This is a genomic window from Ruegeria sp. AF7 (assembly GCF_056541885.1).
The window spans coordinates 227,411-342,753 of record NZ_JBQFYX010000002.1 but is presented as its reverse complement, the minus strand read 5'-3'; the positions used below and the strand labels follow the sequence as shown (position 1 = coordinate 342,753).

Below are 115,343 nucleotides of genomic sequence, written 5' to 3'. Positions count from 1 at the left end.
ACATGCCCGCGCGTTTGGCAATCTGGCTGACAGTTACATCCAGGGATTTCTTGACACCCAGTTCAGCAATCGTCGCTCGAACAATCGCGTCCTTGCGGATCGGCTCCATTCCAACTTTTGGCATCGCTTTCCCCATACAGGTGTCATGCGACCAAGCTAGGATGTTTTTATTGACTCGTCAATCAATGTAAGCGCAGAGATGTCACTTCACAGCTTCGGCGCAATACTGGGAGGCGTCAAGTCCCGACGGTTCAACATGAACTCGCGCCATGAGATGAAGCTTACAGCGCCCAGTATCAGGGTTCCGCCAGCCACGACCCATAGGTCGACACTTTCGTGAAAGATCGCTGCACCCACAAGCGTGGCCCAGATCAACTGCAGGAATGTAACGGGTTGTGTGACGGCCACAGGCGCGGCCTGCAACGCCAATGTCATGAAATAATGACCTGCGGTCGCAAAGCTGGCCACCAGAAACAGAACCCCGAGTTCTTGCATACTGGGCCGGGTCCAGACGGCAACCGCAAAGGGGATCAAGGCGATGGTTACCCAGATGGACAGATGCGCCACAACAACCGAAGGTGGAACATCGCGGACAAGAAGCTTGGCCAGCAAATAGGACCCGCTTAGCATCAGGGCCGTTCCGAGCATGGCAAGGTGACCTTGTGAGACCTCGCGAAACCCGGGGCGCAGGATGACCAACACGCCCACCAAAGCGACCAGAATCGCGGCGACCCTGCGAAAAGCCAGCTTCTCGCCCAGAAACAGAGCTGCGCCCAAGGTGACATAAACCGGCGTCATGTAGTTCATGGCAGTGACTTCGGCCAAGGGGATTTGCGTCATGGCGAAAAACCAAAGCATGACAGCTATCGCGTGTACGACACCACGCAAACCGAACAACGTCAGCAGGCGGGGTGTCAGCCAGGTCGCCATGATCGACCGCAAGGCCGGTAACAGAAACACCAATCCCAGCGCATAACGCAGGAATGCAGCCTGGATCGGATTCATCGTCGTGCCCAGAGATTTGACCAAAGCGGTCATCACAACAAAGGACAGCCCGGCGGCAAACATCCAGAACATACCGGCAAGCGGGCGCGACGAAACGGCAAGCGATGTCATGGCTTAGGTTGAACACCGAAACCCTGCCGGGAACAACCCTTCACATGATAACAAGTTTCAGTGCGATACCCAGCATTACGACCCCGATCACTGCGTCCAGCACCTGCCAGGCGCGCGGGCGCGCAAACACCGGAGACAGAACACCCGCGCCGTATCCAAGTGAAAAGAAGAAGACAAAGCTGGACGTGACCGCCCCGATGGCAAATCCGACCCGGTCATCATACTGTGCCGAGATTGAGCCGATCAGAACCACTGTATCCAGATAGACATGCGGGTTCAGCCAGGTGAAGGCGAGAACGGTAAGCATCGCGGTTCTAAGGCTGGTTCGCTGGCCGTTGCCCGTTTCCAACACCGCGCCACCCCGCAGGGCAGACCCGAAGCTGCGCAGCCCATACCACGTCAGAAAAGCGGCCCCGCCATATCGCATTACAGGTTCAAACCAGGGGGCTGAATGGGCCAGAGTCCCGAATCCTGTGACGCCTGCAACGATCAAAACCGCGTCAGACATTGAGCAGGTCAGGCACAGAAGAAACACATGTTCACGCCGCAATCCCTGTCGCAGAATAAAGGCGTTCTGTGCCCCGATGGCGAGGATCAGACTGAAACCCAGCGCGAAACCGGCGATCATGGACGTGGGCATGGGACCTCCTGCTATTGCAAGACGTTGACTAAGGCCGTCGGTGCGATCTATCAAATTAAAGATGTTATCCCGAGTTAAGCCTGACTAATGCTGCTGGATCCTCTTCACCTGTCCGCTTTGTCTGCCATTCTGCGCCATGGCAGCTTTGATGCGGCTGCGGCAGAGCTGGCGGTGACGCCCTCGGCGATATCCCAGCGGATCAGGGCGCTTGAGGATCGGATTGGAGCCACCCTGATACATCGGGGCAGCCCTTGTACCGGGACGCCCGCCGGGCTGCGCATTGCCCGTTACGCGGAAGATGTCGGGCTGCTTGAGGCACAGCTGGTTCGAGAACTAACGCTGGAGCAGGAACCAAGGTCCGCCCGCGTCCGTATCGCCGTACCTGCAGACAGTCTGGCCACCTGGTTTGTTGATGCGATGGCGCAGGTGCCTGACATGCTGTTCGATCTGGTGATCGACGATCAGGATCACTCCGCAGACTGGCTGCGACGGGGCGAGGTAAGCGCCGCCGTCACCGTTGGTGGCCAGACAGTGACCGGGTGCGACGCGATCCCATTGGGCGTGTTGCGCTATCTGCCAACAGCCAGCCCGGAATTCATCAACACCTGGTTTCGGGACAAAGTGACCGAGGCAGAACTTGGCAAGGCACCCTGCCTGGTTTTCAACCAAAAGGACGGGCTACAAAGGGCATGGATTGTTCAGCACACTGGCAAACGCCTTTCACCCCCGTCTCATTTCCTGCCTTCTTCACACGGATTTGTGGACGCGGCGATTGCCGGGCTTGGGTGGGGCATGAACCCCGCAGCTCTGGTGCAGGAGGCTTTGAAACATGGGCTGTTGCGCCCCATCGTGCCCGATGCGCCGTTGGATGTCGCGCTGAGCTGGCAGGTTGGGCGTGTTCTTGCGCCCGCGCTCAAACCTCTGACCCAGGCTGTCAAACGTGCCTCAGAACGAATTTTGCTTCTGCCTCAAAGCAGCTAAACAAACACGACATTTTCGGAGGAACCGATGTTCTCACGTGACGCTCTTGGCTATGACCCGATTCCCCTGCCGGACCGGTGCGACATCAGCGATGCAGACATGCTGGGCGCGGCGCAGGCGTTTTACGAAAAGATGCGTCAGCGTCACACTGTCCGGGATTTCAGCCCCCGCCCCGTTGCCCGTGAGATAATCGAATCCAGCCTGCGCACCGCGGGCACCGCCCCGTCGGGCGCCAATCACCAACCCTGGCATTTTGCAGCCATCTCGGACCCTGCCCTTAAACACCGCATCCGGGAAGAAGCTGAAGAAGAAGAACGCCGGTTCTACGCAGGTGGCGCCGGGGATGAATGGATCAAGGCACTGGAGCCCATCGGCACCAACGCGGTCAAAGGACATCTGACAATCGCCCCTTGGCTGATCGTGGTTTTTGCCCAGCGCTGGGGGCAATTCGAGGATGGAACGCGGTACAAGAACTACTACGTCCCGGAGAGTGTAAACATTGCCACCGGCTTTCTGATTGCCGCGCTGCATCACGCGGGCCTCAGCACCCTGACCCACACCCCGAACCCGATGCGGTTTCTGAACGACGCGCTGGACCGGCCCGCGTCGGAAAAACCAACCATGATCATCGCGGTGGGGCATCCGTCAGAAGACGCGACTGTGCCTGCTGTGGCAAAACTCAAGAAACCCCTGGAAGAGATTTCATCCTTCTTCTGAGGCTTTCGCGACGCTCGCCAAAAACTCAATTCGAGGGCTGTTCCGCCTTTTTCCGTTCTGGTTGCATCATGCGGTAGCAGTTAATACAGGACACCAGACTGGCGACGACGATGAATGCGACGGCCATTGCGACCTCGTGCATATGGGCGACAGCGGCAAGGCCTGCAGACAACAACACCGCGGTTGAACGCGCGAACGCCTTGACCGCCGCCGATCCCCGCACCCGCTGCTCTTTGGGTGCCACATCCAGAAAATAGAGTTTACGCGCACTGCTGATCCCGGTCACCGCAACGGTGACAATGAACAGCGCAATTGCATGCAAGTGAACCTGATGGTCGATGCCCAAATAGTGGAACACCAAAAGGACACAGCCTGTTGCGGCGACCATCAATGTCCCGACCACCATGACAGCACGATGGGATTTCATGTTGATGGTTTGCCACAGAGGGCCCGAAACAAGATACCCCGAAGCGGAAGAAACGATCATCGCGGTCAATCCCTGTGTCGAGCTGTGATGCGCTTCGGCTGCGATGAGCGCGAAGAACGGAACAGACAGCGACACAGCAACCAAGGGCAGACGCATGATCATATACAGCCGGAACCACTGGTATTCGAACATGTCCAGAATACCCTTGATATTCGCCTTAATCGAAATGCCCCTTTCGGACTTCTGCGGCGTCGTCGGTGCACCCTCACGCACGGTTTCCGTCATCGCCAGCATGAACAGACCCGACAGAAGGAAGAATAAAACCGAAACGCCAATCATGACTGAATGGCGCGAAAAGGGTGGATTATCCTTGGTGATCTGATGCACCAGCAACGCAAGGCCAATGGCACATAGCCCCCCTGCACCAAGCTGTAGATATTGCATGATCATGCGCGAACGCGCCTGAACATGGTCCCCTAGCAGATCCGTAAGCATCAAGGTCTGCACTTCGCTGACAAGCCCGATCACAAGAAATACAGACAGGAAAACCACTGCGATCAATGGGACAGCCCCGGTCGCGGCCGCAGCTATTGCCAGAACCAGACAGGCGCCAATGACCGCTTCGGTCAACGCAATTGCATGTTTCTTCCGGCTTCTTGCTGCAACGAGTTGCGCCAGAAAGAAGTCGGCAATCAAGCAACCGACCATCCGCACCGACACCAGTGCCCCTGCTACAAACATCGGCAACTCGAAGGAAACGGCTAAAAACGGCAAAACAACCGACGGGCTGCCGAGCGTCCACGCGACCTGAGACAGGATACTCTGCCCAGCCAGAACGGGCACGTTGCGCTTGGCCTGATCGGAAGGTTTGAATGTCATTCGTACTGTGTCTTCATGTTTTCTGGATTTCCCGCACTTTCAGCCTAAGCGCATCGAATGTTTCAGCCAATAATTCAATAAAACCGTCAAAAAACAAAAAACCCGGCCGTTGCGACCGGGTTTCAATGAGTTGGTATGGGTCAGCTCAAAGCTGAGCCATGACCTCGTCGGTGGCTTCGAAGTTGGTCGTGACACGCTGAACGTCATCATCGTCTTCCAGTGCATCGACCAGTTTCATCAGCTTTTGCATGTCCTCAAGGCCCAGTTCCGTCGTTGTGGTCGGTTTCCAGACCAGCTTGGTGGATTCAGACTCGCCCAGCGCCCCTTCCAGAGCGTTTGAGACATCGTTCAGATCAGTATCCGCGCACCAGATGATGTGACCGTCTTCCGAGCTTTCGACGTCTTCGGCTCCGGCCTCAATGGCGGCCTCAAAAATCGTGTCGGCATCGCCAGCATCTGCCGGGTAAATGACCTCACCCTTGCGGTCAAACATGAACCCAACCGAGCCGGTCTCGCCCAGATTGCCACCGTTCTTCGAGAACGTGGAACGAACGGTCGATGCGGTCCGATTGCGGTTGTCGGTCATGGTTTCGACAATTACCGCAACACCATTGGGCCCATAGCCCTCATAGCGGATTTCTTCGTAGTCCTCGCCTTCACCCGCTTGCGATTTCTTGATCGCGCGGTCGATCACGTCCTTGGGGACCGAGTTCGACTTGGCTTCTTTCACCGCCAGACGCAGGCGCGGGTTCTTGTCTGGATCGGGATCGCCCATCTTGGCGGCCACGGTGATCTCTTTGGACAGTTTGGAAAATAGTTTGGACCGCGCGGCGTCCTGACGCCCCTTGCGGTGCTGGATGTTGGCCCATTTGGAGTGGCCTGCCATAGTGCGTCCTCGTCATCATGTTTGCGTGTTCGGCGCTCATATAGACGTTTGCGGGGGGCAGGATCAAGAGAGCGGCTTGCGACGACCTCACCGCCTTGTATGGTGACGGCATGACGACAGATCAGATCATACTTTTTGCCCTTTTCATCACCGTCTTCGGAATGCTGCTATGGGGTCGGTTTCGATACGACCTTGTGGCCTTTGCCGCGCTTATGATCGGCGTCGTTCTGGGTGTTGTGCCGGTGGGTGGCGCCTTTGCGGGCTTTGGCCACCCGGCGACAATTATCGTCGCGCTGGTGCTTGTGGTCTCTGCCGGTTTGGTCAGGTCGGGTGCGGTCTTTCTGATCACCCGCACTCTGGTTGATGCGTCACGGGGGCTGGGCGCGCATATCGCCCTGATGGGCGGGATCAGTGCGATTCTGTCGGCCTTCATGAACAATGTCGCGGCGCTTGCCCTGCTGATGCCCGTGGATATTCAGACCGCGCGCAAAGCGGGTCGGCCCCCGGGTCTGTCCCTGATGCCCCTGAGCTTTGCCACCATTCTGGGGGGCATGGTCACCCTGATCGGCACCCCGCCGAATATCATCATCGCCTCGATCCGGCAGGAAACACTGGGTGAGCCGTTTCACATGTTCGATTTCGCACCTGTTGGTGGAATTGCAGCGATTGCCGGTCTGGCATTTGTCGCGCTGATCGGATGGCGGCTGATCCCCAATCGCGGCGTGCAACAAGAAACATCCGAGGTGCTGGCCGAATACATTGCCGAACTGACGATTCCGCCGGGGTCTGCCCATATCGGCAAACGGGTCAGCGAACTTTATGAAACGGCCGAAAAATCCGACGTGGCTATCATCGGCCTGATCCGGGATGGGAAACGGCGATATGGTCGGTCAACCCATGCCACACTGAACGATGGCGACGCGTTGGTGCTGGAAGCACGCCCCGAAGCACTGGACGAATTCCGTTCTGCGCTGAAACTGGATTTCTCGGACACGCGACGGCAAGAGCTGCTGACTGCCGAGGGCGAAGGTCTGGAAGTAATCGAAGTGGTCGTTCCCGAAAGCGCGCGCATAAGCGGCCGTACTGCGCAGGGTATCGGGTTGGCCTGGCGCCAAAGTACCGTCCTGATGGGCATCTCGCGTCAGGGTCGTCAGATCACCGAACAGGTTCGCAAGACCGAGGTTCAACCGGGAGACATCCTGCTGCTGCTTTGCCCTCGTGATCGCAGCGCTGATGTGACCGATTGGCTGGGGTGTCTGCCACTGGCCGAACGCGGATTGAACGTGACGGCAAACGACAAGGCCTGGCTGGCCATCGGTCTGTTTGCCGCTGCCGTCTTTGCGGCCAGTGTTGGGTTGATTTACCTTCCAGTCGCATTGGGGCTTGTCGTCATTGCCTATGTGCTTACCAAAGTCATGCCAATCACGGAGATCTATAACCACATCGAATGGCCCGTTGTCGTGCTGCTGGGTTCGATGATCCCACTGGGCAGCGCTTTGGAAACATCCGGCGGCACCGAGCTGATTGCCAATGCGCTGATCCAGCTGACTAACGGTCTGCCTGCATGGGCGATCCTGACGGTACTGATGGTCGTGACGATGACCTTGTCGGATGTACTGAACAACACCGCCACCGCCATCGTCGCGGCACCGGTGGGCATCCAGATGGCCCAAACGCTCGGGGTGTCGCCCGACCCTTTCCTGATGACCGTTGCCGTTGCGGCTTCGGCTGCGTTCCTGACGCCTATCGGTCACAAGAACAACACGCTGGTTCTGGGCCCCGGCGGCTATCATTTTGGCGACTACTGGCGCATGGGCCTGCCGCTGGAGGCTCTGATCATCGCGGTTTCCGTCCCCGCCATCCTTGTCTTTTGGCCGCTGTGACGGGTAAAGGCTGATCATGAAACGCTTTTTGATCCTGCAACTGCGCCCGGAAACGGATGCCTCCGACGCAGAATATGCTTCGATCCTGAACCGCAGCGGGTTATCGCCCGAACGCACACACCGCATCCGTCTGGATTGCGAAGACCTGCCGGAAGGGCTGAAAGTCGCCGACTATGCGGGGGTTATTGTAGGCGGCGGACCGGGATGCGTCAGTGATGACCCCGCAACCAAATCCCCGCTGGATGCCCGGATCGAGGCTGCGATCATGGGGTTGATGCCGCAGATCATCGAACAGGATCACCCGTTCATGGGCTGCTGCTATGGCCTTGGTATTCTGGCCGTACATCTGGATGGCAACGTCAGTAAAGCCCGGTACAGCGAACCTGTGGGGCCGTCCAGGTGCCAACTGACCCCCGAAGGACAACAAGACCCGCTTACCGCAGAATTGGACGCCACCTTTGATGCTTTTGTTGGTCACAAAGAAGCGGTTCAAACCCTGCCCGAGGGCTGCGTTCACCTTGTTGCGTCCGACCCCTGCCCGTTCCAGATGATCCGCTGGGGCCAGAACGTCTATGCCACTCAGTTCCACCCGGAAGCCGATGCCAAAGACTTTGAACAACGCATCAACATCTACAAGAACCATGGCTACTTCCCGCCCGAAGACGCGCAGAAACTGATCGACCATTGCCATTCGGCAGAGGTTACGCAACCCGGTGAAATCCTGCGCCGTTTCGTCCAGCGATACGAGTGACCCAACGGCGCGGTTGCCTGCGCCTTGCCCCCTCGCATAGGCTGATCTGACGCAACTTTGGGAGGGGTTGTCCTTGGATTTGCTTTTGAATGTCGGCTTGCCGGTGTCGCTTGCCATTATCATGTTGTCTCTGGGCATCGGGCTGGAGGTGGCAGACTTCCGTCGTATCCTGAGCCGGCGACGCGCCTTTGCCATCGGGGCGGTAAGCCAGATTGTTCTCTTGCCAGTCGCAGCCTTTGTGACGGTCACAATCTTTGCATTGCCCCCCGAGATCGCGGTTGGTTTCATGCTGCTCAGTTTTTGCCCGGGCGGCGTAACCAGCAACATCCTCTCCAAGCTCGCCAAAGCCGATGTCGCGCTTTCAGTCAGCCTGACCGCGGTGATCAGCCTTTTGTCGATGGTGACCGTGCCAATACTGGCCGCGTGGTCGATCAGGCACTTCATGGGCGACGAAGCCCCCGAGGTTTCGATCACCGGGCTGGCTGTTGCATTGTTTCTGATAACAACGCTGCCTGTGGCAATCGGGGTCGGAATTCGCTACTTTGCAACGGAGTTTGCAAACCGCGTAGAGCCGGGATTGTCAACGCTCGCGACCGTTTTGTTCGTGCTGATCGTTGCCGCGGCACTGGCCGGGAACTGGCAATTGTTCGTCGACAATCTTGGCATCATGGGCGCAGGCTTGATTTCTTTGAATATCACCCTGCTGTTCATCGGGCTGGGGCTTGCGCGGATATCAAACCTGTCCTGGAATGAGTGCAAGACGATCTCGATCGAAACCGGTATTCAAAACTCCACGCTGGGCATTACACTGGCGGCGCTGATCACGAATACCGAAAGCGGGTTCAGCCCGCTGGCCCTGCCCTCGGCGGTTTATGGCATTACGATGTACGCCGTGGTTCTGCCGTTTCTTGTCTGGTTCCGCAGGCGCTGAAAGGACCGTTATGACAAACAACACTGCTGATGCGATCGTAATCGGTGCTGGTCTGGCCGGATTGGCCGCCGCAGCCGAACTGGGCGACCGAGGCAAAAAGGTAATCATACTCGATCAGGAACCCGAAACCTTTCTGGGCGGTCAGGCGTTCTGGAGCCTTGGTGGACTGTTCATGGTCGACACCCCCGAACAGCGCCGCATGGGTATACGCGACAGCCACGATCTGGCGTTGCGCGACTGGATGGGCAGCGCACAGTTTGACCGTGACGAAGACGCATGGCCCCGCAAATGGGCCGAAGCCTATATCGAGTTTGCGGCTGGCGAGATGCGTCAGTGGCTGCACGAAATGGGCCTGCGCTGGTTTCCGGTCGTTGGCTGGGCCGAACGTGGCGGGTCTTATGCGACGGGGCACGGCAACTCGGTCCCGCGCTTTCACATCACATGGGGCACCGGCCCCGGCGTTCTTGAACACTTTATCCGACGTGTCCGCGACCATGTCAGCGCCGGATTGATCCAGATGAAGTTCCGCCACCAGGTCAGCCATATCATCATGCAGAACGGAACCGCCAAAGGTGTTTCCGGAGAAATTCTGGCCGATGACACCTCCCAGCGCGGTGGCAAAACCAACCGCGATGAGGTTGGCGAGTTCGAAGTTTATGCCCCGTCGATCATCGTCACCTCCGGCGGTATTGGCGGCAATTTTGACATGGTGCGTCAAAATTGGCCCCGGGACCGTTTGGGTGAGCCTCCCAAAGACATGGTTGCAGGGGTACCCTTTCACGTTGATGGCCGCATGATCGCAATCAGCGAAAAAGCGGGGGGCCATGTCATCAATGGTGATCGGATGTGGCATTACACCGAAGGCGTCCGCAACTGGGACCCGATCTGGCCCGCCCACGGCATTCGCATCCTGCCCGGCCCAAGTTCAATGTGGTTTGACGCCAGGGGCAACCGCCTGGCACCTCCCTGTCTGCCGGGGTTCGACACATTGGGGACACTGCGTGAGATCCTGAAAACCGGATATGAATACAGCTGGTTCGTTCTGACCCAGAAGGTGATCAAAAAGGAATTTGCGCTGTCCGGGTCGGAACAAAACCCCGACTTCACTTCGGGCAGCTGGAAAGAGGTTATCCGCCAGCGCATTCTGTCAGGTTCCAGCGCAACTGCTCCGGTCGAGGCGTTCAAGGAAAAGGGTGAGGACTTTGTTGTTGCCAACACGCTGACCGAACTGGTCAACGGCATGAACCATCTGGGCGACACTCCGATAGATGAGGCTCAACTGCGTGCCCAGATCGAAGCCCGGGATTCGCAGGTCGACAACCCCTTTTCGAAAGATGCGCAGATGATGGCAATCCTTGCCGCGCGCAATTACCGCGGAGATAAACTGATCCGCACAGCCAAACCGCATAAGTTTCTGGATCCGGCCAACGGCCCGCTGATTGCCGTCAAGCTGCATATTCTGACACGCAAATCTCTGGGTGGGTTGCAGACCAATCTGGACAGTCAGATGATTGGATCAGACGGCAATGTCGTACCGGGCCTGTTCGCTGCTGGCGAAGTCGCCGGATTCGGCGGTGGCGGCTATCACGGCTACAACGCGCTGGAAGGCACATTCCTGGGCGGCTGCATCTTTTCCGGTCGCAATGCCGGGCGTTCAAGGGCCGTCGCCTGACGCACTTTCCCTGTTACTTGCGCATCAGTTTGATCACCGGCTGTCCCTGCGCATCCAGCAGAGCCAGAGCGTTGCCCTGCATCGCGAATGTCGTGACGTTCTGCAAGGCTTGCAGGAATTGCCGCTCAACCGCGTCCAGCGGGGGCGGGCACGCCATGAGTGTTGCCGCCATGTTGTCTGGAAACGCAATGCGATTACCGGAAATCTCGGCCTGACCGCTGAACCGGTTGCAGCCGCTGCTTCCTGAAAAAACCCCATCCTGACCAAAGACAAGCTCGGGGCGTTTCTCGGCTTCGACAGGCGCACCATTCAGGCCCGAGGCGGCCCATTGGGTGTTGTCCAGCGTTGCCGCCCCCTGCCCCTGGACCTGAACCAACAGAAGATCAGCGGCATTTTCTGCCCCATTCGTCAGAACGGGGTAAACGGTATCTGTGGTGAACAGCAGGTTTTGCCCCTGCATCACAGATGCCCGAACGCTATAGCGATGAGCATCCATGATCAGTGCATCGTCATAGGTCAATTTGAACTGTGCGGGCACCCCGCTCAGCGCATACCGTTGCGCGGCAAGCGTGACAGCGGGAGCATCGGCCAGCGAGATATCCTGAAGCTCGACATAAAGGGTTGCGTCCGGTGGCAGTGCAATGCGCTCTCGGTATGTGGCGGTCCCTTCAACTGCACCGGCAATGGCGACACCGCTTAACGCTGCCCAAGTTGCTGCACCCGCCCATATTGCGCGACCCAAATGCTGCATCGGTCAAATCCTTTTGCAAACCCTCTTCGCAAAAGATCGTGTGCCCTTGGGTCTTTGCAAGATGTGCCTTGCCAAAGTGGCGATTCTGCGCCGAAATCACAAAGGCCAGATCAATGGAATAAGAAGGGATGCCAACAATCCGACCGTCAGGTTAAGCGGAACACCCACCTTCATGAAATCGGTGAACCTGTAGCCGCCAGGGCCGTAGACCATCATGTTGGTCTGGTATCCGATCGGTGTTGCAAAGGACGCCGAAGCCGCCACCATAACGGCAACCACCAACGGGCGCGGGTCCATTCCGACGGCCTGGGCCAGCCCGATAGCTATAGGCGTGACCACAACCGCGACCGCATTGTTGGAGACCAGTTCGGTCAGCACCGAGGTCAGCAGGTAGATCGCCCAGATGATCAGGAAGGGCGGCAGAGCGCTTAGTCCCGGCGCCACGGCCTCGACAATCAGTGAAACCGCGCCAGAGCTGTCCAGTGACGCACCGATGGCGAGCATAGCGAAGATCAGCGCCAACAGGCGACCTTCGACAAAGGAGAACGCCTCGTCCGCGTCGATGCAGCGGGTCAGAAGAACCACGGCTACGGCCACAATCGACAACAGCAGGATCGGCGCGACACCCAGCGCTGCAAGGACGACGATCCCGACCAGCGCGCCAATTGCAATTGGCGCATGGCTGCGACGGAAGGCGCGTGCAGAAGGCTGGCTGACATCCACCATATCCATGTCCGCCGCAAGGCGCTGGATATCTGCCGGGGCGCCCTCCAACAATAATGTATCCCCGACCCGCACCACCAGGTCATCCAACTGGCGACCGATATTCTGATTACGGCGGTGAACGGCCAGCACATAGACACCGTACCGGCGCCGCAACCGCAGCATTCCCAATGTCCGCCCCACCATCCGGCATCCGGGTGTGATCAGCACCTCGACCGTCTTGGTCTCCACAGCGGAAACCTGATCCACGCGCTTGAGCTCTTTGTTGGTCTGAAGGCTAAGAAGTTCCGTCATCTCGGTCCGCAGGACCACGCGGTCACCGACCTGCAATTCAACGCCCTTCAGATTGCGCCGCAGCGATTCATCGCCCCGGACCACGTCGATCAGTCGCACGCCAGGGCGTTTGAACAACTGAACGCCGGTCACTTCACGCCCGATCAGGTTGCTGTCGGGTGGAATGACCGCTTCTGTGAAAAACTTCATCCTGGAGCGATCGCTAAGCAGCGAGGCCATGCTGTCCCGCTCGGGCAGCAATCTGGGGGCGATGAAACGCAGATAGATCATGCCGTAGATCACCAGTGCAATCCCCAGCGGCGTGACCTCGAATATCGAAAAGGCTTTCATCCCCTGCGCGCGGGCCACACCATCCACCAGCAGGTTGGTGGATGTTCCGATCAGTGTCAGTGTCCCGCCAAGAATGGCGGCATAACTGAGTGGAATTAGCAGCTTTGACGCGGGCACATTCAGCGTGCGGGCGATCTGAACAAAAACCGGGATCATGACCACAACAACGGGTGTGTTCGACACAAAAGCCGACGCCAGCACGACAAACCCCATCAGCAAACCGATGGCAATGCGCGGGTTGACCTGCGCCTGCCTTTGCGCGGTCGACGTAAAGGCGTCCAAGGCCCCGGTCCGCACCAAGGCCCCCATGATGATGAACATCGCCGCAATCGTCCAGGGCGCGGGATTGGACAAGACCGCCAGCGCGCTTTGATAGGGCAATATCCCTGTGACCAGCATCAGTGAGACACCTCCGATGGCCACAACCTCGGTCGGGTAAACCTCGCGCAGGAACATGACGAACATGCTCGCAACAATCAGCAGCGCCAGAATTGCGCTGCCCGTCTCTGTCAGTGGAAGGAAATTCATTCGTGGTATTCTGTCCGAACCCTGGCCCAAGCGCCTGATGACATGCAGTTTCACGCATTGCGCGTGGCAGAGCAAGCCCGACGTTCGTTAATCAGGCCCGGCTTGTTCCAAACGCCCACCAACGCGCACCATGCGAACAGATTTGGCCTGACCGTCGCGATCATCCGTTTCGACGAACACTCCGCTCAGCGTGGCCTCGCCATTAGCAGGGGTAAACCGGGTCTTGGGCATCCCGGTTATGAACCGGCGCATCGGTTCCTGCTTGTCCATACCAATGACCGAGTCATAGTCGCCGCACATGCCCGCATCCGTCAGATAGCCTGTGCCGCCCGGCAGAATCTGCGAATCCGCTGTCGGTACATGGGTATGTGTGCCCACCACAAGGCTGGCGCGCTTGTCGCAATAGTGACCCATGGCCATCTTCTCGGACGTCGCCTCACAATGCATATCGACAATGATGGCTTGTGCCTGCCCGCCCCTGGGGTGCGATTTCAGGATGGGCTCTATGGCCGAGAACGGGTCGTCGAATGGCCGTTTCATAAAGACCTGCCCCAATACCTGCACCACCAGAACCTTGCGCCCTCCGGGTGCGTTGAACAGCCGGTGCCCCCGCCCCGGCGCGCCCTTGGCATAGTTCACCGGGCGCACGATGCGCTGTTCTTTCTCGATATATTGCAGCATGTCTTTCTGGTCGAACGCATGGTCGCCCAATGTCAGGCAATCTGCACCGGCATCCAGCAGCAGCTTGGCGTGATCGCCGCTCAACCCCATGCCGTTCGACGCGTTTTCGCCATTGACCACAACGAAATCCAGCCGCCATTCGTCGCGCAGGCGCGGCAAATGTTGCTGAACGGCCGCGCGCCCCGCGCGCCCCATGACATCACCAAGAAACAAAATCCTCATGATCCGGGTCGTAGGGGCTGTGCTGGGCAATAACAAGGCGGAACCGTGAAATTTAAGTTGAGCCCGAACTTGAAATTGCTTGCAGGCGTGGCAAAGTCTTAGCCATGCGCTTATATCAAAAGGATATGTTGTGAAGTTATTGGCAATATTGACATTCGGCCTTGTGGTCGCTTCGGGCGTTATGGCGCAAGGCACAAAGACATCCATGCCCAATCCCGCGGCAACCTTTTGCGTCGAGAATGATGGAGTTTACCAACTTCGGAAGAACGAAGACGGAAGCGTCTTTGGTGTCTGCATCCTGAAGGACGGCACGGAAGTGGATGCCTGGGACTATCTACGCGGCCACTTTCAGCAATGAGGCTTAGAACGTCAGCACCCGGCTTTCCGTGATAACTATGTCCAACGGCTGATCGGTTGGCTCCAGCGGCAGATCCTGCGCCTCTTGCGCGTCAAAAGCGAAACCGATTGCCAGTGTCGCGCGCTTGCCTCGCAATCCTTCCAGCGTGCGATCATAAAATCCACCGCCATATCCCAGACGCCCGCCGTTGGCATCAAAAGCCACCAGCGGCACGATCAGGATCTCGGGGTCGAAATAATCATCGACCTCGGGCACTCTGGCACCGAATGGGCCGTCTTTCAGCGGTCCTTCCGGCGTCCAGCGCGAAAATTTCAGCGGTTTTCCAGCGGCTTGGATCACTGGAACACCAACAGGCCCATAAGCCGAAGCTTCAGCCATGGCGGATACCGGGTCGATCTCGGTCCGGATCGGCATGTAGCCTGACAAGGGCACACCGCGATAACCCGCCAGAACCTCGGACAAACGTCCGGCTGCACCGGGAACACGCGTGTCGAACGCGACCTTGCGGCGCGCAAATGCCGCTTTGCGTGCAGCTGCTTTGATTTCAGTCAGATCGGTCACAATAGCACCACACTGGCAAGCCCAAGAAAGATGAAGAACCCCATGACATCGGTTGTGGTTGTCACAAAGGTTCCTGACGCCAGAGCCGGGTCAATTCCCAGACGATCCAGCACCACCGGTACTACCGTACCTGCAAAGCCCGCGATGATCATGTTCACGACCAAGGCTGACCCAATCACGACACCCAGCCAAGGTGAACCGAACCACAGCATCCCCACGGTCCCCAGTACAATGGCAAAACAGAGCCCGTTCAACATGCCCACCAGCAGTTCCCGCCTGATAACGCGCATCACGTTTGAATTGGTCAGGTCGCGCGTCGCCAGTGCGCGCACTGCAACGGTCAGCGACTGAGTACCCGCATTGCCCCCCATGGATGCAACAATCGGCATCAGGATGGCCAGCGCGACAAGCTGGTCAATTGCCGCCGCAAATTGCGAGATTACCAACGAAGCACATATCGCTGTGCACAGGTTTACCGCCAGCCACGGCAACCGTCGCCGACTGGTCGCCGCGACACTGTCGGACAGAGAGCTTTCGTCGCTCACACCGGCAAGGCGCAGGATGTCTTCTTCGTGCTCTTCATCCAGAACGACCATCGCGTCATCGATGGTGATCACACCAACCAGGCGCCCATCGGCATCCACCACGGGGGCCGAGATCAGGTGATACTGGTTGAAGGCGTAAGCCACGTCCTCCTCGTCCTGATCAACGGGGATGATGTGAAACTCCTCTTCCGCCAGATCGCGCAACGGCACCTCACGACGGGACGCCATCAGCTTGCCCAATGTCACCTGCGCTGTTGGTTTCAGGCGCGGATCGACCAGAACAACATGATAGAACTGCTCGGGCAGATCGTCATTGGCACGCATGAAGTCGATGGCCTGACCGACGGTCCAATGCTCGGGCGCCATGACGACCTCGCGCTGCATCAAACGACCAGCCGAATTCTCGGGGTAAGCAAGCGCCTGTTGCGCCGCTAGCCGCTCGGAATCTTCGAGCGCGCCCAAAATGGCTTCCTGCTGCGGTTCCTCAAGATCTTCCAGAAGGTCAACGACGTCGTCGCTTTCCATCTCGCGCACGGCTTCCGCCAGAACCTCGGGGGTCAGGACGGCGATGATTTCCTCGCGGACCGCTTCGTCCAGTTCAGACAGGATGTCACCGTCAAATTCCTTGTCATAAAGCCGGATCAGCCGCGCCCGGTCATAAGGATTGATCTGCTCCAGAAGGTCAGCGATATCAGCCGCGTGCAGTGGCTCCATCAGCTCAATCAGCTTGTCGCGATCATCCACATCGACGGCGTATAGGATCGCCGCCACTGTCCGGCGATCCAGTGCATACGCGTCTTCGTCGTGGGGCAGATCGTGTTCGGCTTGATCACTGCCTGTCGTCATGCGCTGCCCCCTTCTTTCGGCGATTGGCCCCTAAATAGAAGAAGCAGCTACCAGAAAACAATGACAATGCGCCGATTTACCCACTTCTTTCGTCTGCCTATGCTACAGCGCGGTCCCAAACAGGTGGAGAACAGGGCAAATGGCGCAAAAGACGCTTTTGAAAGGGCGCGTTCTGAGTTTCACAGGCTCACCCTTTGACGGAGAGCCAACCGAAGCGACCCGACTGGACGAAGCCGTCGTGATTGACAAAGGACGCGTTGCTGATGTCGGCGCGTCTGATGCGCTGATGCGGCGTCACCCTGATGCCGTCATCAAGGACCATGGCAATCACCTGATCATTGCAGGTTTCGTTGACCCGCATGTGCACTACCCACAGACGGCCATGATTGCCAGTTGGGGTAAGCGGTTGATCGACTGGCTGAACACCTACACCTTCCCGGAAGAGATGAAGTTTGGTGATCCTGAATACGCCTCTGAAATCGCCAACCGTTATCTGGATCTGACTGCCGCCCATGGCACCACGACGATGTGCAGTTTTTGCACCATCCACCCCGAAAGCGTGGATGCCTTTTTCACTGCCGCGCTGCAACGGGGACAGCGCGTGGTCGCGGGCAAGACCTGCATGGATCGCAATGCGCCTGAAGGTCTGCGTGACACAGCCCAGACCGCCTATGACCAATCTGCCGCGCTGCTTGAGAAATGGCACCGTGTCGACCGCCTGTCCTATGCCATCACGCCCCGGTTTTCACCGACGTCCACCCCTGAACAGCTTGAGGCCATGGGCGCGCTTTGGGCGGAGCATCCCCATTGCCTGATGCAAACACACCTGAGCGAGCAGACAGACGAAATCGAGTGGGTCCGCTCCCTGTTTCCCGATGCGCGGGACTATCTGGACACTTACGAAAAGTTCGGGCTGCTGGGGCAGAACGGACTTTATGGGCATGTCATCCATCTGGAAGACCGGGAACGCGATCGTCTGCGCGAGGTTGATGCGTCGCTGATCCACTGCCCCACCTCGAACACCTTCATAGGGTCGGGTCTGTTCGACATGAACGGCTTGATCCACGATGGCCACCGGATCGGTTTGGCAACGGATACCGGTGGCGGATCAAGTTTTTCAATGCTTCGCACCATGGCTGCCGCATATGAAATCGGTCAGTTGCGTGGGCGCCCCCTGCATCCGGCGCAATTGCTGTGGCTGGGTACAGTCGGGTCGGCGCGCAGCCTGCGGATGGATGATTGCATCGGCAACATTGCTCCGGGAATGGAGGCGGATCTGGTCGTGATTGATCTCGCCTCGACCCCGGCCATCGCCCAGCGCGAAGCTTGTGCAAACGATGTTTGGGAGGCAATCTTCCCGACCATCATGATGGGTGATGATCGGGCTGTGGCCGAGGTCTGGATTGGTGGGCGGCAGGCCGCCTAGGCCTGCAACCCCTTGGCAAGACTGTTTTGACGCTCAATCACGCGGGGCAGGTCAATCGTCGTGATATGCCCATCCCGCACGATCTGGCGGCCTTCGACAAACAGGTGCTTTACCTGCATCGGACCGGCCAGAAGCAGAGCTGCCGGGTCCCAGCTGCCTGCGCATTCGATACTGCGCATATCCCAGACAGCGACATCCGCGCGTTTTCCCGGCATAAGCCGCCCGCAGTCGGGACGCCCCAGCACATCGGCCCCGCCACGTGTCGCAATCTCCAACGCTTCACGGGCCGACATCGCATCTGCCCCATTGACCACCCGCTGCAACAGCAGCGCCTGCCTAGCCTCAAGCATCAGATTACCGTTGTCATTACTGGCCGACCCATCAGCGCCGAGACCTACCTTTACCCCCGCATCGCGCATCGCCCGCACCGGCGCGATGCCTGATCCCAGACGGCAGTTCGAACATGGGCAATGAGCGACACCAGTTTTCGTACGCGAAAACAGATCAATCTCGGCCCCGTCCAACTTGACACAATGGGCGTGCCACACATCCGGGCCAGTCCAACCCAGATCTTCGGCGTATTGACCGGGCCGACAACCGAACTGAGCCTGTGAATAGGCGATATCTTCATCGTTTTCAGCCAGATGTGTATGCAACATCACGCCTTTGTCCCGTGCCAGAAGGGCTGCATCTCGCATCAGGTCCCGGCTGACGGAAAACGGTGAACACGGGGCCAGACCTACGCGGCACATCGATCCTTCTGACGGATCGTGAAACGCATCCACGACACGGATCATGTCGTCCAGTATGGCTGCTTCTTCTTCAACCAGACTGTCCGGTGGCAGGCCGCCATCACTTTCACCGATGCTCATCGCGCCGCGTGTTGGGTGAAACCGCATCCCCAACTCGGATGCGGCAGCAATCGTATCCTCCAGCCGCGAACCATTGGGATAGAGGTACAGGTGATCAGAACTGAGCGTACAGCCTGACAGTGCCAGCTCTGCCAAACCGATCTGGGCCGAGGTGAACATCTCGTCTGGTCCGAACTTCGCCCAAATCGGATAGAGTGTCTGAAGCCACCCGAACAGCAATGCATCCTGCCCGCCCGGCACCGCGCGGGTCAATGTTTGGTAAAGATGGTGATGGGTGTTCACCAGCCCGGGTGTCACCAGACAGCCCGAAACATCGTGAACCTCGCCTTGTGCCTGCAATCCGTGCCCGATCCCCGCGATCTGGCCGTCGCGGATCAAAATGTCAGCCCCGGGGAGTTCCTGCCGGGACTCGTCCATCGTCAGGATCAGATCAGCGTTTTTAAGTAGGATTTCTGTCATGTCGCGCTCCTGCATCTGCCCGTCTCTTGCAAGGAGTGCGAAGGTCGGCGGAAAACGGGCTCAAGAACCGACTGTGTATTATGTACCCGCCATCGGGATCTGCGACAACAGGTTTCAGAACCGACGCAGGATCTGAAGCGCCTCTGCATGTATCTCTGCGTTGGCTGCGGCCAATGCACGACCGCCCTCATGCGCCGGGCCGCCTTGCCAGTCGGTCACAATTCCACCTGCCGCCTGAATAACCGCAATAGGGGCCTGAATGTCATACGAGTTCAGCCCTGCTTCGATCACCAGATCCGCCTGCCCAGCGGCTAACAAGGCATAAGCGTAGCAGTCCATTCCATACCGGGTCAGTTGCACCTGTTCTGATACGGCCTGAAACCCGGCCCGGTCATCCGGGGTGCCGACTTCAGGAAAAGTGGTGAACAGCGTCGCCTGCGCTAGAGATTTCGTCCCCCGTGTTTGCAGCTTACTGGTCCCCAGCGGCCCTGTAAGCTGCGCACCAGCTGTCGATCCGACAAAGCGTTCGCCAATGTAGGGCTGATCAATCACCCCCATGATCGGCCCATCTGCTGTGCTGAGCGCGATCAGAACGCCCCAGGTTGGTGTACCACTGATAAACCCGCGCGTCCCGTCGATGGGGTCCAAGACCCAGGTTCGGCCGCTGCTGCCTTTGTGCGCACCGTATTCTTCACCCAACACGCCATCTTCGGGGCGCAACCGGGACAGAACCTCTCGCATGGCTTTTTCGGCGGCCCGGTCCGCCACGGTGACGGGGTCAAACCCTTCGGTCAGCTTGTTCGCAGTTTCCAGATTGGTCTGACGAAAAAAAGGAAGAATGGCCGCGCGTGCCGCTTCGGCCATTTCTTCTGCAATTTCAATGTCGCTTAAACTCGCCGGATGCATGGGACTCTGGTGCGGGCATTACCTGGCAAAGTCAAGCCGGTCTGATCAGGCGACGTCGCTGAGGACACGTGCAAGTTCAAACAGGCGGCGGCGCTGGTTTTCCGGAATTGCGTAGTAAGAGCGAACAAGATCCAAGGCTTCTTTATCGCCCATCAGATCAGCTGGAACAGATTTCTTTTCCGAGCTGCTTTTCTGGGCTTCTTCCAATCCTTCGAAGAAGAAGCTGACCGGAACGTCCAATGCCTCGGCAATGTCCCACAGGCGCGACGCGCTGATTCGGTTGGCTCCGGTCTCATATTTCTGGATCTGCTGGAACTTGATACCAACTTGCTGCGCCAACTGTTGCTGGGTCATCCCAATCAGCCAGCGGCGATGCCGAACGCGCTTGCCCACATGAACATCGACGTGATGAGTCATTGGTATTCTCCTCTACTACACACATTTGTACGGGATCGTGCGACGTCCGATATCGCAATACCAAGAGGGCTCCCCTTAAACGCCCCCTGATCCGGACTGTGCCGTCCCCCGTTTACCAGCACTGATAGTCTATATTGCCCGTTTTAAATTTTTTTTCAAGCTGGTTGAATCGATCCCCCCTCACAAGGGCTGTGGTTGTATGCGTCAAATGCCCTGCCCGCTTTTCGCGTGGCCCGGTTGGACATGCGACAGATTTGCAGTCGTTTCGGGGCGCCGCGCATAAGGAATTGACATCTTGCACAGCCCACGTGCCTATGCCCCAAACACGTGAGGAGCCAAATGAAGGCCTATTGTATTCGATCTGACGGGGCAGTTGCCCAGCTGTGCGATGTACCGAAACCCGAACCGGGTGAAGGTCAGGTGCGGGTTGCGATCAAAGCCTGCGGTTTGAATTTCGCTGATCTGTTGATGCAGAAAGGCACGTATCAGGATACACCGCCTGCACCGTTTACTTTGGGTATGGAAATCGCCGGTGTCGTGGATGCCATAGGTCCAGATGTGTCCACCCTGAAACTAGGCGACCGGATTGCCGTCTATTCCGGTCAGGGAGGGCTCGCAGAATTTGGCGTATTCGATGCCGATCGCGCGATCCCGTTGCCGGGCACGACCCGTTTCGAAGACGCCGCTGCGATCCAGATTGCCTATGGCACCAGCCACATGGCGCTTGACCACCGCGCCCGACTGCAACCCGGCGAGACGCTTCTGGTTACCGGCGCAGCGGGCGGTGTCGGGCTGACCGCAGTTGAAATCGGCAAGCTCATGGGCGCCACCGTCATCGCACAGGCCCGTGGCCTCGAAAAGCTGGCCGTTGCACGCGCCGCAGGGGCCGACTACCTGATTGATGCCTCAGAGGATCTGAGGGATCGGGTCAGATCGCTTGGCGGCGCGGATGTCGTTTATGACGCAATCGGCGGCGATGTGTTCAAGGCGGCCTTTCGCGCCACCAACCCTGAAGGCCGCCTGCTGCCCATCGGATTTGCCGGGGGAGATGTTCCGCAAATCCCCGCCAATCATCTGCTGGTCAAGAACCTGACCGTGATCGGCTTTTACATTGGCGGGTATTTGAAGTTCCGGCCGGAAGCCGTGCGCGAAAGCTTTGGCACCCTTTTCCGCTGGCACGCCGAGGGCCGTATCAATCCGCACATTAGCCACGTCTTGCCTCTTGATGAGGTCGCGCAGGGCCTGCGGTTGCTGAAAGAGCGGAAATCGACGGGCAAAATCGTGATCACCCCCTGACCGCAATCAACCCACCACGGCACGCAGTTGCGTTCCCGCAAGCAGGCGGAAGTTCTGACGCACCAACTGCGCCAGTGCTTCGACAACCGCGTCTCGACCCGGCTCGCCACCATACAGGTTGATCATATGCGCAGGCAGGTCCGGTAGCGCACCGCCGCCTTCGATCTGCTCAAGATGTGCGGCTTCGGTACCTTCCAGTGCCGCATACACTGCCAGATCAGCACTGACCGTGGCCTCGATTGTGCGGTCGTTTTCAGTTTCCACCGACAACTCCCAGGGAATACCGGCTGCATCCAGCGCGGATATCACCTGTGGTCGAAACAAGCAGCGACGTCCAAGTGCCAAAGGCAGCGGACGCTTGCGCCAGGCCGATCCACCCGGCGCACCTATCCAGCGCAAGGGCAGCTCTGCAATGGTTTCCGCACCGTCCACCGACGACGGTTCCGTGGTCAGGATCACGTCACATTCGCCGCGTTTGTACATGTCTTTCAACTGCAAGGAATAAGACGAGACCAACTGAACTCGGACCCGTGGGAAATCCGCGTTGAACCGTTGCAGGACCCGTGGGATGGCCGGGTAAACTATGTCGTGAGGAACCCCCAACACCACCTCACCTTCATAGGCCTGATCGGTCAGTTTCGAGATGACCTCATCATTCAATGCGATCATGCGGCGCGCATAAGCCAGCAATTGTTCACCGGACGCGGTCAGGGCAATCGTTCTACCACTGCGGTCCAGCAACTGCAGGCCAAGCAACTCCTCCAGCCGTTTCAACTGCATCGAGACCGCAGATTGCGTCAGATGCAGGAACCCGGCAGCGCGCGTCACCCCACCCTGATCCGCCACAGCAACAAATGAGCGCAGGGTTGTAATGTCCAGATTCCGCACCTTCACGATTCCTTATGCGTTTCATCAAAAATATTCGTTTTCAATATATGTCATACTCCCCCATATCAATCAAGGAAATTGATAAAGGCGAGAGAAACCATCGCAAACACACGAAAGGACAATAAGCATGACCCAAATTGCCATTCATCGCCCTTGCAAGCCCCAAAAGCAATCGCTCGGCACTATCATCAGGCGTGCTGTTTCCCTGAAGCGTCAACGCCACCAGCTGGCGCGACTTGATAATCGCGCCCTTCAGGACATCGGAATCTCCAGATCAGAGGCCGATGCCGAAGCCAGACGCTTCGTCTGGGACGCGCCGGAATTCTGGCAGAAATGATGCAAATACAAATCTTTAGTTCATGAGTGGCGGTCACTTGTTACGGATCGCCACTTTTGTTGCGTAAATTAGTTGGTTTTCCGCGGTAAATACTTGAAACACAGCCCTGAGTTGCCGATATTTGCCTAGAACGCTTCCCGCACAGCCGGGGGCTGCATAATTATGTAAAGGGAGACCCTTTGATGGCACAATTCGACACGATCCGGACGGCGGCCGGCGCGCGCGCTGCCGAGATTGATGAGGGCCTGCGCGCCCATATGAACAAAGTCTATGGCACTATGTCCGTAGGCATGCTGATCACATTCGCAGCAGCCTGGGCCATCGCGGGCCTGGCAACCACAAGCGATCCGTCAGCCGCGGCGGCACAGTTGAATGCCGATACCTATCTGACATCGCTGGGCTACAGCATTTACGCATCGCCCCTGCGCTGGGTCATCATGTTTGCACCCCTGCTGTTTGTCTTCGGCTTCAGTGCCGGGATCAACCGTATGTCGGCGGCCGCCGCACAGCTGGTGTTCTACGTTTTTGCAGCGGTGATGGGCGTTTCGATCAGCTGGATCTTCCTTGTTTTCACCGGTGAGTCGGTCATTCAGGTCTTCCTGATCACCGCAATCGCGTTCGCGGGCCTTTCCCTGTATGGTTACACAACCAAGAAAGACTTGTCCGCCATGGGCACTTTCCTGATGATGGGCCTGATCGGCCTGATCGTCGCGATGGTTGTGAACATCTTTCTGGCGTCTTCGGCCGTTGCCTTTGCAATCTCGGCCATTGGCGTTCTGATCTTCGCGGGCCTGACCGCCTATGACACCCAGAATATCAAGAACACATACCTGCAAATGGCCCATGGTGGCGATCAGGAATGGCTGGGCAAGGCCGCTATCATGGGTGCATTGAACCTGTATCTGGATTTCATCAACCTGTTCATGTTCCTGCTGCAATTCTTGGGTAACCGCGAGTAATTGCAAACCAATGTAAGGGATAAAGGCCGGTCGTCAGACCGGCCTTTTTTCGTTTAGAACCAACTGATGATCGCGCTTGCCCGATGCACAAATCCTTCCAGACAAAGCTTTGGCGTCCGCGCGTACCCAGACAAGAAAAAGCCCCCACCAGATCGGCGGGGGCTTGATACATCAGAAGGTATGAGATTTAGCTGCAGTTCAACGGCACCGCAAAGCCCGAACTACGCTCGGACGTGCCTTTGCGGAACACATCACCAGCAGGCAGGCACCCGGTAAAACGCTCGGCCTCTTGCGCAAAACCAACACCGATCGAGTTATCGACCTTTACGCTGTTCGTCGGCGTGCGAAGGACACCAAACAAGGTTCCGTTGACACTGACGGTGCTCAGGAACAGGTTCGTATCGCTGCCCTGTAGCTGGACCGCATTGTCCGGCGTCCGCCCGCCATTATCGATAGCAACGGCTGCCACCTTGGAGGGGTCCACTTCATCAGCCAATAGAGTAACGGTCTGAAGTTCTGCCAGCTCAGCCGGGACATTCGTTTCAGGCGGCAGAAATGCGACGGCTCCGGGAACGTCGGAAATCGTGCGGGGTTCGCCATCGATTCCGGTAAACCCGACACCTTCACGGTTGAACGGGTCTTCACAAGCCGCCAAAGTCAGAACGGCTATTGTGGATAACAAGATTTTTTTCATGGCGGTCAACATTTTGTGGCGGTTTGCTCAAGCGTACTTGCAGGTCGGCACAAAAAGCAAGCCACAGCCAATGCGATTGCATCGGTGGCTGATGCGCTCCTGCAACGGCCCCAGATGGGCATGTTGACGTAATTGGCGACCAAGCACCGGAATTCAGCACAAAAAAAGGCTCTGCCAAGCAGAGCCTTTTTGGAAAGTCCAAATGGAACGGAAAGATTACTTGATCTTGCCTTCCTTGTACTCGACATGCTTCCGAACGACCGGATCGTATTTACGAATGGTCATTTTCTCGGTCATGGTGCGTGCGTTCTTTTTGGTCACGTAGAAGTGGCCCGTGCCCGCGGTCGAGTTCAGACGGATCTTGATTGTCGTCGGCTTCGCCATGGTTATCTCCTGCGTCCGGAAAGGCAGGGGCCTTTCGGTTGAATTCCTATGAGCGTGCGCTTTTACGCGCTACGCTGTGCATGTCAAGGCCAATCGGACGATCCCAGCCCAGGAATCGGGCACAGATTTAACCCGGTAACGTTGGCGCACCCATATAGCTGTGAATCTGGTCTCTTTCACTGTCCGAAAGACCCAGCGCAGTGGACAATTGCCGCAAATATGCGGCCTCGCGATCGTTGTCCAACCGTATTGCCGCCAGAGACGTCGCATAAATCTGCGTTCTGAGAGGTGCTCCAGAATCAGCTGCCAGACCCATGACGTCGACAGGTGCGTTCAGTTGTTCCTGCACGAATGCGCGTTCCTCGTCACTGATGTCATCGCCCAACTCTCCGAGGATCGTTTCTTTCTCGTGCTCGTCCAGCTCGCCGTCTGCCTTGGCCGCCTGGATCATTGCCCGCAACATGAGCTTGGCCTGAGCTTCCATCGCAGCCCCAGCTGGTGTTTCGCCAAACACGGTCTCCATCATGTCGGTGGTCTGCTGACTGCCCGTTCTGGCCGCCCCCTGCATCGCATTCAAAAGCCCGCCAAGACCGGCGGCACCGGCGGAACTGCCCCCCAACCCCATCTTACCCATCATGTCCTGAAGGCCTGTCGCACCTCCGGGAAGGCCGAACTGTTCGGCCATCTTGCCGAGCTGATCCATACCAAGGCCGCCGCCTGCGCCTTGCATCATGTCCTGCAAGCCAGTCATTCCGCCCATTTTCTGGTATTTTTCCAGCCCCTTCGCAGCCGCGAAACCAACTGCAACGGACGCAAGTGTCTTCATAAAGCTCATGACAATCCTCCCGGTTTTTCAAAATACGCCCCAATTCTATCAAAGGAATGCAAAGGCGAATACCACGTTCAACCCCCACGGGATTCCCGACTGAATTTCCAAGCCGATGAGGTCCAATGGGCGGTGAGTTAGTTTGTACATATCACGATATCGTGATAAGTTTGCCGCAACTGATACGTCCAAGAGGCCGACTTCAGGCTCGACGACCAAGGCAGTGTGAACAGGTTATGCCCGCGCGGAGCAGTGTTGTTTTACGCAGCTTTTCTTGGGGGGCTATCATGACAGAATGGGTTATTCAGGGCGAAGAACTGGCCAATTGTAATTGCAACTTCGGTTGCCCCTGCCAGTTCAGCGTTCTTCCTTCTCATGGCAATTGCGAGGCCGTGGTCGTTTTCGACATCGAAAGCGGACATTATGGCGATACTGATCTGGCCGGTTTGCGGGCAGCAGGTGTTTATCACTGGCCGGGACCGATCCACGAAGGCAATGGTCAGATGCAACAGATTATTGACGAAAGTGCTACAGCCGAACAGCGCGCAGCATTGCAGGCCATCATGACCGGTGAAGACACCGATGAAATGGCAACCATGTGGTACGTCTACAGTGCGATGGCTCCGACGAAACATGAAACGCTTTTTGTCCCGATCGAATTGAACTGGAACCGCGATGACCGTAGCGGCTATGCTAGGGTTCCGGGGGTCTTCGACGTCGAGGTCAGCCCGATTCCTCATATCGTATCGGGCGCTGCGCACAGGGCATCGATCCAGCTGCCGAACGGCTTTGAGTACCGCCACGCCGAGGCCGCCTCGGGGTCGGCCAAAACAACGGGTGGTGAGATCAGTCTTACCTTTGACGCCACGCACGCCCATCTCGCACATCTGAACCTCTCGGGTCACGGTGTTCTGGGCGCGTAGCCGGAGACTTTCTCATGACCAGACAGAGTGCGGCAGCCCCTGCCGGGGCGATTGAGAGGCTGTTGAGGCAGGACAATGCAATCGTGTTGGGCAGCGTCCTTCTGATCATTCTTGCAGCCGCCTGGTACACAGTTGCCGGCGTCGGGATGAAAATGTCTGCGGTCGAAATGACTCGCATGGCAGGCCCGGTTGGAGAGCCCATGCAGATGGGTTCTGCAACCGCCTGGAGCTTCGGCTATGCTCTGCTCATTTTCCTGATGTGGTGGATCATGATGATTGCCATGATGACCCCAAGTGCCGCGCCAACCGTGCTTTTGTTTGCCGCAACAAAGCGAATGGGTCCTGAGAAAGACCGTGCGGCAAAGTTCAGCCTGTGTTTCCTGTTGGGCTATCTGGTGACCTGGGGTGCGTTCAGCCTGACTGCAACGGCATTGCAGTGGGGGTTGGAACATATCGGGCTGTCGAGCGGGCCGATGATGACAATCCGCTCTGGCCTCTTCGCGGGATGTGTTCTGCTGGCTGCCGGATTCTATCAGTTTTCAAGTTTGAAGACTGCGTGCCTTCGGCACTGCCAGAACCCTGCAAGGTTTCTGGCCGGTCACAACCGGCCCGGCCCCTTCGGCGCGCTCAGAACCGGAGCTCTGCACGGCACATATTGCCTGGGTTGCTGCTGGGCGTTGATGCTGCTGCTTTTCGTCGGTGGAATCATGAACCTCTGCTGGATTGTTGGCATTGCCGCCTATGTCGCGCTGGAAAAACTGCTGCCGACAGCCCGGTGGCTGGTGCCGGTGACTGGTGTGGCGCTTATCGGCGCAGGTCTTTGGCACATCGTGGCACCGTTGCTCTCTGGCATCTGACGTAAGACGGCCCTCGGGGTCGGCTGACTGAAAGGCCCTGTGATTTCTCGTTAAAACGGAGGTACCAATGCCTGTTTTCATTACCTACGCAACTTACTCGCAAGCTGGCGTCAAAGGCATGTTGCAAAAGCCCGAGAACCGCACCGGCCCGGTGAAAGCACTGCTGGAGAAAGTCGGCGGCCGACTGCTGTCCTTTTACATGACAACCGGCAGCAATGACGTGGTCGTGATCAGCGAAGCGCCAGACGGAACAGATGCTGTGGCGGTTGGCATGGCAGTCGCGGCATCAGGTGCGGTCACGAACATAGAAACGGTGCGGGCCTGGACCGCGGACGAGTTCGTTTCGGTTGCTGAGAAGGCCGCAAGATTGACGGGGACATACACGCCACCCGGAGGATAACAGGATACGCGCGGAGGGCCTGTAAGCCGGATCTTGTTCCGGGGTTGCCCCCTTTGATGACCATTCCTCTAGGCCGTGCATTGCTGCACGGCTCAAGCTGCCAACCCGGTCCCTCTCGGCCAAGACGCGCTTAGCGGCGGTATCGGCTTGCGCCGACCGGCCCGCGCGGGGACCCTATTTGGCATTGCTCCCGGTGGGGCTTGCCGTGCCGCCACTGTTGCCAGCGGCGCGGTGGGCTCTTACCCCACCGTTTCACCCTTACCCGGGGCCGAGGCCCTGGGCGGTCTGATTTCTGTGGCGCTTTCCGTCGGGTTGCCCCGCCCGGGCGTTACCCGGCACCGTTGTCTTGTGGAGTCCGGACTTTCCTCTCGGGCATACGCCCCAGCGGCCATCCGGCCCTCCGCGCCTGGGCTGGGTAGGCTTTGCGGTCTGCGGCGTCAAGAGCTGACAGGTCCGAGAAGGGGCCAGCCCCTTCTTGGCCTGCGGCCAATTCAACCCCGGGATATTTTTGGCCAGATGAAGAGCGGATCAGGTTGTTGTGTCCGACGGGGTGACCGCATTCATATCCGCCATGTCCAGCGGACCTTTCGCCCAGGGGCGAAATCGCAATCGGACAGCGGCCAGCAGTTTTGCATCGTCCACGGGGGCGGTGAAACCTGCCATCCGAGCAGAGGCGCGAAATGCTTCTGCATCGGGTGACATCGGATCAACTCCTGTGCCGCGCGGTTTGGCCAGCGCTTGCTTTTCGAGCCTGTTCCAGTCAAAGCGCGGCCCAGGGTCGGATTTTCGCCCGGGCGCCATGTCGGAATGCCCGATAACCCCGGACGGAGTAATGGACCAGCGGGTCATGATCAGGGGCAACAACTGTTCCAGCACCGCCATTTGCGGCTGCGAGAACGGATGTTTGCCGGTGTTTTCCAGTTCGATCCCAACCGAGCGCGAGTTGATGTCGTCCTTGCCGTCCCATTCCCCTGCCCCGGCATGCCAGGCGCGATCTTCTTCACGCACCATTTGCCACAGGGTGCCATCACCCCCGATCAGGTAATGAGCCGAAACTTCGGAAGCCGGGTCGCACAGACGATCCAGAGCCGCCTGCGCGCTGTCCATGGCCGTATAGTGGATCACGATCAAGGATGGCAACAGCCCGCCCCGGCGCTTGCCGAAATTCGGAGACGGATGCCAGATCGGCGTTAAGGCGTCAGTTGTTAACGGCACTGCGGAACGGGCTGGGGTCCCAGCCACAGGCATAGCCGTCGCCATCCGGGTCCAGACCCTTGCGGTCACGTTGCGGACCGCCGTTGGACAGGAATTCGATCTGAGCCTGATCCGGTGACGGGAATTGCGCGCAGTTCCGCTGTGACTTGGCTTGCAGGTTGAAACCAGAGCGGCTGTAGAGTTGCGTGCCCACCGGGTTGGAGGTGCTCAGCGCATATTGTACGATATTCGGTTGGCCGCTCGCCGTGCGCTCGGGCACGGCGGTTGGCGCGACGACTTCGTAGGTCTGGCGGTTTTGCTCAATCCGGGCGGCATCGGATTGGATGCTGCGCCTCTCGGACACGGCTGCGAAATCCTGCTCGTCAGAGATCGCACTGCTGCTGGAGCCGGAAGCCGGCGACACGGGGACCGCGGATTGCCCGGACGTGCTGGCCAACGCAGCGGCAGTCTGGTTGGCGATGTCCGCATTCTCACCCGTTGCAAAGGTCGATGCTCCCGACGTGCCCAACGGTTGCTGGGAAACATCGACCGGAGCCAGCAGAGGATTGATCGCCCCACCCTGGCCCGCCAATTGAGCCTCGCGCTGCGCCTGATATTCAGGCGTGTTGAAACCCGTGCTGGTCAACGGCGCGACATTGGTGCAAGCCGCAGCCAGTGTCAGGGCCGGGACCAAAAGCAAAACACGCATTGTTTGGCTCCGTTTTCAGAAATCCAGTTGCCCGAAGGCTTACCACCATTTGCCGGGCTTGGCCACAAATCCGGCTGCGTTTTCCAGCGCATAAGCGGTGTTGAGCAAGTCACCTTCTTCCCATGGGCGCCCGATCAGCTGCAACCCCAAGGGAAGACCTTGTGCATCCAGCCCTGCGGGGACCGAGATACCGGGCAAGCCAGCGAGGTTCACGGTAACTGTAAAGACGTCGTTCAAATACATTTGAACAGGGTCCGCCTCGGTCATTTCCCCCAGACCGAAAGCCGCCGAAGGAGTTGCCGGTGTCAGAATGGCATCGATGCCTGCGGCAAACACGTCTTCGAAGTCTTTCTTGATCAAAGTCCGGACCCGGCGCGCACGATTGTAATAGGCGTCATAGAAACCTGCGGACAGCACATATGTGCCGACCATCACGCGGCGCTGCACCTCGGGGCCAAAGCCTTCGGCGCGGGTCTTTTCGTACATCTCGGTGATGCCATCGCCCTGCGCCAGCTGTGCGCGGCGGCCATAGCGAACACCGTCATAACGGGCGAGGTTCGAAGACGCCTCGGCCGGGGCAATCACGTAATAGGCGGGCAGTGCGTATTTGGTGTGCGGAAGCGAGATGTCGACAATCTCGGCACCCGCAGCTTTCAGCATCGCTGCGCCATCGGCCCAGAGTTTTTCGATCTCGGCGGGCATACCGTCCATACGGTACTCTTTCGGGATACCGATCTTCTTGCCCTTGATGTCACCGGTCAGCATGGCCTCGAAATTCGGGACCGCCAGTTCGGCACTGGTCGAATCCTTGGGGTCATGTCCGCACATGGTTTCCAGCATGATCGCTGCATCACGCACGTTCTTGGTCATTGGTCCTGCCTGATCCAGCGAGGACGCAAAGGCGACGATACCCCACCGCGAGCAACGACCATAGGTGGGTTTGATGCCCGTGATGCCAACGAAGGCCGCAGGCTGGCGGATCGAGCCTCCGGTGTCGGTACCTGTCGCAGCCAGGCACAAATCAGCAGCCACGGCAGACGCAGACCCGCCAGACGAGCCGCCCGGTGTCAGTTGCGCATCATCGTTGCCACGGCGCCACGGGCTGACCGCATTGCCATAGGTCGATGTTTCATTGGACGATCCCATGGCGAATTCGTCCATGTTCAGTTTTCCCAGCATCACCGCGCCTGCGTCGGCCAGTTGCTGAGAAACGGTGGATTCGTATTCCGGCTTGAACCCTTCCAGGATTTTCGACGCCGCCTGCGAGGGCACACCCTTGGTGCAAAACAGATCCTTGATGCCGATCGGCAGGCCACACATCGACGGTGCGTCGCCACGCTGGATCCGCTCATCCGCAGCCTTGGCGCGCTCCATTGCAAGTTCGGGTGTCTTGTGGACAATGGCGTTCAGCGCATCTGCCTCGTCAATGGCTTTCAGGCAGGCGTCGGTCAGCTCGACAGAAGTGACGTCACCTGAGCGCAGCGCATCGCGCGCCTCGGCCAGACCCAGTTTGTTCAGCTCGCTCATGTCTTACTCCACCACTTTGGGAACTGCGAAGAACCCTTCGCGGGCGTCAGGGGCGTTGGCCAGCACCTTGCCCTGCTGGTTGCCGTCGGTTACCTCGTCCTTACGGCGTTTCAGCCGCATCGGCGTGACCGAGACCATCGGCTCGACACCTTCGACATCCACTTCGTTCAGCTGTTCGATGAACCCGAGGATTGTGTTGAACTCGGATGCCAGCGCCGGCAGCGCGTCATCCTCGACCTTGATCCGGGCCAGTTTGGCCACTTTGGCGGCGGTGCTTTGGTCAATCGACATCGGCTTCCCTCATCTACGTTATGGGGCGTTTACCTGTCTGTTGCGGCAGTCGCAAGACCGCTGCGCCATGGGCCGTCCCGAGTTTAAGTTCCGCCGCATGACACCCGCCATTCAAAACTGAATGAGTGGTATGCAAAAAAGTAAACTAATTAGTTCAATATTGACCTTGAAAACTGAACTGTACTGTTCATTTCTAGTTGTGCGACACAACGCAAACCGGAGAAAAACATGAAACCCCTGATGATTGCCGCAGTCTTGTCCGCCACCTTTTTGGCCGCACCGGCCATGGCCTTGGGTATCGACACAAGCAACCTGACACGCACGTTGACCTTCCCCTCGCCCGTGACGGAACCGGTCACTCAGGACAAGGTTAAACCTGCAAAGTGATGCGCAGGTTCCGGCCGGGTCGGATTTCCCCTCTCCGACCCGGCCAAAGCGCATATTCGAGGGTGCACAGCCCAAAGCGAGTCGTTAGCATTGCTGCAAATACCAAAAGGGAACTGCATAAGGCACTTGCGGTTCTGACAAGCAAGTGGAGCAGCTGATGAACACGCAAAAACAAGCGGTCCTGGATGCCATCGATGCGGCGAACGCAAATGACCCCAATCGCGATGATGGCCGCCCCGAAGCGCGGCTTTACGGCGAGCGCATGAGCGCAGAGCTTGACCGCCTGTTTCCGGGCGCGTCCGACGCCTTGCAGATTGCAGCGCGTGGTCAACATGTCGAGCGGTGGAAACTTGCCCGCAATGAATTCCCAGAAGGTCGGGCGGGTTATCTGGCCTGGCGCAAGGCGCAAGGTGTGCATCACGCGGACGTGGTGATGAGTTTGATGACCCAAGAAGGCTATGACACTGAGCAGGCCGAAGCCGCGGGTCGCATGTTGCGCAAGCAAGGCATCAAACGCGATGCAGAGGTGCAGGCGCTGGAAGATGTGATCTGCTTTGTGTTTCTGAAATGGTATTTCCAGCCCTTTGCGGCGAAACACTCAGCCGAGAAAATCCAGAGCATTGTTGAAAAGACTGCCCGCAAGATGTCGCCCGAGGGCCGCGCACGGGTTTTAAGCGAATTCGACCTGCCGGATCATCTGGCCGCAGCCTTTCAAGACTGAGAAAAGGCCAACGCCGTTTCATCGACCGAATAATAAGTCTGAAGGATGGTCACGACAGGCCTCCGCGCCATTTGCTCATGATCCACGAGTTTGGGTGACGCGGCCCCTGATGAGGGCCGCACGATACACTTCGATCATCCCGCCCAGCATAATGGCATTCAGGAGATGCCACATGAAATGTGTCCCCACCGGCCATTGGCCGCAGAAACGCATATCGAGGGCACGGAAGGTAATCGACAAGATCAGGATCAACGCCCCTACTGTCAGTCCTTTGGCCAGAATCGGATCACGGCCGCGCAAAAGAACAGCATAGATCAGGATCAGCAAAGGGACTGGCGCATAAACCGCCGACCCTCCAAGCCCCGGAACCTGTTGGAACAGTGGGACAGCAGCCGTCGCATAGGGAAGAAAAAGAAGCATACCCCCGAACGCCAACCACGAAGGCATCTTCCAGATGTCTTTGTTCACCGCAAAAATATAGACTAGTATGAACAACAGTATGGGCACAACATCCGCCAAAGCCGCCCATACCTGCGCATGCGTGTGAAACAGGTAACTGCCAACCCCGATGATCGCCAAAAGCGCCACCAGTACCTTGGCCAGAGACATGTCCTGATTTCGCAAGCGCCGCCACATGACCCATGCGCAAATCAGAAATGCAGCGTTTGTGACCGCGTTAACGGGCTCTGCCCAGTAGGCTGGAGACAGCCGCTCGCAGTACCCGTCTATTTCACGAAACCAATCCATGGAAATTTACTTATCCGATGTTAGGCTGCCGCCAACAGAATGATTGGGAGGAAATAATTATGAACATTATCTGGTTGGGCCATGGAAGTTTCCGTATCGAAACCCAGGGACAGGTGCTGCTAATCGACCCCTGGCTGACCGGCAACCCGGTCTTGCCCGAGGAACAGCATGACGCCGCCGTTGATGGCGCCACCCACATCCTTCTGACCCATACGCATTTTGACCATGTCGTCGACGTTCTGCCTTTGGCCAAACACCTGAAGATTCCGGTTGTGGGACAATATGACCTGATGGGGTACTGGGCCGAAGCCGAAAGCATCGAGACCATTGGTTTCAACAAGGGCGGCACGGTCAACTTGAACGGGGTCAAGGTAACAATGGTCCCGGCCTCTCACAGCTCGACCTTTTCGACACCGGACGGCCTGCGCACAGGCGGCAGCGAGGTCGGCTTCATGATCAGTGCCGAGGGGCGCATGCTTTATGTTTCAGGTGATACCGACATCATGGCCGACATGGACTGGATGGGGGATTACTACAAACCCGATATCGGCATCCTGTCAGCGGGCGGGCATTTCACCATGGATATGAAAGCTGCCGCCTACGCCGCCAAAAGATACTTCAACTTCAAGACGGTAATTCCCTGCCACTACAAGACCTTCCCGATTCTTGAGCAATCCGCTCAGGCGCTGGTTGACGGGTTACCCGGTGTGGACGTGATCGAGCCTGAGGTGATGCACCCAATCAAACTGTAGTCCGTGCTTCAGCCCGGCTCACCCTTCCGGCGCGACGCAAAGAAGTCTTTCAAAAGTTCTGCGGCGTCTTCCCCGGCGATACCGTCATAGACTTCGGGCGCATGGTGTGCCTGAGGGTGTGAAAACACGCGGGCCCCATGTGCCACGCCCCCCGATTTGGGGTCGGCGGCCCCGTAGTAAATGCGCCGGATGCGCACGGCCGCTAAGGCCGCGGCACACATAGCGCAAGGCTCCAGCGTTACATAAAGGTCATGATCCGGCAAACGTTCTGAACCTGTCTGCGCACAGGCCGCGCGCAAAGCCAGGATTTCTGCATGCGCAGTAGGATCGTTCAACTCACGCGTCCGGTTTCCTGCCACCGCCACAACAGAGCCGTCCGGCCCGACTATGACCGCACCAACGGGCACTTCGCCGCGATCCGCTGCTGCGCGCGCCTCACACAGCGCCTGTTCCATATGCGATTTGAACACCATGCCCCTGACTGCATCAGAAACCTGCCTTTCGCAAGCGCGCGGGATAGGGTATGGCCCAGACATGAACAAGACCCCTCCTCCTGGCGACCGGATCGCCAAAGTCCTGGCCCGTGCTGGCGTCGCGTCGCGGCGCGAGGCCGAGCGCATGATCGAAGCTGGCCGCGTGGCCGTGAATGGCAAGACCATCGACAGCCCCGCCCTGAACGTGACGGCGAAAGACAAGATCGTGGTCGACGGCAAACCGGTCTCGGAACCGGAACCCTCGCGTTTGTGGCTGTATCACAAGCCTGCTGGGCTGGTTACGACAACCCGCGACGAAAAAGGGCGCGATACGATTTTCGACAAGCTGCCCGAAGACATGCCTCGGGTGATGAGCGTTGGTCGGCTTGACCTGAATTCCGAAGGTCTGCTGCTGCTGACTAATGATGGTGCTATCAAGCGCAAGCTCGAACTGCCCGCGACCGGCTGGTTGCGCAAATACCGTGTGCGGGTAAACGGCCGCCCGAAAGACGAAGATTTCGAACCGTTGCGCAAAGGGCTGGTGATTGAGGGAGAGCGGTTCCAGCCGATGACCGTCACGCTGGATCGCCAGCAAGGGGCCAATGCCTGGCTGACCATCGGTCTGCGCGAAGGAAAGAACCGAGAAATCCGTCGGGCCATGGAAGATATCGGTTTTAATGTGAACCGTTTGTTGCGGGTTTCTTACGGCCCGTTCCAATTGGGCAATCTGAAGCCGGGCGAAGTCGAAGAAATCCGCCGCCGCGTTATGCGCGATCAACTTGGGCTGGATTCGGATGCCAAACCCGAAGCGGCCCCCAAACGCCCGACGCGACCACAAAGAAAACGCCCGCCCATCGGCAAGAATCCCCGCAAGTGATGCAGGTTCGGCAACCTTCCCCCTAGCGCCAAGCCTGCGTATCCCCTAAATTTTCTGTGATTGCTGCTAATTGGGGAGCGTGATGTCCGGAAGCGGAGTGCAAAAATTCGCCTACGCCGTATTGCTGGCGCTCTTGTTTGGCGTGTGCACAGGCGTGCTTGGGGGCTTGTAACGCATGGCAAAGCGATTTGGCGGCAAGTACAGCCCTCAGGATGATACGTCCGGCGACACTCTTCAGCCCCGTGGGCAATTCGATGGCGCGCGGGTCGAACCTGCGGGCGCGCGTGCCAATGTCCTGTTCATACCGGCCATCCCATTGGTATTTCTGTCGCTGAACGACGGCGCGATTGGCATGACCATAGGTCTGATCGCAGCTGGCCTGCTGACGGCAGCTGCGTTCTTGCTGCGCGAAGGTCTGCGGGCCGAAGCCGCGTTTAACGCCCGTAAGGCTGCCCGCCGGCCTGCGTTTCCCCGTAAAATCTTTGCCAGCCTTCTGACAGGTCTGGGCGCCGCTCTTGCGTCCTACCGGACCGAGTTTCTGAATGCGGAAGCGGTATCGCAAGTCAGCCTGCTAGCCCCCGTCTTGTTCGGCGTGGCAGCAACGGTGCTGCATTCCGCCTCCTTCGGGTTTGACCCGATGAAGGACAAGGGCATGGAAGGAATTGACACCTTTCAGCAAGATCGCGTTGCCCGGGTCGTTGAGGATGCGGAAAACCGTCTTTCCGAGATGACGGACGCCATCAAACGCGCGGGTGATCGCCGGATCGAAGCCCGTCTGGAACGGTTTCAGGACACCGCACGTGACCTTTTTCGAACGGTCGAGGAAGACCCCCGCGATCTGGCGGGCGCGCGAAAATACATGACGGTTTATCTACAGGGCGCGCGTGATGCGACGGTCAAGTTCGCCGATGTCTATGCCCGGACCCGCGATGCGCAGGCGATGACAGACTACATCGCGCTACTGGATGATCTGGAACAGAATTTCGCCGCGTGTACGCGCAAAATGCTATTGGATGACCGCAGTGATCTGACGGTCGAAATCGACGTGCTGCGCGAAAGGCTGCAGCGCGAAGGCGTCCGGTTGGACTGACCGGCCATTATTTGAGCGAGGAACATCCCCATGTCCGATGAGATCAAAAACAAGGCGGCTCAGGCCGAAACACTGGTGCAGGAAGTCACCGCAGTTGCCCTGCCCGAACCAAAGGCCGAGGTAATCTCGCTTGAAGAAGCCGACGAACCTGTGAGTGCCGAGATTCGTAAGCGCATGGACGAGATCGACATGAGCAACACCAATTCGATTGTTGCTTTCGGGTCTTCCGCTCAGGCCGAATTGCAGGAAATCAGTCAGGCCATGCTTGCGGATGTGCGCAACAAGGATGTTGGCCCGGCAGGCGACAGCCTGCGCAATATTGTGACCACCATCCGCGGTTTTTCAGTCAGTGAACTGGATGTGCGCCGCGAGCGCAGCTGGTGGGAAAGGCTGCTGGGCAGGGCCGCGCCATTTGCGAAATTCACCGCTCAGTTCGAAGAAGTTCAGGGGCAGATCGACCGCATAACCGACGATCTTCTGGGGCATGAGCATACACTGCTCAAGGACATCAAATCGCTGGACCTGCTTTATGAAAAAACTCTGGGTTTCTACGATGAACTGGCGCTGTACATCGCGGCGGGTGAAGAAAAGCTGACCGAATTGGACAGCCACGACATCCCCGAAAGGGAAGCTGCCGTTCAGACCGCGCCAGAAGAAGAACAAGTGATGAAAGCGCAGGAACTGCGTGACATGCGCGCCGCGCGTGACGATCTGGAGCGCCGCGTGCACGATCTGAAACTGACCCGTCAGGTCACGATGCAGTCGCTGCCGTCGATCCGGCTGGTGCAGGAGAACGACAAGTCTCTGGTCACAAAGATCAACTCGACGCTGGTGAACACCGTGCCGCTGTGGGAAACGCAACTGGCACAGGCCGTCACCATTCAGCGCAGCGCCGAAGCTGCCGCCGCGGTGCGCGACGCCAACGATTTGACCAACGAGCTTTTGACTTCGAACGCTGCCAATCTGCGCCAGTCGAACAAGATGATCCGCGAGGAAATGGAACGCGGCGTGTTCGATATCGAAGCTGTCAAAAAGGCCAACGCAGACCTGATCGGCACTATCAACGAAAGCCTGGCCATTGCGGATGAAGGAAAAGCCAAACGTGCCGCGGCCGAGGCCGAGCTGCAGAAGATGGAGGCGGAACTGCGCGACACTCTGGCATCCGCCAAGGCGCGACGAGACGGGACCGGCGACAACGCCGGAACCGCTGTCCCCGGCTGAGGCTGAACTGGGCGTGCGGGATATTACATATCTGAAAATGGCGCTGGGGATGGCGGCGTTTTTGGCTTTGGCCAATTGCGATGAAACACTGACATCCTCGATTGCGCCGCAAGCGCGCCCGGCGCCTGTTTCTGTTGCGGCGAATGCCTATGTACCGCCCTCTGCCGCAAGTCAGGATCTGGCGCGGTTTTACCAGCGTGTCGAACGCGACCTTCTGGTGCGGGGGTTATTGCGGACAGACGGGGGCGGGCCCGATACGCCTTATGATGCCCAGGATCTGGCGCGAAATTTCGAAGCGATTGCGTTCTACAGCGAATATCCGACCCAAAACGTTTCCATCGGGTCGCGCCAGACAGACGGGCAGCTCAGCCGTTGGTCGGGGCCGGTGCGCATCCAGACCGAGTTTGGGCCTTCCGTGCTGCCTGCTGTACGGGAACAGGATGCGGAACGGGTTCAATCCTTTGCCTCGCGCTTGGCGAGGCTGACGGATCATCCGATTTCCGTGGTCTCCCGAAACGCAAATTTCCACGTCTTCTTCGCGGGCAAGGACGACAGCACCTATGTGGTGTCACGACTGAAACAGCTGATCCCGAATATCAGTCAGGCTTCGCTTGATCTGGTCGCAAATCCGAGATCGAATTTCGATTGTTTTGTTTTTGCCTCGGCGACAACGGCGTCTCCGTATAAATATGTGCGCGCCGTTGCGTTGATCCGGGCCGAATTGACTGACCTGGTCCGTCGCAGTTGTATCCACGAAGAAATCGCACAGGGGCTGGGATTGTCTAACGATAGCCCGGCAGCGCGTCCATCGATCTTCAATGATGATGACGAGTTTGCCCTGCTGACGAGCCATGACGAAAAACTACTGACAATGCTTTATGACAAGCGGCTTGAGCCCGGCGTGACAGTCGATCAGGCCCGCCCCATCGTGCATGTCATTGCCCGGGAATTGATGGGGCAGCCGCTCTGACCCCAAGGACAGGAGAACCCAAATGGGAATATTCGATTTTCTGACCGGAGAATTCATTGACGTCATCCATTGGGTTGACGACACTCGCGACACCATGGTCTGGCGGTTCGAGCGTGAAGGCCATGAAATCAAATACGGTGCCAAGCTGACGGTGCGCGAAGGTCAGGCGGCTGTATTTGTGCACGAAGGGCAATTGGCAGATGTGTTCACGCCAGGTCTCTATATGCTTGAGACCAACAACATGCCGATCCTGACCACATTACAGCACTGGGATCATGGCTTTCAGTCGCCCTTCAAGTCCGAGATCTACTTCGTCAACACGACCCGGTTCAATGACCTGAAATGGGGGACCAAGAACCCGATCATGCTGCGCGACCCCGAGTTTGGTCCGACCCGCATTCGCGCCTATGGCACCTATACCGTTCGGGTCAAAGACCCGGCCAGATTCCTTGTTGAAATCGTCGGAACTGACGGCGAATTCACCATGAGCGAGATCAGCTTTCAGGTGCGCAACATCATCGTGCAGGAGTTCAGCCGCGTTATTTCGGGGTCTGGCATTCCCGTGTTGGACATGGCAGCGAACACGGCTGATCTGGGCAAATTGATCGCGGCCGAAGTTTCCCCAGTGCTGGAAGGCTATGGGCTGGAGATGCCTGAATTCTACATCGAGAACATCTCGCTTCCGCCTGCGGTCGAGGCCGCATTGGACAAGCGGACCTCGATGGGATTGGCCGGAGATCTGGGCAAATTCACACAGTATTCCGCAGCCGAGGCGATGACGGCTGCGGCCAGCAACCCAAGCCAGGGCGGTGGCATGGGCGCAGGTCTTGGCATGGGAATGGGCATGGCGATGGCACAGCAGATGTCAAACATGGCAGCGGCCCAGCCAAGCGGCCCGTGGGGATCGCCCGCCCCCGCTGCCCCACGACCGTCAACTCATGCGGCCCCGCCGCCGCCGCCGGTCGAGCATGTTTGGCATATCGCCGTGGATGGGCAGACCAGCGGCCCATACTCCAAAGCCAGGATGGGCCGAATGGCCAGCGAGGGTGATCTGACGCGCGACACCTTTGTTTGGACCGCGGGCCAGGACGGCTGGAAAAAGGCCGGTGACGTGCAGGAACTGGCGCAACTGTTCACCATTCTGCCGCCACCGCCGCCGGGGGCCTGACCGAAGCGCAAGACTCCTCCATCTGACCTGACACTATTGGGTAACGTATGACAAACGCCCCTGACCTTGCAGAGCACCGCTTTCCCTGCCAGCAATGCGGTGCGGATTATCGGTTCAGCCCTAGCAATGGTACGCTGACATGTGATCATTGTGGTCATTCGGAACCAATCGGATCGGGCCCATGGCAAGGTGCCAGCCTGCGCGAACTGGATTTTGACGCGGCCATTGCGGACCGTCTGCCTGACAGCGAGCTGGAACAGACGCGCGTTCTGTCCTGCCCGAACTGCGCGGCGCAGGTTGAATTCGACCCCAACACGCACGCTGCGGAATGCCCGTTCTGTGCCACGCCGGTGGTAACTGACACCGGCGTGAACCGGCATATCAAGCCAAAGGGTGTTCTGCCTTTTGCTTTCGACGAGCGCGAGGCGCACAAGGCGATGAGCGATTGGCTGGGTCGGTTATGGTTCGCGCCAAACGGGTTGAAAGACTATGCCCGCAAGGGCCGCAAGATGCAGGGCATCTATGTTCCGTACTGGACCTTTGATGCCGACACCAAGTCCGCCTACCGTGGTGAGCGCGGCGTGATCTATTATGAAACCCACACAGTGATGCGGGACGGTAAACGGGTTCAGCAGCAGGTGCCAAAGGTGCGCTGGTCGCCCAAATCGGGTCGTGTTGCGCGGTTTTTTGATGACGTCCTGGTGCTGGCCTCGCAGTCGCTGCCCAAGGCCTACACCGACGCGCTGCAGCCTTGGGATCTGCCTGCGCTGGAGCCTTACCAGCCAGAATACCTCGCCGGGTTTCGCGCCGAAGCGTATACGGTCGAATTGAAAGAGGGCTACAGCGAGGCCCGCGCGCATATGGCGCGCGTGATCGAACGGGATGTTCGTTTCGATATTGGGGGCGACAAGCAGCGTATCCACACGGTAGACACCGAGGTACGAGACGTCACGTTCAAGCATATTCTGCTACCGATCTGGCTGGCGGCATACAAATATCGCGGGCAAACCTATCGATTTGTGGTGAACGGCCGAACCGGGCGGGTTCAGGGGGAACGCCCCTGGTCAGCCATCAAGATCACGATTGCCGTTATTCTGGGCCTGCTCGTCGCCGGGGTTGTCGGGTATCTGGCAGCCAACGGGCAGCAATAGCGGTCTCTTGTACATCTGGCGTGGCATGATCATCCCAAGTGTCGAGACGTAGAAACGAGGCGCCTGTGTCATTTGCAGAACTGAATAACCTTCTGAAAAATCGCCATTCCTGCCGGGCCTTCCTGCCCGACCCTGTACCAAAAGAGCAGATCGAGCAAATCGTGGCCAGCGCGGCCCGGGTCCCAAGCTGGTGTAACGCGCAGCCGTGGCAATTGGTAATCACAAGCGGCGCAGAGACCGACAGGTTCCGTGCTGCGATGCAAAACGAAGCTGAAACAGGCGTACCGGCCCCCGATCTTCCGTTTCCCGCGTCATACTCCGGCGTCTATCAAGACCGCCGCCGCGCGTGCGGTTGGGCGCTCTATGAAGCCGTCGGTGTGGAACGCGGGGACCGGGCAGGATCGGCCCGACAAATGATGCGCAATTTCGCTCTGTTCGATGCACCGCATTGCGCCATCGTCTCAAGCCCGGCGGAACTTGGGCCATATGGCGCAATGGATTGCGGAGGGTTTGTTACGGCTTTTTCGTTGGCAGCGCAGGCGTTGGGTGTGGCAACCATTCCTCAGGCCGCATTAGCCGCGTATGGCCCGTTCCTGCACAGATATTTTCGGATCCCGGAAGACCGCCTGATCCTGTGCGCGATTTCCTTTGGGTATTCGGACGGAAAGCACCCCGCAAATAACTTTCGTACAGATCGTGCCGTGCTGGGTGACTTTGTCGACTGGCGCGTCTAAACCATCGCTCAGGCAAGATAATCGCCAAGGGGGGGGAACCGCGTGCGCGCATTGCTGCAAAGAGTTTCGCAAGCCAAAGTATCGGTCGATGGCAATGTCATTGGCGCATCCGGTCCGGGGCTTTTGATTCTTGTCTGCGCCATGCAGGGGGACGATGAAGCCCAGGCTGAAAAACTGGCCCGGAAAACCGCCAGACTCAGGATTTTCAAGGACGATGCGGGCAAGATGAACCGCTCGCTTCTGGATGTAAAAGGGTCAGCCTTGGTGATCAGCCAGTTTACACTGGCGGCAGATACAACAAGCGGTAACAGGCCGGGGTTTTCAACTGCAGCACCGCCCGAACTTGGCGAGCATCTGTATAACACCTTCGCAAACTACCTTGCTGCGCAAGGTGTAGCGGTGGAAACTGGACAATTCGGGGCCGACATGGCCGTTGAACTTGTCAACGACGGACCGGTCACAATCTGGGTGGAGACTTGATGGATACTGAAAAGCAAGCCGTTCAACTTTGGCGCGCCGGGGTTGAGGCCGTTGATGGATACACCGCCACCGAGGCCGCCCTGCACGACATCCCGAAACCGGACCGTATTCTGGCCGTAGGCAAGCCCGCCGCCGCCATGGCACGGGCGGCCTTGGCGCGGTTCGGCACGGTTCCCACGCTTGTTGTGACCAAGGACGATCACGGCCGTGACTTGCCGGACACTGTCGAGGTGATCGAAGCTTCGCACCCGGTTCCGGACAACCGCAGCCTTGAAGGCGGGCGTGCTCTGCGTAAGGCGCTGGAACAGATGGACCCCGGATCACATGTGCTGCTTCTGGTGTCGGGTGGCGCATCTTCGCTGGCCGAAGACCTTTTGCCCGGAAAATCACTGAGCGATCTCGAAGCATTGAACCGCAAGTTGCTTTCAGAGGGGATGGATATCGGTGCGATGAACGCTGAGCGGCGCAAACTGTCCCGCATCAAAGGCGGGGGGTTACTGTCGCACTTTGCGGGCGCGCGCGCGACCGTTCTGGCCATCTCGGATGTACCGGGCGACGACCTCAATGTCATTGGATCGGGTATCGGCGCTTTGCCTTCCAGCCACACATTTGGGGCCACCACTCGGATCGTGGCCTCAAACGCCCATGCCCGCAATGCGGTTGTGCAAGCCGCCGAAGCAGCTGGGCTAAAGGTTTGGGCCAATGAAGAGGCGCTGCATGATGACTATCTGAAAGTTGCCGCACATCTTGGCCAACTGCTGCGCGGCATGGAGAAGGGCGTGATGGTCTTCGGTGGGGAACCGACTGTGGTCTTGCCGGATCACCCTGGGCGCGGTGGACGAAACCAGGCATTGGCACTTGCACTGGCGCGGGAAATCTCCGGGCAATCAAACCTGACAGTTGTTGTCGGCGGCACGGACGGCACAGACGGACCGACCAATGCGGCAGGGGGAATCATTACCGGTGCAACATGGAACGAAAGCGGTATAGCCGCCCTAAAAAAAGCTGACAGCGGCTCGTTTCTTGAAAAAGCCCAAGCCTTGCTGACAACCGGGCCAACTGGCACCAATGTCATGGACTTGGTTGTCGCAATACGTGGATGATTTGGCGTATTTCATGCCGCCCCGGACCGTAAAGGCTCGGAAACTGGTCTGAAACACGATTGTATCATAGTATTCTTGTGGAAAGGGCGTCGCACCGAACAAGGTTACTTGCGCTTCGGCCTTCGGCATTGAGGAGAAATACCCTTGCCCGGCCCGCTGAAATAAGCCAACGTTGACTCATGCGTCAACAAAAACCCGAAAAGGGTTAAAACCACTCGATAGGGAGAATACTCGATGAACGAACAAATCACGCATATGGCCGGTCAGGTCACAGCCGGAAAAATGACCCGCCGCGAATTCATGGGGAAAGCCGCGGCTTTGGGTGTTTCGGCTGCGATGGCCAGCACAATGTTCGCAGACGCCGCTCGGGCTGCTGGCCCGAAAAAGGGCGGTGATTTGAAATTTGGTCTTCAGGGTGGTGAATCCACTAACTCTCTGGACCCGGCGACCTACGCAAGCTCTGTTCCCTTCCAGAACGGCAAACAGTTTGGTGACCAGCTTGTCGAAGTTGCACCGGACGGTTCGATCGAGCCTCGTCTGGCGGAAAGCGTTGAAGGCAGCGCTGATGCCAAGGTTTGGACTTTCAAGCTGCGTCAGGGTGTCGAATTCCACAACGGCAAGACCATGACCAGCGAAGACGTGCTGAAAACCATGCAGCGCCACTCGAACGAAGACTCCAAGTCCGGTGCCCTGGGCATTATGAAGGGCATTGAGTCAATGAAAGCTGACGGCGACAACTTCCAGGTCACCCTGACCGAGCCAAACGCCGACCTTCCCTATCTGATGGCCGATTACCACCTGATCATTCAGCCTGATGGCGGTATGGATAATCCAGGGGCAGGTATCGGGACTGGACCGTACAAATTGGAAGTTGACGAACCCGGTGTGCGTCACTTGTTTACAAAGAACGAAAACCACTGGAACAGCGATTACGGCAATTTCGACAGTGTCGAAGTCATCGTCATCAACGACGCAACTGCGCGTACCGCTGCCCTGCAATCCGGACAGGTCCATGCGGTCAACCGCGTGGAACCCAAAGTTGCCGACCTGTTGGGCCGCGCACCCAACCTGACCGTACATTCAACCGCTGGTCGCGGTCACTACGTCTTCATCATGCATTGCGACACGGCACCGTTTGATAACAATGAACTGCGCACCGCGCTGAAATACGCCATCAACCGGGCAGACCTGGTAGACAAGGTTCTGCGAGGCTACGGTTCGATCGGTAATGATATGCCGATCAACGCGGCCTACCCACTGTTTGACGAAACAATCGAGCAGCGCGAATTCAGCATCGAAAAAGCAGCCGAGCACTACAAGAAGTCCGGCCATGATGGTTCGCCGATCATCCTTCGTGTCGCAGATGGCGCGTTTCCAGGTGCGGTGGATGCCGCTGCCCTGTTCCAGCAGACGGCCGCGCAGGCCGGTATTCCACTGGAAATCAAACGTGAGCCCAACGATGGCTACTGGTCCGAAGTCTGGAACGTCCAGCCCTTCTGTGCGTCGTACTGGGGTGGTCGCCCTGTACAGGACCAGATGTATACTACAGCTTACCTGTCAACTGCGGATTGGAACGACACTCGTTTCAAAGTTCAGGCCTTTGACGACTTGCTGTTTGCGGCGCGTGCAGAGTTGGATGCAGAAAAGCGCAAAGGCATCTATAGCCAGATGGGCCGTATGGTCCGCGACGAAGGCGGCTTGATTTGCCCGATGTTCAACAACTTTGTTGAAGGCGTCAGTAATCAGCTGGATGGTTGGGAATCAGACCCGAACCAAGAGATGATGAACGGCAACATGTCCCGCAAAATGTGGTTCGTCTAAAACGGGCCACGGATCATGCATCCTATCATCAAACTGGTTTCCCAGCGCCTTGCGCTGGGACTCCTATTGCTGTTTGGCGCTTCGGCTCTGATTTTTGGCCTGACCGAAGCCCTTCCCGGAGACGCAGCGCAAGCCGTCCTGGGGCAGTCCGCAACCCCAGAGGCCCTTGCAAACCTTCGCGAAGAAATGGGCCTGAACCGGCCTGCCCTGACCCGCTATTTCGAATGGCTGGGCGGTATCGTTCAGGGTGATCTGGGTCAGTCCCTGACCAACAAGCTCGACATTGCTGAAAGCATTGGCAAACGGTTGGGCAACACATTGTTTCTGGCATGCGCCGCGGCCGTGGTTTCGGTTCCCCTTGCCATCTTTCTGGGCCTGCTGGCAGTCCGCTACCGCAACCGCTGGCCAGACAAGCTGATCTCTGCCATCACATTGACAACGGTTTCGATCCCCGAATTTCTGATCGGTTATGTGGTGATCTACTATGTCTCGGTAAAGCTGGGCTGGTTTTCCTCGCTTGCGATGATCAATGACTCGATGTCATTTGGGCAAAAACTCAATGCGATCGCGTTGCCCGCATTCGTGCTAACACTGGTGGTTCTGGCGCAGATGATGCGCATGACCCGCGCAGCGATCCTCAACCTGATGCAGTCGGCCTATATCGAAACGGCGGAACTAAAGGGGTTGTCGAACTTTCAGGTCATTGCGCGACATGCCTTTCCGAACGCAATCTCACCCATTGTAAACGTGGTGATGCTAAACCTGGCCTATCTGGTTGTGGGTGTTGTCGTAGTCGAAGTGGTGTTCGTTTATCCCGGCATGGGACAATACCTGGTGGACTCGGTGACCAAGCGTGACGTGCCGGTCGTGCTGGCGTGTGGTGTGGTCTTTGCCGCCGTCTATATCGGGCTGAACATGGTGGCCGATATCGTATCGATCCTGGCCAACCCAAGACTGAGGCATCCGAAATGATGAAGAATATTCCAATTTCGGCGATGATCGGTCTGTTTTTCACAGGTCTCTATTTCTTTGTCGCCTTGGCCGCACCTTTGATTGCACCATACGGTATGGCCGAAGTGGTTGGCGACGTGTGGGAGCCATCAAGCGCCGAACACCTGTTGGGCACCGACAATATCGGTCGGGATCTACTGACACGCATGATCTATGGCGGGCGCACCACCATCTTCATTGCTGCTGCGGCTACGATCCTCAGCTTTGTAACCGGCACGTCGCTGGGTTTGCTGGCTGCGGTTCTGGGCGGTTGGGCCGATCAGGTGCTCAGCCGGGCAGTTGATCTGGTCATGTCGATCCCGACGCTGATCCTGGCGCTGGTCATTCTGGCCATCGTCCCGGTGACGGTCCCGATCCTGATCCTGGTGATGGGGCTTCTGGACGCGACACGTCCGTATCGCCTGTCGCGGTCGGTTGCTGTCGACATCAACGTGATGGATTATGTCGAGGCGGCCAAATTGCGCGGCGAGGGCCGTGCCTGGATCATCTTCCGCGAAATCCTGCCAAACGCCCTGTCACCGCTAGTGGCCGAGTTTGGGCTACGGTTCATCTTCATGGTTCTGTTTATCTCAACCCTGTCCTTCCTGGGCCTGGGCGTACAGCCGCCGCTGGCCGACTGGGGCGGCATCGTGAAGGAAAACAAGGACGGCATCGTGTATGGCATTGGCGCAGCGCTCTACCCCGCCGTGGCCATCGCGACGCTCGCGATTTCGGTCAACCTTGTGGCTGACTGGATCCTGAACCGAACCACATCGCTGAAAGGAGGTCGGGGATGAGTGATACCCTTCTCAAGGTCCGTGACCTCAAGATCGGTGCGACCGTTTACCCACCGGGTGAGAAACCCCATGACATCGAAATCGTGCACGGGGTCAGCTTTGACCTTGAACGCGGCAAAGTGCTGGGGCTGATCGGAGAATCCGGTGCCGGGAAATCCACCATCGGCCTCGCTTCCATGGCCTATGGCCGGGGTGGTGTTGAAATCACCGGCGGCGAGGTTTGGGTAAATGGGCGCGATATCCTGAAATCGTCACATGGCGATATCCGCAACCTGCGCGGGGGTGAGGTTGCGTATGTGTCGCAATCCGCTGCCGCGTCGTTCAACCCGGCCAAGAAGATCATGGATCAGGTTGTCGAAGCTGCGGTCGAGCACAAGAAGTTTTCGCGAAGAGAGGCCGAAGGCCGCGCGCGGGAACTGTTCGCCAAACTAGGCCTACCCGACCCGGATAATATCGGTGACCGCTACCCGCACCAGGTTTCAGGCGGACAGTTGCAGCGATGCATGACTGCGCTGGCGCTGTGCCCCGAACCCGATCTGGTGGTGTTCGATGAACCTACCACGGCGCTGGACGTGACCACGCAGATCGACGTGCTGATGGCGATCAAAGAAGCCATTCGCGATACCGGTGTTGCTGCTCTTTACATCACGCACGACCTTGCGGTCGTGGCGCAGGTCAGCGACGAAATCATGGTTCTGCGGATGGGAAATACGGTTGAATACGGGTCAACCGATCAGATCATCAACAACCCGCAGGAAGAGTACACGCAAGCTCTGGTCTCGGTCCGTTCGATCGAGCACGAAGAAAAACAGCCCACAGCGGAACCACTGTTGAGCGTTGACGGTATCACCGCACGTTACAAGGGGTTGAATTTCGACGTGCTGCACAACGTCAATGTCGAGCTTCATCCGGGGCAGACGCTGGCAGTTGTGGGCGAATCCGGTTCTGGTAAGTCGACACTCGCCCGGGTGATCACCGGCCTGTTGCCGCCGCGCGATGGCGAGATTACGTTTGCCGGACGCAAACTTTCGCCTGATCTTGCCGGACGATCCCGCGAGGACCTGCGCGAGTTGCAGATGATCTATCAGATGGCTGACGTGGCAATGAACCCGCGCCAGACCGTCGGCACGATCATCGGGCGCCCGCTGGAGTTCTACTTCAACATGCGCGGTGCCGAAAAACGCAAACGGGTTGTCGAGTTGCTGGACGAGATCGAGTTGGGCGAGAAGTTCATCGACCGTTACCCAGCCGAGTTGTCCGGTGGCCAGAAGCAACGCGTGTGTATCGCGCGGTCTTTGGCGGCCAAGCCCAAGATGATCATTTGTGACGAGGTGACATCGGCACTCGACCCGCTTGTGGCGGACGGTATCCTCAAGCTGCTGCTGGATTTGCAGAAGATCGAGGATGTGGCCTACCTGTTTATCACCCACGATCTGGCGACGGTTCGGGCGATCAGCGACAGCATTGCGGTGATGTATCAGGGACGCGTGGCGCGCTATGGCCCAAAGAGCCAGGTGCTCAGCCCGCCATTCGACGACTATACAGACCTGCTGCTGAGCTCGGTGCCCGAGATGCATCTGGGTTGGCTGGAAGAGGTCGTTGCCCATCGCAAAATGGAAAGCGCGGGGAACTGATCTCTGCGCCTGTAACATCACTTTGAAGAAATGGATTCCCGGCGTTTTGCATCTTGGCTGACGTCGGGAATTTATTATTTGGGACGCGATTTGACAGGCGCGTGGTTTCAACTCGCGTATCGTCCCCATGAAATACTCAGATCAAAAGGCCGAACCATGGACCGTAAACTACTATTGATCATCCTTGACGGAGTGCCATACCGGAATTTCCGCCGCCTGTTCGGCAACCTCGAAGGCTGGGTCGACAGCGGCGAAGCTCGGGTGTGGAAGCACCGCGCGGTGCTGCCTTCAACTTCGGCCAGTTGCTATGCATCGATCCATACGGGCGTAACCCCGCAAGAACACGGCTGCACCGGAAACGGCAACGTTTTTCGCCTGAGCCACAAGGATATCTTTAGCCAGGTACGTGAGGCCGGCGGCGTGACTGGGGCAGTAACGCACAGTTTTTGGTCGCAGTTCTTCAACCGTCACCCGTTCGACTATGTGCGGGACGTCGAATATGACGAGCCAGAGAGCCAGACCATCAATCACGGTCGCTTTCACAGCATGACCGGTTACGGCAAAGACAATCAGATGACCCCGTCCGACATCGATCTATTTGCGACCCTGACCAATCTGTGTCTGCGCTTTGGGTTGGACTATGGCATCCTGCACACCTGCACATTGGACAGCATGGGTCACCGTTTCTATCACGACTGCGAGGAAATGGATCATGCCTGTTTTGTTGCAGACGAGATGCTGGCCCCGTTCATCCCACGCTGGCGCCAACTAGGGTATGAGGTGATCGTCACCGCCGATCACGGTCAGGACGAGCGCGGACACCACGGTGGGCGCAGCCCACTGCAACAGGAAACCGCGCTGTATTACTTCGGTGATGCCGACGGGCCTGACGCTGAAACCGTGATAGATCAGGTCCAATTGGCCCCGACCATTCTGAACCGTTTGGGTGCGCCCCTCGCAGAGACGATGAAGGCTAAGCCTTTCCTGAAGTAACTGGCTGGCGTCAGTCGTAGGGCCAGATTTCTTGCCCAAGCGCTTCGATTGCGATCGAAATCCGTTCGAAACTGTCTGCTGCGCGCTTTACCGAGGTTCGCGCGCGCAGGTACCCATGGACAAGGCCAGGTTCGTTGATCCAATGGGCCAGACCACCAGCTGCACTGATCCGCTCGCAATAGACCTTCCCGTCATCACGGAGCGGATCACAATCAGCGGTAATCACAACAGTAGGCGGCAGTTCCGAGAAATCATTGTCCTGTAAGGGCGCGTAAGTCGGATCGCCCTGAGGCGGGGTACCTGCGTATCGGACGGTTTCGTAGAATTTAATATCGTCCAGTGTCAGTAAAGGAGCATGGGCGTGCTCAAGATATGAGCCGCGCGATTGATCTCCGCCAAGGCCGGGGTAGATCAGGACTTGCCCCAGAATATTGTCCAACCGCCCGCGCGCATGGTGGGCAATAGCTGCTGACAAATTTCCTCCTGCACTGTCCCCGGCCAGAACCAGCGGGTCGCCATACTCGACCGCCGCCCATTTCACAGCTGTCCAGCAATCCTGGAACTGCGCTGGATGCACATGTTCAGGACACAGCCTGTAGTCGACTGAAACGACGCGGTATCCTGTCTGCGCACAAAACTCGGCACAGACATCATCGTGGCTGTCCAACCCGCCAACGACAAAGCCACCACCATGAAAATAGACAACCGTTCGGGTCGGATGCCCGGCGGTATAATGGCGGACCGGCACGCCATCAGCGTACAGGTCCTGGGTTTCGACACCGGCAGGGCGCGGTTGGCGAAACTGCTTGCACATCGTGTCATAGACCCGACGCTGGTCCTCGATGGACAAATCGACCGCATCATCCGGATAGCTTTCGGCCGTGCGGCGTATGAACGCCCAGGTTTCTTCGTCGATCAGGCGTTCATAGTCCATTGTTCCTCCGGCTTATTTGGACCACTCCCAGGGCCGGGTATATGCGCCCAGCACTTTCGAGACATCGTCTTCCGAAGATCCGTTCGCGTCAAGCTGCGCGACAAGTCCACGCTTTTTATCGTCGATCACAAGAACAACCCGCGCAGCAAGCCCCGCAGCGTCAAGAGCACCGTTGTAAATGCGGGTGATGGCCTGTTTGCGCAGGTCCGGCTTGAACACCTTACCGACGGCAGTTTTCGGCAACTCGTCAAGAATGGTTATATGCTTGGGTTGTGCAGCACGCTCATGCACGTGAACCTTGCAATACTCCAGCAGCTCATTTTCAGTGACCGAAGCCCCATCGACCAATTCAACAAAGGCACAGGGCACTTCGCCCGAATGCGCGTCCGGCTGACCGATCGCCCCCGCGAAGGCAACTGCATTATGACCCAGCAGCGCCTCTTCGATTTCAGCAGGATCGATATTGTGACCACCGCGAATGATCAGGTCCTTGGCGCGACCGGTGATCCAAAGGTAGCCGTCTTCGTCAAATCGCCCCAGATCGCCCGTACGCAGGTATTTGTCAAAGTGGTAAAGACCAATGTTCTTGTCGGCCTCAGTATACGTGTTGCCTGCATACACACCGGGGTTCGAGATGCAGATCTCACCAATCTGATCAGTGCCGCACTCTGTCGGTCCATCCGGCCCATCCAGCAGGATTTTGACATCCGTATAGGGGAACGGAATGCCGATCGAACCGATCTTTTTCTCGCCATCCACGGGGTTGCACGAGACCAGACAGGTGGCCTCGGTCAGGCCGTAGCCTTCGACGATGGTGACGCCCGTCGCCTCTTCGAAGCGGCGGAACAACTCCACCGGCAGCGGCGCCGAACCCGAAAAGGCGGTTTTCACGCTTGAGATATCGGCATCTACCGGGCGTTGCATCTTGGCTGAAATCGCGGTTGGAACAGTGATGATAAAGCTCACTCTCCAGCGCTCGATCAGCTTCCAGAAATTGTCGAACACACCGTCACCGCGATAACCTGCAGGTGTCGGGAAAATTACATGCGCACCTGACGAAACGGCGGCCATCACGATCACATGCACGGCAAAGACGTGGAACATCGGCAGCGGGCACATGATGACGTCATTTTCATCAAACAACAGCGTTTTGCCCAGCCAGCCGTTGTAGATCAGGCCCGAGTATTTATGTTGCGCCACCTTGGGCATCCCGGTGGTCCCACCGGTGTGGAAATAACAAGCAACGCGATCTTCCTTGCTGTCCTCGAATGTCAGCGTCGTCGGTTGCTTGGCAAGTTCCTTGTTGAAGTTTTTGTAATCCGCATGCGCCAGCTTTTCCTTTTCGCCCATCTTGGGGCGCAGGAAGGGAACCAGCCACGACTTGGGCGGCGTCAGGTACCGATTCAGGTCGATTTCCAGAATGGTGTTGACCTTGGGCGCGTGGCGCACCGCCTCTTCCACCTTCTGGGCAACATCTGTTTTCGGGAAGGACTTTAACGTAACAACCACCTTGGCGCCTGTCTCACGCAGGATCGCCGCAATCTGCTCGGGCTCCAGCAGCGGGTTGATGGGGTTCACGATTCCCGCAACTGCACCGCCCATCATGGTAATCAGCGTTTCGTTACAGTTTGGCAGCACATACGCCACCACGTCTTTTTCACCGACACCCAGCGAGCGGAACAGGTTTGCTGCCTGATTGACCTTACCCAGAAGTTCCGACCAGGTCAGGGTTTCAGCCTTGTCTGTGGGCCCGGAAAGCAGCTGAAAACTGATGGCGTTGTGGTTGGGAAATTTCTCTGCCGTGCGCGACAGGAGCTGATGGAAGGTGACAGGCAAATCCCGATCCTCCCACGACATCTCCTGTTCTATGCGCGTCTTGTCTTCCAATCCCACAAAGGCCATGTGGTTCCTCCCGTTTTTCTCCCGTGTTTTTGCACGAGTTTGTTGTTCGCAACCAAGATGGAAGCAAAACAACCCTCGCGCAAGCGAGGCCTTAGCCTTCAAAGGGGGTAAAATGTAGAATGACGCTACGGCGAATTCACAAATGCCCGAGCGTCACTCCTATTCTGCGGCTACGCCATCGGTGAACTGCAGTCTTGCGAGGCGCGCATATAGCCCATCTTGGGACACCAGATCATCATGGCTGCCCTGCGCCACGATACGGCCTTCTTCCAGCACGACAATGCGGTCGGCTTTCTTTACGGTGGCCAATCTGTGCGCAACAATCAGGGTCGTGCGACCGGCACGCATCTGATCCACGGCGCCCTGCACCGCACGCTCACTCTCCGCATCAAGGGCCGAGGTTGCCTCGTCCAGCAGCAGCACAGGTGCGTCGCGCAATATGGCGCGAGCGATTGCGATACGCTGCTTTTGCCCACCCGACAGCATGACACCGCGTTCGCCGACAAAACTGTCATACCCATCGGGCAAGGCGGCAATGAAATCATGTGCGATGGCGGCACGGGCTGCGGCTTCTACTTCGGCATCCGTTGCGTCCAGACGACCGAAGCGAATGTTTTCGCGGGCTGAGGCGGCAAAGATCACCGGATCCTGCGGCACCAAAGACATAAACTTCCGGAAATCTGTGCGATCCAATTCCCGCAGATCATGGCCATCCAACATCACCCGGCCTGAGTTCGGGTCATAAAATCGTTGAATCAATTGAATGATCGTCGTCTTGCCCGCCCCTGACGGTCCGACAAAGGCAACGGTCTCGCCCGGGTTTACCTGAAGCGACAAGTGATCCAGCGCGATTGTATCGGGGCGCGCTGGATAGCGAAAACTTACATCTTCGAACCGGATTTCGCCCCGGACGTCCTTTGGCAAAGGAGCCGAGTTAACGGGGTCAGAAACCGTATCTTCGGCATTCAGCAACTCGACAAGTCGCTCGGTGGCTCCGGCGGCGCGCTGAAGCTCGCTCCAAATCTCGGACAGGGCCGCAACTGAACCCGCCATGATGATCGAGTAGATCACGAATTGAATCAGAACGCCCTCGGTCATCACACCGTTGCGCACGTCATTTGCACCCATCCACAGAACGCCAACGATGCCTGAAAATACCAGAAATATCACAATCACCGTCAGCACCGCGCGCGTCTGAATCCGACGCAGCGAAACGGTATAGGACATCTCGGTCATCTCATCAAATTGCTGGCGGCTGGCCTGTTCGTGGGTAAAGGCCTGCACCGTCTGTACCGCCCCCAATGCCTCGCCCGCGTTTCCGGAAGACGCCGCAATCCAATCCTGGTTTTCGCGGCTGATCACGCGCAAACGCCGCCCCAGAATCAATATCGGCACCACCACCACGGGGATAAGCAGCAAGACAAGGCCGGTCAGCTTGGCCGAGGTCAACAGCATCAGAACCAGCCCGCCGACAAACATCAGCATGTTGCGCAGCGCTATGGAAACGGATGAGCCCAGAACCGATTGGATGAGTGTCGTGTCAGTGGTGATCCTGCTCAGCACTTCACCGGTCATGATACGTTCGTAGAATTCGGGGCTCATGCCGATCACACGATCAAATACAGCCTTGCGGATATCGGCAACCACACGTTCCCCCAACCGTGTGACCAACGCATATCGGACACCGGTTCCCGCAGCCAGAACAGCGGCAATGCCCAACGCTGCCAAAAAGTACCAGTCCAGCAATTCACCGTCCTGAATGCGGAAATTGTCGACAACGCGTCGCACGGCCAATGGCAGGGTCAGCGTCATACTGGCTGTCAGGATCAGCGCCAGTGTCGCCCCGATCATCAATAGCCTGTAAGGTTTCATGAAAGGCCAGAGCGACCGCAGCACCCCGATTTTCCTTGAGCGGGCCCGCTCTTCGCTAGCGCCAGGAGCCGCTGATTGTGCTGGTTTATTGGCGGTCTGTCTTGCCATGTCCGGCCCTTGTGTATTGAACGCTACAAAGTGAACGCTTTCTTGGCCCCAGCCGCCGTTCCGGTCAAGCATTCCTGCCAGAAACAGCCAACCATAAGGGCCATTTGACGCAGAAATCAGTGGGGATTGGAGCGGGTAGACGGAATCGAACCGACATAGCCTGCTTGGAAGGCAGGGGCTTTACCATTAAGCTATACCCGCACATGGTTTGCGCTGGTTAAGTCATGCGCCGGGGCGCGTCAAGCGGGAAGTGTGAAAATTCGCACGACCAAAACCGTGATATTTCCTGGTGGATGTACGGCCTTTAATCGTGACTGCGAAATATCCGCGTCGAGGAGAAAAACCGCTCGAGTTCCTCGATGCGTTCCTTGCTTTCTTCCCATCGGGCCTCTTGCACTTCAGAGATCAGGGTTTCCGAAATCAGCTGTAGCGCTATTGTTGAATCCCAGCTGGAGGGTGCCTCGACCAGTGCATGAAACGTGTAATTGGCGGTCTTGCCAATCGGTGATCCCCACTGGTCGGTGAACAGGATAACCGTCACGCCGCGGCTGGATGCGACCTGCGCCAGTTTCTCGAGATAGGCCTCGTATCGGCGGATATCAAAAATCACCAGAACCGAGGTTTCATCCATATCAAGCAGGTACTGCGGCCAAACGTTTGCCGAATTGCCCAGCATCGTCACATTGGGTCGAATAATCTGCATGTGATTGAACAGATAATCCGCATTTGATCGCGTGATACGCCCGCCCACGACGTAAAGATGGCGATCCGTGTTTGCCAGAAGCTGGGCAACGGTGTCGAACATCTCTTTGTCCAGACGTTCCAGCGTGTGACGCATATTTGTCCAAACGGCCTGTGCAAACCGCGTTGTGGGATGTTCCGCCTCGTCATCCACAACCCAGGCATCCCGTTTCGAGATCGGCTTTTTGATCTGTGCCGCCACCTCCTCTCGCAGGGCGTCCTGCAGGGCGGGAAAACCGTCAAAACCCAGCTTGCGTGCCATACGTATGACCGTCGGGGTCGAGACCTGCGCCGCAGCGGCCAGCTTGGTGATCGATTGCAAGCCGGTCATCGGATAATCTTGCAAGAGGACCGAGGCCAGCTGCCGTTCTGACCGTGTCAGATCGTCAAGCTCTTCCTGGATCCGCTGTTTGACAAGTTTCGCAACGGTGGCCATCGGCACCTTCGTTTCTCAAATTTTCTACAGGATATGTTCGTTTGTAATTTTGTCTACAGTAATTTTCTTGACAGGTCTGAGGTTGCTGTAACAAATGCTACCTATGCACCACGATTCCGAGACATCAATGCTACTACCAACCGAAGCTCCGGCAGCCCGCGTGCAGAACGCCAACGGCCGGGCACAATGCGTTTTGGTATGCGAACATGCTAGCCGATTCATCCCGGCGTCACTGAATGGATTGGGCCTGACTGAGGACGCCGCATTGTCTCATGCAGCTTGGGATATCGGCGCATTGGCGCTATCGGTCGAACTGACGAAGGCCTTGGACGCGCCGCTGGTTCATTCCGGCATAAGCCGTCTAGTTTACGACTGCAACCGCTCGCCTGAGCGTCCAGATGCAATGCCGCAGGTAAGCGAAGTGTTTTCCATCCCCGGCAACGAAAACCTGACGGACGCTCAACGCGCCCAAAGAATCCGCGAGGTTTATGAGCCGTTCAAACAATTGTTGTCGTCTACTCTGGACGCACGGGACCGGCCGCCCGTCGTAGTCACGATGCACAGTTTCACGCCCGTCTACAACGGTAAGACCCGATCAGTCGAATTGGGCATTCTTCATGACGAAGACGACAGGGCGGCCCAACTTATGCTGCAATGCGCCAAGAACTCGGGTCTGAAAGCCGCGTTGAACGAACCTTACTCTGCCACGGATGGCGTCACGCATACGTTGCAGGAACATGCGATCAGTCGGGGGCTTCCGAATGTCATGGTCGAAGTTCGAAACGATCTTATCGACACTCCAACGGGAGTAGACCGCATTGCCGGGATTCTGACGCCGATCCTGCAAACGGTAATTGATGCGTATTCGCACACAGAGGCGAAACAATGAGAGCTGAGGTATCGAGATGAAGTTCTTGCGGGGCTACGTGGCGGTCATTGATCGAACGAACCGCTGGATCGGGCGCGTCGTCATGTACGGCATATTCGTCATGATGGGTATTCTGTTCTGGTCTTCGGTCTCGAAAACCTTTTTCGTGCCGTCGCTCTGGACGCTCGAGATGGCTCAGTTCGCCATGGTGGCCTACTACATGCTTGGTGGCCCTTATTCGATCCAGATGGGGTCAAACGTGCGAATGGACCTGCTTTATGGCGAATGGTCTCATCGCCGCAAGGCCTGGACGGATGCCTTCACAGTCGTATTCCTGATCATCTATCTGGTCATCTTGCTGTGGGGGGGATGGGACAGCCTGATGTATTCCTTCCAATATGGTGGAGAGCGCAGCGCGACGATCTGGCGACCCTACCTTTGGCCGGTCAAGCTGATCATGGTTATCGGTATCTTCCTGATGCTGCTGCAAGCCATATCAGAATTGTTCAAAGATATTCTGCGCCTGTGCGGCGACGATATCCCGCGTGAGGTAATCTGATGTCATACGAGATGATTGCCTTGCTGATGTTCGCATCAATGATGCTTATGATGCTGACCGGCCAGCGCGTCTTTGGTGCAATCGGCTGTGTCGCTGTGGTTTCAGCCTTGTTCCTATGGGGGGATAGGGGCGGCTACGACTTGGGTTTTGCCGCTGCGATCAAAGTCATGAAGTGGTACCCGCTGCTGACACTGCCCATGTTCATCTTCATGGGATACATCCTTTCCGAAAGTCGGATCGCAGATGACCTTTACAAGATGTTCCATGTCTGGATGGGCGGCTTGTCCGGTGGTCTGGCTGTCGGAACCATCGGGCTGATGGTTTTGATCTCGGCAATGAACGGGCTGTCCGTTGCAGGAATGGCAATCGGCGCTACGATCGCCTTGCCGGAATTGCTGCGCCGGAACTATGACAAGCGCATGGTGACCGGCGTCATTCAGGCCGGATCATCCCTTGGGATTCTGGTGCCACCATCCGTTGTTCTGGTTCTTTATGCCATGATCGCGCGGCAACCCGTTGGCCAGCTATGGCTTGCCGGAGTGATACCCGGGCTGATGATGGCGGCCATGTTCATCATCTACATTGTCATCCGTTGCCGCATCAACCCGTCGCTCGGCCCGGTCCTGCCCGCGGAAGACCGCGACATTCCGTTGCGAGAAAAGCTGCTGCTGTTGCAAGCCGGATTGTTACCCTTGGGCATTTTCATGGTGATGATGGTCCCTTTTGTTAACGGCTGGACTTCGTTGGTGGAATCCTCCGCCATCGGCGCCACCACGGCCATGCTGGCTGCCTTTCTGAAAGGACGGCTGACACGCACGGTTTTCGAGAATTCTATTCGGCACACCCTGGGCATCTCGTGCATGTTCATGTGGATCATTCTAGCGGCTCTGGCTTTTGGCGCTGTCTTCGACGGGTTGGGTGCGGTCAAGGCAATCGAAAGCCTGTTCACCGAAAAACTGGGTCTTTCCCCGTGGATGATCCTGGTTCTCATGCAGCTCAGCTTTATCCTGATGGGTACGTTTCTGGACGATACTGCCATGCTGGTTATCGTCGCGCCGCTTTACGTTCCGTTGGTGGGTGCGCTTGGTTTTGATCTTATCTGGTACGGCGTGCTTTATACGATCACCACGCAGATCGCATACATGACGCCGCCATTCGGCTATAACCTGTTCCTGATGCGCGCGATGGCCCCCCCGGAGATTTCGCTGCGCGATATCTACAGTTCGATCGTTCCTTTTGTTCTGGTGATGGTCTGCGCCTTGGCCATAATCATCATCTTTCCTGAAATCGCGCTTTGGCTGCCGAATTATGTCTATGGAAATTAAGTCACAAGACCCCGGCAAGGGGCGAAGTTCAGCAAGACTAAACAGAGGAGAAAGACAATGACTACAAGACGCAGATTTCTAAGTTCCGCCGGTCTGGCGGGGGCCGCCACACTGGCATCTCCTGCGATCGTCAAAGCGCAATCCGCCATCAAGTGGCGGTTCCAGACCTATGCCGGTGGCGCATTGGGCGAACATGTGACCAAGCCAGCCATCGATTACATCAACGCCAATGCCAATGGCGAACTTGAGATCGAACTGTTCTATGCGGACCAGATCGTTCCGACAGGTGAACTGTTCCAGGCCCTGCAACGCGGCACGATTGACGGTGTGCATTCAGACGACGATTCCATGGCTTCGCCTACTCCGCTGCGTCAGTTCGGTGGTTATTTCCCCTTCGCCACCAAGCATATTCTGGACGTTCCGGTGCTGTTCAACCAGTACGGTCTGGCTGATATCTGGCGCTCGGAATATGAGAAGGTTGGCGTGACGTGGCTGTCGGCAGCGGGTCAGGACCCCTGCAACTTCAACACCAAAAAGGAAATCAAGAGCCTTGGCGACCTGGATGGGCTGAAGCTCTATACCTTCCCGACGGCCGGGCGTTTCCTGGCCAAGTTTGGTGTTGTACCAGTCAATATCCCATACGAAGACGCGGAAGTGGCCGTGCAAACCGGTGAGTTGGACGGAATGGCCTGGTCGGGCATCACTGAAGATTACACTGTTGGCTGGGCCAATGTGACCGACTATTTCCTGACCAACAACATCTCAGGCGCGTGGATCGGATCCTGGTTTGCAAACCAGGAACGCTGGGCCGAGTTGCCTGACCACCTGAAATCGGTTGTGATGGCAGGTGTCGAAGCAGGCCACACCTATCGTAACCAGTGGTATTGGGGCGGCGAAGCGGCCTTACGCGCGAATGGCGACAAACTGCAGTTGCGACAGGTTCCGGCGGCAGAATGGAAAGAAGTGGAAAATGCCGCTATCGAATTCTGGGACGAGGTCGCACAGGAAGGCGAAATTCACCAGAAGATCGTTGGCATCTTCCGTGAGTACAACTCGGTCATCAACCAGGCCGGCGCTCCTTACACTTTCGATTGATATCAAAACAGGGGCGCTGTCATGCGGCGCCCCTACTCAACGCATGAGGTTTGTTTCATGACCGCAACTCTGACTTTCGAAACCCTGAAATCGCTTGTCGCAGACGGCGCGATCGACACTGTATTGGTTTGCATGGTTGACATGCAGGGTCGGTTGATGGGCAAGCGTTTTCATGCAGGTCATTTTGTGGCTGGCGCGTGGGAAGAGACCCATTGCTGTAATTACCTGCTGGCCACGGATCTCGAGATGGCGACGCCGGATGGGTATGCCTCGACCAGTTGGGAGCGGGGTTATGGCGACTATGTGATGAAGCCAGACCTGAGCACATTGCGCCCGGTGCCCTGGCTGGAGGGCACCGCGATGGTGATGTGCGATATGCTGGATCACCACACCCATGAGGAAGTGCCACATGCGCCGCGCTCGATCCTGAAAAAGCAGGTGAACCGCCTGAAGGCGATGGGGTATGAGGCGATGTGCGCCACCGAGCTGGAATTCTTCCTGTTCGCGAAAAGCTTTGATGCGATCCGCAAGGAAGGGTTCCGCGATTTGGAGCCGATCTCGGGGTATAACGAAGATTATCACATTCTGCAGACCACCAAGGAAGAGCATGTGATGCGTCCGATCCGGAACCACCTGTGGGATGCGGGTATTCCGGTCGAGAACACCAAAGGTGAAGCCGAGGCCGGACAGGAAGAACTGAATATCAAATACGCGCCTGCGATGGACACGGCAGAGTATCACTCGATCGCCAAGAACGCGGTGAAAGAGATCGCCTGGCAGCAGGGTCATGCGGCGACCTTCCTGCCGAAATGGCATCATGAAAGGGTTGGCAGCTCGTCGCACGTGCATCAGTCGCTTTGGGCGGATGGCAAACCTGCCTTCTATGATGCCGGGGATGAACTGGGCATGTCGGCGCTGATGAAAAGCTATATGGCCGGCCTGCTGAAATACGCCGCTGATTACACGTATTTCATGGCGCCGTACATCAACAGCTACAAGCGGTTCATGAAGGGCACCTTTGCGCCGACGCGGATCATCTGGTCGGTAGACAACCGTACGGCAGGGTACCGCCTGTGCGGGGATGGCACCAAGGCGATACGGGTCGAGTGCCGTATTCCGGGATCGGACATGAACCCTTATCTGGCGATTGCAGGGATGCTGGCGGCCGGGATCGCGGGGATCGAAGAAGGGCTGGAGTTGCAGCCGCCGACCAAAGGCGATGTCTATCAGGGAGAGACGGGAAAGATCCCGGGTACTTTGAAGGATGCACGCAACGCTTTGCACGGATCACAGATGCTGCGCGCGGCCATGGGCGATGACGTTGTCGATCACTATACCCGCTCGGCTGAGGTCGAAATCGAGGAATTCGAACGCGTGGTAACCGATTGGGAAATTGCCCGCGGGTTTGAGCGGGCTTGAGATGGAGGAAGCGAGGGGCCGGCCCCTCGCGCACCCCGGGATATTTATGGCCAGATGAAGCAGGGATCCTGCTCTCTTTAGAGATGGAGTGACTATGGGGCAGATGTTGCAATGTGTCTCGCCGATCGATGGATCGGTATTTGCCGAACGAGAAGTACTGTCTCGGGATGCTGCGTTTGAAATTGCTGACCGTGCGCGGGCGGCGCAGGCCGGATGGGCAGCGCGTCCGTTGCAGGAGCGGATTGATCTGGTGATGGCGGGCGTCGCGGCTGTCGGCGCGATGAATGATGAGATCGTTCCGGAACTCGCGCATATGATGGGCCGCCCGGTGCGCTATGGCGGCGAGTTTGGTGGCTTCAACGAACGTGCCAGCCATATGGCAAAGATCGCCGAGACGTCACTGGCCGATATTGCCGTGGGCGAGGATGAAACCTTCAAACGCTATATCAAACGTATTCCGCATGGGGTGGTCTTTGTAGTTGCCCCTTGGAACTATCCTTACATGACGGCGATCAACACGGTGGCGCCCGCGCTGATCGCGGGCAACACGGTTGTTCTGAAGCACGCAACCCAGACTTTGTTGGTTGGTGAGCGGATGGCGCAGGCGTTCCATTCGGCGGGGGTGCCCGAAGACGTGTTCCAGAACGTGTTCCTCAGCCACGACGTGACCAATGACCTAATCGCGGGTAACGCGTTCGATTTTGTGAACTTCACCGGTTCGGTCGGTGGCGGTCAGGCCATGGAGCGTGCGGCGGCGGGGACCTTTACGGGCGTGGGCACCGAACTGGGCGGCAAGGATCCGGGTTATGTCATGGACGACGCCGATCTGGACGCGGCGGTCGATACGTTGATCGACGGCGCGATGTTCAATTCGGGCCAGTGTTGCTGTGGGATCGAGCGGATTTACGTTCACGAAAGCCTGTATGATGACTTTGTCGCCAAGGCCGTTGAGATCGTGAAAGGCTACAAACTGGGCAATCCGCTGGACGCCGAAACAACTATTGGTCCGATGGCCAATGTGCGTTTCGCTGACGAGGTGCGCGCGCAGATTGCCGAAGCGGTTGAGGCCGGTGCGGTCGCGCATATTGAAGCCTTCCCCGAGGATGACGGCGGCGCATATCTCACGCCACAGATCCTGACCAATGTCACCCATGATATGCGGGTGATGCGGGACGAAAGCTTTGGCCCGGTGGTGGGCATCATGAAAGTGTCCTCGGATGCCGAGGCCATCGCGCTGATGAATGACAGCGAATTTGGCCTGACTGCCAGCCTTTGGACCCGCGATGTGGACCGAGCGGCGCGTGTGGGCGACCAAATCGAGACCGGCACCGTCTTTATGAACCGGGCCGACTATCTGGATCCTGGGCTGTGCTGGACCGGTTGCAAGAATACCGGACGCGGCGGTGGTCTTTCGGTCATCGGCTATCACAATCTCACCCGTCCAAAATCCTACCACCTGAAGAAGGTCACGGGCTAAGGACGACGGCCTGCTCGGGGCTGACCCCCTCACCCGAGCAGGTCTCAAATCACAAAGGAAACCTGACATGTCACTTGTTGGAAACTGGTCCTATCCGACCGCAATCAAATTTGGTGCCGGGCGCATCAAGGAACTGCCCGCAGCCTGTGCCGCAGCCGGGATGAAGAAACCTCTGCTGGTCACGGACAAAGGGTTGGCCGATCTGCCGATCACATCGGCGACGCTGGATATCATGGAGGCGGCTGGTCTGGGCCGCGGTGTATTCAGTGACGTGGACCCAAACCCGAATGAGAAAAACCTCGACGCGGGCGTTGCGGCATATAAAGCCGGTGGACATGATGGTGTGATTGCCTTTGGCGGCGGCTCGGGGCTGGATCTGGGCAAGATGGTCGCCTTCATGTGCGGCCAGACGCGCCCGGTATGGGATTTTGAGGATATCGGCGACTGGTGGACCCGCGCCGACGCGGATGCAATCGCGCCGATCATTGCGGTTCCAACGACTGCGGGGACCGGGTCCGAGGTTGGCCGCGCCAGCGTCATCACAAATTCCGAGACCCACGCCAAAAAGATCATCTTCCACCCCAAAGTCCTGCCGACGGTGGTGATCTGCGATCCTGAACTGACGGTTGGAATGCCCAAATTCATCACCGCAGGCACCGGTCTGGACGCCTTCGCGCATTGCGTCGAAGCCTATTCGAGCCCGCATTATCACCCGATGAGCCAGGGTATTGCACTGGAAGGTATGCGTTTGGTGAAAGAATATCTGCCGCGCGCCTATGCAGATGGCAGCGACATTGAGGCCCGCGCCCAGATGATGAGCGCGGCGGCCATGGGCGCGACCGCGTTCCAGAAGGGACTGGGCGCGATCCACGCCATGAGCCACCCGGTTGGCGCGCACTTTAACACCCATCACGGCACCACAAACGCGGTCTGTATGCCTGCCGTGCTGGACTTTAACGCCCCCGCCATCGCCGACCGGTTCCAGAACGCTGCCGCCTATCTGGGCATCAAAGGCGGATTCGATGGCTTCCGCGCCTTTGTGCAGGAATTCAACGACAGCCTTGGCATCCCGCGAAAGCTGGCAGAATTCGGCGTAACCGAGACCTCTATCCCAACCCTCGTCGAAGGCGCAATCATCGACCCTTCATGCGGCGGGAACCCGATTGAGTTGACCAAAGAAAACCTGACACAGCTGTTCAAAGCAGCACTGTAAAAAAACAAGCGCCCGGCAAGGAACCTGCCGGGCGCTTTAAGAACTGTTCTACTGGTGCCGGATCAATGCCCGGTCAGTACCAGAGTGTTGACCGGCATCAGGATCAGGCGCAAACGCAAACCTGCCGCATGGACCACGCCAATTGTGTCAACCACATGCAGGAAAGCAGCTTGCCAAAAGCCCAAATCCTCGTGTTCCAGACGGTCATGGTTGTCGGTGTAGACATTGGCCAGACAGTTGCTGCCTGGAGGAATGTCATCGGCCATACCTTTATACAGCGGCTCCATAAAGACCAGAATTGATCCGGGATTAGTATTGTTCTGTACATCCCGCAATTCATCTGATGGACGGATCTGGCCGGACGGTATGACATCCTGCACCTCGACCACCACAGTGGGGATAACGGTGAAAGGCTTGGTCATGCAGCCCAACTCACCGATCATACCTGGTTTGATCACCTGAGCAGACAGTTGGTTGAAAGCCGCCTGAAAACGGTCATGTCCGGTATGCGATGGAACGAGGATGCCAGCAGGACGCAACAACGGGCTCACGTAATCGCCAACCTGCAGGCTAAACTGCTCGACCCGTCCGGTAACACCGGCGACAATCAGCGTTTTGTCCAACTCGGTCTGCGCGGCGTCCAGCTGTGCTATGGCACTGGCCAGTTGCGCGGGGATCAGCTCCTCGATCTGCTGTTCAACTGCCGCACGTCTGGATTCGGCCGCAACAACCTGCGCCTCACGCTCGGCAACAAGGTTTTCCAACCGCTCAATCTCGGTCAGTCGGACAGCGCTTGAACCTTGGTCGCGCAGGGTCGTATTTCTTTCAAGATCGTCCAAGGACTGCGCCAAAGCCGCCTTGGCACCGGCAATACCGGCATCAGCCTCGGCCAGATCAGTTTCAGCCACACGCAGCGAGGCCTGAACCTGCGCGATCTGTGCATTTGCCGCCTGAACCTGTGCTGCCTGGCTGAAATCTTCGATCCTGAAAATCGGCTGACCAGCGGTTACCAACTCGTTATTCTTGACGAATATTTCCGAAACGCGACCGCCAAGTTGCGGCAGGATCGTCACGGTTCGAAAATAGGACGCTGCGGTTTTACTGGCTGGGTGAAAATAGAACAGCGTGGTGATTACCGTCAGCGCCAGAATGGCACAGGTCGTAAGACCCCAGCGCAATTCGTACCACATGGTGAAAAGGGTGATCTCGTGACCGATACGTTTGCCCTGAACAAACCGGCGGAACAGATAATCGGGCAGCACCGTGATCAGGGCGCAAAGCAGGGTCTCAATCATGTGTTTTGCTCCTGCACGTCGGTGACTTCTGAAACGCCAGGGGTTGGCACAGGTGCCTCGGGCACCGGTTCCGGAGCACTTGCACCTCCAAGAGAACGAATGGCATCGGCGATGTTTCTAAGCGGGGAGGCGAAATCCGGAAACTGAAACCCTGCGACCAGTACGGCGGCAATCCAGAATATCCCGTTATGTGTAAACAGGGCCAGCAGTGCCAGAATGCCCACCAACTGAAATTGCGGATGGTTGTTCTCGTGCGCCATTTTTTCCGGAACCGAATGAAGCGTCAGGTACCCAACACCGATCAGCACCACGAGAATGACAAAGAAGACGACCATAGCCGAAAAAAGGTAATCGCTTCCGTCAGCTGCGACGATATATCGGGGAATGTGCCCAGTGGCCATTGGATGAAGATCTGCTGCGGTCACCTTGCCCTCCTGTTCGTTTTGATACTTCTTTGAACGGGTTGAAGCCCAAATTCAAGGCTGCATATATTTTGGAGATTCTTCGAAATGCCAAGTGCTTGACCCAGAGAGCTAAATGAAACCCAGAAAACTTGTGGCGAACCTGCTGCGGAAGGAACACAAATAATGATCGATTTCCTCGTCATCGGGGGCGGAATTGCCGGGTCGAGTGCGGGCGCGCGCTTGTCGGAACATGGAACCGTGATGGTTTTGGAGGCCGAAGACGCCTTGGGGTATCACGCGTCGGGTCGCTCGGCAGCCCTGTTTGAGCAAAGCTATGGTCCGCCATCCGTGGTGGCGCTGAACACGGCTGGGACCGCGTTCCTGCACACACAGAACGGTGGGTACCTGACACGGCGCGGACTGATGTTGATCGGTTCGTTTGACCAAAGCGTGGTTTTCGAAGCCGACCGCAAGGATCTGAACATGGAAAGAATTCCCATCGATCAGGCGGTTTCGAGCGTTCCGATCCTGAACCCGGCCAAGGTGGGTTTCGCGGCTATCAGTGAAGCTGCGTTTGACATCGATACCGATCGCCTGTTGCAAGACTTCGCGCGGGCCATTCGCCAGAACGGAGGAACCGTTGCAACGAAAAGCAAAGTAACCGGTATTCGAAAAGAGCGGCATTGGCTGGTCGAGGCCGGGCAAATCTTCGAAGCCCGCAATTTGGTGAATGCGACCGGTGCATGGGTGGACGAGATCGCCATGCTTGCCGGGATACCACCTATCGGCATCACTCCTCGCCGCCGATCAATGGCGCGGCTGCCCGCCCCCGGGGGCCATGATGTATCCGGATGGCCCATGATGCTGGGCACGGGTGAAACATGGTACGCCAAACCGGACGCGGGCAAGCTGCTTGTTTCGCCTGCCGAAGCCGACCCGGTACCACCTCAGGACGCCTATGCCGACGATATGGTGCTGGCCGAAGGTCTGGCGCGCTATGAAGAACTGATGACCGAACCAGTAACACGCGTCGAAACAAACTGGGCAGGATTGCGCAGTTTCGCACCAGATGGAACCTTGGTGCTTGGGCCTGACCCGATTGATCCATCGTTCATCTGGTCTGCGGGTCAAGGCGGGTATGGTTTCCAAACAGCACCGGCAGCTTCGCAGTTGTTGTGTGATCTGGTCGTTGGAAACACGCCGGTGCTGGATCCAGACAGCGTCAAATCGCTGACCCCAAACAGGTTGGACAGATGATAAAACGCAATCTACCGCCCTCTGCGAGTGTCGCCAACGCGGGTGAGGATGGAAAACTGGTGGCCCCGGCAGCGACGCGAAACTTGGATGCGCTTTGTGCGTTGCTACAAGACTGGGCACCGCGCCGCGGGCACGCGCTGGAGATTGCAAGCGGAACCGGTCAGCATGTCTGTGGATTTGCTGATTTGCTGCCCGATCTGACGTGGCATCCCACCGAACCTGACCCTGAGCGCCGCAATAGCATCGACGCCTATGCCAGCGCCTTACCCAACGTGGCAGGCGCCGAACATCTGGACGCAACGAATTCGGGCTGGCATACCCGCTTTCCTTCGCAGGACCTGATCGTCTTGATCAACCTGATACATTTGATCAGTTGGCAGGACACCAGAACCATTTTCGCCGAAGTCGCGCAGTCCCTAACTGAAAACGGGAGGTTCGTTTTGTACGGCCCATTCAAACGCTCGGGCCAATTGACAAGTTGCGGGGACAAAAAGTTTCACGAGGCTCTGATCGGACAAGATCCCGACATTGGCTACAAGAACGACGAAGATGTCCTTGGCCTGTTCCAGGACGTAGGGTTGCGCGTGCTGAAAACCATCGACATGCCCGCAAACAACCTTGCATTTGTTTCCCAACGCCCGGCCAACTGATCGAGATCAAGGTCAACTTACCACTGCCCGCACATATTCCCGTTATCTTATATGAAAAAGGCACTCAAAATGGCTTGGCAAGAAAAGCTCTCGGCAACACGAACCAGCTTGCGCAACCTCAACGGGGCCATTCCCGACACGTCGCGCGCATTCGGCGCACTTGGGAAGGCTGTGAAGGAAGGCGGAACGCTCGACTATAAAACAAAGGAATTTATTGCGCTGGGTATGTCGGTATCGCTCCGCTGCGAGCCCTGCATTACTCTGCACACCGATGCGTTGGTCAAAGCGGGTGCAACACGCGAAGAGGTGTCCGACGTTTTGGGTATGGCCATTCAGATGGGTGGTGGGCCAGCCATGATGTATGCCGCCAAGGCGTTGGAATGTTTCGACGAACTATCCACGTAACCAACAGAAAAGGCCCCGGAATTTCCGGGGCCTTTGATTGATCAACCGTCCTTGCGGATGGTTTCGTTTTTCGGATCGTATGGGCTGTCGCAGGTGACAACCGCATCCCACAACTTGTCCTGCATCTTGACCTTCAGCTTGGTGCCTTCGACCGCCAGTTCAGGCTTCACATAGCCCATGCCGATCGACTTCTCGAACGCGACCGAATAGCCGCCCGAGGTCAGGCGACCTACACGCTCGCCTTCCGGCGTATACAGCGCCTCGCGGCCCCACGGGTCAGCATCGGCCGGACCGTCGATCAGCAAGGTGCAGCACTTGACGCGCACACCGGTCTCTTCCAGCTTGGCTTTGCCGTGGAAGTCCTTGGACAGGTCGACAAAGCGCGGCAGGTCAGCTTCCAGAGGGGTCGCATCGCGGCCCAGTTCGGTACCAAAGGCGCGGTAAGATTTCTCCTGACGCAGCCAGTTCTGGGCACGGGCACCGACCAGCTTCATGCCATGCTTCTCACCGGCTTTTTCCAACAGGTCGAACAGGTAGTTCTGCATCTCGATCGGGTGGTGCAGTTCCCAGCCCAACTCGCCGGTGTATGCCACACGGATCGCGTTGACCGGGCACATGCCCAGTTCGATCTGACGGGCCGACAACCACGGGAAGCGTTTGTTGGACAGTGCGGTTTCCGGATCGGCGTCCTTGATGACCTCTTTCAGAACGTCACGCGACTTGGGTCCGGCGATGGCGAAGACGCCCCACTGGGTGGTCACGTCCTGAATTTCGATGTAACCGAACTCCTCCATCTTGTCCTCGGCCGCCTTGCGAAGGTAGTCGGCGTCGTACTCGGTCCATGCGCCGGCAGAGACGATGTAGTAGTTGTTCTCACCATTGCGGACGATGGTGTATTCGGTGCGGGTGGTGCCATTCGAGGTCAGCGCGTAGGTCAGGTTGATACGACCGACCTTGGGCAGCTTGTTGCAGGTGAACCAATCCAGGAACTGCGTGGCACCGGGGCCTTTGACGACATGCTTGGTGAAGGCCGATGCGTCGATCAGGCCAACGCCTTCGCGGATCGCCTTGGCTTCTTCGACAGCATATTGCCACCAGCCGCCACGACGGAACGAGCGTGCTTCCTTGTCGAAATTCTCGGGCGCGTCCAGCGGACCGAAATAGTTCGGACGTTCCCAGCCATTGACCCAGCCGAACTGAGCACCGCGCGCTTTCTGACGATCATAGGCAGGAACAGTGCGCAGCGGACGGCAGGCTTCACGCTCTTCGTCCGGGTGGTGCAGGATGTAGACATGCTCGTAGCATTCTTCATTCTTGCGCGCCGCGAACTCGGTGGTCATCCAGTTGCTGGAATAGCGTTTGGGGTCCAGCGAGGCCATGTCGATCTCGGCTTCGCCATCGACCATCATCTGTGCCAGATAATAACCGGTGCCGCCCGCAGCGGTGATGCCAAAGCTGAAACCCTCGGCCAGCCACATGTTGCGCAAACCCGGAGCCGGACCAACCAGCGGGTTGCCATCCGGTGTATAGCAGATCGGGCCGTTGAAATCGTCCTTCAGGCCGGATTCGGCACAGGACGGCACGCGCTCGGCCATTGCCATGTACTGCTCGGCGATCCGGTCCAGATCCAGTGGGAACAGGTCGGCGCGGAAGCTGTCCGGAACGCCGAATTCGAACTGCGCAGGGGCGCCGTGTTCGTAGATACCAAGAATCCAGCCACCGCGTTCTTCACGCGCATAGGATTCGTTGTCGGCGTCGCGGACAACGGGGTGCTCGGGGTTGCCTGCTTCGCGCCATTTGACCAACTCGGGGTCTTTATCCATGACGATAAAGGTATGTTCCACCGGGATAGCAGGCATTTTGATGCCCAGCATCTTGGCGGTGCGCTGCGCGTGGTTGCCCGACGCGGTCACGACATGTTCGGCGGTGATCACGACCTGTTCGTCGGAAGGCACCAGGTTGCCTCCCTTTTCGACCATCTTGGTGCAAGTCACTTCCCAGTGCGTGCCGTTCCAGTGGAACGCGTCAGCCTGCATCTTGCGCACGATTTCGACGCCTCGCTGACGGGCCCCCTTGGCCATCGCCTGAGTCACATCGGCAGGGTTAATATAACCGTCCTCGGTGTGATAGATCGCGCCCTTCAGATCCGATGTCTCGATCAGCGGCCAGCGTTCCTGGATCTGGTCCGGGGTCAGCCACTCGTATTTCACATCACAGGTTTCAGCGGTCGAGGCATAGAGCATGTATTCGTCCATACGCTCTTGCGTCTGGGCCATGCGCAGGTTGCCCACAACCGCGAAGCCTGCATTCAGGCCGGTTTCTTCCTCAAGCGTCTTGTAGAAATCCACGGAATACTTGTGGATATGGGTCGTCGCATAGGACATGTTGAACAGCGGCAACAGGCCCGCGGCGTGCCAGGTGGACCCGGACGTAAGTTCGTCCCGTTCGATCAACATCACATCGTCCCAGCCTGCTTTGGCCAGGTGATAGGCAATCGAGGTCCCAACGGCGCCGCCGCCTACGACCAATGCTTTGACTTGGGTTTTCATAACCGGGCGTCTCCCCTTGAAATCAGTTGACACCATATGGCGTACTTAAGGGGGATAGCGCGACATTCATCCGACCAGTGATATGAAAAAAACGACCCGAATATCGAAAGCGGGTCGCAATTCATTCGTCCGGCCGCTGCCCTCAACCACTGGAACGGCAGCGTTTGCTTGTTCCGACCGAGACGCAGACCAATTTGCCGCTTTCGTCCGAGGGACTTTTCACCGCCGGTTCCTGTGATGGCGAAGGCTGCGCCTCTGCCGTGAACCAGCCGTCAGAAAGACCGACACGCGAGGAGACCGAGGCAAGATATTCTTTCATGCCAAAGCCATTTTCCGATGCTTTGGCTTGCTGAACATAGTCCAGCCCTGCAACGGCCAACCCGCAGATGGCTACAAACCCCGCCAGATATTTTGCGCTCATGTCGACAATCCTCTGCCATCGACCCTGTGAAACCAAAACATATGGACGTTTTGAGGGCGCAATAAGGACCAGAGGGTGAATACGGCTATGTGTCGTCCGACAAGATCTTGCCGGGATTCATGATGTTGTCTGGGTCCAGCGCGGCCTTGATCGCAGCCATGTACCGCGTGGCAGCGCCCAGTTCTCTGGTCAGATACGGTCTCTTTCCCTGCCCGATGCCATGTTCACCGGTACATGTGCCTTCCATGGATATCGCCATGTCGTTCAGCCAGCCGACAAACGCCTCGGCCTTGGTAACTTCTTCCACATTTTCCATGTCGATCAGCAGCAGCGTGTGGAAATTGCCGTCCCCCACATGGCCCACGATGGGGGCCAACAAGCCGAGGCCGGCAGCTTTCTTCTGCGTCTCGGTCACACACTCGGCCAGACGCGAGATCGGTACGCAGACATCGGTCGAAATACCCCGCGCACCCGGGCGCAGTTGCAGACACGCCCAATACATATCGTGCCGCGCCTGCCACAGTTTGTTCCGTTCTTCAGTGGTCGACGTTGCCGCGAAGTCTGTGCCACCAAATTCTTCGGCGATCTGACCAAAGGTTTCAGCCTGCTCTACGGCACCACTTTCCGAGCCGTGAAATTCCAGCAACAACAATGGTGTATCCGGCAGACTCAGCCCGGAATAGGCGTTGGCGGCCTGAACCGACAACTCGTCCAGCAACTCGATCCGGGCAACAGGGATGCCGTACTGAATGGTCATCATCACCGCACGGCACGCGGCATCGACTGTCGGAAAGGAACACCGCGCCGAACTGATGGATTCGGGGATACCCTGCAACCGCAATGTCAGCTCGGTGATGATTCCCAGCGTGCCTTCCGCCCCGATCAGAAGACGGGCCAGGTCATAGCCGGCCGAAGATTTCTTGGCCCGGTGCCCGGTACGGATGATCTGACCGTCTGGCATCACGGCTTCAAGGCTGAGAACGTTGTCCTTCATCGTCCCATAGCGCACCGCATTGGTGCCCGACGCACGAGTGGCAGCCATCCCACCCAGCGACGCATTCGCCCCGGGATCAATCGGAAAGAACAGGCCCAGATCGCGCAGATGGGTATTCAACGCTTCGCGCGTGACACCGGGCTGCACGACGCAATCCAGATCCTCGGCATGAACTGCAAGCACACGATCCATTTGCGTCAGATCGACCGAGATGCCCCCCGCTGGCGCATTTACATGCCCTTCCAGAGATGTTCCCGTTCCGAACGGGATCACTGGCACCCGATGCGCTGCGCAGGTTTTGACGATGTCCGAAACATCCTGCGTGGAATGCGGGAAAACCACGGCATCGGGGCTTTGGTTCTCGATCCAGGTCGTGGTGTGCCCATGTTGTTCACGGACAGCGGCACCCGTTTGCAACCTGTCGCCAAAGCGCTGCTTGAGAATGCTTATGACGGTTTCAATACCAGCTTCATTCCTTGGCAATGCGGTTGCCTGCACCATTGTCATCCTCCCCTGCCCCAAAGCACTTCAGGCCTTTCAGCCTATGACTAAAAGGCCCGTTGAAAGCAGGCAATCCCCACTAATACCGAGGGTCTATTCGCCCAGCGCAATTCCTTCGCGGCGCGGGTCGGCACCACCGCTCAGCCCGTCACCGATTTCGATGGCGTGCAGCCCCGAAGTCAGGTCGCGTGCGTTGACTTCAAAACCCAGCTGAGCAAGCGCGTCTGTAAATCCTTCCGCCGAAGTCGCTGCCTCGACATCATATGTTCCGAACCGGTTGACCAGATGAGGCAGGGAAATCGCCTGCTGCACGTCCATTCCCCAATCGGCCCAGGCGATGATGGACTTGGCGACATAGCCGATAATCCGGCTGCCGCCCGGAGACCCGATAGCCAGAACCGGCTCGCCATCCTGCAACACGATGGTCGGGCTCATGGATGAGCGCGGACGCTTGCCCGGCTCCAGCCGGTTGGCAATCGGCACGCCGTCGCTGTGTGTCTTGAACGAGAAATCAGTAAGCTCGTTGTTCAGCAGGAACCCGTTTGTCATCAGGCGCGACCCAAAACCATTCTCGATCGTCGTCGTCATCGACAACACATTGCCATAGCTGTCCACGATCGAGATATGCGAGGTTGACGGCAGTTCCAGCGACACGTCGTCCGCCCAAATCAAAGCATGGTCAAATTCCGGTTGGCCCGGTGCGACCTCGGACAAGGCCACTTCGCTTTCCAGCAAGGCTGCCCGCTGGGTCAAATAACCCGGTTCAACCAGCCCTTTGGTGGGCATGGGTATGAAATCGCTATCGGCCATGTACCGCCCACGATCCGCAAAGGCGAGGCGCGAAGCATCGCCGATCAGGCGCCATGCCTCGACGCTCTCAGCGCCCATTGCTGCAAGATCATAGCTGTTCAGCATCCCCAGAATCTGCCCGACGGTCAGGGCACCCGACGACGGCGGGCCCATGCCGCAAACCTCGTAGGCGCGGTATTCGGCACAGACCGGTTCACGTTCGATCACCTGGTAGAGCGCCAAATCCACCCCTGCAAGAACGCCGGGATTTCCTGGGGCATTGCGAACAGTTCGCACGATATCCGCAGCGATCTCACCTCCGTAAAAACCGGCAGCGCCATCGCTGGCCAGCACGCGCAATGTTTCGGCATAGTCCGGGTTCATCAAACGCTGTCCCTGCTGTAACGGCTGACCATCAGGCAGGAAATATGCAGCTGTTTCGGGAAAGCGCGACAGGCGGTCCGCATCGTTTTCTACAAGGCTGGCCAGACGCGGGGAAACAAGAAACCCTTCATCCGCCAATCGGATACCGTCGGCAAACAGTCCGGGCCAAGACGCGCGCCCCCATCTTCGGTGCGCCTCTTCCAGCAGGGCAGGCGTACCCGGTGTACCCACCGACAATCCGCCCACCACCGCATCGAAGAATTTCAGCGGCTCGCCGTTTTCATTCTGAAACAGCGTCGGGGTAGCGGCAAGGGGTGCCGTTTCGCGCCCGTCCAGCGTTGTCATCTGCCCGCTGGCCGCGTCGTACCAAACCAGAAACGCACCCCCGCCCAGACCAGAGGATTGCGGCTCAACCAGCCCCAGCACGACCTGCACGGCAACCATCGCATCCGCGGCAGACCCGCCCGCGCGCAGCACTTTGGCCCCTGCCTCCACCGCCAGCGGATTGGCTGCAGCTACCATCCAGTTTTCGGATGTGACCGGAACTCCTTCAAGCTTGGCTTCGAGGGCCGCAATAACCTCGTCGGTCATCGCCTGAACCTGCCCCTCTGTCGCGCCCTCAGGGGCGACGGCGTCGGCTGTTTCCTGCGCGAACCCCGGTGTCGAAATAGTAAGTGCGGTAGTAAGCAGCAGTGCTGAAACATGTCTCATCTGTTCTAACTCTCCAATACAATATTTATTTTCAATCCTGTAAGGATTTTGCCCCCTCTGCAACGATCAGGCATGGCAGCGTGTTATCACAGCGAAGTTTCGCCATTTCCCCTATGGTTCGGTTTCTTCGGCACAACGATCCTGAACATAGCGGACCATTCCGGCGAATTCCGGCAGCCACGCTTCGCGCCGTTTGGTCCAGCATTCATATGTCGGTGTGAATTGGTCAGGCGCGTCAAGACAGCCCAGATGCACTTCGACTTCGGCACCGCTTCGGGCAAATACCGGAGATCCGCAATCAGGGCAAAAGTACCGGTCAGAATAACCTTTCACATTTCCGATGATCTTAACCGCATCCGCCGGAAAAATAGCCGCCGCATAAAACAACGCACCATGGTGTTTGCGGCAGTCCAGACAATGGCAAATCCCGACGCGAAGAGGACAACCCGAAGCCGTGACGCGCAGTTTTCCACAACGGCATCCCCCTTCAAACACGTCCATCCATGATCCTTTCCGACGCGTCAGAGCATCGCAGGCACAACCTGATCCGGTGGGCGGTGGCCATCTTCGAAGGTTTTGATGTTGATGATGACCTTTTCACCCATCTCAACCCGGCCCTCCAACGTGGCCGACCCCATATGCGGCAGTAAAACCACATTGGGCAACTGCCGCAAGCGCGGGTTCACACCGGTTCCCTGTTCGTAGACATCCAGCCCCGCGCCCGCAATTTCACCCGCGCGGATCATCCGGGTCAAAGCGTTCTCGTCAATAACCTCACCCCGCGAAGTATTCACGATCACCGCCGAGGGTTTCATCAGCTTTAGGCGGCGCGCGTTCATCAGGTGGAAGGTCGACGGCGTCGATGGGCAGTTGATTGATATCACGTCCATACGCGCCACCATCTGATCCAGGCTTTCCCAATAGGTCGCCTCTAGTTCTTGCTCAATCTCTGGGCGCAATCTGCGGCGGTTGTGATAATGGATCTGCATACCAAACGCCTTGGCGCGGCGGGCCACGGCCTGTCCAATCCGGCCCATGCCCAGAATACCCAAACGCCGCCCGCCAATGCGACCACCCAGAAACGCGGTGGGGGCCCACCCGGTCCAGTCGCCTTGCTGCATGACGCTCAACCCTTCGGGAATGCGCCGTGTGACAGCGAGAATCAGGGCCATGGTCATATCTGCCGTGTCGTCGGTCAGCACACCGGGCGTGTTGGACACCAATATGCCGCGCTGCCGCGCCGTCGCCACATCGATATTGTCGACACCGGCCCCGTAATTGGCGATCAGCCGCAGCTTTTCACCTGCCTGACCCAATAGCCCGCCATCAATGGTATCGGTCACCGTAGGCACCAGCACATCGGCATCCTGCACCGCTGCTACTAATTCTTCACGCGTCATTGGGGTGTCGTCGTCGCGCAGGCGCACGTCAAACAATTCGCTTAACCGGGTTTCTACTGCCTCAGGCAACCGTCGCGTAACGACAACACTTAAACGTTCTCTTGGCACCTCGGCTCTCCCACTGCTTTGCAAACGGACGCGCGCCATGGCATCGTGGCGCAGGATAAGGCGGGGCACAAGAACCCCAATGGCATTGAGTCGACCTTTTTTCAAAACCGGATCAACAGGCATAAGAGCGGGCAGTCAGTGAGTGGTATTCGACCGGTAAAACGCCGATTTCTGGCGGTAGTTTCCGCATTTCTGGTCATGTTCGGTGCCTGCGCCGCACATGCCGAAGTCAAACGCGGATCGGTCACCAACCTGCCCCTGCCCCGATATGTGTCGATGAAGGCAGCCGAAGGGAACGTGCGGCGCGGACCATCCCTAACCCACCGAATCGATTGGGTATTCAAAAGGCGTGGCATGCCGCTGCAGGTCACTGCCGAATATGGCAACTGGCGCAAGGTCCAAGACCGCGACGGCGCGGGTGGATGGGTTCACTATGCCTTGTTGTCTGGCGTCCGAACGGTGCTGATCGAATCCGAGATGCTGCCTGTTTATGCCCGCCCCGACCCAGCCTCGCCCGTGAATGCCCATTTCGAGACCGGGGTGGTGGCGCGCCTTGGAACCTGTTCGCTGGACTGGTGCCGGATCACCGCCGGCGGATACCGTGGCTGGACATTGAAATCGAACCTTTGGGGCGTCGATCCTTCCGAAATTCGGGAATAGGCGAAAGACAAATTCCGGTATCCGCTGTTGCGCATCGCCCTGAAAAAGCGCCACAAGGTGTTTGAGTTACCAGCGCAATCGCCGCTTGACTCGACCTAAACGGAGGACCCTATGCGCGCAGTCACCTATTCAGCCTTCGGAGACGCTGCCGATGTCTTGCGTATACAGAGTATTCCCCCGAATTCGCCTGGACCGGGTGAAGTCACGGTCGAGCTGTCCTTTTCCGGCGTAAACCCCTCGGACATCAAGGCCCGCGCGGGAACCCGGCCAGGTGTCACAGAACCTCCGTTTCCGCTGATCGTTCCGCACAGTGACGGGGCTGGGGTCATCACAGCAGTAGGTGATGGCGTACCCGCGACGCGGATTGGTCAGCGCGTGTGGATTTGGAACGGGCAATGGCAGCGCGCGTTCGGTACAGCTGCCAGCCACATCACCCTGCCTGAATCTCAGGCTGTGGAACTGCCCGGGACGGTGTCACTTGAAACCGGAGCGATTCTTGGAATTCCGGGCCTTACCGCAAGCCACGCAGTGTTCTCGGGCGGCACGCCGCGCGGGCAAACCATTTTGATCCATGGTGGGGCGGGTACTGTCGGGTATCTGGCTGTCCAGCTTGCCAAATGGGCCGGAGCCAAAGTGATCGCAACGGCCAGCACCCGCAGCTTTGACCGGGTCAAGGCAGCCGGTGCAGATGTCGTTCTCGACTACTCCGGTGAACACCTTTCGGATCAGATTCTCGACGCAAATGATGGACGTGCAATTGGTCGAATCGTCGATGTCGAATTTGGGCAGAACCTTGACACCAACATTGCCGTCATCGCCGAGAACGGCCGTATCAACGCATATGGATCTGCCCGGAATATGACACCTGTCTTTCCCTTTGGGCCCATGATGTTCAAGGCCGTGACGCTCGAGACGGTCCTGATCTACCTGCTGCCCGCAGACTTGCGCGCCACCGCAATAAAGACACTCCACAAAGCACTGGCTGATGGCGCATTGATCTGCCCCGTACATAAGGTCTTTACACTGGAAGAATGCGCTGCCGCCCATGCGATGGTACAGGAAGGCAACCGTACCGGAGCGGTGTTGATCGACACCAAATGAGAGGCCCTCAAAAAAATTTTATGGCGCTCGTTTTTTTTGCAAAACGCTCTTGAACCCTGCCATCAACAATCGTAGATAGCCGCTCACCGTTGGGGTGTAGCCAAGTGGTAAGGCAGCGGTTTTTGGTACCGTGTATCGTAGGTTCGAATCCTACCACCCCAGCCATGATTTTCCCTAAAATCACGCATTGAATATATAATCAACTATTACCGCGTGTTTTCAGCAGGTTATCATCCGGCTATTTCAGCTGAGACACGAAACTGCGTGCAGCAATGGTCGATTTCGGGCCGCAGTCTCAGTTCGCGATTCCCACGGTACGAGTTTGGTGTCTTGGGGAGAATTTGTAGATCAGAGCGCAGCGAACTGCTTGTGCTGATCTGACCAGATCGCCGGGAAGCCCGACCTGATCAGGTAATCCGTGGTCAGGCCGTCAGGTTGTTTGCCTGCAGCGATGGCATCCAGAACATCAGGCACCAGCATTGCGAGATCGACCACATCCTGCACCCGGCGTTTGGACGTACCTTCTTCTTCTGCAATCTCGGAAAAAGTTCTGCCATCAATAATCATCGCCAACCACCGGCGCGCCTTAATGACATTGCGGACAAGTGTTTGATCGATCTCAGGCGGTGTATCTCCAAGATGCAGTTTCAGCTCCACACCTCTGCGGCGCATCCGGAATGGCGCTTCAATCGTTAGTTCCTCGGCACCGACCTGATCTACCCTGCACTCAATCATCTGGGCCAGTGCCCGGAGATCCAGTTGCACCCTCAGTGACCCCTGTCGCAGATCTGTCCGCGCAATCAGGTCGAGGCATTTCCTGACGGGCTGGCAATCTCTGAGAAGCTCCGTTGCTGAAGCAATCTCGGCCGCTGACATATCCCGCGCCATTGATGTCACGGCATTCGGTCGGCTCAGATGCTGTCTGACCACTTCGGCCAGGAGGCTCTCGAGCTGTTCTGCCGGCAGTCGCCACGCATCAGAATGCTTCTGACTGCGATCAGTCACCAGACGTCCGGAGATGTAGTAACGCAAACGCTTCCCATTTTTGCGACTATGACTGGGTGTCAGCCGATCTCCGGTCTCATCGAAGAGCTTTCCGGCCAGCGCTGATCGCGTTGCTTTCTGCTTTACTCCACGCCCCCTCGCTGCGCCATCCGTCAGCAGCTGTTGCACCCGATCCCACGCAGCCGGGTCGATGATGGCAGAGTGCTGCCCGTCGTAGACCTGATCTCTATGCCGGATGCGCCCGGCATAGATTGGATTGCTGAGCAGATGATGGATGTGTCCGCGGTCAAAAAACTTACCACCTGTCACGCGTCCGCCTGGGCGTTCCCGGCTCCGGGACCGGAGACCCAATGCTTCTGCCTGCTCTTTCACATCAAGAATACTCTGGTGCTCCAGATAGAGATCGTAGAGCGCCCTTATTGTTGCCGATTCCTCTTCGTCGATTTTGAGCGTCCGGCCGTCAGCCTGATACCCGAGCGGAACATTCCCGCCCATCCACAGACCCTTGCGTTTAGAGGCCGCAATTTTGTCTCGAATCCGCTCAGCGGTGACTTCCCGTTCGAACTGGGCGAAGCTGAGCAACACGTTGAGTGTCAGGCGCCCCATACTGGTAGACGTATTGAAGGATTGGGTGACCGACACGAACGATGCATCCGCCGCGTCGAGACGATCGACCAGTTTGGCAAAATCAGCCAGCGAGCGCGTCAGCCGATCAATCTTGTAGACAACAATCTGATCAACGCGTTTCTCGCCAACAGCCTGCATCAGCCGCTGCAACGCCGGGCGGTCAAGATGACCGCCCGAGATACCGCCATCGTCATAGTGATCCGACAGCAATTCCCAGCCCTCATGCTTCTGACTGGAGATGTAAGCTTCGCAGGCTTCCCGCTGGGCATCGAGTGAGTTGAAATCCTGCTCCAGCCCCTCCTCTGAGCTTTTCCGAGTGTATATGGCGCAGCGGATACGTCGCATCACTGAACCCCGAAGAAGCGCGGGCCTGACCAGTGTGCCCCGGTGATGTGCTTTGCGATGGCTGACAGGGAGCGCCACATTTTGTCGTCCATGACGAACCCGCCCTCGACTACTTCAATCTGATAGGTACGCCCGTTCCATTCCCGCACCAGATGTGATCCCGGTTTCAGAGTAGGTGGCGGTGTTTTTCCCGATGCGATTTGATACAGTCGACGTTCTGTCTTCACTGACAACCCGCCCAGTTCCCGGTTCTGTAGCTCCCAGATCAGTACCCGTTTCATGAACTGCGGGGACAGGTATTTCGGCGGCGGCCGACCGAACACTTCCCGCCATCGATCAAGACAGCCGGGGCGGTCCAGGTGTTCAATGTCACAGAATACCTTCGCAAGGTCACGATCCGCGCGCGTGGCATCCATGGCGATTACACCCTCTTCACAATCCGGTAGACCTTACCTTTGTCAGATCCTGATCGCTCAACTATATGTCCCGCCTTGCGCATCATCGAAATCGCCGCACGCGCGGAATGCGGTTGCCAGCCAAACGCCTTCTGAATCTGCGCAATCGTGGCGCCAGACTTGCGGGACAGCAGTTTCTGTAACTGTTGCTGACGCGTCAGGTTGTTGCGGGCAGGTTTGGCGGACGATGTTTTGCTTTCTGTATCAGATGAAGTTGCCATTGATTTCTCCACTTTGCGAGCACAGGCTGATCCTGCGCCCAGTACCGAGTGGAGCCCGGCAAATCCGGGCGAAGCTTGACGATTTCAGTACCGCTTCCGGACAACCTAAAGTCAAGTTGTTTACGGTAAAAATTCGGGCGGAAAACGGACCTTGGCGGCAGATGCGAAAGCCTCTGTGCGTCGGGCAGATCGCAGACCTTCGCCGCGGCGGCACACACTTCAACACGTCGGGTGGTGAACCGACTTTGACCGTGATGCGAATGAATGATCGGTATGCGGCCGGTTGATCAATATCTCAGGCAGTTGCTCGTCGTCGGGATGACCTCGCTGGTTAGGCAAACGCGCTCGCATCCTGAGCGCGCCAGCAAATGGCTAACATCCCTGCTGGAGCGCAAACCTGCCCGTGTTGCCACGGTCGCCATGGCGAACAAAACAGCGCGGATCGTTTGGGCGGTTCTCACCCGCAACGCGCCCTACAACCCGCACACTGCATAACGGTAAAGGAACAACGAGTTAGCAAGACCCGCGAGGTGATGGTGCATAATTCAGCCGCCAAAACCAAGACCCCCCGCCGAATGGCTCGGGCATCATAGCCCGCAAAGCTGTTAGGGACTTGGTTTGCGGAACCCATCAGGGCCAGCGGTCAAAACCGCGCAAACAGGACGGACACATGACTGCTTCTGACAAATGCACATATCAGATCAAAAAGGACTTGCTAAGCAGGAGCCATCCACACAAGCCGTTCGCTGTACAAGAGCTATTTCCGCACCGGATTGAACAGAACGGACGTTCAGTCGATTGGCACAGCCAGCAGGCACATGAGTTCAAATAAGGACTTATACCTCTTCGGTTTCCCCGCTAAGTTGTGAAAAGTCTGGTTCGGGAAGCTCAGTGTTTTGCCCAAAATATTCTATCTAAACGTTCAAAACTTCAGATCGATAAAAGATCTATCGTGGAAGCCCAACCAAGGCATGAACTGCCTGATTGGGGTCGGGGACAGCGGTAAGACTACTGTGCTGGATGCAATTGACTACTGTCTCGGTGCGAGACGTTCCGTGCAGTTTTCCGATTACGATTTTCATAAAACTGACACCAGCGAACCAATAAGGATCTTGGTCGCACTTGGTGCTCTCGAACAGCCACTTCTCTCGATGGATGCCTACGGTGACTATTTTTGCGGCTACAACCCCACTACAGGTAAATTTGAAGAGGAGCCGGGTCACGGATTAGAGACAATTTTGACGCTTCGGCTGAAGGTCGAAAAAGACCTGGAACCACAATGGTCGCTTTTGTCGAAGCGGGCAAAGGCTAAGGGTATCCAGCGGAACCTAAGGTGGGAGGATCGCCAAACCTCCTCCCCTTTGCGACTTGGAGACCATCCTGACTGGCACCTTGCCTGGCGACGTGGTGCACTATTCGAAAGATTGACAGATGAGAAGCTGGCACTAACGGAGGGTTTGTCCGATGCTGCTCGAAAGGCCCGAGCAGACTTTGGTGGCACAGCAAATAAAGAGCTGACTGACAGTCTCAATGTGGTGAAGAACTCCGCCGATGAGTTGGGCGTACCAACGGCTGGGGCGGTACACGCGCTACTCGATGCAAACTCAGTGAAGTTTGGAACGGGAGCGATAGCGCTGCATGACGCGAACAACATACCGCTTTCATCTTTGGGTACCGGATCGAAACGTCTATTGGTTGCAGGCTTAGCGAGAAAAGTTTCCACATCCGCTAGCATCGCTTTGGTCGATGAGTTGGAAATGGGTCTGGAACCGCATCGGATACGAAGCCTGCTCAACACGCTGGGTGCGAAGGACGCGTCGGCTACCCAACAGGTTTACGCAACAACCCATTCGCCAGTTGTTTTGAGAGAGCTAGACCACACCCAGTTGACGTTACTGCGTGTTGACAAAACCACTGGAAAACACCGGGCCCATTCCGCTTCTGAGAGTGCTCAGGGATTGCTGAGAAGTAACCCAGAGGCATTTCTGGCGAAACGAGTAATCGTTTGCGAAGGCAAATCTGAAATGGGCTTCATAAGGGGGTTTGATCAGCACAGTAGCGGACGTGGCAACGTCTCAATGGAAGCGCTTGGAACCGTTCTGGTTGACGGAGGTGGAGCCAAGAAAGTGCTCTCTCCAGCGAATGAGCTCCTTCGCCTAGGGTACAATGTATCAATCTTTATGGATAGCGACGTGCCACTAGATGCTGCTGATGAACAGGCATTTGTTAATGGCGGGGGCACAGTGTTCAAATGGCCGAACCAATGCGCTATCGAAGATATGATTTTCCAGAGTGCGACCGGGCCAGTAATTGCAGCGTTGTTGGATTATGCGATTTCGTTACCAATCGGTGGTAAGGTTGACGCGCAAATCTGTACCGCATCAAAAAACCAATTCAATCTTGCTCAAGCAAAGGCTTGGGCCGAATCTGGCACACTTCAACCTGCAACAGCAGCCATACTGGGGCAAGCAGCTCGCAGCGGAGCTGGTTGGTTCAAAAAGGTTGCGCCGTTTGAATACATTGCCAAGAATGTTTTAGCTCCCAATTTTGCCTCGCTAAATGCTGATCTAACAGGCATCACTACAGCTTTAATGAATTGGGCTTGGGGTCAAAATGACCGCACCTGATCCTCTCCAAATACCAAGAGGATGCATACAGGCTCCCGCTGGATGCGGAAAAACCCACCTAATTGCGGAAAGTTTGAAGCGCTGTACGGTTGAAAAACCAATCCTCGTTTTGACCCATACGAATGCGGCAGTTGCGGCGCTACGGCAGAGGCTGGACAAGGGCGAAGTTCCTCGATCTAACTATCGTCTCGCGACCATCGACGGATGGGCTATGAGAATGGTTGGCATGTTTCCATTGAGGAGTGCCGCAGACCCATCCACTTTGGAGCTGTCTAACCCAGGAACCGATTATCCTGCCATCAAGCAGGCTGCGCTCAGCTTGCTGCAAGGACGTCATGTGGACAACCTACTTGCAGCAAACTACTCTCGGCTACTTGTCGATGAATACCAAGACTGTCTAAGCGCACAGCACCGAATTGTAGGTGAAATTGCACGAGTGCTGCCAACTTGCATTTTCGGCGACGTCCTCCAAGGGATATTCGATTTTGGGGACACACACGTAGACTGGAACGCTGAAGTGCTTCGAGACTTTCCATTGGTGAGTGAGTTATCTACACCGTGGCGCTGGAACCTCGCCGGGGCGGGATCATTGGGCCAGTGGCTGCTGGAATTGCGACCAATGCTGTTGAGCGGTGGTCAAATTGACCTCTCGACGGCTCCATCGGAATTGGAATGGGTTCCCATTGCAGGCGACCAGGATTTTGAGAAAATTCTTGCGGCAACACATGGTATGCCAAACGGCATCGAGAGCTCGCTGATTATTTGCAGCAGCCGCAACCGTCAGAGGCAACAACAAATCGCTCAGGCAACAAAGGGTGCATCAGTCGTGGAGAACGCGGACCTTACGGACCTAGTTTCTTTTGCTCGACGTTTTGATTTTTTCTCACCTAACGCCACCGCAGAATTGCTTAAGGAGGCCGCAAGTGTTCTCCGCGGCATAAGCGCAACCGAAATGATAGCGAGAATTGTATCACTAAAGGCTGGTACGAACCGGAAGCCAGCTACTGTTCAAGAAATGGCAGCGCTGGATTTCGACGCAGATAAGACTCCTCAAAAGGCGGCGGCCCTTTTATCAGCTCTGAGCAATCAATCCGGTGTGTCAGCCTTCAGAGGAGAAGTATTTAGAAACCTGCTAAAAGCACTGCACGCTTCTGCAAGCGCGGACGATTTTGCTGACATGGTGCTCAAGGCACGAGAGGAACGGCGCTTTCATAGCCGTGCCCTTGGAAAAAAATCTGTCGGCAGTACGCTTTTGGTAAAGGGCCTAGAAGCTGATCAGGCCGTGATTGTCGATACACATGAAATGAATGCCAAGAACTTGTATGTTGCGCTCACCAGAGGGGCGAAGCGAGTTGTTGTATGCTCAACATCTCAGTGTTTGCCCGCCACTTAGCACGTCAGAAAGATTTGCTTCTTGATTATGCTGCGCGTTACGCGAATGGCTGGTTTGCTTTAGCAGCGGTTCGATAGCCGAACGGTCGATGGAGGTGGCTGTGTGCCGCCGTTGCCTTCCTTCTTGTAGATCTGCGTCACCTTCGTCCGCTGCACCAAATGCGTGCCGTACGTGCTTGCCTCTAGATCAATTGAAGCCACCCACTCTCGAACGATCTGTGCGTAAGCCGTGATCGATGCGCTAAGATGGCGACGTTGAAAATGATTTTTGCGTTACAACGAAGAGGTCTTATATTGGGGTTCCTGCATTAAAGAACACAACAAGAGGTTGGTAGTGGGTTCATTGCCAGCATCGCGAGGGGCGCTATGGAGCATCTGTTCATTGCCGATACAAACCTGTTTTTTGAGGCAAAGCGCCTTGAGGATTTGCCTTGGGCCGATCTCGGCGTTGACCCCATCGTCATCGGCCTGACGAAGCCTGTTCAAGCAGAGATTGACCGACACAAGAAAGGTACCGGGCGAACCCGGAAGCGTGCGCTTGAAACGTTCAAGCGGGTTCGTACGATGTTACAAGCAAGTCAAACTGAAGCTGTGATCCGGGAGGCGAATCCACGCGTTGCCCTACGCCTGATGACGGCGGCGCGTCCCGACTCAAAACTGATCGACACTTTGGATTTTGATGCGGTCGATGACGTCATTGTTGGGATTGTGTCCGAATTGTCGAAGACAGGCGAATACGCTTCCGTAAAGGTCATGACGGATGATGGCGGTGTCGGCATGACTGCCGCAGGTCTTGGTGTTGCGTTCCACTTGATTGACGACACTTGGAAGCGTCCCCCCGCGCCATCCGATAAAGACCGGCAGATTAAAAACCTCGAGAAAGACCTCGCTGCCTATCGAGCACAAGAACCAATCATCGAAATCGAGAACGATAGTGAGGCCGAAGCGTCGCCTCACGTCGTGCGGCGTGTCCCGAACGCGCTGACGCGCGATCAGGTCGATACCCTTTTGGACCGCCTTGAGAAAGAACACCCAAGGAAGACTGACTTCGTAGTGCCGGATACGGTCGTACAGGAAGACGGAACAGAGATTTCTTACATCCCGCCAAGCGCCGAGAAGGTGGAGGACTACGCCGATACCGCCTACCCGAATTGGCTTTCGGAGTGTCGTGATCGACTTGAACGCGTCGCCGAAGGCAGAGAAGAAAAGGAACCTCCTGTAACGGTTCGTTTTGCGATGCGGAACGTCGGTACGCGCCCGGCGTCCAAGGTGCGCGTGACATTCGAGACGCAAGGCAAGGTTCTTATTATTCGGAGATCGCGAGACGGGGATGAAGATGCCGGTGAAGTACCTTCGCCGGCGCCTTCGGTCCACAGCCTCTCAAAACCGCCCGTCCCGCCGCAAGCCGAAAGGGTCGTGAAACGTCCACCGAAGCCAAAACTTGCCCGGACCACCGATTTAGCGGAGTTGTCGCGGGAGGTGACGGGCGGAGTGCGAGCAACGAACCTCGGCTTGAATATTCCCGGATCGGCGTTTCGCGACCTTTCGCTGGCCAGTTCCATGTTCAACAATTTAGACAAGTCTGGCGTTCTGGGTATGTTGGCCGATCGGCACTCAGCAATTGGTTCGGCTTTGGCGTTCCAACGTGAACATGAAAGGCTAATGGGCATTTATGAGCCGTCGAGTCTTCCGGGTGACGTGACGCCGGATCGAAGCGTATATCTCGATGCGATCATGCATCGTCCACCGCACTTCCCCAAACATGATCCCGAGGGATTCTATTTCGATGACTGGCCAATAGATCAGCCGGTGCAGTCGGGTGGCTTCACCTGCGCTTTGTTCCGCCACCAAGGCGAGCTGGAACTCTTCGACGTAGAAATCTTGTTCCCAAAGGACGGCGACGTGACTGGAGCGGTCCTTTGCCGAGTTCAAGCCGAGAACTTGACCAAACCAATAGAACTCCGAATCCCTGTCAGTCGGACCATTGAAAGATTCGATCTGATGGACATAGCAGGAGACATGATCGACGCACTCGGGCAGTGACAGGTTACGCGCCCATCGCTGCACGCATGTGTCGGATTGGCAGTGGAGAGCCTCGCTTTGGGACGCGATTCTTTTTGCGCAGCGGCCATATTCGGCTTCATCCACAGACCACGTCCGGTGAGGACGACCCGTTCAGTCTTAGTGTTGAGCGGTTCAGATCATAATGTGCCCTCCACCTTCACCGGACGGAACTCGGTGCCATCTGCGCACATGCGATGGAGCAGAAGGTCCGTCGATCAGAGCGTGAGAACCGGATCGATTTCTTCCTGCTCAAGGCGATGGGCGCCAGGGCTTGACAGCCAGAAGACCAGACTGCGGGCGGGGGAGTTCTCAGCCAACTCAAAGGGTTTGAAACTGGCGGGCGTACCGTGCGACAGCGCAAGTTCTGGCGACATCTGATGCAGGCCGATGGGGCGCCCAGCCGCTTTCCAAACGGCATCGGCGATCGCTGCGCCTGCCATGTCGATATCGCCCCAATGACGAACCTCTGCGGCTGCCGAGGCGAAGTGGGAGATGGCAACACGTTCGGCCCGGCCGGGCCATCCTCCAGTGTAGAGGAAAACCACACCCGGCGCGGAAATTTCTCGGTAGGCGCGATTGAACGACGCATAATTCTCGATCGTTAACAGCAGACGAACGGGCACAGGGTCCAACCCCTTAAAGAGATCGGGGTGAAGCCCGACATGCCCTCCGGCACGCGTTGCACTACAAATTTCGGGGTGATCCCCTGCAACTTCAACAAGGTGTGGGAATTTCTCAAGCCCCAATGCTGCTTTTGCGTCTTCGTCTCCGATACCCTCGGGAATAAGTCCCGAAATGCGGGCTTCGGACAGGATCCTTAGAACCTGCCGCTCGATCATCTTGGAGTTGCCCAGAGCCTGCCGCGAATAAGTTCGAAGGTCGCGATTATCCTCAGGATCCCGGATCCGCACGGCACCCCACGAAAGCACGAAATCAACTGTGCTCTCCTTGTCTTCCGGTGCAAGTCGGTAAGGTTTCTGACGCGCAGCCCAGCGAGCGGAAATTCGGGTAAAAACTTCGCGCGCCTCCCGCGCCAGATCACCTTCTGCCCTTGCTGATATGGACTGATCAATCCAGTCCACAGCCTCTTTGATGATATCGGCCTGCGGCAAACGGGAAAGAAAAACATAAAGACGGCCCGCATCGAACAGGATCACGCGCTTCATCAAATGCGCCATGTCTCCCTTATCCATTTCCAACGCCACACAACCAGTAGCCTCGGCGGCGCGAATGACGGAGGCAAAGGATTGTTCAGCGGCCGGTGAGGCGAAGGACTGGCTCACAAAAGTCGTGAGAGCCTTGGTTGCGCCGCCGCGCGCCTCGGCGCGCTCGTGCTGATCAAGCAGGTCGTTCAAGGCCTCGTGGGGATCCGTGTGTCGGGTTCTTGCCATTACTCCGCGACCTTTGCTGCGGCTTCCAACTCCGACCTGAAGCCCTCAATCCCCTTGCGCTCGGGATTGGCTTCCTTGAGAGCCTCCTTTGCTCGCTCGCCCACTGCTATAGTACGGAAATATAGGTCGGTTTCACCTGGCACCTTCGAGATGTTCACAACCGTGTCCATGATCTCCATAAAACTCGTCCGCTTCTCTTCGGGTGCCGCAACGATCACCTGCAGGCCGAGATCGCGGAAGAAACGGAGGAGGTTCTGCGTATTCGTGATATCCAGCTTGGAGAAAGCTTCGTCAAAACAAACGAGCCCCATGCCGCGGCCGGAGTCGTGGCGAACGCCAGGATAGCATGCAGCCGCCATCGAGGCTGCGATGGCCACGTAGTAGGGTGTCTGTTTCTGACCGCCCGAGCCCTTGCCCACGCGCGAAGTGAGATCCCCGGTGAAGGTCACGTTGCGCAATACGCCTGTGTCTTGGGCCTCAATCTGATCGTCGCCAACCTCGTCGAGAGTCATACGTAGTTCGAAGGTGAAATACTGCCGGTAGTCTTCCCACTTGTTTGCGTCGAGACCACCGGCGAAAATCTCGCGGATCCGCACTACGGCTTCGTCAAGAAGAGGCTCACCGCCGCCCGACAATAGGGCCTGGGCGCGTTCGGGGTTTCGGGTGACACGTTGGGTCATTTCGTAGAGACCCTGCATCTCAGGATCTATCGACCATGTGAAGAGATATGTCAGCCCCTCGAAACGATGCTTCTTGAGGCGCTTATTGAGATTGCGGAGCTCTTCCTTGGCACGCTTAAACTTGTCGGAAAGGCGCACGACCAGCATTTCACGGACCTCTTCGCGGGTCTGCTTGCGGATGTCCTGGACGCGCTCCCGATAGCGCCGGAGAACATCGTCCTCAAGTTTAAAAATAAGCGCCACGAGCCAAGTTAGGATTTCCGCGGGGCTGCGCTCGGCAACGGTGATGTCTTCCTCATATTCTTTGAGGAAGGTTGGAATCCGGCGGGTGTAAGATATGATGGAGTTCGTCTCACCCTCCAGTTTCAAGAGCTGTCGTTGGAGTTCCTTGATCTTGGCGCGATGTCCATCAGCATCGAGGTCCGACGCTCGTTCCAGGGCGTGGTGCAGCACGGAGATGGAACGACCACGCGCCTCATGTTCGAAATTGCTCAGCGCCTTTCGGTAAGTTGTGTAAGGCTCGCCCAGATCCTTGCGGGCGATACGGTCGATCTCGTCGCCGTGCGCGGATATCTCCTGTTCCAGTTCGTCGAGGCGATATTCTGCCTTGATCTTCTCGCGTTCCAGATGTTTCAGCAGCTTGGAGGTAATCTCTTCCAGATCAACCTCGAAAGTTTCAATTCGTCGGTCATGTTCTGCGATCTCGTCGAGAAGCGCCCTGATCTCGGGCGTCACCTGCCGGTCCCGTTCCGCGCGAAGCTCTTCAATGCGCCGATAGCTCTCCCTGAGGGCTTCCAACCAACCAGCAAAACTTGCCATGTCGATACTCGACACCATCTCGAAAATGTTGACTCCATGGCCCAGTCTTTTGACCAGGCGATCCTTGGCCTCGATATTCTGACGAAGGTGACTCAACTTGTACTGGAGATTTGCACGCAAAGCGGCTTGTGCTGCTTGGCCGAGTACAGGATCGCGCTGTTCGTGTACACGGAGCGAAAGGCCTTGACTCTGCGCCCCGTCTTTCATGATCGCGCTGGAATGCGATCGTAGTTCCTCCTCGGTCTCTACCATTACGACATAACCGAACTGGCTGTCGAGGAACTGGCGCACAAGTTCGTTATCCGTCTCCAGGATGGAGACAACTGCGCCGTCCTTGGCAGGCTTGACATTCCTTCCTTCGGCGATGCGAGCGGTGTTAATGAGGCGGACGCGCCAGAGATCCTGTTTACCGCCCTGGCGCGCGCCCCGAAGGCTCCTGTGCGCATCTGGCAGATCCTTCGGGGCCACAAAGATAGCCTCCCTGAAAGGACCAAGGGCCGCTTCAGCCGCGCGGACCCACTCTTCCTTGCCTTCGGCAATTTCCACAAGTTCAGGCAAGCTAGATGCGGAGATGCCTTCGGTAAGAAGCCGCTCCATGAAGCGGGTGACATGCGCGTCCAGCACCGGCGCCTTTTCGTGGCGATTGCGCACCAAGCGATCAAGGTCGCTGGCTTCTTTGCGCATGCCAGCAAGCTCCTCCAACTCGCGTTGGTAATTAGCGGCCAATGCGTCGCGTGCGGACTTGCCATCGATCACGCGCCGCAGCATGTCCTGAAGCACATCCTCGTCAGGCACGGGGTCGTTGGGGTTGAGGCGTCTCGCATACTCGCGGATCTCTTCCGCGGCCAGCTGCGCATCTTCAACATAGGCGGGAAGGTAGTGCCGAAGATCGCGTGTGCTAGCGATCTTACCCAGGTTGTCTAGACCTTGCCTCAGTGTATGGATCTCGTTCGACCGTTTCTCAGTTTCGGCTTCGATGCGGGTGACGGCAAGCGCCCGGGCATCTGTAAGGCCCGCTTCCCGTTCCTTATCTTTCTTTCGTTCTTTTTCGGCACGCTCGTTGTCGATACGGGTGCGTAGCCGCCCGGCCTTTTCTTCGTTCCTGCTGATCTGCTCTCCAAGAGATCTGAGGTTCCGACGGATTCCATCGGCGTCGATGAGCGCTGCGCGGCGGCCATGCCATACGATCTGGAATTCGTTCGATATCTGGTCGAACCGGTGGACTGCGAGACGGGCGAAACGTGCTCTTTCAGCGCGCGCGCCAGAGAGCTTCTTTTCGTTCAACTCAATCTTTCGAGCGATTTCGTCCCAGGTCTCAAGGTTCGAGCGCAGCAGTTCGGTATCGATAGGGTCTTCGTCGAGAACGAAATCGCGTACGAATTCCGTCGGGTTGGCAATCTCCTCGAAGGCAATCGCATTGCGAAAGCGTTTGAGAAACTGCGTGGCGTTTGGAGAGGCCGCGCCGGTGCGCATCGTCTTGAGGTATGTGTCGATGAAGTGCTCGGCCCGCGCATGGGTGGTCTGCATGTATCCTTCTCCTGATGCATCCCGAACCCGCTTGAGCAATGCTTCCCAGGAGGACACGCAGGGCTCCCCCTCCGGCGTGTGCTCACCAAATGCGCGGAAGGAAAAATCAACGCCCGGAGCGACAAACCGGTGGCGTGTCTCTTCGCGGATGGCGCCTTCTTCGGCATAGAGCACGAGACCGATCGACACAGAGTGTTTCAGCTGCTCATCGTGGAAGGTCAGAACGATGATGCTGTCGCAGTGGCTTCGGGTCAGGCCCGTGGCAAGGGTTTCCTCGGTGTGTCCGAGGCAATACTCTAGCACGGTGCGCTTCGAAGCCTGCACACCGGCTGCCCGGTTGAGCTTGAGCTTGGACTTCTGGTTTCCGCTGAGAACGGTTTGGATCGCATCCAGAAGGGTCGACTTGCCTACACCCACGGCACCGATAAGAGCGGTCGCCCCCGATATTTCCAGATCTTCCAACTCGATCAGGTTCCAATTCATAAGGCTAATGCGCTGAAGTTCATACATCGGGCTCTGCCTCGTGCACTTCAGAAGCAGAAGTGGTCGCAGGGCGCTGGCGCGCGGCTTCGATGTGAGCGAGCACGTCCTTTTCCTCAGGAAGATTAGCGAGGTAAATCTCGACCTCGGCGGCCAGGTCCGGTGTTACGAGATCTTGGATCACCGGAAGGATAGTGAAGGAAATGACCTCATCTTCCTTGTCCACGTTCCCGATGCGCAAAAGCCCCCGTGTTTTCCAGGTCGCGAAATATTCCTTGAGCTTGCGTGTCGGAAAGTCTGCTTCGGTCATGGCAGTAAATCGGTCAAAAAGTATTTCGGTGTCCGTCTCGATACGGCCGAGATCGTCCATATCCCCGTCTCGCGAACCTTCCTCCCACAACACCCGCAACGCAAAAAGCAAGATAGTCTCTTCTTTCGAAACGCGTCCGCGCCGAGAGCCTGCGTCGATCTCACCGGGCATCAACAGGATATAGTTGTATGCCCCATCAAATCTGATGCGGTATCCAAGCCCGTCAAAAAGGCTTTCGAAATAGGTCCTGTGGCGAGCAAGAAGCCGGTAGCTGCGGCTCAACCAAGGCTCATCCCCATGGATGGCCTGGCGGGAAAGGAGGTCACGCGCAGCTTTCTGCAAAAGAAGCACCACCTCGTCTGATTCAGGCCCGTCGGGGCTGAGATGTCGTTCCCGCTTAATGGCCGCATCAAAATCTTCAAGCCTGAGCATGGTGCGAACCTCCGGTATCTTTTCGGACCTCAAAATCGGGGCATTTGATCCATCCGTTGTCGATGAAGCTATCCGATCTCCTCACGATGCGTATTTCGGGGAGTTTCGAGGCGAATTGCGTGGCAACCTCGGGTAGCCTTTCAAAAACAAAAAAATCGTCTAGCGTTTCGATTTCCATATCCGAGCCGAGCATTGAGGTTGTGCCGACCATCTGGGAGTCGAGAAACCTGCGAATCTTCTCAGGTGTGACCCGGGCCCTTTCACCGTAGATTTCCTTGGCCATCTCGTAGGCCACCAGCGCCGGGTCCGGCTTCTTTCGGCGAGCGACAGCAGGCGCGGTGGGTCGTGGCTTCGCTCTCGCTCGATAGAGTGAGGCGGCGTCGACTGGAGGTCGCGGGTCAAGAAAGCCTATTCGAGTGGGCAAAATGCCATCATCAGGAAGGGCGGCACGTCCGAGCGCGCCGGCTGCATCGATGAAGGCACCCGTCTGGTCGTCGCCCATCCTTTCAAGAAAGCGTACAACGTTTCGGATCCTCCTTTCGATGCGTGAATTAGTCCGTTCAATCATGTCGAGATGCTCGTCGACCATTTCGAACACACGCAATATCACCGAAAGGTCGGTCTGGATTCCCGCTTCGGCCACTTCGAGGTTGGGTGCGCGCCCCTCGCGTACGAGGCTGGTTGATAGTTTCGAAAGGGTGATGAGGTCGTTCGATAGGCGTTCGGCCGAGACAATGAGGTCGTGACGGAAGCGATATGGATTGTTGGTGCTGCGCAGGTTCTTGTAATCCCGCACTAGGGTTTCGCTAACCATGCTGTCGAAAAAACTATCCATCATAGCTTCGACAGTTCGCTTCTCGCGCATCTCCTGTTCAATTCGGCGAAGCGCTCCCGCAATAGCTTTGAGATTGGTCATGAACCGGCGCGCCTGGTTGCCGGCAGAGTGAATATTCTGCGCTGCGGTGTCGGGTTCTGCTACCGCGGCTTCCAGCAGCGTCTTAACCTGAAGGACCTCACCGCCGAATGAGCGCACCCGACCTTCCTTGATGTCCAGCAACGCCTGCAGAAGCAGCCTCGCGTCGCTGTCGAAATCGACAATCCAGCGCATCCGATCTCGGTATTCAGCAAGCCAGCCGCAGTCAATCAGCCTTGCATAAGCGATCAAGTGCAGTGGACCGGAGCCCACCTCCTCTTCATCCGCTTCAAGTGAGGCAAAGTGATTGCGCATCGCGATAAACTCCTCGATAGCAGCGCGAACCATCTTGGGGCGGACGGGCTCGATATTTGGCCCGAAAAGAGTTTCATCGAGATATTCCACGAGACGCGCGTAGAACTCTGCTCGCGCGCCGGAAAAGAGCCGAAAGTGACCCTGGTGCAAGGGACCAAACAACGCCTGGGGTGGCTTTCTGACTTGTGCGTCCACGTTGAGAACTTCCGGCGAACCCCTCATAGCAAAACATCCCCTGCCCCACGCTCCCGCACCAGATCGAGGAAGTCAGCGACACTGAGCAACCAGGGTTGCTGGTCCGCGTGATATGTACCGTGCAACCCTTGCGGCAAAACAAGGCGCAGGTTCTGTGCCTGCATTTCTGTTGTCTGCGCGCGGGAAATCGCGGGCTCAAGCGTCAACAGGTGTTTTTCGGAAATCCGATTGGCTTCAGCCAAAACCTGGCGCCAACGGTCTTTGCAGGTCGTTTTCACTCCAAGCATCGTGAGACCACTTTCCGGATAGCCGGTGTTTGCGTATTCCTCTTCGCCCGGAAACAGGAAGTCTGCGGCATTGCGTTTTTCAGTCGTGGCTTCACGTTTGTAGCGCAGGTTATGAGCCTGAAGAATGGCCTCTGTATGATGACCAAACGCATAGCCGGCTCGTGACTTGCGGCGGTTCTGAACCCCAAGCGAGAACTTTAAAAAGCCCTCCACATCAGCACCGCTGTCATCGAAGAACCCGGTCTTTAACCGATCCGCGACGATCTCGCGTTCCATGAAACGAAACAGTGTTTCTTCATGCTCCATCCAGGCCAGCAGGGCCTCGTCCGGAGATCCGACGGGATCAACATCGGACAGACTGTCACGCGCGAACTTCGAGAATTTCGCTGTCGATGGGAACGCCAGACCAAACTTGCGAACGAGCCGCTCGAAGGCAGGCGGTTCGGCGTCCTCCGGCTCAATGCCCAGAGCATCCAGAATGATCCGGGCAGCAAAATCAACGTCCCTACCCCCTTCACTGCCAATGTCCCGCTGGCTGAGCTCATAATCCCCGGTGAGAGCCAGACCAAACAACCACAGGAGTTGTTGCTCAATTGAACTGCCAGCAGGGCAGAGAATGGCCAATACGTGGCGCTGAGCGGTCATGCAGAGAAACAGAGTGTCTCCGGCAGACGCGCGATAGACAACCGGCTCCGAAGCCGCCGGATAATACAGCCTGTACTCCGCGGTCCGATGCGGCTGCCTCTTCCGGCTGTTGTACCAGGATCCGGTCAGGTTCAGCCTGATGGGATCATCTTCGCTGTCGTCGATCCAGATATATGTGACCGGGATCTTTTCCCGGTCTGCCGGCGTCCCGACAAACGCCCGGAACACATCAACGCCCTGGAACTCATGGCCATGAGATACTTTGGGATCAACTTCCGTGCCGCGCAGGACTTTTGCACCGGCACCTACAAAATACTTCGACAGAAAACCGTGCCCGGACAAAAAATACTGCTCCCTGAATTGCTACCGGAGCCCCTCAATATCAAGCTCCGCGTCGCCAAAGGACAACCATTGCGAGAGCGTGTCAATCACATCCGCAACGTTTTGCCTGCCTTTTCCTTTCAGAGCACATTCCCACACGATTGCCACGCGCCAGTCCGCTGCCCGAAGGGCAGAAAAGTTCTTCTGATCCCGCTGCACATTCCCGCCGATCTTGTTGCGCCAGAACTCTTCGCGCGTTTTTGGCCATTTGAACAGCGGACATTGATGACCATGCCAGAAGCACCCGTTTACAAAGATCACGGCCTGATATTTTGGCAGCACCAGATCCGGCCGTCCCGGCAGTTTGCGGTCGTGCAGGCGATAGCGGTATCCCCGGGCATGAAGCCCGCGCCGGATGATCAGTTCCGGTTTCGTATCCGCACCCCGGATTGCCGCCATGTTGCGGCTGCGGGTTTGCCGGTCGTGGACGTCAGCCAGCTTTGCGAACAGGTACTGTCCCCTGCCCTTCCAGGATTGCGCGCACATGCGGCTCCATAACCCGCGCCACCTCGGCAAATACCGGCACAGCGACTGAGTTACCGAACTGTTTGTAAGCCTGGGTGTCAGAGACAGGGATCCGGAAATCTTCCGGATACCCCATCAGACGAGCGCACTCGCGCGGTGTAAGCCTGCGGGGATTATTGCCTTCACCCCGGCTGACGAGGATTTCCGATCCATCCTTGTAGTAGCGGGCAGACAGAGTTCTGGCGATGCTGTCGCCGTTTACAAGACCAAAGCCAAACCCGTTACCCTTAGCTTTGTGTTTCGCTGCATAGTCCTGCAGGTATTTCCAAAGCTTGTCGGTCAGGGTGTATTTGTTACTGACGGTGGCATCATTGCCGAGCGTGAAATGCCCTTCAGGATTCTCCAGACCGTTCTCCGGATGCAGAATGTCCCGCATTCGGCGCGCGCCGCGTGCCGGCAGAGCAACATCATCAAAACTGAACGGTACCTCCTCACGGAATCCCACAATAACGATACGCTCCCGGTGTTGAGGCACAAAATGGGCCGCATCAATCACCCGGGGATCAGGCACGTAGTAGCCCAGCTCGTCCCGGAGTTTCCGCATGATGACCTCAAAGGTCCGGCCCTTGTCGTGGCTGCGCAGGTTTTTAACATTCTCCAGCATGAAAGCTGCCGGGCGGTGATGTTTCAGGATCCGCAGGACATCGAAGAACAATGTTCCCTGAGTTTCATCGTCAAAGCCATGGGCGCGGCCCAGTGCATTCTTTTTTGACACCCCTGCAATCGAAAACGGCTGGCAGGGAAAGCCCGCGACCAGAACATCATGTTCCGGGATGTCTTCGGCCTCGATTTGAGTGATGTCGCCCGCGATGGGGCGGTTATCCGCGAAGTTGGCGTCGTAGGTCTGTTGGGCGTATTTGTCCCATTCCGAGGTAAATACGCAGCGCCCGCCCGCGCTCTCCATCGCCTTTCTCAGGCCGCCGATACCGGCAAACAGGTCAATGAACGAAAATGCGGCGCCTGATGTATCAGGCTGGCGCGCCTCGGCCTCCATCCGCAGCAGGTTCATGACCCCCTCACGCGGGGTTTCCTCTCCGCGTTTCCAGCGATAGATGTGACTTTCCGAATAACCCAGGATTTCCGCGGCCTCAGAAACCGAATGGCCGGTTTTCTGCAACAACAATTCAAATTCGGTCATTCTGCTCGCCCTCTGCTCCCGCGCTTCAGATATCCGCGGGGAATTTTTTTGTCACTATGGCGACCAGAGTCCCGCGAAGCAAGAACATTCTGGAAACATCGGGATGAATCTGAAGTTAACGCAGGTCGGGACCTAAGGTTCATCAGGATGCTCGCCGCGATTTTGCGATACATCCGAAGGTAGTGCAGATATCGCTCGACTTCCATGGCCCGGCGAGCCGTACTGCCGCCATGGACGACGCAACCCGGGAACAGCTCAGTTTTGTATTTGCGAAGCTGACGGGCAATCTAGAGGATGCGGCCTCGCTGGCCCTGAAGGGCCAGCACCCGCAGATAAGTGCGGAAGAGGCCGAAGAGCTGATACGGTCCATTCAGGCCCTGCTGAACCACGCTGGCGCCCGCATGCGGGCCTTAGAGCGACTGGTCGGCCGGTATCGCTGATACCCGGTCGACACCGCTCCGAAGTCCCCGGAGACTAGTTCGACAGGGGCGACGGGTATAACACCGCCGCCCCTGATCCAGGCCGTTTCTTGGCGCTAAAACCAGTAGCGTAACTATTCAGCTGGTATCCGCAGATGCGCGTCTGGCACCACTGACATCGACACCCATTTTTTCCAGCCTGGCGAGTATCTCTTCGCGGCGCTGTTTATCCTGGTTTTCTCTGGCGTCCATTTCCGGCTGCACCTCCAGCATTATGTTGATCGCTTTGATCAGGGACGGCACATCGCCTTTAAGACCTTTTTTGCAGAGCGCCAGGTAGGCAGCTTCATATCCGTCCAGCGACACAGTCCGGCCATCCGGTGTGCGGGCTGCAACAGGCTGCGACAGGATCGCTGCAGCGTCTTTAACCAGATCGGAACGGGTCTTGGGCCGACCTTTCGGATTGCCGGACTGACCTTTCTTCCACTGGCTGGATTTTGGAGGTTTGCCATAACCGATGTCGTAAGTGTCAGTCATTTCCACCTCCATCGTCGATGACATTGACACCCATCTTCCGGAGCGCGGTCAGGATCCGCTGCTTTTTCTCCTTCGGATCAAACTCAGCGGCCTGAGCAGCACCGGCCTCTTCCAGGATACGCCGCTGCAGGTCCATGGCACGCCGGTCACCGGACAGCGCCAGCTCCCGCAATTTGCGGATCAGGGCTTCACTGATGGGCATCTGTTTCTCTGCACCCTTCGGCCTGACTTTGCGCTTCAGCACTTTTTGCGTCAGAGACAGAATGTCTTCCTGTTTTTTGGGCCGGCCTTTTGGATTTCCGGATTTTCCCTTTTTGAAACGGCTGTGTTCAGGCGGGCGCATATAGCCCGCCTGAGTTTTGGTCTGATCACTCATTCTGCAGCCTCCGTCGCCGGAGCCATAGCCTCTACAGCGCGATGAGCGGCTATCTCAGCATATGTCTCACCGGTGGCTTCCTGAACAGCTTGCTGCCCTGTCTGCGCTATAAATCGGCGGCAGATAACATCACAATAGATCGGGTCGAGCTCCACCAGGCGGGCTCTTCGGCCACAGCGCTCCGCAGCTATCAGGGTCGTACCGGATCCGCCAAAGCCGTCCAGCACGATATCACTACGTCGAGTGACATCTCTGATCGCATCCGCCACCAGCGCCACTGGCTTGACGGTCGGGTGCAGTTCCAGATCTTTCTGATTGCCGCCAAAGCTGTTCACTCCGGGATAATCCCAGACATTCGTCCGGTATCTGCCTTTCTCACCAAGGCCAAAAGTATTGAGATGCGGAGCAGTTCCGACTTTCCAGACATAGATCAGTTCATGTCTCGACCGGTAAAACGTACCCATGCCGCCATTGGTCTTGGCCCAGACGATCAGGTTTTTTAGCTCTGAATAGGTTTTGGATCCGGCTGATTGCAGCTCCGGCATGTGGCGCCAGTCCATGCAGACAAAGTGAATGGCACCGTCAACGCTGACACCCGCCATAGCGCCAAGTGAAGCTTCCAGGAAGGCTGTAAAGGTGCTGGCATCCATTTCACCGGCTGCCATTGCAAACTCACGGTGTTTCACGGCACCAGAGCCGCAGACATGGCCATCTATTTTGACGTTGTAGGGTGGATCTGTAAACACAGCGCGCGCACGATCGTCGCCCATCAGCCGTGCATATGCCTCGGGATCACGTGCATCGCCACAGACCAGTCTGTGTGTGCCAAGAATCCAGACATCACCGGGCCTCGTGATTGCCTGCTCTGCAGCAGGTTCCGGCACCTCATCGGCCGGGTCCACTGTTTTTTCATCATCGTCATCCAGCAGCAGATCCAGTTCGGCCGTTTCAAAGCCGGTGATTTCCAGATCAAAATCCAGCTCCAGCTCTTCCAGTGCCTGGAACTCGATTTTCAGGATGTCGCGATCCCACCCGGCCAGTTCAGCCAGCCTGTTGTCAGCAATGACATAGGCACGACGTTCCGCGTCCGACAAATGTGCAAGTTCAACTGTCGGTACCTCAGCAGTGCCAAGTCGTTTGGCTGCAGCAACGCGACCATGGCCGGCAATGATGCCGCCTTTTTCGTCGATCAACACAGGATTGGTAAAGCCAAACTGTCGGATCGACGCTGCGATCTGATCAATCTGCTTGTCACTGTGCGTCCGGGCATTGCCGGCATATGGGATCAGATCATCTGTTTTGCGATAAACGATCTTCAGCCGGGTTTCCTCCGGCAGGGGTTTAATGTCAGCCATTTCGGGGCCTTTCAAATGCGCGCAGCCGTCTCGCCCTGACAGAGATCAGATCTCCGTTCGAAGAACCGGTCTGCGCTGTTTCAGGAAGAGGCCGGATCAACAGATCCCTGCGAAGGGCCGGAAACTCCCGGCACAAGATCGGCAGGCCCCCCACCGATCACTTCGCTTTGCGTGTGAACAAGCTAATAAAGTATGCGCTTGTTCAGGTCAGGCTGTTTAGCGCAGCTTCGGATAGTACATGTTTCCACGCACGTCACAGAAGCCACCATTGATCTTGAATTCGGTGTTCAGCTGCGTTTCCCTCAGGCCACGCACATCAAGATCCAGGATCTCCGGCGACCAGTTTCCGAGACGGGCAAAGCGGATCATGCCAATACTCAGCAGGCGCCTTTCCTGCTCGGTCATCCACTGAAGTGGAATAGTCGGAATCGTCGAATACCTGAGTCTTATTGCCGCCTTCACACGACCAGGTCCCCAGATAATGGAGTCCCGGCCATCTGTCACAACTGGCAGAGCAAAACCAAATTTACGGATCGTATCAGCGATCACCTTGATCTGCTCGCCGCTGTGAAGCGGCATGTATTCGCGACCATAATCCACAAGTTTCTTTGGAGAAACCTGCTCTGTTTTCCACCGGCTTGTCACCGGCATTTTCGGAACCTGCAGTTCCAGTTTTGAAGCATGCATCAGAGTACTCCTCACACACCATTTGCCTCCGGACCATCCGGCGGCTTCGAAATTTCATGCGGTGATAGTCACCGCTTAACTCCGTTGATGCGTAAGCAGCCTCATAGGCGCTTACGGAATTGCCGGGTCTGAGCCCGACATCCGGCAGGTTCAGCAAACCAGCCAGCTTCCGTTGATAGGCAAGATCACCCGGTGGATGCGTCTTGCTGAACACCAGAAAGGAAAGTTCGGTGGGAATTTCAAGAACTTTTTTTGGTAGAGATGCCAGAATTATAATGGCTTATACAAAAAATGACATTCAGGCCGGTTTCGCCGTGATTTCGCACCGGGCAAACGGTTCACTCGGGGCCCTACCGCGGCCTCTCAACCCTGACGTGATTCGGCTTCGGCTCAGTCCAGTAGCTCGCCGCAGGGTACGCCCAGCGCAACAGCTATCTTGTCCACCACTTCTATCGTGGGATTTCTGGCCCCGCGTTCGAGATCACTGATGTAGGTTCTGTGGATGCCGGACTGATGCGCGAGCTCTTCCTGCGACCAGTCTTTCGACCGGCGCAGACGCCGCATGTTTCCACTGAGACGGTCACGAACATCCATGACCCCCAAAGGCACGGGATGTCGCCGATCCGTCTACAGACGATCAGTGACATTTTATGTTGACTTCCACCCTTCAGAAAGCATTTGTCGATGTCACTGATCGACGACAAAGGAATTGATATGCTGAATTCAGAAACAGCGGTTGGCGAGCTTGGGGTGACAATTGGAGACCAGGCAAATCTGGTCGCGAACTATATCATTGAAACCGGTCTGAAGCCGCTGCCCCTGCCCGCGGAGTTCTTCTACGCCTCCCTGCCGCTTTGTATAATCGATGCGGTGTTTTCTATTGGCGTCACATACACCTCCACCGCAAACACGGTGGCCGGGTTTTGCGAACGCCAGGGCTGGACGAAGTCGCTGGCGCCGGATGCGCCTCGCTCAACCGGCGAGCACACCATCAGTGAGTTTCTGGCGCTGTTTGATGGCCTGACGCCGGAGCAGATGGCTGATGACCTCTTCAGCAACCGGCAGCGCACATCGACTCGCTCTGGCATTCTAAAAGCAGTAGCAGTGCGTCAATTTGCTGAAGTGTTGAAAGAAAACGGGATCGAAGATTTTGGGGACATGACCGAAACCCGGCTGACTTTGGTCGAAAAGCAGGTCCGCGACATTCCGGGTCAGGGAAGCGGGATTTCATTTGACTACTTTCGGATGCTTGCAGGTGACGACAACCTGATCAAACCGGACCGGATGGTTCAGCGCTACATCGCTAATGCGACGAACATGAAAACTGAACGCGTCACGCCGGAGTTCGCTAGATCGCTGCTGCAAAACGTGATCTCAGTGCTGGCTATACGAGGATGCGACTGGTCGCCACGACAGTTGGATTATGCAGTCTGGACTAGGGAAAGAACTCGCTGACACGACTGAACCTAGTCTTCAGTTTACGACCCCCAAAAATCCGAACCTAAATGGCGCCTACAATCAATGTCTTCAGCGGCCTCAGGTCAGCCGATCATAAAATACGACACCGACCACATAGGGCAGCAACGCGCAGACAGCGAGTATAGCAGTTCTCAAGGCCGCTTCCTGAAAGCGGACCTTCACGCCTTGAAATACCTCGGACAGAAGAGCCCATTGCTGCCGTTGCTCCAATTTCACGAGTTTGCAAACAAGGCATGATCGTCCGGCCCAAGCCCGCGTTATCTCTAGACTTCACTGCCGGATAGACAGGTATTAAAACTTCCATGAGAACCCGAATATTGTGCGTTGCTATTCGAAATCGACTTTTACGCCCCCCAAGCGAAAGATTTCTTTTGCGTAGAGGTAGTGCGTCTTCCATTTTTTATCCCGCTCGGTGTCGCCTCCGAGGTTTGGCACCACTAGGCGGGTTATACCTGCTGCGACGATTGCTCGGGCGCAGTCCGCACATGGAAACAGTGAAGCATACATTGTTGTGCCATCTAACGTTACGCCCTTCGCAAGCGCCGAGTTGATGGCGTTCCGCTCCGCGTGTTCCAGCATGAAGTACTTCCAATCTGGATCGCCCTCGATAGCCTGTAAGCTATCGGCCTGTGACAGCCCTAAGGACTTGGGGGGCGCGTTTGCACCTTCTGACAATATCTGCCCATCAGCATCGATGATGACCGCACCGACTTGACGGTGGGGATCGTGGCTGAACTCGTGGAGTTCGTTGCACCGTCGTAAAAAGTCGCTGTCAAATTTCATCAGTTCCATGGCATATCGTTCCAGGTATTGAAGCCGAAGTCACTTTTAGAGGACCAAATGACACTACTTGCGGGAAAAGAACTAGATAATAAGAAGTTCTTTCGAGAGGGTAACCCCAAAAAGCGCGCATCCAGCTTCGACCTCACGGTTGGCAGCATCTTCAACGATGAGGGCCAAGAGATCGTTGGCCCATACAACCTGCAACCCAATGAGATGGTTCAGGTGACTTCGGCTGAGGTCTTTAGCCTTCCCGCTGACATTACCGCGCACGTATCCTACAAAACCAGCATGACGCACAAGGGTATTTGGGCGTTGACAGTCGGTGTCGTGGACCCGGGGTGGGATTGCCCTGTCTCCACTACCCTCTTCAACTTCAGCAAGGTTCCCTTTGCAATCAGTAAAGGCGATGTATTTTTGCGGGTTTCACTCTTCAAGCATTCGCCAGTGTCGGAGCTCCAACAAGGGCCCACCGTTGAAAACTATGAAAACGAAGTTCGCAAGACCGCTATGACGACCTTTGGGCGTCAGTTCTTGAATGCCGATAAGGTGGCTGACAAGGCAGGAGAAGTTGCGATGGAAAAGATGCGCAATTCTGCGCTCACTTGGGTGGGCCTGGCTGCGCTTATGTTTGCGCTTCTGCAACTTGCTGTATCTTGGGTCTCGCCCGCTGTCTTCGACAGTAGACAAACGACCTCGCAGTTGAGGGAAGAAATAGTTGAGCTAAAAGCGCAGGTAGCGTCCCTCGCACACAAGGTTCAAAACACTGAGGCTGCTTCGTTGGAAGGTGAAATTGCTCCCTTAGATAACATAACTGATCCCAACGATGCCAAGTCTGAGCCCACCAAGTGAAAGGACGACGTCCACCGGTGCAGGCTCACGTTGGATCATAAATTCCACAGCAGTCTGTAGCTTTCATCAGTAGACTGAAAACATGCCAATTTGAGTGGTCCAAATAGAAAGCCAGTGCGTGATTGGTCTTTGATACATCAGCTCGGCGATCTCTGGCGCTGCTGAGCAGCAGCCCACTGCACGTGGGGTGGATTGGTGTTGTAAACTTCACATTTGCAGCAGGCTTTTTGTATGCAGCAAACGATGGCTCTGTGACCGACTTTACAAGCTTTGATCAGCACAGAACGTCTGCTTTCTCCCAAAAGTGGTGGCCGTGGAATGACCGCTTCTGGCTGGCTATCTGCCGAATGCTACCTAAGATTTCTGGGCACACATCAGCGGCCAATACATCACGAGTGACCAGCGAACCGGAGGAAATCTAGGCTGTAACTTCACGAATTAACACAACGGCCCTTATCTTGCCGAAAAGCAGTGCTTCGGACAGGTACCAAAATACGTTAAGCACGTTTCTGACGTCTTTCCGAAAAACAAGGGGAATGGAATTGGGGCAAAGAAGAGGCTGAGTCAGCGCGAGTGGCGCGCAATTGTAGATGCACCCACATTGGCAGGCGTGCAGATAAGCCTCTATCCGGTTGATCATGAAGATGTGGCAATTGCCGTTGAGATCGAAAAAATTGCACACTCAAGCTCTTTGGGACGAATGCTCTGGATCGGATCGCTCAGAAGAAACCTACAAACTCCCGCCAAGTTCAGTATTCAGCCGGTCTAGTTGCGTCAAAGGATCATCGCTCGAGCAACCTTCCTAATCTGCAGCTTCAAGTGCAGCATGCGGAGTAGGACTTAGGTCGTTGATTGAATATGGCATGATTCACCGCCACGCGTGAGCTTCTAGAGCAGCTTCCATCTGCAAATACTTTTTATTTCAGTTCCTTATGCCAACATCCGGCGCTGAAAGCTTAGATACGCTGCAAGCGTCAAAACCATGCAGAAATGATCAGAAAAACCAGCGCAATTGCTGCGGGTGACAGTCTGGTATAGAGGATGAAATTTCCCCGCGCACCTGCATTTCCGACCATGGCCGTCAGCACGATAAAGCCCAAAACAACGGCCTGTGTCCGGGCTTGAGAAAGATCCGGCAGAAAAATACTTAGACAGAGACCCACACCGATGGATGCGTTGTAGGACGCAATGCTACGGCCCAAGAAGCGTGTTTTTTCGATCTCTTTCGCGTCAAAAATAGTCAACCTTTCACACACTCTCTGCCAGTGAAACCACTGCGCGTATGCAAATACCAAATGACCGATGATTACAGCGACAAGTGCAAGATAATAAATAATAATCATGAAAAACTCCGTTCACTTAAACCTCGGGTGTCAGAAAGCTACCTCCGTAACGCATCATCATTCGAACGAATTGCGTTCGGTTGGAACAGCCGGTTTTTGAAAGAATTGATTTCGTCTGTGCATTAATTGTAGAGACAGAGCGCCCGCGCCGGTCAGCAATCTCCGGATTGGTCAAGCCGCGCCCGATTGAATTGACGATCGAAGTTTCTGTCTGGGTCAGATCAAAAGCTTGCTGCACGTGATTGACGTTAAAGGTGACGGGCAGGCTCGCATCCGTGCTGCAAAGCAAAAAACCCCGAAACGGAGAAGCTCCCATCTCGTCCAGCCTATGCAATGGAATGATTTCAACACACAGCGCATCGTTCGTGTGGCTGAGTATACATTCCTTTCGGGGTCTTGCGCCAAATTTGCCATGTTGGCGCGGGCTATCCATCAGGGCTTCCAAGCTTTTCTGTCCCTTGGTATCCGCCATGTGCAGGCGTCCGTCCGCCCGAATACGAAACAACCTATAGCTTTCCTGCTGGCGCTGAAACTCGTCGTTGCGCGCGACAACGCAGCCACGCGCGTCCAACACACAAATCCCGATGGACAGTTTGTCAATTGCGGACAGAATTCCTTCGTATCGCTGTTGCAACTGGCGCGTTGGAATGCCCAAATCAATCGCCTTTGCAAGGTGCGGCAGGATTTTGGACAGGAAGGCGCGCTCTTCTCCGGTCAAGGGACCACGCGCGATATTCAATTGAACAGAAAACAGTGAGATCCACTGATTGTCCTTGTTCATGACGCCCGCAGCGCGATGCAGAATACCAAGCCTCATCAGTTTTTTGACGTGTTCCTGCGATTTGAGCTCATTGAGTGAGGAGGCCAAAACGCTGTCATCTATAAGCTCTACGGCGTCACCCTCATTCGTCTCCCGCCGTATGATGGCCTGGTCGCGCGCCTCCAAGTCCTGACATTTGGACAAATAGACGGACAGCACATCCTGAGAGTATAGCCCTGAATGCAGCGGTGCGGTCAAAACGCGCCCATCAACCGTATCTGCCCACTCAAAAATGATGCTACCCTGTGCAGAGACACGATCCACAACCTCGTCAAGAACCTCGGCCCAGCGGTTGCTGTCGGCAACCGTATCGTAGATTCGTAAAATCAGTTGCTCGTCAGATTGGATCACGGGATTATCCACCTATTCACTCGAGACAGGTTTCATAACTCTAACCGCACATTCATCCACAGGCATAGCCCATTTGGGGGATGCCGGAGCTTTGCCAAATGGGTAGAGTCGTAAATTAAACAGGATTCAGAGTGTTTCTGACAAAATGGAAATGAGGAGATATGAAAACCTGCAGCGCTCATTCTCGTTTGGTTTGGAGATTTGCTTTTCCAGTTCCCTTGTGGAATTTGACCGGCTTGGTGTTTAGAAGATTAATTCGCACAACACTACTGCATCAACATTCGATCATTCGATTTCCAGGAATGATTTATTCCAGCCTTTCGCGATGGGGTAGCGCCTGATTATTTGCAATTTCACGCCTTTGAATGTAGTCTCCGTCGTCGAAATACGCTTATTTATTGCATTTGGTTGAGACCAGTTAGTCCTGCGTCAACGATCTGAGAAAGCCGGTGGGTTTGGTGGTGTATTTGCTTGCCACATTTTGCCCCACAGTGCGGGACACCAGTTCCGATAGGCCAGTTCTTTTCTCAGGAGCTGAATGAGTCGATGGGGCCTGAACAGAAAAAGATATTGAGTTCCGGTTATCGCTTCTGCGGTTTCTCAGGTTCCACACTTTTGAAGTGTGATGTTGGTCCGAGTTTTTGCCGGAGGGATTGTTGTTATGTTCGATTTTGTTACACAAATTACAAACGCCGCCACCGCGCTATCCAACGATGTCCGGCAGGCCGATCGCCGCAGAAAGATAAAGCAGCAATTTCAGGCGGCTGAAACGGCAATAGCGGCAGCATACAAAAACCATGTTTCCGAAGCCGCGACCATCCAGTCGCGGCAAAACTATGCCAGGGCGCTTTCGGTGACGTGGCACGATATCATCAATCTTGGCAATCCTTACAGCAGTACCCACGAACGACGGCTGGAAGATCTGAAGTCAAAAGTCCTCGAAAACACCGAAGAGAAGGGCGAATTGTTGCTGGTTCCGGACCCCGCCACTTTGGAGGCGCTGCGGGTGCCGCGCGTGGCTGCTGTCCGTGATCGAGCCGAACTTGACCTTTCCACAACCCTCAATCGGTCGCTTGAGGCTGCGCTTCAGATATTCGATACGGAATGCACTTCGATCGAAAACCGGGCTGCGGGTAAACACCGGGATGAACTCCGGGCACTGACCGCAGAGAATCGGGACGTCTTGGTGTCAGCCACGCAGGCCAGTGCGATGCGGGATGAGGCGCGCGTATTGCTGGATGCTGCGCAGACTGGCTGGGCTGAGCAGGTCGAAACGTCTTACCGGTCTGCACTGCAGGACAAGCTGGCGGATTTTGACAAGAACGACCGGCCGATATTGGTCGCACAGGTCGTGCGCAACCGCACGGCTGCTTTCTGGATCAAGAAAATGCTGTTCGAAGGCAAAGGCGTGCCTAACGCGAAGCTGGGCAGGGAATACCAGAAAAGCGATCAGCACCTACAGGACCAGTTGATCAACACGGTGACCCTTATGGTTCTGGAAGATGGCTCACTTGAATACCGCGCGCGCGAGCGCGACGCCGGAGGCCAGTTTTCATTCGAAAAAAATTACATGTACCCCAGCAAAAAATTCCTAAATCAAGCTAATTACCCGCCGCCCGATCCGCAGGTTCGTGGCCCTGAAGATCGCATTCTGCCGTTTGCATTGCGGTTTCTTGATCAGGTGCCAATGCCGGTCATGACGTCAGAAAGCTTGAAACAAGGCGTTTTCTTCGACCTGCGCAAAGGTGACCGCGTCAGGCAGGTCCTACGACAGTTTGAGGGCAATGTGCTGGAATTCCTGCATGATGCGGACGATAACCGAATTGATGAACGCCCTTACATCAAGGATTATCCGGGAACGGCGCGAATATCGAAATGGCTGGACACGGACCCCGCGCGGCAGATTTCCGTCGCGCTTCGCCCAGATGGGTTGCTGGCCGTTGTAGTTAAGCTGAATGACAGCAAAACGACCATTGAAGATAGTAATTCCAGCGAAGTGATTAAACTGCGCGAGGATTACAACAATGCGCGCCTGATGAGCTTATTGACAGTGGCACTGGTGTCACGTGTGCTGAATGGGCCGGACACTGACCGCAGTTTTCCAACTCCATGCGGTCAGAACAACCGGTTGCATATTTCGAGTTACTGTATCTGGCCACTTCAAGTCGATCCGCAGGGGGCGGTCACCCGGGCAGAGACCCTGCTGGAACAACTCGAGTCGGGGCTGCTCAAGCTGGACAAAGTGCCACGCTGGGCCGTGGGTTGGAGCCCGGCGGTTCAGGCAGATGCATTAGCAGCGCGGTTTACATATACTGCCGAGCGGCATCTGCGCGTGCTGAACTCGACCGGTGCAGGCCCCATCAAAGTGCGGAAGGGTGTCAATGAACAGGACGCGCTACACAAGCTGACGCAGTGGTTCAAATACACCTGCTTGCTGCTTGGTGCGCTTTGGGCAGCTATGGTCTTGTCGACTGTGGTGGCGACCAGTTCGTATACGGTGCCAGAGCTTTGGCTATGCACTCTGGCGTTTTCGATGATCGGTATCTGGCGCTGTCTGATTTGTTGGGGACTATCGGCCCGGGCCCGCGAACCGCGCCCAACAACACGTGGAGATGATTGGCTGTCCAGACTAGGCTCAAGCTTCTCAAAGTCGGTGGGTAAGGTGGTCGAGTTGGCTTTTTTTCACCGATGGTTTCTTCTGATCGGGCCCGCGGTCATGTGCATGCTGATTGCGACCACGTTTATTTGGCAGGAGGAAAAGTGGGCTCTGCCGCACGCATTGGGATTCGATTTTGGAGCGCCCGATGCCAAGCAACTGACTGGAGAGGATAACAGTGTCCGATTGGGAGAAGCTGAGCCAGAAGCTGATGCTGCCGGGTTCTCTGCCGCGCTCTACAAGGGTGTCTGGGCGCTGCCGCTTCTAGCCATCGGCTTGATGCGGCACGGGTACATGCTGCTTTACGACCTGGTTCTGCAACGTGGCCAGTTGCAGCGAAAGCTGAACTCCGTGGTCGGTGTCCAAGAGACACTGGCGGCCGGTCAGGCGCTGCCATCGCTTAAGATTTTTTCAGACGGCGAGGCTCCGGCACCGACCGTTAACAAAACCTTGGCAATCGGAGACGCCCTTGTACGAATGAAGACACGCGTGACGAATGAAATCACGGCAGCGCGTTCGCGGTTCGACAAGGGCTCTGCCGCAAATGCGGCCTTGGTTGCGGTGATCGGACTGCTTGCTCCCTTCAGCGCGATGGAAGCCAGAACGTTTAATGAGGACAAATCCAAAAGATTTGAGGGCATGGCCACTGAGCTGACGAAAGCCCATCCCAATTTGATCGAAGAACTACGCCCGTTGATCCCGAAATACCCTGAGGTCAATCAGATCGACGTAACACCTGAGGTGCTCGCCGATCTGGGCACGCTCAACAAGGAACTAACTGGTTTACTTCAGACGCTTCGGCACATTCAAAAAAACCGGGACGTAACAATCTCAGCCCGGACCGACGAGGCACACCGCCATCTGGGGGCTCTGGCATCACAACTGGAGCGGTTGCAACCCGAGCCACTGGTCGTCGGGGTCAACACTGTACCGGCAGAAACGGCCCTGGTACTACTCGCGCAAAGGTTCAAAGATGCGCAACTGCCCCGATTGCCAGTTGATGTGGAAACGGAAAACGCGATTGCCGCAGTCAAAGAGCTGTCTGAGGCAATGCGGCGGGCGACATTGAATTCCAAAGTAGCAGTGGATGCCGATATCGGGGCAGCGCTGCGAGAGCTGGGGTTTCTCAAGGCCGTACTCGATCAGTTGCGGGAAGGCACGGTCATTCCCATGACGCCCGAGGGTCAGAGGCCCCCTGAAACTGCAGGATGGATCGACATAGACCTCGCCTTTATCAATGCGGCCACCTATCCGAAGATCGTGACCAAGGTTTTGCCACCTTTGCTGGAGCAATGTGACCTGTTGGGCGGGATGAGCTTCGATACAAACGATGCGAATGTCAGAGAAGACAAGTGGTTCAGCGGGCGCAACGTGGCTGACAAGACGGACCTGGATTCGCTTGTCGCGCGCTTAAAGTCCTGGAAAACCTCGCAAGACACGGCTGCAGATGATCCCTCGCGGATTTACATCGTCGGGCTGGCCGATGCGCAGGGCAACGCCGTTGCAAATCTCAACCTGTCAAAGCGCCGGGCCGAGGCTGTGAAAGAGGCACTTTCGAAAGAAATAGACGATTCATCAATAGTGACGCTGCCTTTGGGCGAGGCAGGATGGCTGGCGGACACAGGTCTGCCAGATCGGGAAAGTGACTCAAATCATCGCAGCGCGACCGTGTATCTTTGCCCACAGCGAATCCAGGTTGCAGACAACAGTGCCGGGGGAGACACTCAATGACCATTGTCAAAATCAATCGCATTGCCAAGGAAAAGGTTGCGCGCAAGAAGCTGACTCAGGTCGGTGAAGTGACAATGCAGCACGGCCGCGGTTCGGGTGTCGATGTCAAAGAGTTCGACCTACCCGATCAGCACATTATCGAAGCCGAGCTTGAAAACGGGTTAATCCTGTTTCGGCGCGCGGATGAAATTGGTGAAGTGAGCTCTGACCGCAGCGGTTCAGGGGGGACTCAGCTAGTCCTGCCGCAATCTCTGGACCAAAGCGGCAACTCGCGCGGACTGGGCGCGTTTGCGGTGCGTACTTACCGATTCTTTTCAGGCAGTGGTCTGGGCGAAAAGGCCGCTTATGCCACCGCGCGAAAGCTTGAGCAAAAACCGCGAGAATTGGACGGTTGGCCGTACAAGCCCGCCTATCGCGACAAAGACGTGTTGCTACCCTTGATGCGCGACGGGGGCTTCGGAGAGATAGACGCCTCACTGGCCACGCGCGATGGCGCTGAAATTCTTGTGCTGATCCACGGCACGGCTTCCAGCACCATGGGTTCTTTTGGGCCAATCGTTCATGGCAAATCCGATGGAACCCTATCCCCGGGGACAACATCGCGCACGCAATGGGAAAGGCTTTGCAAAAGATTCAAAGACCCAAAAGACGACAATGAAGAAAAGCGTTGCCTGATCTACGGGTTCGAGCATCACACGCTGACACGCAGCCCCGTACAGAATGCCATCGCGCTTTTGGAAGCGATTCCGCGCAACGCCAGGCTACACATGCTTTCCCATTCTCGGGGCGGGTTGGTCGGTGAACTGCTGTGCCTGCTGCCGGACACGTTGGACAAGGATGATCTGGACCGATACGCGAACGCCGGGCTGCCACGTGACGATCTGGATAAGTTCAAGCAACTGATGGCATTCAAGGCTCCGCAAGTGCAGCAATTCGTGCGCGTTGCAGCACCGATGCAGGGCACGTTGCTGATTTCGGACCGTATCGATACGACCTTCTCGTTGCTGTTCAACCTCATGAAGATCGTACCGGGTGGGCAGAATGTACTGGCCGACGCGTTCCGCGAATTTGCCCGCGAGTTTATCGCAACGCGCGAGGATGTCTCGGTTTTGCCGGGGTTGGCGGCAATGAGCCCCGAGTCCGCGCTGGTGGCAATCCTCAATCGGGCCAATCGCACCATCGAAAGTCCCCTGACTGTTGTCAGCGGTGATATCGAGCCAGCCGGCATTCTCAAGTCGCTCGCCGTATTTGCGACGGATCTGTTCTATCGCGAGGATCACGACGTAGTGGTCCATACGCGCGCGATGCTCAAAGGTGTGCCGCGCAAACCCGACTTAAAGGTGTTTCCCGCGCAAGGCAGCGACGTGAATCACTTCAGCTACTTCTCCAACAAAATGTCGTCGAAAGTGATAGTCGATGCGTTGACAGGCGTTGAGAACCCCAACCTTGAGGCTCACGCGCCAGAGCCTGAGGCGATGGAATTAATCTCGGGCACCCGAGGATCAGGGGCGGACAAGCCGCTTGTGTTTGTGCTACCGGGGATCATGGGCAGCCATCTGCGGGTCAAGGGGCAAGACACGCCGATCTGGTTCAATCTCCCTCGCATTCTGACCGGCGAACTTAAAAAAATCACAAGCAAGGACGGCGAACCTATTGAAGATGTTGAACCTGCCGGCGTTCTCAAACGCTTTTACGGAGGGCTCGTACGGCATCTGAGCCGCAGCCACGAGGTGGCAGTCTTTGATTTCGATTGGCGCAAGCCGCTGCAGGAAGAGGCAGACCGGCTTGCCGCGCGCGTGCAAATGGAGCTCAGTAAAATTCCCAACGGGGAAACGCGTCCGATCCGATTTGTGGCCCACTCGATGGGCGGGCTCGTGGTGCGTCTGATGATCAACCGCCATCGCGAATTGTGGGAAAAACTGCGCAGCGATGCGGGCGGCGGGTCCACGCTTGTTATGCTGGGCACGCCCAATCGTGGATCGATGTCGATTGTCTGGGCTCTGATGGGGCTCGACAAGATGATCCACACGATCGATCGCATCGACTGGAAGCATGATGTGCCCGAACTGGTAGAGAAAATGGTCCCACTGCAGGGCATTCTGGAACTGCTTCCGACAGACGGGGACGGAGCCTATTTCAAAAGGTCGACATGGCAGCAGTTGCGCAATGCAAAGGGCCCGAGCTGGCCGCTACCCGAAAGCAAACGACTGAAAAATGCGGCCAAGACCTATGATGAACTTAAGCTGATACCCAATGATGCGCCCGCCATGAGCTATATCGCGGGCAATGCCGATATGACGCCGGCTGCGTTGGACAGCACGACATTGAAGATGACAGGATCGCGACACGGTGACGGGCGCGTGCTGTGGCGCACCGGCCTGCTGCCAGATGTTTCCACATGGTATGCGTATGAAACCAGTCACGGCGACCTGGCGCGCGACAGGGATCTGTTCGGGCCAATCCTCGATCTGTTGCAAACCGGGCGCACAAACGGCTTACCACAGACACCGCCGGTTGAGCGCAGCGGTGCTCCGCTGTTCGAAGTGGTGGAACCCGAACTGCTCTACCCGTCCAACGAGGACGCGGAAGCGGCGATCATCGGGGCCACGGGTGCGGATGATCTGGAAACTGATGCCGAGAAGCGGGACCCCTGCAAAGTGTCCGTCATGCATGGAGATCTGAGACTGCACAATAGTGTGGTGACCGTTGGGCGATATGAACACGAACCGATGGAAGGTGTCGAGCGCGACATTGATGAACAGTTGGACGGACAATTGACACAACGTCGCGCGCTTGGGATTTATCCGGGGCAAGAAGGCACAGCCGAACTTTTCCTGCGCAAACAGCCCGTTGGAGAGTTTGCCACGGGGATCGACGGCGCCCTGGTCGCCGGGTTGGGCCGCGTCAGCGAATTGTCACGGCGCCGCCTGTCGGTGACGCTGGCCAACGCCTTTGTCCTTTACGCGTTACGCACGGGCCCCGTTGAGAAAGATGGGGCAAAGACACTGACGACTTTGCCGATCAGTTCCAACGACAGTCAGCTTTCAATCGCCGACAGCGTGGAATCGATCCTTGTGGCGCTACAGAATGCGAATAATCGCTTGCCACGCGATCACAGGATCACGCATCTGACCATCCTCGAACTCTACGAGGACCGCGCCATCGAGGTCGGCTCGGCTCTGTCTCGGATGGAACGCGAGGGGCGCTGGAAACAGGACTTCAAGATCGACTGCAACATCCGCAATGGCCTGGCAGGACGGCAGCGGTTCCGCTTTGGCCCAGATACAAGCGGTAACCGGCGCATGCAGATTACAGTGCCTGAAAATGACACCGAGAGTCTGGATTTCGTGGTGTTTGATCGCGGCGCGTTGGCCCAGAGAGTGACTACGCGCGTCAAACGCAGCCGTATCGACAGTCTTATCCACGAGGCCACTGCAAGCAGCCATACGGGACCGGACACAGGCAAACTGCTGTATGAGTGGGTCATCCCCAAAGAGTTGCGCGCCAAAACCTCGGACAAACGCAACATGACATTTCAGGTCGACGAAGCCGCGGCAGCCTACCCATGGGAGATGTTGCAGGACAACTGGGGTGAAGGCGGCAAACCGGTTGCGGTTGAAGCGCAGGTAACCCGCCAGTTAATTCGCCGGCGCAGCGGTCTGGGGTCAAACATCGCCGCATCGCGCCGGGTTTTGGTGATCGGTGATCCGGTCAGCTTTTTTAGTGAACTGAAAGGCGCGCAGGCCGAAGCCCGGCTTGTTGCCGACAAACTTGGCGCCAGCGGCTGGACGCAAGATATGGACGTACAAATCCGCGAGAACGTCGACGTCGAGCGCGCGCTTACGTTAGAGGAGAACCAAATCCTGCATTTCGCCGGGCATGGTGTGTTCGAGTGGGGCGACAACAAACAGACCGGGCTCATAACAGGCAAGAAGCGGGTGCTGGAACCCGCCTTCATCGAAAAGCTGCGCTATGTGCCAGAGTTCGTGTTCCTCAACTGTTGCTACGGCGGCGCCATCGGCATCGCGCCGGACATGGCAGAAACCTCTGACGAAGAGAGAGATCCGCACACTCCTCGGGCAGCGCTGGCCAACCGTCCCGATCTCGCTTCGGGGATTGCGATGAAGTTCATTGAAGCTGGCAGTAAGGCCGTGATTGCCGCCGGTTGGGCTGTGAACGATGGCATGGCGCAGCTGTTTGCGACAACTTTCTACGACGCCTTCCTGAATGGATACAGTTTTGCTGAGGCAGTACGCCTGGCGCGGGCCAAGGTCTACGAGAAGGATCAAGATGGAAACACCTGGAGTGCCTATCAAACCTATGGCGATCCTGAGTTCAGATTGCAAAGAGGCGTGGGCGCGCATCGACCGGACTGGGTCAAGCCCGAGTTTGTTTCGCCTCGACAGGCGACATTGACGCTGCGGTCGTTAAAACTTGACGCGCGGTTCGCGCCAACGGCTCAACAGACAACGCAGGTTGCCAAACAGTTCATGGAGACACTTCGGGTCGTCAACGGGTACAGCGAATGGAGCCGCAATCCCGAGCTGTTCGAGGCCATCGCTGATGTTTGCGCGGAATTGGGCGATTACAAAAGTGCCATTGAATATTACGAGAGAGCGGTACGCCGTTCGCCCCCGACCCTGTCGCTGAATGCCTTGGAAAACCTGATGTCCTTGCGGGTGCGCGTGGATACGCAAACCCGCATCGAGAAACAACAAGGCTCATCGAAAAGGGAAATTGAAAAGGCGCGCAAAAAGGAAGAAGAGACGATACGGGCAGCGATCGACTATCTGGTTCAACAGGAAAAAATCGCAGGAGAACGCAGTGCAGCCCTGCGTCAGACCCGGATCGGTGACGGATACCTGCGGCTGTCGGCTTGCGCGTTTGTCGGTTCCCCTACAAAGGCAACCACCATTGATTATCTGGAACGGGCGCGCGGGGCCTATGACACTGCCGTAACCTGCGGGTTCCAGCTTCCCGAGTTCGACACAGCATACCCCCTTATCCGACGGGCGCTTGCAGACTTTCTTCTGTCTTGTGCATCCGATGGCAAACTGGGTCACTCCATTAATGAGCTTATGCCGGTCGTAAATCGCGTGGCGCAGGACATAAGGGAAACCGACGCGCAACAGACGCAGTTCCAACGCCGTCGCCTGATTGCCGAAACCCGCCTCTTCGAGCTTGTCTCGACGGACGTATACAATGCCTCACTTCAGGGCGAGCTACTTGATGTCTTTGGGCAGTTGTTTCTGGATGGCGGATCCATCCGGCGACGCAGAGAAGTCGTGAGCGACCTTTACACAGTCGCCCAGTTGTTGTCCGAGGTCGGCAAGCAACGCACCAATCAGTTGGACACAACAGTTGGCGAAACGGTCAGGTCATTGGCGCGAGAGCTTGAGAACGGAATTC

General features: G+C 56.9%; 104 protein-coding genes, 2 tRNA genes, 1 other RNA gene and 2 pseudogenes (2 of these 109 running past the window's edge). 54 read left to right on the top strand and 55 right to left on the bottom strand.

The genetic code is table 11. The features are described 5' to 3' along the window. The 3 genes from betI to ACR0AP_RS07120 form a co-directional block, all read right to left on the bottom strand. On the bottom strand, positions 1–124 hold the start of the coding sequence (gene betI, locus ACR0AP_RS07130) for a choline-binding transcriptional repressor BetI (RefSeq protein WP_480506216.1). The gene continues 449 nt to the left of window position 1, outside the view; only the first 124 of its 573 coding nucleotides appear in the window; it begins with the start codon at positions 122–124; its stop codon lies off the left edge, out of view. An 83-nt stretch (positions 125–207) separates the two neighbouring features. Continuing rightward, the gene (locus tag ACR0AP_RS07125) at positions 208–1,116 is read right to left on the bottom strand and encodes a DMT family transporter (RefSeq protein ID WP_480506215.1); all 909 of its coding nucleotides are present in this window, start codon (positions 1,114–1,116) and stop codon (positions 208–210) included. A gap of 40 nt (positions 1,117–1,156) precedes the next feature. After that, complete coding sequence (locus tag ACR0AP_RS07120) at positions 1,157–1,756, bottom strand: LysE/ArgO family amino acid transporter (RefSeq protein ID WP_480506214.1); 600 nt, start codon at positions 1,754–1,756, stop codon at positions 1,157–1,159. An 87-nt stretch (positions 1,757–1,843) separates the two neighbouring features. On the opposite strand from ACR0AP_RS07120, the gene ACR0AP_RS07115 reads away from it, so the two are divergent. Both ACR0AP_RS07115 and ACR0AP_RS07110 read left to right on the top strand, forming a co-directional pair. Further along, entirely contained in the window at positions 1,844–2,737 is an 894-nt protein-coding gene (locus ACR0AP_RS07115; protein WP_480506213.1) for a LysR family transcriptional regulator ArgP, read from the top strand. Between the two features lie 27 nt (positions 2,738–2,764). Further along, on the top strand, positions 2,765–3,454 hold the full coding sequence (locus ACR0AP_RS07110; RefSeq protein WP_480506212.1) for a nitroreductase family protein: 690 nt from the start codon (positions 2,765–2,767) through the stop codon (positions 3,452–3,454). A 25-nt stretch (positions 3,455–3,479) separates the two neighbouring features. Here ACR0AP_RS07110 and ACR0AP_RS07105 read toward each other — a convergent pair whose 3' ends face one another. Further along, positions 3,480–4,760 carry an MFS transporter gene (locus ACR0AP_RS07105; protein WP_480506211.1) on the bottom strand — a complete coding sequence of 427 codons (1,281 nt, stop codon included), beginning with the start codon at positions 4,758–4,760 and terminating at the stop codon, positions 3,480–3,482. 145 nt (positions 4,761–4,905) lie between these two features. Beyond that, positions 4,906–5,646: a YebC/PmpR family DNA-binding transcriptional regulator gene (locus ACR0AP_RS07100; RefSeq protein WP_209504600.1), complete on the bottom strand. Its 741-nt coding sequence runs from the start codon at positions 5,644–5,646 to the stop codon at positions 4,906–4,908. Between the two features lie 110 nt (positions 5,647–5,756). Here ACR0AP_RS07100 and ACR0AP_RS07095 point away from each other — a divergent pair, with 110 nt between their 5' ends. From ACR0AP_RS07095 to ACR0AP_RS07080, 4 genes are all read left to right on the top strand, one after another. After that, complete coding sequence (locus ACR0AP_RS07095) at positions 5,757–7,529, top strand: SLC13 family permease (RefSeq protein WP_480481978.1); 1,773 nt, start codon at positions 5,757–5,759, stop codon at positions 7,527–7,529. A 16-nt stretch (positions 7,530–7,545) separates the two neighbouring features. Next, positions 7,546–8,280: a glutamine amidotransferase gene (locus ACR0AP_RS07090; RefSeq protein WP_480481980.1), complete on the top strand. Its 735-nt coding sequence runs from the start codon at positions 7,546–7,548 to the stop codon at positions 8,278–8,280. A 73-nt stretch (positions 8,281–8,353) separates the two neighbouring features. Beyond that, positions 8,354–9,211: a bile acid:sodium symporter family protein gene (locus ACR0AP_RS07085; protein ID WP_480481982.1), complete on the top strand. Its 858-nt coding sequence runs from the start codon at positions 8,354–8,356 to the stop codon at positions 9,209–9,211. A 10-nt stretch (positions 9,212–9,221) separates the two neighbouring features. Beyond that, complete coding sequence (locus tag ACR0AP_RS07080; RefSeq protein ID WP_480486379.1) at positions 9,222–10,883, top strand: FAD-binding dehydrogenase; 1,662 nt, start codon at positions 9,222–9,224, stop codon at positions 10,881–10,883. Between the two features lie 13 nt (positions 10,884–10,896). Here the strand turns inward: ACR0AP_RS07080 and ACR0AP_RS07075 are convergent, their stop codons facing one another. The 3 genes from ACR0AP_RS07075 to ACR0AP_RS07065 form a co-directional block, all read right to left on the bottom strand. Then, the gene (locus tag ACR0AP_RS07075; RefSeq protein ID WP_480506210.1) at positions 10,897–11,634 is read right to left on the bottom strand and encodes a YbaY family lipoprotein; all 738 of its coding nucleotides are present in this window, start codon (positions 11,632–11,634) and stop codon (positions 10,897–10,899) included. 96 nt (positions 11,635–11,730) lie between these two features. Further along, positions 11,731–13,509: an SLC13 family permease gene (locus tag ACR0AP_RS07070; protein ID WP_480506209.1), complete on the bottom strand. Its 1,779-nt coding sequence runs from the start codon at positions 13,507–13,509 to the stop codon at positions 11,731–11,733. Between the two features lie 87 nt (positions 13,510–13,596). Then, positions 13,597–14,412 (bottom strand): TIGR00282 family metallophosphoesterase, encoded by an 816-nt coding sequence (locus tag ACR0AP_RS07065; protein WP_209504607.1) that lies wholly within the window; start codon positions 14,410–14,412, stop codon positions 13,597–13,599. 130 nt (positions 14,413–14,542) lie between these two features. Between ACR0AP_RS07065 and ACR0AP_RS07060 the strand changes: the two genes are divergently transcribed. Next, positions 14,543–14,770 (top strand): putative hemolysin, encoded by a 228-nt coding sequence (locus ACR0AP_RS07060; protein ID WP_267365364.1) that lies wholly within the window; start codon positions 14,543–14,545, stop codon positions 14,768–14,770. 3 nt (positions 14,771–14,773) lie between these two features. Here the strand turns inward: ACR0AP_RS07060 and ACR0AP_RS07055 are convergent, their stop codons facing one another. Together ACR0AP_RS07055 and mgtE are read right to left on the bottom strand one after the other, a co-directional pair. Further along, positions 14,774–15,331, bottom strand: coding sequence for a 5-formyltetrahydrofolate cyclo-ligase (locus ACR0AP_RS07055; protein WP_480481990.1), 558 nt, complete (start codon positions 15,329–15,331; stop codon positions 14,774–14,776). Continuing rightward, positions 15,328–16,722, bottom strand: a complete 1,395-nt coding sequence (gene mgtE, locus ACR0AP_RS07050) for a magnesium transporter (protein WP_267365362.1) — start codon at positions 16,720–16,722, stop codon at positions 15,328–15,330. Before mgtE ends, ACR0AP_RS07055 begins: the two co-directional genes overlap by 4 nt. Before the next feature lie 139 nt (positions 16,723–16,861). On the opposite strand from mgtE, the gene guaD reads away from it, so the two are divergent. Then, positions 16,862–18,148: a guanine deaminase gene (gene guaD / locus ACR0AP_RS07045; protein ID WP_480481992.1), complete on the top strand. Its 1,287-nt coding sequence runs from the start codon at positions 16,862–16,864 to the stop codon at positions 18,146–18,148. On the opposite strand, the gene ACR0AP_RS07040 is transcribed toward guaD, so the two are convergent. The 3 genes from ACR0AP_RS07040 to ACR0AP_RS07030 form a co-directional block, all read right to left on the bottom strand. After that, positions 18,145–19,479, bottom strand: a complete 1,335-nt coding sequence (locus ACR0AP_RS07040; RefSeq protein WP_480506208.1) for an 8-oxoguanine deaminase — start codon at positions 19,477–19,479, stop codon at positions 18,145–18,147. The two genes, guaD and ACR0AP_RS07040, sit on opposite strands and share 4 nt — an antisense overlap. Before the next feature lie 114 nt (positions 19,480–19,593). Next, the gene (gene hisN, locus ACR0AP_RS07035) at positions 19,594–20,385 is read right to left on the bottom strand and encodes a histidinol-phosphatase (protein WP_267365356.1); all 792 of its coding nucleotides are present in this window, start codon (positions 20,383–20,385) and stop codon (positions 19,594–19,596) included. A gap of 45 nt (positions 20,386–20,430) precedes the next feature. After that, positions 20,431–20,802 carry a helix-turn-helix domain-containing protein gene (locus ACR0AP_RS07030; RefSeq protein ID WP_209504614.1) on the bottom strand — a complete coding sequence of 124 codons (372 nt, stop codon included), beginning with the start codon at positions 20,800–20,802 and terminating at the stop codon, positions 20,431–20,433. A gap of 339 nt (positions 20,803–21,141) precedes the next feature. On the opposite strand from ACR0AP_RS07030, the gene ACR0AP_RS07025 reads away from it, so the two are divergent. Beyond that, positions 21,142–22,098: an NADPH:quinone oxidoreductase family protein gene (locus ACR0AP_RS07025; protein WP_480506207.1), complete on the top strand. Its 957-nt coding sequence runs from the start codon at positions 21,142–21,144 to the stop codon at positions 22,096–22,098. A 6-nt stretch (positions 22,099–22,104) separates the two neighbouring features. On the opposite strand, the gene ACR0AP_RS07020 is transcribed toward ACR0AP_RS07025, so the two are convergent. After that, positions 22,105–22,986, bottom strand: a complete 882-nt coding sequence (locus ACR0AP_RS07020) for a LysR family transcriptional regulator (RefSeq protein ID WP_480506206.1) — start codon at positions 22,984–22,986, stop codon at positions 22,105–22,107. Between the two features lie 127 nt (positions 22,987–23,113). On the opposite strand from ACR0AP_RS07020, the gene ACR0AP_RS07015 reads away from it, so the two are divergent. Next, on the top strand, positions 23,114–23,323 hold the full coding sequence (locus tag ACR0AP_RS07015; protein WP_480506205.1) for a DUF1127 domain-containing protein: 210 nt from the start codon (positions 23,114–23,116) through the stop codon (positions 23,321–23,323). Between the two features lie 182 nt (positions 23,324–23,505). Beyond that, a complete protein-coding gene (locus tag ACR0AP_RS07010) occupies positions 23,506–24,282 on the top strand; it encodes a Bax inhibitor-1/YccA family protein (RefSeq protein ID WP_480506204.1) in 777 nt (258 codons plus the stop codon). A 187-nt stretch (positions 24,283–24,469) separates the two neighbouring features. On the opposite strand, the gene ACR0AP_RS07005 is transcribed toward ACR0AP_RS07010, so the two are convergent. The 3 genes from ACR0AP_RS07005 to ACR0AP_RS06995 all read right to left on the bottom strand — a co-directional run bounded on the left by ACR0AP_RS07005 (position 24,470) and on the right by ACR0AP_RS06995 (position 26,195). Beyond that, complete coding sequence (locus ACR0AP_RS07005) at positions 24,470–24,976, bottom strand: hypothetical protein (protein WP_209504619.1); 507 nt, start codon at positions 24,974–24,976, stop codon at positions 24,470–24,472. Between the two features lie 216 nt (positions 24,977–25,192). Further along, the gene (gene rpmG, locus ACR0AP_RS07000; protein ID WP_037309480.1) at positions 25,193–25,360 is read right to left on the bottom strand and encodes a 50S ribosomal protein L33; all 168 of its coding nucleotides are present in this window, start codon (positions 25,358–25,360) and stop codon (positions 25,193–25,195) included. 127 nt (positions 25,361–25,487) lie between these two features. After that, complete coding sequence (locus ACR0AP_RS06995) at positions 25,488–26,195, bottom strand: DUF533 domain-containing protein (RefSeq protein ID WP_480506203.1); 708 nt, start codon at positions 26,193–26,195, stop codon at positions 25,488–25,490. A 278-nt stretch (positions 26,196–26,473) separates the two neighbouring features. Here ACR0AP_RS06995 and ACR0AP_RS06990 point away from each other — a divergent pair, with 278 nt between their 5' ends. The 3 genes from ACR0AP_RS06990 to ACR0AP_RS06980 all read left to right on the top strand — a co-directional run bounded on the left by ACR0AP_RS06990 (position 26,474) and on the right by ACR0AP_RS06980 (position 28,366). Further along, positions 26,474–27,109 carry a DUF1326 domain-containing protein gene (locus ACR0AP_RS06990; protein ID WP_480506202.1) on the top strand — a complete coding sequence of 212 codons (636 nt, stop codon included), beginning with the start codon at positions 26,474–26,476 and terminating at the stop codon, positions 27,107–27,109. A gap of 14 nt (positions 27,110–27,123) precedes the next feature. After that, on the top strand, positions 27,124–27,966 hold the full coding sequence (locus tag ACR0AP_RS06985; RefSeq protein ID WP_480506201.1) for a DUF2182 domain-containing protein: 843 nt from the start codon (positions 27,124–27,126) through the stop codon (positions 27,964–27,966). A 67-nt stretch (positions 27,967–28,033) separates the two neighbouring features. Beyond that, the gene (locus tag ACR0AP_RS06980; protein WP_209597899.1) at positions 28,034–28,366 is read left to right on the top strand and encodes a GYD domain-containing protein; all 333 of its coding nucleotides are present in this window, start codon (positions 28,034–28,036) and stop codon (positions 28,364–28,366) included. 6 nt (positions 28,367–28,372) lie between these two features. Here ACR0AP_RS06980 and rnpB read toward each other — a convergent pair. From rnpB to gatC, 5 genes are all read right to left on the bottom strand, one after another. Continuing rightward, positions 28,373–28,770: RNase P RNA component class A (gene rnpB / locus ACR0AP_RS06975), an RNA gene on the bottom strand. 124 nt (positions 28,771–28,894) lie between these two features. Further along, positions 28,895–29,608: an N-acetylmuramoyl-L-alanine amidase gene (locus ACR0AP_RS06970; protein WP_480506200.1), complete on the bottom strand. Its 714-nt coding sequence runs from the start codon at positions 29,606–29,608 to the stop codon at positions 28,895–28,897. Then, a complete protein-coding gene (locus tag ACR0AP_RS06965) occupies positions 29,565–30,269 on the bottom strand; it encodes a hypothetical protein (protein WP_480506199.1) in 705 nt (234 codons plus the stop codon). The genes ACR0AP_RS06970 and ACR0AP_RS06965 overlap by 44 nt, the downstream gene beginning before the upstream one ends. Before the next feature lie 39 nt (positions 30,270–30,308). After that, on the bottom strand, positions 30,309–31,796 hold the full coding sequence (gatA, locus tag ACR0AP_RS06960; RefSeq protein WP_480506198.1) for an Asp-tRNA(Asn)/Glu-tRNA(Gln) amidotransferase subunit GatA: 1,488 nt from the start codon (positions 31,794–31,796) through the stop codon (positions 30,309–30,311). A 3-nt stretch (positions 31,797–31,799) separates the two neighbouring features. Then, on the bottom strand, positions 31,800–32,087 hold the full coding sequence (gene gatC, locus ACR0AP_RS06955) for an Asp-tRNA(Asn)/Glu-tRNA(Gln) amidotransferase subunit GatC (RefSeq protein WP_267365979.1): 288 nt from the start codon (positions 32,085–32,087) through the stop codon (positions 31,800–31,802). Between the two features lie 228 nt (positions 32,088–32,315). Here gatC and ACR0AP_RS06950 point away from each other — a divergent pair, with 228 nt between their 5' ends. Both ACR0AP_RS06950 and ACR0AP_RS06945 read left to right on the top strand, forming a co-directional pair. Continuing rightward, on the top strand, positions 32,316–32,474 hold the full coding sequence (locus ACR0AP_RS06950; RefSeq protein WP_209504628.1) for a hypothetical protein: 159 nt from the start codon (positions 32,316–32,318) through the stop codon (positions 32,472–32,474). A gap of 157 nt (positions 32,475–32,631) precedes the next feature. Next, on the top strand, positions 32,632–33,195 hold the full coding sequence (locus ACR0AP_RS06945) for a DUF4202 domain-containing protein (protein WP_480506197.1): 564 nt from the start codon (positions 32,632–32,634) through the stop codon (positions 33,193–33,195). 75 nt (positions 33,196–33,270) lie between these two features. On the opposite strand, the gene ACR0AP_RS06940 is transcribed toward ACR0AP_RS06945, so the two are convergent. Next, a complete protein-coding gene (locus ACR0AP_RS06940; protein ID WP_480506196.1) occupies positions 33,271–33,942 on the bottom strand; it encodes a ceramidase domain-containing protein in 672 nt (223 codons plus the stop codon). Positions 33,943–34,001: 59 nt separating this feature from the next. Here ACR0AP_RS06940 and ACR0AP_RS06935 point away from each other — a divergent pair, with 59 nt between their 5' ends. Continuing rightward, positions 34,002–34,694 carry a metal-dependent hydrolase gene (locus ACR0AP_RS06935; protein ID WP_480506195.1) on the top strand — a complete coding sequence of 231 codons (693 nt, stop codon included), beginning with the start codon at positions 34,002–34,004 and terminating at the stop codon, positions 34,692–34,694. A gap of 8 nt (positions 34,695–34,702) precedes the next feature. Here ACR0AP_RS06935 and ACR0AP_RS06930 read toward each other — a convergent pair whose 3' ends face one another. Continuing rightward, positions 34,703–35,167, bottom strand: coding sequence for a nucleoside deaminase (locus tag ACR0AP_RS06930; protein ID WP_209504632.1), 465 nt, complete (start codon positions 35,165–35,167; stop codon positions 34,703–34,705). Positions 35,168–35,228: 61 nt separating this feature from the next. On the opposite strand from ACR0AP_RS06930, the gene ACR0AP_RS06925 reads away from it, so the two are divergent. The 14 genes from ACR0AP_RS06925 to ACR0AP_RS06860 all read left to right on the top strand — a co-directional run bounded on the left by ACR0AP_RS06925 (position 35,229) and on the right by ACR0AP_RS06860 (position 50,196). After that, on the top strand, positions 35,229–36,044 hold the full coding sequence (locus ACR0AP_RS06925; protein WP_480506194.1) for a pseudouridine synthase: 816 nt from the start codon (positions 35,229–35,231) through the stop codon (positions 36,042–36,044). 175 nt (positions 36,045–36,219) lie between these two features. Further along, positions 36,220–37,134 carry a 5-bromo-4-chloroindolyl phosphate hydrolysis family protein gene (locus ACR0AP_RS06920; protein ID WP_480506193.1) on the top strand — a complete coding sequence of 305 codons (915 nt, stop codon included), beginning with the start codon at positions 36,220–36,222 and terminating at the stop codon, positions 37,132–37,134. Between the two features lie 30 nt (positions 37,135–37,164). Further along, complete coding sequence (locus ACR0AP_RS06915) at positions 37,165–38,355, top strand: toxic anion resistance protein (RefSeq protein WP_209597915.1); 1,191 nt, start codon at positions 37,165–37,167, stop codon at positions 38,353–38,355. A 49-nt stretch (positions 38,356–38,404) separates the two neighbouring features. After that, complete coding sequence (locus ACR0AP_RS06910) at positions 38,405–39,325, top strand: DUF2927 domain-containing protein (protein ID WP_480506381.1); 921 nt, start codon at positions 38,405–38,407, stop codon at positions 39,323–39,325. Positions 39,326–39,347: 22 nt separating this feature from the next. Next, on the top strand, positions 39,348–40,493 hold the full coding sequence (locus tag ACR0AP_RS06905) for an SPFH domain-containing protein (RefSeq protein WP_480506192.1): 1,146 nt from the start codon (positions 39,348–39,350) through the stop codon (positions 40,491–40,493). Positions 40,494–40,540: 47 nt separating this feature from the next. Next, complete coding sequence (locus ACR0AP_RS06900; protein ID WP_480506191.1) at positions 40,541–41,644, top strand: TFIIB-type zinc finger domain-containing protein; 1,104 nt, start codon at positions 40,541–40,543, stop codon at positions 41,642–41,644. A gap of 65 nt (positions 41,645–41,709) precedes the next feature. Continuing rightward, positions 41,710–42,378 (top strand): nitroreductase, encoded by a 669-nt coding sequence (locus ACR0AP_RS06895; RefSeq protein WP_480506190.1) that lies wholly within the window; start codon positions 41,710–41,712, stop codon positions 42,376–42,378. A 42-nt stretch (positions 42,379–42,420) separates the two neighbouring features. Next, complete coding sequence (dtd, locus tag ACR0AP_RS06890; protein ID WP_480475727.1) at positions 42,421–42,858, top strand: D-aminoacyl-tRNA deacylase; 438 nt, start codon at positions 42,421–42,423, stop codon at positions 42,856–42,858. Further along, positions 42,858–43,961, top strand: coding sequence for a glycerate kinase type-2 family protein (locus ACR0AP_RS06885; RefSeq protein WP_480506189.1), 1,104 nt, complete (start codon positions 42,858–42,860; stop codon positions 43,959–43,961). The genes dtd and ACR0AP_RS06885 overlap by 1 nt, the downstream gene beginning before the upstream one ends. Before the next feature lie 234 nt (positions 43,962–44,195). Further along, the gene (locus ACR0AP_RS06880; protein ID WP_480506188.1) at positions 44,196–45,782 is read left to right on the top strand and encodes an ABC transporter substrate-binding protein; all 1,587 of its coding nucleotides are present in this window, start codon (positions 44,196–44,198) and stop codon (positions 45,780–45,782) included. Between the two features lie 15 nt (positions 45,783–45,797). After that, positions 45,798–46,754, top strand: a complete 957-nt coding sequence (locus tag ACR0AP_RS06875; protein WP_209504642.1) for an ABC transporter permease — start codon at positions 45,798–45,800, stop codon at positions 46,752–46,754. Then, positions 46,754–47,569, top strand: a complete 816-nt coding sequence (locus tag ACR0AP_RS06870) for an ABC transporter permease (RefSeq protein ID WP_209504928.1) — start codon at positions 46,754–46,756, stop codon at positions 47,567–47,569. The genes ACR0AP_RS06875 and ACR0AP_RS06870 overlap by 1 nt, the downstream gene beginning before the upstream one ends. Continuing rightward, positions 47,566–49,203 carry an ABC transporter ATP-binding protein gene (locus tag ACR0AP_RS06865; RefSeq protein ID WP_480506186.1) on the top strand — a complete coding sequence of 546 codons (1,638 nt, stop codon included), beginning with the start codon at positions 47,566–47,568 and terminating at the stop codon, positions 49,201–49,203. The genes ACR0AP_RS06870 and ACR0AP_RS06865 overlap by 4 nt, the downstream gene beginning before the upstream one ends. Before the next feature lie 156 nt (positions 49,204–49,359). Next, on the top strand, positions 49,360–50,196 hold the full coding sequence (locus ACR0AP_RS06860; protein WP_480506184.1) for an alkaline phosphatase family protein: 837 nt from the start codon (positions 49,360–49,362) through the stop codon (positions 50,194–50,196). A gap of 10 nt (positions 50,197–50,206) precedes the next feature. On the opposite strand, the gene ACR0AP_RS06855 is transcribed toward ACR0AP_RS06860, so the two are convergent. The 5 genes from ACR0AP_RS06855 to ACR0AP_RS06835 form a co-directional block, all read right to left on the bottom strand. After that, the gene (locus ACR0AP_RS06855) at positions 50,207–51,130 is read right to left on the bottom strand and encodes an alpha/beta hydrolase (RefSeq protein ID WP_480506182.1); all 924 of its coding nucleotides are present in this window, start codon (positions 51,128–51,130) and stop codon (positions 50,207–50,209) included. 12 nt (positions 51,131–51,142) lie between these two features. Next, positions 51,143–53,032, bottom strand: a complete 1,890-nt coding sequence (locus tag ACR0AP_RS06850) for an acyl-CoA synthetase (RefSeq protein ID WP_209504646.1) — start codon at positions 53,030–53,032, stop codon at positions 51,143–51,145. A gap of 159 nt (positions 53,033–53,191) precedes the next feature. After that, a complete protein-coding gene (locus tag ACR0AP_RS06845; protein ID WP_480506180.1) occupies positions 53,192–55,012 on the bottom strand; it encodes an ABC transporter transmembrane domain-containing protein in 1,821 nt (606 codons plus the stop codon). 127 nt (positions 55,013–55,139) lie between these two features. After that, positions 55,140–55,213: transfer RNA gene (locus ACR0AP_RS06840), tRNA-Gly, on the bottom strand. 103 nt (positions 55,214–55,316) lie between these two features. Further along, positions 55,317–56,189 carry a MurR/RpiR family transcriptional regulator gene (locus ACR0AP_RS06835; RefSeq protein WP_480506178.1) on the bottom strand — a complete coding sequence of 291 codons (873 nt, stop codon included), beginning with the start codon at positions 56,187–56,189 and terminating at the stop codon, positions 55,317–55,319. A gap of 127 nt (positions 56,190–56,316) precedes the next feature. Between ACR0AP_RS06835 and ACR0AP_RS06830 the strand changes: the two genes are divergently transcribed. From ACR0AP_RS06830 to ACR0AP_RS06800, 7 genes are all read left to right on the top strand, one after another. Next, on the top strand, positions 56,317–57,078 hold the full coding sequence (locus tag ACR0AP_RS06830) for an N-formylglutamate amidohydrolase (protein WP_480506176.1): 762 nt from the start codon (positions 56,317–56,319) through the stop codon (positions 57,076–57,078). A 16-nt stretch (positions 57,079–57,094) separates the two neighbouring features. Continuing rightward, complete coding sequence (locus tag ACR0AP_RS06825) at positions 57,095–57,616, top strand: TRAP transporter small permease subunit (RefSeq protein ID WP_209504650.1); 522 nt, start codon at positions 57,095–57,097, stop codon at positions 57,614–57,616. Beyond that, the gene (locus ACR0AP_RS06820) at positions 57,616–58,941 is read left to right on the top strand and encodes a TRAP transporter large permease (protein ID WP_267367377.1); all 1,326 of its coding nucleotides are present in this window, start codon (positions 57,616–57,618) and stop codon (positions 58,939–58,941) included. The genes ACR0AP_RS06825 and ACR0AP_RS06820 overlap by 1 nt, the downstream gene beginning before the upstream one ends. Before the next feature lie 57 nt (positions 58,942–58,998). Beyond that, positions 58,999–60,036 carry a TRAP transporter substrate-binding protein gene (locus tag ACR0AP_RS06815; RefSeq protein WP_209504652.1) on the top strand — a complete coding sequence of 346 codons (1,038 nt, stop codon included), beginning with the start codon at positions 58,999–59,001 and terminating at the stop codon, positions 60,034–60,036. Positions 60,037–60,093: 57 nt separating this feature from the next. Then, entirely contained in the window at positions 60,094–61,455 is a 1,362-nt protein-coding gene (locus ACR0AP_RS06810) for a glutamine synthetase family protein (protein WP_480506174.1), read from the top strand. Between the two features lie 94 nt (positions 61,456–61,549). Next, complete coding sequence (locus ACR0AP_RS06805) at positions 61,550–62,932, top strand: aldehyde dehydrogenase family protein (protein WP_480506173.1); 1,383 nt, start codon at positions 61,550–61,552, stop codon at positions 62,930–62,932. 67 nt (positions 62,933–62,999) lie between these two features. Beyond that, positions 63,000–64,145, top strand: coding sequence for an iron-containing alcohol dehydrogenase (locus ACR0AP_RS06800; protein ID WP_480506171.1), 1,146 nt, complete (start codon positions 63,000–63,002; stop codon positions 64,143–64,145). A gap of 62 nt (positions 64,146–64,207) precedes the next feature. On the opposite strand, the gene ACR0AP_RS06795 is transcribed toward ACR0AP_RS06800, so the two are convergent. Both ACR0AP_RS06795 and ACR0AP_RS06790 read right to left on the bottom strand, forming a co-directional pair. Further along, positions 64,208–65,440, bottom strand: coding sequence for an HlyD family secretion protein (locus ACR0AP_RS06795; protein ID WP_480506169.1), 1,233 nt, complete (start codon positions 65,438–65,440; stop codon positions 64,208–64,210). Further along, positions 65,437–65,865: a hypothetical protein gene (locus tag ACR0AP_RS06790; protein WP_480506167.1), complete on the bottom strand. Its 429-nt coding sequence runs from the start codon at positions 65,863–65,865 to the stop codon at positions 65,437–65,439. The genes ACR0AP_RS06795 and ACR0AP_RS06790 overlap by 4 nt, the downstream gene beginning before the upstream one ends. A gap of 162 nt (positions 65,866–66,027) precedes the next feature. Here ACR0AP_RS06790 and ACR0AP_RS06785 point away from each other — a divergent pair, with 162 nt between their 5' ends. The 3 genes from ACR0AP_RS06785 (at position 66,028) to ACR0AP_RS06775 (ending at position 68,156) form a co-directional block, all read left to right on the top strand. Continuing rightward, positions 66,028–67,101, top strand: a complete 1,074-nt coding sequence (locus ACR0AP_RS06785) for an NAD(P)/FAD-dependent oxidoreductase (RefSeq protein ID WP_480506165.1) — start codon at positions 66,028–66,030, stop codon at positions 67,099–67,101. Next, a complete protein-coding gene (locus tag ACR0AP_RS06780) occupies positions 67,098–67,751 on the top strand; it encodes a DUF938 domain-containing protein (protein ID WP_480506163.1) in 654 nt (217 codons plus the stop codon). Before ACR0AP_RS06785 ends, ACR0AP_RS06780 begins: the two co-directional genes overlap by 4 nt. 69 nt (positions 67,752–67,820) lie before the next feature. Further along, a complete protein-coding gene (locus ACR0AP_RS06775) occupies positions 67,821–68,156 on the top strand; it encodes a carboxymuconolactone decarboxylase family protein (protein WP_480506161.1) in 336 nt (111 codons plus the stop codon). Positions 68,157–68,197: 41 nt separating this feature from the next. On the opposite strand, the gene ACR0AP_RS06770 is transcribed toward ACR0AP_RS06775, so the two are convergent. The 6 genes from ACR0AP_RS06770 to ACR0AP_RS06745 all read right to left on the bottom strand — a co-directional run bounded on the left by ACR0AP_RS06770 (position 68,198) and on the right by ACR0AP_RS06745 (position 76,013). Further along, complete coding sequence (locus ACR0AP_RS06770; protein WP_480506159.1) at positions 68,198–70,705, bottom strand: GcvT family protein; 2,508 nt, start codon at positions 70,703–70,705, stop codon at positions 68,198–68,200. 142 nt (positions 70,706–70,847) lie between these two features. Then, entirely contained in the window at positions 70,848–71,126 is a 279-nt protein-coding gene (locus ACR0AP_RS06765; RefSeq protein WP_209597940.1) for a hypothetical protein, read from the bottom strand. Positions 71,127–71,211: 85 nt separating this feature from the next. Beyond that, positions 71,212–72,621, bottom strand: a complete 1,410-nt coding sequence (locus ACR0AP_RS06760; protein WP_480506157.1) for an FAD-binding oxidoreductase — start codon at positions 72,619–72,621, stop codon at positions 71,212–71,214. Between the two features lie 93 nt (positions 72,622–72,714). Then, positions 72,715–74,505 (bottom strand): gamma-glutamyltransferase, encoded by a 1,791-nt coding sequence (ggt, locus tag ACR0AP_RS06755; protein ID WP_480506155.1) that lies wholly within the window; start codon positions 74,503–74,505, stop codon positions 72,715–72,717. Positions 74,506–74,616: 111 nt separating this feature from the next. Continuing rightward, complete coding sequence (locus ACR0AP_RS06750; protein WP_480506153.1) at positions 74,617–75,006, bottom strand: GFA family protein; 390 nt, start codon at positions 75,004–75,006, stop codon at positions 74,617–74,619. 20 nt (positions 75,007–75,026) lie between these two features. Then, entirely contained in the window at positions 75,027–76,013 is a 987-nt protein-coding gene (locus ACR0AP_RS06745; RefSeq protein WP_480482079.1) for a 2-hydroxyacid dehydrogenase, read from the bottom strand. A gap of 198 nt (positions 76,014–76,211) precedes the next feature. Between ACR0AP_RS06745 and ACR0AP_RS06740 the strand changes: the two genes are divergently transcribed. From ACR0AP_RS06740 to ACR0AP_RS06730, 3 genes are all read left to right on the top strand, one after another. Then, on the top strand, positions 76,212–76,673 hold the full coding sequence (locus ACR0AP_RS06740; RefSeq protein ID WP_480506380.1) for an SH3 domain-containing protein: 462 nt from the start codon (positions 76,212–76,214) through the stop codon (positions 76,671–76,673). A gap of 111 nt (positions 76,674–76,784) precedes the next feature. After that, the gene (locus ACR0AP_RS06735) at positions 76,785–77,774 is read left to right on the top strand and encodes an NADPH:quinone reductase (RefSeq protein ID WP_480506151.1); all 990 of its coding nucleotides are present in this window, start codon (positions 76,785–76,787) and stop codon (positions 77,772–77,774) included. A gap of 90 nt (positions 77,775–77,864) precedes the next feature. Further along, positions 77,865–77,939 (top strand) — tRNA-Gln (locus tag ACR0AP_RS06730). A 183-nt stretch (positions 77,940–78,122) separates the two neighbouring features. Here the strand turns inward: ACR0AP_RS06730 and ACR0AP_RS06725 are convergent. From ACR0AP_RS06725 to ACR0AP_RS06715, 3 genes are read right to left on the bottom strand one after another with little or no spacing between them, the layout of a single operon-like run. After that, a complete protein-coding gene (locus tag ACR0AP_RS06725; RefSeq protein ID WP_480506149.1) occupies positions 78,123–79,751 on the bottom strand; it encodes a recombinase family protein in 1,629 nt (542 codons plus the stop codon). Then, positions 79,751–80,167 carry a DUF2924 domain-containing protein gene (locus tag ACR0AP_RS06720; RefSeq protein WP_480506147.1) on the bottom strand — a complete coding sequence of 139 codons (417 nt, stop codon included), beginning with the start codon at positions 80,165–80,167 and terminating at the stop codon, positions 79,751–79,753. Before ACR0AP_RS06720 ends, ACR0AP_RS06725 begins: the two co-directional genes overlap by 1 nt. A 5-nt stretch (positions 80,168–80,172) precedes the next feature. Continuing rightward, positions 80,173–80,427 carry a DUF3489 domain-containing protein gene (locus ACR0AP_RS06715; RefSeq protein WP_480506145.1) on the bottom strand — a complete coding sequence of 85 codons (255 nt, stop codon included), beginning with the start codon at positions 80,425–80,427 and terminating at the stop codon, positions 80,173–80,175. A gap of 285 nt (positions 80,428–80,712) precedes the next feature. Between ACR0AP_RS06715 and ACR0AP_RS06710 the strand changes: the two are divergent. From ACR0AP_RS06710 to ACR0AP_RS06690, 5 genes and pseudogenes are all read left to right on the top strand, one after another. Beyond that, positions 80,713–80,922: pseudogene (locus ACR0AP_RS06710) on the top strand (IS110 family transposase); the annotation flags it as partial. Between the two features lie 401 nt (positions 80,923–81,323). Next, positions 81,324–81,470, top strand: a pseudogene (locus ACR0AP_RS06705) (AAA family ATPase); the annotation flags it as partial. Positions 81,471–81,482: 12 nt separating this feature from the next. Beyond that, entirely contained in the window at positions 81,483–83,054 is a 1,572-nt protein-coding gene (locus ACR0AP_RS06700) for an AAA family ATPase (protein ID WP_480506379.1), read from the top strand. After that, positions 83,041–84,447, top strand: coding sequence for a UvrD-helicase domain-containing protein (locus ACR0AP_RS06695; protein ID WP_480506143.1), 1,407 nt, complete (start codon positions 83,041–83,043; stop codon positions 84,445–84,447). The genes ACR0AP_RS06700 and ACR0AP_RS06695 overlap by 14 nt, the downstream gene beginning before the upstream one ends. 365 nt (positions 84,448–84,812) lie before the next feature. Continuing rightward, positions 84,813–86,489 carry a hypothetical protein gene (locus tag ACR0AP_RS06690; RefSeq protein WP_480506141.1) on the top strand — a complete coding sequence of 559 codons (1,677 nt, stop codon included), beginning with the start codon at positions 84,813–84,815 and terminating at the stop codon, positions 86,487–86,489. Positions 86,490–86,725: 236 nt separating this feature from the next. Here the strand turns inward: ACR0AP_RS06690 and ACR0AP_RS06685 are convergent, their stop codons facing one another. From ACR0AP_RS06685 to dcm, 7 genes are read right to left on the bottom strand one after another with little or no spacing between them, the layout of a single operon-like run. Next, positions 86,726–87,901, bottom strand: a complete 1,176-nt coding sequence (locus tag ACR0AP_RS06685; RefSeq protein WP_480506139.1) for a Wadjet anti-phage system protein JetD domain-containing protein — start codon at positions 87,899–87,901, stop codon at positions 86,726–86,728. Further along, entirely contained in the window at positions 87,901–91,437 is a 3,537-nt protein-coding gene (locus ACR0AP_RS06680) for an SbcC/MukB-like Walker B domain-containing protein (protein WP_480506137.1), read from the bottom strand. Before ACR0AP_RS06680 ends, ACR0AP_RS06685 begins: the two co-directional genes overlap by 1 nt. Continuing rightward, positions 91,430–92,149 carry a DUF4194 domain-containing protein gene (locus ACR0AP_RS06675; RefSeq protein WP_480506135.1) on the bottom strand — a complete coding sequence of 240 codons (720 nt, stop codon included), beginning with the start codon at positions 92,147–92,149 and terminating at the stop codon, positions 91,430–91,432. Before ACR0AP_RS06675 ends, ACR0AP_RS06680 begins: the two co-directional genes overlap by 8 nt. Beyond that, on the bottom strand, positions 92,136–93,572 hold the full coding sequence (locus ACR0AP_RS06670) for a Wadjet anti-phage system protein JetA family protein (protein WP_480506133.1): 1,437 nt from the start codon (positions 93,570–93,572) through the stop codon (positions 92,136–92,138). Before ACR0AP_RS06670 ends, ACR0AP_RS06675 begins: the two co-directional genes overlap by 14 nt. Positions 93,573–93,595: 23 nt before the next feature. Next, entirely contained in the window at positions 93,596–94,846 is a 1,251-nt protein-coding gene (locus ACR0AP_RS06665) for a type II restriction endonuclease (protein WP_480506131.1), read from the bottom strand. A gap of 21 nt (positions 94,847–94,867) precedes the next feature. Next, the gene (locus ACR0AP_RS06660) at positions 94,868–95,284 is read right to left on the bottom strand and encodes a very short patch repair endonuclease (RefSeq protein WP_480506129.1); all 417 of its coding nucleotides are present in this window, start codon (positions 95,282–95,284) and stop codon (positions 94,868–94,870) included. A 31-nt stretch (positions 95,285–95,315) separates the two neighbouring features. Further along, complete coding sequence (gene dcm, locus ACR0AP_RS06655; protein ID WP_480506127.1) at positions 95,316–96,548, bottom strand: DNA (cytosine-5-)-methyltransferase; 1,233 nt, start codon at positions 96,546–96,548, stop codon at positions 95,316–95,318. A 230-nt stretch (positions 96,549–96,778) separates the two neighbouring features. On the opposite strand from dcm, the gene ACR0AP_RS06650 reads away from it, so the two are divergent. Further along, on the top strand, positions 96,779–96,988 hold the full coding sequence (locus ACR0AP_RS06650) for a hypothetical protein (protein WP_480506125.1): 210 nt from the start codon (positions 96,779–96,781) through the stop codon (positions 96,986–96,988). A gap of 117 nt (positions 96,989–97,105) precedes the next feature. On the opposite strand, the gene ACR0AP_RS06645 is transcribed toward ACR0AP_RS06650, so the two are convergent. From ACR0AP_RS06645 to ACR0AP_RS06625, 5 genes are all read right to left on the bottom strand, one after another. Continuing rightward, positions 97,106–97,504: a DUF5681 domain-containing protein gene (locus tag ACR0AP_RS06645; protein ID WP_480506124.1), complete on the bottom strand. Its 399-nt coding sequence runs from the start codon at positions 97,502–97,504 to the stop codon at positions 97,106–97,108. After that, the gene (locus ACR0AP_RS06640; protein ID WP_480506123.1) at positions 97,497–97,880 is read right to left on the bottom strand and encodes a DUF5681 domain-containing protein; all 384 of its coding nucleotides are present in this window, start codon (positions 97,878–97,880) and stop codon (positions 97,497–97,499) included. Before ACR0AP_RS06640 ends, ACR0AP_RS06645 begins: the two co-directional genes overlap by 8 nt. Further along, the gene (locus ACR0AP_RS06635; RefSeq protein ID WP_480506121.1) at positions 97,877–99,235 is read right to left on the bottom strand and encodes a site-specific DNA-methyltransferase; all 1,359 of its coding nucleotides are present in this window, start codon (positions 99,233–99,235) and stop codon (positions 97,877–97,879) included. Before ACR0AP_RS06635 ends, ACR0AP_RS06640 begins: the two co-directional genes overlap by 4 nt. Before the next feature lie 216 nt (positions 99,236–99,451). After that, positions 99,452–99,922 (bottom strand): ParB N-terminal domain-containing protein, encoded by a 471-nt coding sequence (locus ACR0AP_RS06630; protein WP_480506119.1) that lies wholly within the window; start codon positions 99,920–99,922, stop codon positions 99,452–99,454. Positions 99,923–100,312: 390 nt separating this feature from the next. Then, complete coding sequence (locus ACR0AP_RS06625) at positions 100,313–100,516, bottom strand: helix-turn-helix domain-containing protein (protein WP_170335516.1); 204 nt, start codon at positions 100,514–100,516, stop codon at positions 100,313–100,315. A 90-nt stretch (positions 100,517–100,606) separates the two neighbouring features. Between ACR0AP_RS06625 and ACR0AP_RS06620 the strand changes: the two genes are divergently transcribed. Then, on the top strand, positions 100,607–101,377 hold the full coding sequence (locus ACR0AP_RS06620) for a hypothetical protein (RefSeq protein ID WP_480506117.1): 771 nt from the start codon (positions 100,607–100,609) through the stop codon (positions 101,375–101,377). Positions 101,378–101,728: 351 nt separating this feature from the next. On the opposite strand, the gene ACR0AP_RS06615 is transcribed toward ACR0AP_RS06620, so the two are convergent. Continuing rightward, on the bottom strand, positions 101,729–102,193 hold the full coding sequence (locus ACR0AP_RS06615) for a deoxycytidylate deaminase (RefSeq protein ID WP_480506115.1): 465 nt from the start codon (positions 102,191–102,193) through the stop codon (positions 101,729–101,731). Positions 102,194–102,241: 48 nt separating this feature from the next. Between ACR0AP_RS06615 and ACR0AP_RS06610 the strand changes: the two genes are divergently transcribed. Next, positions 102,242–103,033, top strand: coding sequence for a dCTP deaminase domain-containing protein (locus ACR0AP_RS06610; protein ID WP_480506113.1), 792 nt, complete (start codon positions 102,242–102,244; stop codon positions 103,031–103,033). A gap of 974 nt (positions 103,034–104,007) precedes the next feature. On the opposite strand, the gene ACR0AP_RS06605 is transcribed toward ACR0AP_RS06610, so the two are convergent. Continuing rightward, complete coding sequence (locus ACR0AP_RS06605) at positions 104,008–104,376, bottom strand: DUF1304 family protein (RefSeq protein WP_480506111.1); 369 nt, start codon at positions 104,374–104,376, stop codon at positions 104,008–104,010. Between the two features lie 16 nt (positions 104,377–104,392). Continuing rightward, entirely contained in the window at positions 104,393–105,547 is a 1,155-nt protein-coding gene (locus ACR0AP_RS06600; RefSeq protein ID WP_170623015.1) for a helix-turn-helix domain-containing protein, read from the bottom strand. A 661-nt stretch (positions 105,548–106,208) separates the two neighbouring features. Between ACR0AP_RS06600 and ACR0AP_RS06595 the strand changes: the two genes are divergently transcribed. Together ACR0AP_RS06595 and ACR0AP_RS06590 are read left to right on the top strand one after the other, a co-directional pair. Continuing rightward, positions 106,209–109,934 carry an OmpA family protein gene (locus tag ACR0AP_RS06595; RefSeq protein ID WP_480506109.1) on the top strand — a complete coding sequence of 1,242 codons (3,726 nt, stop codon included), beginning with the start codon at positions 106,209–106,211 and terminating at the stop codon, positions 109,932–109,934. Then, positions 109,931–115,343 carry the 5' portion of a CHAT domain-containing protein gene (locus ACR0AP_RS06590; protein ID WP_480506107.1) on the top strand. It continues 44 nt past the right edge of the window, so 5,413 of the gene's 5,457 nt are visible here — the first part of the coding sequence; the start codon lies at positions 109,931–109,933; the stop codon falls past the right edge of the window. The genes ACR0AP_RS06595 and ACR0AP_RS06590 overlap by 4 nt, the downstream gene beginning before the upstream one ends.

Bases quoted from the DNA above. Each gene is read 5' to 3' on its own strand.
- ACR0AP_RS07125 (WP_480506215.1), bottom strand. From the start codon at position 1,116: ATGACATCGCTTGCCGTTTCGTCGCGCCCGCTTGCCGGTATGTTCTGG.
- ACR0AP_RS07120 (WP_480506214.1), bottom strand. From the start codon at position 1,756: ATGCCCACGTCCATGATCGCCGGTTTCGCGCTGGGTTTCAGTCTGATC.
- ACR0AP_RS07115 (WP_480506213.1), top strand. From the start codon at position 1,844: ATGCTGCTGGATCCTCTTCACCTGTCCGCTTTGTCTGCCATTCTGCGC.
- ACR0AP_RS07110 (WP_480506212.1), top strand. From the start codon at position 2,765: ATGTTCTCACGTGACGCTCTTGGCTATGACCCGATTCCCCTGCCGGAC.
- ACR0AP_RS07105 (WP_480506211.1), bottom strand. From the start codon at position 4,760: ATGACATTCAAACCTTCCGATCAGGCCAAGCGCAACGTGCCCGTTCTG.
- ACR0AP_RS07100 (WP_209504600.1), bottom strand. From the start codon at position 5,646: ATGGCAGGCCACTCCAAATGGGCCAACATCCAGCACCGCAAGGGGCGT.
- ACR0AP_RS07095 (WP_480481978.1), top strand. From the start codon at position 5,757: ATGACGACAGATCAGATCATACTTTTTGCCCTTTTCATCACCGTCTTC.
- ACR0AP_RS07090 (WP_480481980.1), top strand. From the start codon at position 7,546: ATGAAACGCTTTTTGATCCTGCAACTGCGCCCGGAAACGGATGCCTCC.
- ACR0AP_RS07080 (WP_480486379.1), top strand. From the start codon at position 9,222: ATGACAAACAACACTGCTGATGCGATCGTAATCGGTGCTGGTCTGGCC.
- ACR0AP_RS07075 (WP_480506210.1), bottom strand. From the start codon at position 11,634: ATGCAGCATTTGGGTCGCGCAATATGGGCGGGTGCAGCAACTTGGGCA.
- ACR0AP_RS07070 (WP_480506209.1), bottom strand. From the start codon at position 13,509: ATGAATTTCCTTCCACTGACAGAGACGGGCAGCGCAATTCTGGCGCTG.
- ACR0AP_RS07065 (WP_209504607.1), bottom strand. From the start codon at position 14,412: ATGAGGATTTTGTTTCTTGGTGATGTCATGGGGCGCGCGGGGCGCGCG.
- mgtE (WP_267365362.1), bottom strand. From the start codon at position 16,722: ATGACGACAGGCAGTGATCAAGCCGAACACGATCTGCCCCACGACGAA.
- guaD (WP_480481992.1), top strand. From the start codon at position 16,862: ATGGCGCAAAAGACGCTTTTGAAAGGGCGCGTTCTGAGTTTCACAGGC.
- ACR0AP_RS07040 (WP_480506208.1), bottom strand. From the start codon at position 19,479: ATGACAGAAATCCTACTTAAAAACGCTGATCTGATCCTGACGATGGAC.
- hisN (WP_267365356.1), bottom strand. From the start codon at position 20,385: ATGCATCCGGCGAGTTTAAGCGACATTGAAATTGCAGAAGAAATGGCC.
- ACR0AP_RS07030 (WP_209504614.1), bottom strand. From the start codon at position 20,802: ATGACTCATCACGTCGATGTTCATGTGGGCAAGCGCGTTCGGCATCGC.
- ACR0AP_RS07025 (WP_480506207.1), top strand. From the start codon at position 21,142: ATGAAGGCCTATTGTATTCGATCTGACGGGGCAGTTGCCCAGCTGTGC.
- ACR0AP_RS07015 (WP_480506205.1), top strand. From the start codon at position 23,114: ATGACCCAAATTGCCATTCATCGCCCTTGCAAGCCCCAAAAGCAATCG.
- ACR0AP_RS07010 (WP_480506204.1), top strand. From the start codon at position 23,506: ATGGCACAATTCGACACGATCCGGACGGCGGCCGGCGCGCGCGCTGCC.
- ACR0AP_RS07005 (WP_209504619.1), bottom strand. From the start codon at position 24,976: ATGAAAAAAATCTTGTTATCCACAATAGCCGTTCTGACTTTGGCGGCT.
- rpmG (WP_037309480.1), bottom strand. From the start codon at position 25,360: ATGGCGAAGCCGACGACAATCAAGATCCGTCTGAACTCGACCGCGGGC.
- ACR0AP_RS06995 (WP_480506203.1), bottom strand. From the start codon at position 26,195: ATGAGCTTTATGAAGACACTTGCGTCCGTTGCAGTTGGTTTCGCGGCT.
- ACR0AP_RS06990 (WP_480506202.1), top strand. From the start codon at position 26,474: ATGACAGAATGGGTTATTCAGGGCGAAGAACTGGCCAATTGTAATTGC.
- ACR0AP_RS06985 (WP_480506201.1), top strand. From the start codon at position 27,124: ATGACCAGACAGAGTGCGGCAGCCCCTGCCGGGGCGATTGAGAGGCTG.
- ACR0AP_RS06980 (WP_209597899.1), top strand. From the start codon at position 28,034: ATGCCTGTTTTCATTACCTACGCAACTTACTCGCAAGCTGGCGTCAAA.
- ACR0AP_RS06965 (WP_480506199.1), bottom strand. From the start codon at position 30,269: ATGCGTGTTTTGCTTTTGGTCCCGGCCCTGACACTGGCTGCGGCTTGC.
- gatA (WP_480506198.1), bottom strand. From the start codon at position 31,796: ATGAGCGAGCTGAACAAACTGGGTCTGGCCGAGGCGCGCGATGCGCTG.
- gatC (WP_267365979.1), bottom strand. From the start codon at position 32,087: ATGTCGATTGACCAAAGCACCGCCGCCAAAGTGGCCAAACTGGCCCGG.
- ACR0AP_RS06950 (WP_209504628.1), top strand. From the start codon at position 32,316: ATGAAACCCCTGATGATTGCCGCAGTCTTGTCCGCCACCTTTTTGGCC.
- ACR0AP_RS06945 (WP_480506197.1), top strand. From the start codon at position 32,632: ATGAACACGCAAAAACAAGCGGTCCTGGATGCCATCGATGCGGCGAAC.
- ACR0AP_RS06940 (WP_480506196.1), bottom strand. From the start codon at position 33,942: ATGGATTGGTTTCGTGAAATAGACGGGTACTGCGAGCGGCTGTCTCCA.
- ACR0AP_RS06935 (WP_480506195.1), top strand. From the start codon at position 34,002: ATGAACATTATCTGGTTGGGCCATGGAAGTTTCCGTATCGAAACCCAG.
- ACR0AP_RS06930 (WP_209504632.1), bottom strand. From the start codon at position 35,167: ATGGTGTTCAAATCGCATATGGAACAGGCGCTGTGTGAGGCGCGCGCA.
- ACR0AP_RS06925 (WP_480506194.1), top strand. From the start codon at position 35,229: ATGAACAAGACCCCTCCTCCTGGCGACCGGATCGCCAAAGTCCTGGCC.
- ACR0AP_RS06920 (WP_480506193.1), top strand. From the start codon at position 36,220: ATGGCAAAGCGATTTGGCGGCAAGTACAGCCCTCAGGATGATACGTCC.
- ACR0AP_RS06915 (WP_209597915.1), top strand. From the start codon at position 37,165: ATGTCCGATGAGATCAAAAACAAGGCGGCTCAGGCCGAAACACTGGTG.
- ACR0AP_RS06910 (WP_480506381.1), top strand. From the start codon at position 38,405: ATGGCGGCGTTTTTGGCTTTGGCCAATTGCGATGAAACACTGACATCC.
- ACR0AP_RS06905 (WP_480506192.1), top strand. From the start codon at position 39,348: ATGGGAATATTCGATTTTCTGACCGGAGAATTCATTGACGTCATCCAT.
- ACR0AP_RS06900 (WP_480506191.1), top strand. From the start codon at position 40,541: ATGACAAACGCCCCTGACCTTGCAGAGCACCGCTTTCCCTGCCAGCAA.
- ACR0AP_RS06885 (WP_480506189.1), top strand. From the start codon at position 42,858: ATGGATACTGAAAAGCAAGCCGTTCAACTTTGGCGCGCCGGGGTTGAG.
- ACR0AP_RS06880 (WP_480506188.1), top strand. From the start codon at position 44,196: ATGAACGAACAAATCACGCATATGGCCGGTCAGGTCACAGCCGGAAAA.
- ACR0AP_RS06875 (WP_209504642.1), top strand. From the start codon at position 45,798: ATGCATCCTATCATCAAACTGGTTTCCCAGCGCCTTGCGCTGGGACTC.
- ACR0AP_RS06870 (WP_209504928.1), top strand. From the start codon at position 46,754: ATGAAGAATATTCCAATTTCGGCGATGATCGGTCTGTTTTTCACAGGT.
- ACR0AP_RS06865 (WP_480506186.1), top strand. From the start codon at position 47,566: ATGAGTGATACCCTTCTCAAGGTCCGTGACCTCAAGATCGGTGCGACC.
- ACR0AP_RS06860 (WP_480506184.1), top strand. From the start codon at position 49,360: ATGGACCGTAAACTACTATTGATCATCCTTGACGGAGTGCCATACCGG.
- ACR0AP_RS06855 (WP_480506182.1), bottom strand. From the start codon at position 51,130: ATGGACTATGAACGCCTGATCGACGAAGAAACCTGGGCGTTCATACGC.
- ACR0AP_RS06850 (WP_209504646.1), bottom strand. From the start codon at position 53,032: ATGGCCTTTGTGGGATTGGAAGACAAGACGCGCATAGAACAGGAGATG.
- ACR0AP_RS06845 (WP_480506180.1), bottom strand. From the start codon at position 55,012: ATGGCAAGACAGACCGCCAATAAACCAGCACAATCAGCGGCTCCTGGC.
- ACR0AP_RS06835 (WP_480506178.1), bottom strand. From the start codon at position 56,189: ATGGCCACCGTTGCGAAACTTGTCAAACAGCGGATCCAGGAAGAGCTT.
- ACR0AP_RS06830 (WP_480506176.1), top strand. From the start codon at position 56,317: ATGCTACTACCAACCGAAGCTCCGGCAGCCCGCGTGCAGAACGCCAAC.
- ACR0AP_RS06825 (WP_209504650.1), top strand. From the start codon at position 57,095: ATGAAGTTCTTGCGGGGCTACGTGGCGGTCATTGATCGAACGAACCGC.
- ACR0AP_RS06820 (WP_267367377.1), top strand. From the start codon at position 57,616: ATGTCATACGAGATGATTGCCTTGCTGATGTTCGCATCAATGATGCTT.
- ACR0AP_RS06815 (WP_209504652.1), top strand. From the start codon at position 58,999: ATGACTACAAGACGCAGATTTCTAAGTTCCGCCGGTCTGGCGGGGGCC.
- ACR0AP_RS06810 (WP_480506174.1), top strand. From the start codon at position 60,094: ATGACCGCAACTCTGACTTTCGAAACCCTGAAATCGCTTGTCGCAGAC.
- ACR0AP_RS06805 (WP_480506173.1), top strand. From the start codon at position 61,550: ATGGGGCAGATGTTGCAATGTGTCTCGCCGATCGATGGATCGGTATTT.
- ACR0AP_RS06800 (WP_480506171.1), top strand. From the start codon at position 63,000: ATGTCACTTGTTGGAAACTGGTCCTATCCGACCGCAATCAAATTTGGT.
- ACR0AP_RS06795 (WP_480506169.1), bottom strand. From the start codon at position 65,440: ATGATTGAGACCCTGCTTTGCGCCCTGATCACGGTGCTGCCCGATTAT.
- ACR0AP_RS06785 (WP_480506165.1), top strand. From the start codon at position 66,028: ATGATCGATTTCCTCGTCATCGGGGGCGGAATTGCCGGGTCGAGTGCG.
- ACR0AP_RS06780 (WP_480506163.1), top strand. From the start codon at position 67,098: ATGATAAAACGCAATCTACCGCCCTCTGCGAGTGTCGCCAACGCGGGT.
- ACR0AP_RS06775 (WP_480506161.1), top strand. From the start codon at position 67,821: ATGGCTTGGCAAGAAAAGCTCTCGGCAACACGAACCAGCTTGCGCAAC.
- ACR0AP_RS06770 (WP_480506159.1), bottom strand. From the start codon at position 70,705: ATGAAAACCCAAGTCAAAGCATTGGTCGTAGGCGGCGGCGCCGTTGGG.
- ACR0AP_RS06765 (WP_209597940.1), bottom strand. From the start codon at position 71,126: ATGAGCGCAAAATATCTGGCGGGGTTTGTAGCCATCTGCGGGTTGGCC.
- ACR0AP_RS06760 (WP_480506157.1), bottom strand. From the start codon at position 72,621: ATGGTGCAGGCAACCGCATTGCCAAGGAATGAAGCTGGTATTGAAACC.
- ggt (WP_480506155.1), bottom strand. From the start codon at position 74,505: ATGAGACATGTTTCAGCACTGCTGCTTACTACCGCACTTACTATTTCG.
- ACR0AP_RS06750 (WP_480506153.1), bottom strand. From the start codon at position 75,006: ATGGACGTGTTTGAAGGGGGATGCCGTTGTGGAAAACTGCGCGTCACG.
- ACR0AP_RS06740 (WP_480506380.1), top strand. From the start codon at position 76,212: ATGTTCGGTGCCTGCGCCGCACATGCCGAAGTCAAACGCGGATCGGTC.
- ACR0AP_RS06735 (WP_480506151.1), top strand. From the start codon at position 76,785: ATGCGCGCAGTCACCTATTCAGCCTTCGGAGACGCTGCCGATGTCTTG.
- ACR0AP_RS06725 (WP_480506149.1), bottom strand. From the start codon at position 79,751: ATGCGACGTATCCGCTGCGCCATATACACTCGGAAAAGCTCAGAGGAG.
- ACR0AP_RS06720 (WP_480506147.1), bottom strand. From the start codon at position 80,167: ATGGATGCCACGCGCGCGGATCGTGACCTTGCGAAGGTATTCTGTGAC.
- ACR0AP_RS06715 (WP_480506145.1), bottom strand. From the start codon at position 80,427: ATGGCAACTTCATCTGATACAGAAAGCAAAACATCGTCCGCCAAACCT.
- ACR0AP_RS06695 (WP_480506143.1), top strand. From the start codon at position 83,041: ATGACCGCACCTGATCCTCTCCAAATACCAAGAGGATGCATACAGGCT.
- ACR0AP_RS06690 (WP_480506141.1), top strand. From the start codon at position 84,813: ATGGAGCATCTGTTCATTGCCGATACAAACCTGTTTTTTGAGGCAAAG.
- ACR0AP_RS06685 (WP_480506139.1), bottom strand. From the start codon at position 87,901: ATGGCAAGAACCCGACACACGGATCCCCACGAGGCCTTGAACGACCTG.
- ACR0AP_RS06680 (WP_480506137.1), bottom strand. From the start codon at position 91,437: ATGTATGAACTTCAGCGCATTAGCCTTATGAATTGGAACCTGATCGAG.
- ACR0AP_RS06675 (WP_480506135.1), bottom strand. From the start codon at position 92,149: ATGCTCAGGCTTGAAGATTTTGATGCGGCCATTAAGCGGGAACGACAT.
- ACR0AP_RS06660 (WP_480506129.1), bottom strand. From the start codon at position 95,284: ATGGCGGCAATCCGGGGTGCGGATACGAAACCGGAACTGATCATCCGG.
- dcm (WP_480506127.1), bottom strand. From the start codon at position 96,548: ATGACCGAATTTGAATTGTTGTTGCAGAAAACCGGCCATTCGGTTTCT.
- ACR0AP_RS06650 (WP_480506125.1), top strand. From the start codon at position 96,779: ATGGACGACGCAACCCGGGAACAGCTCAGTTTTGTATTTGCGAAGCTG.
- ACR0AP_RS06645 (WP_480506124.1), bottom strand. From the start codon at position 97,504: ATGACTGACACTTACGACATCGGTTATGGCAAACCTCCAAAATCCAGC.
- ACR0AP_RS06640 (WP_480506123.1), bottom strand. From the start codon at position 97,880: ATGAGTGATCAGACCAAAACTCAGGCGGGCTATATGCGCCCGCCTGAA.
- ACR0AP_RS06635 (WP_480506121.1), bottom strand. From the start codon at position 99,235: ATGGCTGACATTAAACCCCTGCCGGAGGAAACCCGGCTGAAGATCGTT.
- ACR0AP_RS06630 (WP_480506119.1), bottom strand. From the start codon at position 99,922: ATGCATGCTTCAAAACTGGAACTGCAGGTTCCGAAAATGCCGGTGACA.
- ACR0AP_RS06625 (WP_170335516.1), bottom strand. From the start codon at position 100,516: ATGGATGTTCGTGACCGTCTCAGTGGAAACATGCGGCGTCTGCGCCGG.
- ACR0AP_RS06620 (WP_480506117.1), top strand. From the start codon at position 100,607: ATGTCACTGATCGACGACAAAGGAATTGATATGCTGAATTCAGAAACA.
- ACR0AP_RS06615 (WP_480506115.1), bottom strand. From the start codon at position 102,193: ATGGAACTGATGAAATTTGACAGCGACTTTTTACGACGGTGCAACGAA.
- ACR0AP_RS06610 (WP_480506113.1), top strand. From the start codon at position 102,242: ATGACACTACTTGCGGGAAAAGAACTAGATAATAAGAAGTTCTTTCGA.
- ACR0AP_RS06605 (WP_480506111.1), bottom strand. From the start codon at position 104,376: ATGATTATTATTTATTATCTTGCACTTGTCGCTGTAATCATCGGTCAT.
- ACR0AP_RS06595 (WP_480506109.1), top strand. From the start codon at position 106,209: ATGTTCGATTTTGTTACACAAATTACAAACGCCGCCACCGCGCTATCC.